This window comes from Paenibacillus sp. J2TS4 (genome assembly GCF_018403245.1).
GTDB lineage: Bacteria > Bacillota > Bacilli > Paenibacillales > NBRC-103111 > Paenibacillus_L.
In genome coordinates, this window is record NZ_BOSH01000003.1 from 171,796 (window position 1) to 287,138 (window position 115,343).

At 48.9% G+C, this 115,343-nt stretch carries 92 protein-coding genes and 1 pseudogene (2 of these 93 only partly in view); 69 read left to right on the forward strand and 24 right to left on the reverse strand.

All coding sequences use genetic code 11. From position 1 onward, the window contains the following. On the forward strand, positions 1-935 hold the 3' portion of the coding sequence (locus KJS69_RS08170) for an AAA family ATPase (protein ID WP_213583246.1). 565 nt of this gene lie to the left of the window's left edge; only the last 935 of its 1,500 coding nucleotides appear in the window; its start codon lies off the left edge, out of view; it ends in the stop codon at positions 933-935. 160 nt (positions 936-1,095) lie between these two features. Then, complete coding sequence (locus KJS69_RS08175; RefSeq protein ID WP_249730426.1) at positions 1,096-1,764, forward strand: DnaD domain protein; 669 nt, start codon at positions 1,096-1,098, stop codon at positions 1,762-1,764. 160 nt (positions 1,765-1,924) lie between these two features. On the opposite strand, the gene mtnB is transcribed toward KJS69_RS08175, so the two are convergent. From mtnB to KJS69_RS08210, 7 genes are all read right to left on the reverse strand, one after another. Further along, complete coding sequence (gene mtnB, locus KJS69_RS08180; protein ID WP_213583610.1) at positions 1,925-2,566, reverse strand: methylthioribulose 1-phosphate dehydratase; 642 nt, start codon at positions 2,564-2,566, stop codon at positions 1,925-1,927. 1 nt (position 2,567) lies between these two features. Beyond that, the gene (locus KJS69_RS08185; protein WP_213583247.1) at positions 2,568-3,257 is read right to left on the reverse strand and encodes a 2-hydroxy-3-keto-5-methylthiopentenyl-1-phosphate phosphatase; all 690 of its coding nucleotides are present in this window, start codon (positions 3,255-3,257) and stop codon (positions 2,568-2,570) included. Then, complete coding sequence (locus KJS69_RS08190) at positions 3,254-4,528, reverse strand: 2,3-diketo-5-methylthiopentyl-1-phosphate enolase (RefSeq protein ID WP_213583248.1); 1,275 nt, start codon at positions 4,526-4,528, stop codon at positions 3,254-3,256. Before KJS69_RS08190 ends, KJS69_RS08185 begins: the two co-directional genes overlap by 4 nt. A 19-nt stretch (positions 4,529-4,547) precedes the next feature. Continuing rightward, on the reverse strand, positions 4,548-5,411 hold the full coding sequence (gene proC, locus KJS69_RS08195; RefSeq protein WP_213583249.1) for a pyrroline-5-carboxylate reductase: 864 nt from the start codon (positions 5,409-5,411) through the stop codon (positions 4,548-4,550). 369 nt (positions 5,412-5,780) lie between these two features. Beyond that, positions 5,781-7,049 carry a glutamate-5-semialdehyde dehydrogenase gene (locus KJS69_RS08200; protein WP_374706622.1) on the reverse strand — a complete coding sequence of 423 codons (1,269 nt, stop codon included), beginning with the start codon at positions 7,047-7,049 and terminating at the stop codon, positions 5,781-5,783. 17 nt (positions 7,050-7,066) lie between these two features. After that, positions 7,067-8,167 (reverse strand): glutamate 5-kinase, encoded by a 1,101-nt coding sequence (gene proB, locus KJS69_RS08205; RefSeq protein ID WP_213583251.1) that lies wholly within the window; start codon positions 8,165-8,167, stop codon positions 7,067-7,069. Positions 8,168-8,913: 746 nt separating this feature from the next. Further along, entirely contained in the window at positions 8,914-10,101 is a 1,188-nt protein-coding gene (locus KJS69_RS08210) for a pyridoxal phosphate-dependent aminotransferase (RefSeq protein ID WP_213583252.1), read from the reverse strand. A gap of 158 nt (positions 10,102-10,259) precedes the next feature. Here KJS69_RS08210 and KJS69_RS08215 point away from each other — a divergent pair, with 158 nt between their 5' ends. Then, positions 10,260-11,051, forward strand: coding sequence for a carbon-nitrogen family hydrolase (locus tag KJS69_RS08215; RefSeq protein WP_249730427.1), 792 nt, complete (start codon positions 10,260-10,262; stop codon positions 11,049-11,051). Between the two features lie 57 nt (positions 11,052-11,108). On the opposite strand, the gene KJS69_RS08220 is transcribed toward KJS69_RS08215, so the two are convergent. Continuing rightward, positions 11,109-12,008, reverse strand: a complete 900-nt coding sequence (locus tag KJS69_RS08220; protein ID WP_213583253.1) for a LysR family transcriptional regulator — start codon at positions 12,006-12,008, stop codon at positions 11,109-11,111. A 354-nt stretch (positions 12,009-12,362) separates the two neighbouring features. On the opposite strand from KJS69_RS08220, the gene KJS69_RS29930 reads away from it, so the two are divergent. The 18 genes from KJS69_RS29930 (at position 12,363) to KJS69_RS08305 (ending at position 39,353) form a co-directional block, all read left to right on the forward strand. Continuing rightward, positions 12,363-12,485 carry a hypothetical protein gene (locus tag KJS69_RS29930; protein WP_283777447.1) on the forward strand — a complete coding sequence of 41 codons (123 nt, stop codon included), beginning with the start codon at positions 12,363-12,365 and terminating at the stop codon, positions 12,483-12,485. 235 nt (positions 12,486-12,720) lie between these two features. Further along, on the forward strand, positions 12,721-14,295 hold the full coding sequence (locus KJS69_RS08225; protein WP_213583254.1) for an FAD-dependent oxidoreductase: 1,575 nt from the start codon (positions 12,721-12,723) through the stop codon (positions 14,293-14,295). 422 nt (positions 14,296-14,717) lie between these two features. Beyond that, positions 14,718-16,565: a sensor histidine kinase gene (locus KJS69_RS08230; protein ID WP_213583255.1), complete on the forward strand. Its 1,848-nt coding sequence runs from the start codon at positions 14,718-14,720 to the stop codon at positions 16,563-16,565. Further along, complete coding sequence (locus tag KJS69_RS08235) at positions 16,562-18,163, forward strand: response regulator transcription factor (protein WP_213583256.1); 1,602 nt, start codon at positions 16,562-16,564, stop codon at positions 18,161-18,163. The genes KJS69_RS08230 and KJS69_RS08235 overlap by 4 nt, the downstream gene beginning before the upstream one ends. Before the next feature lie 418 nt (positions 18,164-18,581). Further along, positions 18,582-19,523, forward strand: a complete 942-nt coding sequence (locus KJS69_RS08240) for an ABC transporter permease (RefSeq protein ID WP_213583612.1) — start codon at positions 18,582-18,584, stop codon at positions 19,521-19,523. 27 nt (positions 19,524-19,550) lie between these two features. Beyond that, a complete protein-coding gene (locus KJS69_RS08245) occupies positions 19,551-20,426 on the forward strand; it encodes a carbohydrate ABC transporter permease (protein ID WP_374706617.1) in 876 nt (291 codons plus the stop codon). A gap of 217 nt (positions 20,427-20,643) precedes the next feature. After that, the gene (locus tag KJS69_RS08250; protein WP_213583258.1) at positions 20,644-22,164 is read left to right on the forward strand and encodes an extracellular solute-binding protein; all 1,521 of its coding nucleotides are present in this window, start codon (positions 20,644-20,646) and stop codon (positions 22,162-22,164) included. Positions 22,165-22,498: 334 nt separating this feature from the next. Further along, positions 22,499-23,905, forward strand: a complete 1,407-nt coding sequence (gene leuC / locus KJS69_RS08255; RefSeq protein ID WP_213583259.1) for a 3-isopropylmalate dehydratase large subunit — start codon at positions 22,499-22,501, stop codon at positions 23,903-23,905. 21 nt (positions 23,906-23,926) lie between these two features. Then, on the forward strand, positions 23,927-24,517 hold the full coding sequence (leuD, locus tag KJS69_RS08260) for a 3-isopropylmalate dehydratase small subunit (RefSeq protein WP_213583260.1): 591 nt from the start codon (positions 23,927-23,929) through the stop codon (positions 24,515-24,517). A gap of 225 nt (positions 24,518-24,742) precedes the next feature. Beyond that, positions 24,743-26,176 carry an N-acetylmuramoyl-L-alanine amidase family protein gene (locus KJS69_RS08265; protein ID WP_213583261.1) on the forward strand — a complete coding sequence of 478 codons (1,434 nt, stop codon included), beginning with the start codon at positions 24,743-24,745 and terminating at the stop codon, positions 26,174-26,176. 13 nt (positions 26,177-26,189) lie between these two features. Continuing rightward, positions 26,190-26,747 (forward strand): GerMN domain-containing protein, encoded by a 558-nt coding sequence (locus KJS69_RS08270; RefSeq protein ID WP_213583262.1) that lies wholly within the window; start codon positions 26,190-26,192, stop codon positions 26,745-26,747. Between the two features lie 25 nt (positions 26,748-26,772). Further along, positions 26,773-29,085 (forward strand): S-layer homology domain-containing protein, encoded by a 2,313-nt coding sequence (locus KJS69_RS08275; RefSeq protein WP_213583263.1) that lies wholly within the window; start codon positions 26,773-26,775, stop codon positions 29,083-29,085. 307 nt (positions 29,086-29,392) lie between these two features. Continuing rightward, on the forward strand, positions 29,393-30,070 hold the full coding sequence (gene nth / locus KJS69_RS08280; RefSeq protein ID WP_213583264.1) for an endonuclease III: 678 nt from the start codon (positions 29,393-29,395) through the stop codon (positions 30,068-30,070). A 28-nt stretch (positions 30,071-30,098) separates the two neighbouring features. Beyond that, positions 30,099-30,371 (forward strand): NAD/NADP transhydrogenase alpha subunit, encoded by a 273-nt coding sequence (locus KJS69_RS08285; RefSeq protein WP_213583265.1) that lies wholly within the window; start codon positions 30,099-30,101, stop codon positions 30,369-30,371. A gap of 279 nt (positions 30,372-30,650) precedes the next feature. Then, on the forward strand, positions 30,651-34,361 hold the full coding sequence (locus KJS69_RS08290; RefSeq protein WP_213583266.1) for a dynamin family protein: 3,711 nt from the start codon (positions 30,651-30,653) through the stop codon (positions 34,359-34,361). Positions 34,362-34,772: 411 nt separating this feature from the next. After that, positions 34,773-36,548 (forward strand): ABC transporter ATP-binding protein, encoded by a 1,776-nt coding sequence (locus tag KJS69_RS08295; RefSeq protein WP_213583267.1) that lies wholly within the window; start codon positions 34,773-34,775, stop codon positions 36,546-36,548. Next, a complete protein-coding gene (locus KJS69_RS08300) occupies positions 36,545-38,395 on the forward strand; it encodes an ABC transporter ATP-binding protein (RefSeq protein ID WP_249730428.1) in 1,851 nt (616 codons plus the stop codon). The genes KJS69_RS08295 and KJS69_RS08300 overlap by 4 nt, the downstream gene beginning before the upstream one ends. A 193-nt stretch (positions 38,396-38,588) precedes the next feature. Continuing rightward, the gene (locus KJS69_RS08305; protein WP_306434398.1) at positions 38,589-39,353 is read left to right on the forward strand and encodes a sugar phosphate isomerase/epimerase family protein; all 765 of its coding nucleotides are present in this window, start codon (positions 38,589-38,591) and stop codon (positions 39,351-39,353) included. A gap of 1,303 nt (positions 39,354-40,656) precedes the next feature. Here the strand turns inward: KJS69_RS08305 and KJS69_RS08310 are convergent. Next, entirely contained in the window at positions 40,657-41,565 is a 909-nt protein-coding gene (locus KJS69_RS08310; protein ID WP_213583268.1) for a transposase, read from the reverse strand. Between the two features lie 675 nt (positions 41,566-42,240). On the opposite strand from KJS69_RS08310, the gene KJS69_RS08315 reads away from it, so the two are divergent. The 5 genes from KJS69_RS08315 to gyrA all read left to right on the forward strand — a co-directional run bounded on the left by KJS69_RS08315 (position 42,241) and on the right by gyrA (position 49,537). Further along, positions 42,241-43,059 (forward strand): GDSL-type esterase/lipase family protein, encoded by an 819-nt coding sequence (locus KJS69_RS08315; RefSeq protein WP_213583269.1) that lies wholly within the window; start codon positions 42,241-42,243, stop codon positions 43,057-43,059. A 20-nt stretch (positions 43,060-43,079) separates the two neighbouring features. Then, a complete protein-coding gene (locus KJS69_RS08320) occupies positions 43,080-44,030 on the forward strand; it encodes an ABC transporter ATP-binding protein (RefSeq protein WP_213583270.1) in 951 nt (316 codons plus the stop codon). Then, positions 44,023-45,015 (forward strand): ABC transporter permease, encoded by a 993-nt coding sequence (locus tag KJS69_RS08325; protein WP_213583615.1) that lies wholly within the window; start codon positions 44,023-44,025, stop codon positions 45,013-45,015. The genes KJS69_RS08320 and KJS69_RS08325 overlap by 8 nt, the downstream gene beginning before the upstream one ends. Positions 45,016-45,080: 65 nt before the next feature. Further along, the gene (gene parE / locus KJS69_RS08330; RefSeq protein WP_213583271.1) at positions 45,081-47,060 is read left to right on the forward strand and encodes a DNA topoisomerase IV subunit B; all 1,980 of its coding nucleotides are present in this window, start codon (positions 45,081-45,083) and stop codon (positions 47,058-47,060) included. A 14-nt stretch (positions 47,061-47,074) separates the two neighbouring features. Further along, entirely contained in the window at positions 47,075-49,537 is a 2,463-nt protein-coding gene (gene gyrA, locus KJS69_RS08335) for a DNA gyrase subunit A (RefSeq protein WP_213583272.1), read from the forward strand. A gap of 132 nt (positions 49,538-49,669) precedes the next feature. Here the strand turns inward: gyrA and KJS69_RS08340 are convergent, their stop codons facing one another. Then, positions 49,670-49,840 carry a hypothetical protein gene (locus KJS69_RS08340; RefSeq protein ID WP_213583273.1) on the reverse strand — a complete coding sequence of 57 codons (171 nt, stop codon included), beginning with the start codon at positions 49,838-49,840 and terminating at the stop codon, positions 49,670-49,672. A gap of 220 nt (positions 49,841-50,060) precedes the next feature. On the opposite strand from KJS69_RS08340, the gene KJS69_RS08345 reads away from it, so the two are divergent. Next, positions 50,061-50,471, forward strand: a complete 411-nt coding sequence (locus KJS69_RS08345) for a MarR family winged helix-turn-helix transcriptional regulator (protein WP_213583274.1) — start codon at positions 50,061-50,063, stop codon at positions 50,469-50,471. An 8-nt stretch (positions 50,472-50,479) separates the two neighbouring features. Here the strand turns inward: KJS69_RS08345 and KJS69_RS08350 are convergent, their stop codons facing one another. The 6 genes from KJS69_RS08350 to pxpB all read right to left on the reverse strand — a co-directional run bounded on the left by KJS69_RS08350 (position 50,480) and on the right by pxpB (position 56,525). Further along, complete coding sequence (locus KJS69_RS08350; RefSeq protein ID WP_213583616.1) at positions 50,480-51,202, reverse strand: RluA family pseudouridine synthase; 723 nt, start codon at positions 51,200-51,202, stop codon at positions 50,480-50,482. After that, positions 51,202-52,074, reverse strand: a complete 873-nt coding sequence (locus tag KJS69_RS08355) for a class I SAM-dependent methyltransferase (RefSeq protein WP_213583275.1) — start codon at positions 52,072-52,074, stop codon at positions 51,202-51,204. The genes KJS69_RS08350 and KJS69_RS08355 overlap by 1 nt, the downstream gene beginning before the upstream one ends. A gap of 301 nt (positions 52,075-52,375) precedes the next feature. After that, on the reverse strand, positions 52,376-53,857 hold the full coding sequence (locus tag KJS69_RS08360; RefSeq protein WP_213583276.1) for a spore germination protein: 1,482 nt from the start codon (positions 53,855-53,857) through the stop codon (positions 52,376-52,378). A gap of 126 nt (positions 53,858-53,983) precedes the next feature. Beyond that, the gene (locus KJS69_RS08365; protein WP_213583277.1) at positions 53,984-54,745 is read right to left on the reverse strand and encodes a LamB/YcsF family protein; all 762 of its coding nucleotides are present in this window, start codon (positions 54,743-54,745) and stop codon (positions 53,984-53,986) included. After that, a complete protein-coding gene (locus KJS69_RS08370; protein ID WP_306434399.1) occupies positions 54,727-55,770 on the reverse strand; it encodes a 5-oxoprolinase subunit C family protein in 1,044 nt (347 codons plus the stop codon). The genes KJS69_RS08365 and KJS69_RS08370 overlap by 19 nt, the downstream gene beginning before the upstream one ends. After that, positions 55,767-56,525, reverse strand: coding sequence for a 5-oxoprolinase subunit PxpB (gene pxpB / locus KJS69_RS08375; protein ID WP_213583278.1), 759 nt, complete (start codon positions 56,523-56,525; stop codon positions 55,767-55,769). The genes KJS69_RS08370 and pxpB overlap by 4 nt, the downstream gene beginning before the upstream one ends. A gap of 230 nt (positions 56,526-56,755) precedes the next feature. Here pxpB and KJS69_RS08380 point away from each other — a divergent pair, with 230 nt between their 5' ends. The 4 genes from KJS69_RS08380 (at position 56,756) to KJS69_RS08390 (ending at position 58,751) form a co-directional block, all read left to right on the forward strand. Then, on the forward strand, positions 56,756-57,073 hold the full coding sequence (locus KJS69_RS08380) for an acetyl-CoA acetyltransferase (protein WP_213583279.1): 318 nt from the start codon (positions 56,756-56,758) through the stop codon (positions 57,071-57,073). Between the two features lie 38 nt (positions 57,074-57,111). After that, positions 57,112-57,237: a hypothetical protein gene (locus KJS69_RS29935; RefSeq protein WP_283777448.1), complete on the forward strand. Its 126-nt coding sequence runs from the start codon at positions 57,112-57,114 to the stop codon at positions 57,235-57,237. Between the two features lie 238 nt (positions 57,238-57,475). Then, a complete protein-coding gene (locus KJS69_RS08385) occupies positions 57,476-57,778 on the forward strand; it encodes a hypothetical protein (protein WP_213583280.1) in 303 nt (100 codons plus the stop codon). Between the two features lie 79 nt (positions 57,779-57,857). Continuing rightward, positions 57,858-58,751 carry a metallophosphoesterase gene (locus tag KJS69_RS08390; RefSeq protein WP_213583281.1) on the forward strand — a complete coding sequence of 298 codons (894 nt, stop codon included), beginning with the start codon at positions 57,858-57,860 and terminating at the stop codon, positions 58,749-58,751. 201 nt (positions 58,752-58,952) lie between these two features. Here KJS69_RS08390 and KJS69_RS08395 read toward each other — a convergent pair whose 3' ends face one another. Together KJS69_RS08395 and KJS69_RS08400 are read right to left on the reverse strand one after the other, a co-directional pair. Continuing rightward, on the reverse strand, positions 58,953-59,537 hold the full coding sequence (locus tag KJS69_RS08395) for a PadR family transcriptional regulator (protein WP_213583282.1): 585 nt from the start codon (positions 59,535-59,537) through the stop codon (positions 58,953-58,955). Positions 59,538-59,584: 47 nt separating this feature from the next. After that, a complete protein-coding gene (locus KJS69_RS08400; RefSeq protein WP_213583283.1) occupies positions 59,585-61,114 on the reverse strand; it encodes an MDR family MFS transporter in 1,530 nt (509 codons plus the stop codon). A gap of 805 nt (positions 61,115-61,919) precedes the next feature. On the opposite strand from KJS69_RS08400, the gene KJS69_RS08405 reads away from it, so the two are divergent. From KJS69_RS08405 to hflX, 9 genes are all read left to right on the forward strand, one after another. Next, on the forward strand, positions 61,920-62,369 hold the full coding sequence (locus KJS69_RS08405) for a PH domain-containing protein (protein WP_213583284.1): 450 nt from the start codon (positions 61,920-61,922) through the stop codon (positions 62,367-62,369). 343 nt (positions 62,370-62,712) lie between these two features. Continuing rightward, positions 62,713-64,296 (forward strand): helix-turn-helix domain-containing protein, encoded by a 1,584-nt coding sequence (locus KJS69_RS08410; protein WP_213583285.1) that lies wholly within the window; start codon positions 62,713-62,715, stop codon positions 64,294-64,296. A gap of 94 nt (positions 64,297-64,390) precedes the next feature. Then, entirely contained in the window at positions 64,391-64,987 is a 597-nt protein-coding gene (locus KJS69_RS08415; RefSeq protein ID WP_213583286.1) for a nitroreductase family protein, read from the forward strand. Then, entirely contained in the window at positions 64,959-66,002 is a 1,044-nt protein-coding gene (locus KJS69_RS08420) for a FecCD family ABC transporter permease (protein WP_213583287.1), read from the forward strand. The genes KJS69_RS08415 and KJS69_RS08420 overlap by 29 nt, the downstream gene beginning before the upstream one ends. Before the next feature lie 3 nt (positions 66,003-66,005). Next, positions 66,006-67,028: a FecCD family ABC transporter permease gene (locus KJS69_RS08425; protein WP_213583288.1), complete on the forward strand. Its 1,023-nt coding sequence runs from the start codon at positions 66,006-66,008 to the stop codon at positions 67,026-67,028. A gap of 78 nt (positions 67,029-67,106) precedes the next feature. Continuing rightward, a complete protein-coding gene (locus KJS69_RS08430) occupies positions 67,107-68,135 on the forward strand; it encodes an ABC transporter substrate-binding protein (RefSeq protein ID WP_249730430.1) in 1,029 nt (342 codons plus the stop codon). Between the two features lie 258 nt (positions 68,136-68,393). Further along, positions 68,394-68,582 (forward strand): GapA-binding peptide SR1P, encoded by a 189-nt coding sequence (locus KJS69_RS08435; protein ID WP_213583289.1) that lies wholly within the window; start codon positions 68,394-68,396, stop codon positions 68,580-68,582. Then, the gene (gene ppdK / locus KJS69_RS08440) at positions 68,569-71,337 is read left to right on the forward strand and encodes a pyruvate, phosphate dikinase (RefSeq protein ID WP_213583290.1); all 2,769 of its coding nucleotides are present in this window, start codon (positions 68,569-68,571) and stop codon (positions 71,335-71,337) included. Before KJS69_RS08435 ends, ppdK begins: the two co-directional genes overlap by 14 nt. A gap of 482 nt (positions 71,338-71,819) precedes the next feature. Next, positions 71,820-73,085, forward strand: coding sequence for a GTPase HflX (gene hflX / locus KJS69_RS08445; protein ID WP_374706618.1), 1,266 nt, complete (start codon positions 71,820-71,822; stop codon positions 73,083-73,085). An 83-nt stretch (positions 73,086-73,168) separates the two neighbouring features. Here the strand turns inward: hflX and KJS69_RS08450 are convergent, their stop codons facing one another. Beyond that, positions 73,169-74,434, reverse strand: coding sequence for a zf-HC2 domain-containing protein (locus KJS69_RS08450; RefSeq protein WP_213583292.1), 1,266 nt, complete (start codon positions 74,432-74,434; stop codon positions 73,169-73,171). Beyond that, positions 74,421-74,906, reverse strand: coding sequence for an RNA polymerase sigma factor (locus KJS69_RS08455; RefSeq protein ID WP_213583293.1), 486 nt, complete (start codon positions 74,904-74,906; stop codon positions 74,421-74,423). Before KJS69_RS08455 ends, KJS69_RS08450 begins: the two co-directional genes overlap by 14 nt. A gap of 245 nt (positions 74,907-75,151) precedes the next feature. Here KJS69_RS08455 and KJS69_RS08460 point away from each other — a divergent pair, with 245 nt between their 5' ends. The 4 genes from KJS69_RS08460 to KJS69_RS08475 all read left to right on the forward strand — a co-directional run bounded on the left by KJS69_RS08460 (position 75,152) and on the right by KJS69_RS08475 (position 83,588). Beyond that, positions 75,152-75,718 (forward strand): superoxide dismutase family protein, encoded by a 567-nt coding sequence (locus KJS69_RS08460; protein ID WP_213583294.1) that lies wholly within the window; start codon positions 75,152-75,154, stop codon positions 75,716-75,718. A 285-nt stretch (positions 75,719-76,003) separates the two neighbouring features. Further along, complete coding sequence (locus tag KJS69_RS08465; protein ID WP_213583295.1) at positions 76,004-76,561, forward strand: NADPH-dependent FMN reductase; 558 nt, start codon at positions 76,004-76,006, stop codon at positions 76,559-76,561. Positions 76,562-76,800: 239 nt separating this feature from the next. Continuing rightward, positions 76,801-81,939, forward strand: a complete 5,139-nt coding sequence (locus KJS69_RS08470; protein WP_213583296.1) for an FIMAH domain-containing protein — start codon at positions 76,801-76,803, stop codon at positions 81,937-81,939. Between the two features lie 176 nt (positions 81,940-82,115). After that, complete coding sequence (locus KJS69_RS08475) at positions 82,116-83,588, forward strand: Ig-like domain-containing protein (protein WP_213583297.1); 1,473 nt, start codon at positions 82,116-82,118, stop codon at positions 83,586-83,588. A gap of 480 nt (positions 83,589-84,068) precedes the next feature. Here the strand turns inward: KJS69_RS08475 and KJS69_RS08480 are convergent, their stop codons facing one another. Continuing rightward, on the reverse strand, positions 84,069-84,944 hold the full coding sequence (locus tag KJS69_RS08480) for a polysaccharide deacetylase family protein (RefSeq protein ID WP_249730431.1): 876 nt from the start codon (positions 84,942-84,944) through the stop codon (positions 84,069-84,071). A gap of 198 nt (positions 84,945-85,142) precedes the next feature. On the opposite strand from KJS69_RS08480, the gene KJS69_RS08485 reads away from it, so the two are divergent. From KJS69_RS08485 to pdaA, 7 genes and pseudogenes are all read left to right on the forward strand, one after another. Continuing rightward, positions 85,143-85,601: a MarR family winged helix-turn-helix transcriptional regulator gene (locus KJS69_RS08485; protein ID WP_213583298.1), complete on the forward strand. Its 459-nt coding sequence runs from the start codon at positions 85,143-85,145 to the stop codon at positions 85,599-85,601. A 294-nt stretch (positions 85,602-85,895) separates the two neighbouring features. Continuing rightward, positions 85,896-86,846 carry a ring-cleaving dioxygenase gene (locus tag KJS69_RS08490; protein ID WP_213583299.1) on the forward strand — a complete coding sequence of 317 codons (951 nt, stop codon included), beginning with the start codon at positions 85,896-85,898 and terminating at the stop codon, positions 86,844-86,846. Next, positions 86,843-87,490, forward strand: a complete 648-nt coding sequence (locus KJS69_RS08495; RefSeq protein WP_213583300.1) for an alpha/beta hydrolase — start codon at positions 86,843-86,845, stop codon at positions 87,488-87,490. Before KJS69_RS08490 ends, KJS69_RS08495 begins: the two co-directional genes overlap by 4 nt. Continuing rightward, positions 87,465-87,638: pseudogene (locus KJS69_RS29625) on the forward strand (flavin reductase family protein); the annotation flags it as partial. The gene KJS69_RS08495 and the pseudogene KJS69_RS29625, both read left to right, overlap by 26 nt. 345 nt (positions 87,639-87,983) lie before the next feature. Next, positions 87,984-88,553 carry a TetR/AcrR family transcriptional regulator gene (locus KJS69_RS08505; protein ID WP_213583302.1) on the forward strand — a complete coding sequence of 190 codons (570 nt, stop codon included), beginning with the start codon at positions 87,984-87,986 and terminating at the stop codon, positions 88,551-88,553. Between the two features lie 122 nt (positions 88,554-88,675). Next, the gene (locus KJS69_RS08510) at positions 88,676-91,846 is read left to right on the forward strand and encodes a bifunctional cytochrome P450/NADPH--P450 reductase (protein ID WP_283777449.1); all 3,171 of its coding nucleotides are present in this window, start codon (positions 88,676-88,678) and stop codon (positions 91,844-91,846) included. Positions 91,847-92,314: 468 nt separating this feature from the next. Further along, positions 92,315-93,079: a delta-lactam-biosynthetic de-N-acetylase gene (pdaA, locus tag KJS69_RS08515; protein ID WP_213583304.1), complete on the forward strand. Its 765-nt coding sequence runs from the start codon at positions 92,315-92,317 to the stop codon at positions 93,077-93,079. Between the two features lie 19 nt (positions 93,080-93,098). Here the strand turns inward: pdaA and KJS69_RS08520 are convergent, their stop codons facing one another. Continuing rightward, complete coding sequence (locus KJS69_RS08520) at positions 93,099-94,052, reverse strand: aldo/keto reductase (protein ID WP_213583305.1); 954 nt, start codon at positions 94,050-94,052, stop codon at positions 93,099-93,101. A 432-nt stretch (positions 94,053-94,484) separates the two neighbouring features. On the opposite strand from KJS69_RS08520, the gene KJS69_RS08525 reads away from it, so the two are divergent. Next, complete coding sequence (locus KJS69_RS08525; RefSeq protein ID WP_213583306.1) at positions 94,485-95,423, forward strand: alpha/beta hydrolase; 939 nt, start codon at positions 94,485-94,487, stop codon at positions 95,421-95,423. Positions 95,424-95,562: 139 nt separating this feature from the next. On the opposite strand, the gene KJS69_RS08530 is transcribed toward KJS69_RS08525, so the two are convergent. Next, the gene (locus tag KJS69_RS08530) at positions 95,563-95,838 is read right to left on the reverse strand and encodes a hypothetical protein (protein ID WP_213583307.1); all 276 of its coding nucleotides are present in this window, start codon (positions 95,836-95,838) and stop codon (positions 95,563-95,565) included. 349 nt (positions 95,839-96,187) lie between these two features. Between KJS69_RS08530 and KJS69_RS08535 the strand changes: the two genes are divergently transcribed. From KJS69_RS08535 to KJS69_RS08585, 11 genes are all read left to right on the forward strand, one after another. Then, positions 96,188-97,468, forward strand: coding sequence for a response regulator (locus tag KJS69_RS08535; RefSeq protein ID WP_213583308.1), 1,281 nt, complete (start codon positions 96,188-96,190; stop codon positions 97,466-97,468). After that, entirely contained in the window at positions 97,461-99,209 is a 1,749-nt protein-coding gene (locus KJS69_RS08540; RefSeq protein WP_213583309.1) for a cache domain-containing sensor histidine kinase, read from the forward strand. Before KJS69_RS08535 ends, KJS69_RS08540 begins: the two co-directional genes overlap by 8 nt. Before the next feature lie 103 nt (positions 99,210-99,312). Continuing rightward, complete coding sequence (locus KJS69_RS08545) at positions 99,313-100,317, forward strand: substrate-binding domain-containing protein (protein ID WP_213583310.1); 1,005 nt, start codon at positions 99,313-99,315, stop codon at positions 100,315-100,317. A gap of 112 nt (positions 100,318-100,429) precedes the next feature. Further along, a complete protein-coding gene (locus KJS69_RS08550; RefSeq protein ID WP_213583311.1) occupies positions 100,430-101,302 on the forward strand; it encodes a carbohydrate ABC transporter permease in 873 nt (290 codons plus the stop codon). After that, entirely contained in the window at positions 101,303-102,136 is an 834-nt protein-coding gene (locus KJS69_RS08555; RefSeq protein ID WP_249730432.1) for a carbohydrate ABC transporter permease, read from the forward strand. Positions 102,137-102,340: 204 nt separating this feature from the next. Next, positions 102,341-103,639, forward strand: coding sequence for an extracellular solute-binding protein (locus KJS69_RS08560; protein WP_213583312.1), 1,299 nt, complete (start codon positions 102,341-102,343; stop codon positions 103,637-103,639). A gap of 226 nt (positions 103,640-103,865) precedes the next feature. Then, positions 103,866-104,834, forward strand: coding sequence for a phosphotransferase (locus tag KJS69_RS08565; protein ID WP_213583313.1), 969 nt, complete (start codon positions 103,866-103,868; stop codon positions 104,832-104,834). Positions 104,835-105,264: 430 nt separating this feature from the next. Beyond that, positions 105,265-106,137, forward strand: coding sequence for an aminoglycoside 6-adenylyltransferase (locus KJS69_RS08570; RefSeq protein ID WP_213583314.1), 873 nt, complete (start codon positions 105,265-105,267; stop codon positions 106,135-106,137). Positions 106,138-106,559: 422 nt separating this feature from the next. Next, positions 106,560-107,603, forward strand: coding sequence for a multicopper oxidase domain-containing protein (locus tag KJS69_RS08575; RefSeq protein WP_213583315.1), 1,044 nt, complete (start codon positions 106,560-106,562; stop codon positions 107,601-107,603). Positions 107,604-107,615: 12 nt separating this feature from the next. Next, complete coding sequence (locus KJS69_RS08580) at positions 107,616-108,827, forward strand: ZIP family metal transporter (RefSeq protein WP_249730433.1); 1,212 nt, start codon at positions 107,616-107,618, stop codon at positions 108,825-108,827. 77 nt (positions 108,828-108,904) lie between these two features. Further along, positions 108,905-109,252 (forward strand): c-type cytochrome, encoded by a 348-nt coding sequence (locus KJS69_RS08585; protein WP_213583316.1) that lies wholly within the window; start codon positions 108,905-108,907, stop codon positions 109,250-109,252. Positions 109,253-109,280: 28 nt separating this feature from the next. On the opposite strand, the gene KJS69_RS08590 is transcribed toward KJS69_RS08585, so the two are convergent. Continuing rightward, complete coding sequence (locus KJS69_RS08590; RefSeq protein ID WP_249730434.1) at positions 109,281-110,279, reverse strand: quinone oxidoreductase family protein; 999 nt, start codon at positions 110,277-110,279, stop codon at positions 109,281-109,283. Positions 110,280-111,066: 787 nt separating this feature from the next. Here KJS69_RS08590 and KJS69_RS08595 point away from each other — a divergent pair. The 6 genes from KJS69_RS08595 to KJS69_RS08620 all read left to right on the forward strand — a co-directional run. Then, positions 111,067-111,600 carry a MarR family winged helix-turn-helix transcriptional regulator gene (locus KJS69_RS08595; protein ID WP_213583317.1) on the forward strand — a complete coding sequence of 178 codons (534 nt, stop codon included), beginning with the start codon at positions 111,067-111,069 and terminating at the stop codon, positions 111,598-111,600. A 189-nt stretch (positions 111,601-111,789) separates the two neighbouring features. Further along, positions 111,790-112,476: a response regulator transcription factor gene (locus KJS69_RS08600; RefSeq protein ID WP_213583318.1), complete on the forward strand. Its 687-nt coding sequence runs from the start codon at positions 111,790-111,792 to the stop codon at positions 112,474-112,476. Further along, positions 112,433-113,551 carry a sensor histidine kinase gene (locus KJS69_RS08605; protein WP_213583319.1) on the forward strand — a complete coding sequence of 373 codons (1,119 nt, stop codon included), beginning with the start codon at positions 112,433-112,435 and terminating at the stop codon, positions 113,549-113,551. The genes KJS69_RS08600 and KJS69_RS08605 overlap by 44 nt, the downstream gene beginning before the upstream one ends. Before the next feature lie 138 nt (positions 113,552-113,689). After that, entirely contained in the window at positions 113,690-114,370 is a 681-nt protein-coding gene (locus KJS69_RS08610; protein WP_213583320.1) for a hypothetical protein, read from the forward strand. Continuing rightward, positions 114,363-115,085, forward strand: a complete 723-nt coding sequence (locus tag KJS69_RS08615; RefSeq protein ID WP_213583321.1) for a cytochrome c biogenesis CcdA family protein — start codon at positions 114,363-114,365, stop codon at positions 115,083-115,085. Before KJS69_RS08610 ends, KJS69_RS08615 begins: the two co-directional genes overlap by 8 nt. Positions 115,086-115,103: 18 nt before the next feature. Further along, positions 115,104-115,343 carry the start of a TlpA family protein disulfide reductase gene (locus KJS69_RS08620; RefSeq protein ID WP_213583322.1) on the forward strand. It continues 318 nt past the right edge of the window, so only the first 240 of its 558 coding nucleotides appear in the window; the start codon lies at positions 115,104-115,106; its stop codon lies off the right edge, out of view.

The following is a 115,343-nucleotide window of genomic DNA, read 5'->3' on the forward strand; positions in this document are numbered from 1 at the left end:
GGGAGTATGACCAGACGCTTAACCAGCTCCTGACCGAGATGGACGGAATTCATACGACGGAAACTCCGCGGATTCTTATTATTGCTGCTACGAATCGTAAGGAAATGCTGGATTCGGCCTTGCTTCGCCCTGGTCGCTTTGACCGTCATATTCAGGTCGATCTTCCGGACAAGAAGGGACGTCTCCATATTCTGAACATTCACGCGAAAAATAAGCCGCTGGCCGAAACCGTAAATTTGGAAAAAATCGCGGAAGAAACCTTTCACTTTTCCGGTGCTCAGCTGGAAAGCGTCATGAATGAAGCGGCGATCTATGCTATGAGGGACAGCGAGGAGACGATCGATCAACGGCATTTGACGATGGCGATCGATAAAGTGATGATGGGGGAGAAGACGGATCGCGAAACAAGCAACGAAGAACGCGAACGCGTCGCTTATCACGAATTGGGACATGCTATTGTCGCAGAAGTGGTCAAGCCGGGTACGGTATCCCAGGTTTCTCTCAGTCCCCGGGGTCCGGCGCTAGGGTATGTCAGACATAATCCTCAGGAGGACCAATACTTGTATACTAAAGAGTATTTGGAAGAACGGATTATGATCGCACTTGGCGGAGCGGTTGCCGAAGAGATGTTCTATGGCAACCGGAGTACCGGTTCCCGCAATGATTTTGAACAAGCCCTTAATCTGGTCAAAATGATGATGGATTCCGGGTTGACGACCTTGGGAATCGTTGACCGGGAAATGGTAACTAAAGAGGAGCTAATGAAAGCTAACTCTTCCATATTAGATTCATTGACGGCAAGAACACGTGAAATTTTGGAAACTTATCGCACGGTATTCATTCAAGCTTTAAGCATCCTTATTAAAGAAGAAGTGTTATCCGGAGATCAATTCCGAAACTTGCTTGCCATGCTGAAGCAGAAAAGCACGGCCTGAATAGACCGCGACAGAGGCTGTTTTCATTAGCGGATAATGCTAATGTTAACAGTCTCTCTATTTATTATCCGATTTATTCTGCTTCTATATGATCTGTGCAAATAGCTGCCCAACATAGTACAATAGAGTTTGTGGTTCGTATTTCTAATGAGGTGATGGTGTGAACAACAAGGAGTGGAAGCGACTGGAGGAAGGGATACTCGTCGGCTTGCAGGAAGGGACTCTTCCGGTCCCCCACTTGTTTCTCAAAATGTATCCCGACTTGAAGCTGAATGATACGGAGGCTATGCTGCTCCTTCACCTGATGTCTTTTATCGAGAAAGAAAAGAAAGATTTTCCGACGATCGAAGAAATTCAAAGCCGGATGGCCGCTTCTCCGGAGCAGGTTATCCAGGCACTGCAAAAGCTTCTTAAAGAAGGCTGGATCAATATTGATGAAGAGGTAGACTCCATATCCGGGATTCAGTATGAGCGCTATAATTTGTCCGGCATGTACCGTAAGCTCGCTTCAGCCTGGGGGGATCGGTGCAAGGAGGAGGATCGCCAGAGGAAGCTGTCTGCGACGAAGGAAAGCAAGGATATCTTTACTATCTTTGAGAACGAATTCGCTCGCCCTCTTACTCCTATGGAGCTGGAGACGATAGCCGGCTGGCTGGATCAGGATAAGTACAATAAAGATCTTATCGTAGCTGCATTGAAGGAAGCGGTGTTTGCCGGGAAAGTGCATTTTCGTTATATTGATCGAATTTTACTCGAATGGAGCCGCAACCGCATCTTCACACCGGAGCAGGCTAAGGAGCACGCCCAGCGTTTTCGTGGGACCCGATAAACGAGCAAATGAAATGAGATCTATGGCAAGAGAAAACAAAAACCTTCGAAGGGGGATCTTTTCCCCTGCATTCGAAGGTTTTTCTATCTGCTAAATGATTAGAATTTATAAGATTTCACCGCGAAACGTTATTTCGCCTTCTAAGGACGGCGACAGCCGTTTACGCTTGTTTATTGAGCAAATGCCATCGGTAAATATACTCGAACAAAAATTCGAACGCCTCCAAATGGCGCTTAGCCTCAAAGGCATTGGCCCCCCAGGCGTAAATTCCGTGCTTGCGCAGAACGATCCCTGGAATGCGCGGGAGGATCGCTCCTTGGACAAGCTCGGCGATTCTCGGGATTTCCGCATAGTTGGGGAGAATCGGAATACGGATCTGGGCGTCCTCTTCCCATATGTTCAGAGCTTTAATCAGCTCGACTCCTTCCACGGGGATCGATTTCTCCGGCCAATACAGCTCGGAAACCAAATTATTAAATAAGGTATGCACATGGAAAATCGCTCCGCATCCGGTCACGCGATAGATTTCGCAGTGGATGAGCGTCTCTGCGGACGGTTTAAGCCCGGTAGACTCAAGCGGCTGCCCGTTCTGATCGACGATCAGGAAATCCTCGGGAGTCGACTTCGATTTATCTTTGCCGCTCGCGGTAACCGCAAAAGCGAAGGAATGGCCATCCTCGCTCCTATCTCCTATCCTTACAGAAAGGTTGCCGCTTGTGGCAGGAAACCAGCCCCGTGCAGCCAGCGTTGCTTTAATTTCACTAAGTTCAGCGAACGCCTTCTGTTTTTGTTCCAAAGTCATTCTATGCACCACTGTCCGTTCCCCCTCTTAAAGCGTTCAGTCCGTAGATGACATCATGAAAAGTTGCAAATTTATGATAGGGCATCCCCAGCTTCTGGCATTCCTCGGCCAGATGGGAACGGGCAAATACAAAATCGGCCTGCTTGGCCCCTTCAAAATCGGAGATGCTGTCTCCGATCAGGATTCGGTTGTAACGGTCGGGCGAGTAAGACCGGATGATGGACGTTTTACACATACCGCAACCTTTGCCGCAATGCTCGTCACATGGATAAGGCCATGTAATCCGAAGTCTCTCCTCCGAAAAATCACTGCCGTTACAATAAATTTGCTCTGGCTTCAGATCGAAGGGAGCCAGTGTAGGAAGCAAGAAAAAATCTATTCCTCCGCTAGTGACGAGAAATTCAAAATCATGCTCTCTTACATAATCCAGCAGCTCGGGAAAGCCCTCGCGGATACGAATCGATTGTCGAGTGTACTGGATAATTTCTTCCTTGAGAGACGAAGGGAGCAGAGCAAACATGCCTCCGACGCCCTCTTGCAATGTAATCTCTTTGTCGAGGACCTGGCGAAGCAGATCTTCCCAACCGTCCGGCTGAAAATGCTTCATAATGTCCAAAATGTTATCGGTGACCGTGATGGTTCCATCAAAGTCACAAAAAATGATGTTTTTCTTGCCCGCATCGAGCTTCATTCTTTGACCCCCCACGCCTCAATAGCGGCCTGCAGCTCTTCGTGACCGGAGATACTGGCGTACTCTCGCAGAGAGGTACCGCTCATGGCAGCTTGAATAGCTTGTCTGAAAGCGCGACCGCCGGCTTCCGTCCCCATCGGATGGCCGTGTATGCCGCCTCCCGCGTTGACAACAACCTCCGTGCCGAAATCGCGTAAAATGAGCGGGACGAGCCCCGGGTGAATACCGGCCGATGGGACCGGAAAGCTTTGCCGCAGAGGCATAGAAGCGGAAGCCTTGCTATCCGGCGTATTTACAGAATATAGATAATCGTTGATGTTATCGGTAATCAATGCATGGCGGATCGCCATATTCTCTTCTTTCGGCATAACAACAGAGCCGTAAGGGGAAGGGAACAGAACGAGATCTGCCCCGGCTAACCGCATCAGCTTCCCAAGCAGCAGGGAGGCGGACATGCCGTGGTGCGGAGACGGATATAGCGCTCCGGCTAAAGCGGGGTGAGCCGCGATAGGCACTGTAATGTCCGGATGGGCGCTTAGTTCTTGCAGGGTATCAAATCCGTAAGCGAGCACATTGAACAGAAGGGCATTGGCACCGAGCGAGATCGCCCTAACCGCTTGCTCCGCCAAGCGGGAAGCAGGGCCGGTCAGATTCACTGCGTAAAGCAGCTTTTGACCGGTGCTCTCCTCGGCCTGCCTAGCTGCTTCCATGCAGGCGGGCACCCGTTTCTCCAGCGGGGTAAGCGGATTTTCGAATAAAATTTCGTCATCCTTGATTAAATCGACGCCACCCAGCGCCTGCTTGTAGAACTGTTCACTCAGGGCAGGCAAATCATGGCCAATGACCGATTTGAATATGCTCATAAGAAGAGGCCGGTCGTGAACTCCAAGCTGTTCACGCACACCTTGGATCCCGAATTTAGGTCCGGTAAAAGATCCAAGGAAATCATCGGAAAAATGGAGGTCTATCAGCTTGATTCGACCGTCCATGGACAGCTTTCCGAATACTGTAACGAGAAGCGCCGGGAGATCCCGGCTGAAATTAACATCTGGATAGGCAATTCGGATATCGGCGTAGCGTTCCTCCTCGTCATCGCGGCTTTCCTTGATATCGATCACTTGGCCCAGATAAGGCCGCATGCTGATTTTGTTTGCTTCGGGCAGGTCCGTCCAGCTTCCGACGGTTAACCCTACGGCAATACCGGTCGCCTTCTTGTGAAAATCCGCTTGTTCGTCATAACAGCGATAGGTCGCTGTACAATAGGAGCTCATGGTTTCACCTGCTTTTCGTTCATGGTTTCATCATTTCGGCGGAAGTGCTCCGTCCGAGCTCCCCTGCTCTTTCAGAAGCCCGGTGCACCGCACTTCGGACCGCCTCATGGAAGCGGTACTCGTCCAATTTCTCCAGGGCCGCCTGTGTCGTTCCATTAGGCGAGGTTACTTTGCGCCGGAGGGCGGCCGGATCTTCTCCTGTAGCTTTGACCATCGAAGCCGCCCCGAGAACCGTCTGCACCGTCAGAAGACGGGCTTGCTCTTCATCGAGTCCGCCGGCGATTCCGGCTTCCATCATCGCTTCCATCATATAATAAATATAAGCCGGTCCACTGCCGGAAACGCCTGTAACGACGTCTATGAGCGGCTCCTCGACGATGACCGTCTCTCCGGTGGCCGCAAACAGATCCAGGGCGAGAGCCTGATGCTCGCTCGTGGCAGAGGAGGAGAAGCAGAGGCCGGTAGCTCCCAGGCCGATCGTGCTCGACGTATTGGGCATACATCGGGCGATCGGGATCCCGCCGCCCGACAAGCCCTCGATTGTAGACAGAGATAAGCCGGCCACGACGGAGATGAGAAGATGCCGGGGATCCAGCGATGGCGCGATTTCGACCAGTGCTTCCCCGACATCCTTCGGCTTCATCGCCAGGACAATCAGATCGGCCTCGGACATATACCGGGCTACCGCTTCCGATCCGCAGCCTATGCGGATGCCGTACTCTCGGTTTAAAGCTGCCAACCGTTCCCGGTTGCTTCGGTTGGTAGCGATAATTCGCTCAGGATCGGTGTCCGGTCGGGACACCAGCCCGCGAATAATGGCTTCCGCCATCGGCCCGGCGCCGATGAATAAAATAGTTTTGGCCGCTAACAGCTGATGACTCATGTTCAATACCTCCGTGCTGTCGGTCAAGGTGCTGGGACACTTGGCCAGAGTTTCTGACAGGCTGGCTTTCTAACTACATAATTTATAAGTTTTGGAGGTGAGAACAGGTCTCTTTCCAAAATTAATGAAGGAATACAAAAGTGCAGTCGATGCGTGCCTATGGACCTCATTTCGAAAGATCAACTGCAAATATACAGTAGATTCGGCCATTTAGTCCCGAAAATGGCTGGGTCGCAAAAATGTACTGCAGAATTGCAGTCGATGTCTCTAAACGAGTGGATTTCGGTCAAAAGTACTGTATGATTGCAGTCGATTACTCTATAATGCACTCCGGAAGAGGCGTGCGTTGCGATGCTAGCATGGGAAGGCTTACTCTCTAATCTGTCCATCTCCATAAATGAAATACTTGGAGGATGTAAGAGCGGGAAGTCCCATCGGTCCCCGTGTATGGAGCTTCTGGGTGCTGATTCCGATCTCGGCTCCGTAGCCAAATTCAAAACCGTCGGTAAACCTCGTCGACGCGTTCACGTATACTGCCGCTGCATCTACTTCCTGAAGGAAGCGGTCGGCATTAGCTTTTGTCCCGGTTACGATACATTCCGAATGCATTGTCCCAAATTTGCGAATATGGTCCAGAGCCTCATCCAGCGATTTCGCTACTTTAACATTCAGAACATAATCGTTATATTCGGTAGACCAATCCGCTTCTTTAGCCGGCTGAATGACCGAGGCAAGCTCTACCGACACAGGGCAGCCGCGCAGCTCCACGCCGGCCGAGGTAAATTTGTCCGCGAGGTCTGCCAAATGCTTGCGGGCATAAGCCTCATGGACAATTAGTGTCTCCATTGCGTTGCAGACCGAGGGGCGTTGGACTTTGGCATTCATAGCTATTTTCAGCGCGTTTACGGGATCGGCCGTTTCATCGAGATAAGTATGGCACACTCCTGCCCCGGTCTCGATGACGGGAACGGTGGCATTCGTAACCACGTTCTGAATAAGGGAATGACCGCCGCGAGGGATAACGACATCGAGCAAACCATTCAATTTAAGCATTTCATTGACAGAAGAACGGTCAGTGCTCGCCACCAGCTGGACAGCGTCTGTCGGAATGGCTGTGCCTGCCAAAGCCTGGTGAAGCACCTCCACAATTTTGCGATTGGAGGACAGGGCGCTGGAGCCGCCCCGCAGTAGTACGGCATTGCCGGACTTCAAGCATAGACCGGCAGCATCTACGGTTACATTAGGCCGGGCTTCGTACACAATCCCAATGAGCCCGAGCGGTACCCGCTTCTTACGGATCAGAAGGCCATTAGGCCGTTGCAGCTCCTCCAATACATCTCCGATAGGATCAGGAAGCTCAACAATCTGCCGGAGTCCTTCGGCCATCGCTTCAATTCTTGAAGGATTCAGCTCCAAGCGATCGAGTAGAGAAGAGCTTAAGCCCCCGGCCGCTCCTCTTGCCAAATCTTCCTTATTGGCACTGATGATAGCTTCGGTCTGGGTAACCAATGCGTCAGCCATCGCTAATAGCGCTTCGTTCTTTTGCTCCGTCGTCAGGCTGCCGAGCACCGGCGCCGTCCGCTTCGCCAATTCCGCCTGCTGTTTTACTTCGCTCATATCCTTAGCCTCCCATGAAATAGTGTAATCGATTAGATTCAGTCGATTGCCATCCACTCATCACGATGAATGACCTCGATCCTCGGCACTTCCACCCGTGTTCTGACTTCATCGGTGGATAGGCCGGCTACGGCTTTAAGCTGCCAGGCTGCGTAGTTGACGACACCCCGGCCGATCGGATGCTGATCCAGGTTAATCACCTCGACGACATCTCCGGGATGGAAATCGCCGGAAATCGAGCGAATTCCGGCGGGCAGGAGACTCTTGCCTCCCGACAGAAGGGCTTCCTCGGCGCCACGATCCACATAGACCTTGCCTTGCGGGAAGGAATGGAATCCGACCCATTGCTTTTTGGCAGATAGAGTATGGAGACGGGTGTCGAAATAAGTTCCTTTGCCCTGATTGTTAGTCGCAGCCAACAAATCCCCGCTTTCACTGACTTTGCCAACGAATACGGGAACGCCTCCCCGCATGGCGATGCGCGCCGCCTCGACCTTGGAGCGCATTCCGCCGGTGCCGACGGAAGAGCCGCTGCCTCCGGCAATTCGATACAGCTCGTCGCTGATTTGTTCGACCCGATCTATTCTGACCGCATCGGCATTCTTGCGGGGGTCCTCTGTATATAGCCCGTCTGTATCCGTAATGATCACCAGATTGTTCGCTTTAACCAAATTGGCGACAAGCGCGGAAAGCGTATCATTGTCTCCAAATTTAAGCTCATCTACCGCGACCGTATCATTTTCATTGATAATCGGGATAATTTTTCTGGCAAGAAGCTCTTCTATCGTCATGAGGGCGTTCAATATCCGCTGCCGGTTCGAGAAATCGGAGCGGGTGAGAAGAATTTGGGCTACGCTGATTTCGTCCTCGGCGAACGCTTCTTGGTAGCATTGCATCAGCAACGCCTGTCCTACCGCAGCAGCGGCCTGCTTCTCTTTGAGCGCTCGCGGCCGTTTTTTGTAGCCGATGGTAGTGAATCCGGCAGCGACTGCCCCCGAGGTGACCAATAGGATTTGATGCCCGCTGCGGTGCAGGGCCGATAATTCCTCTGTGAAGAATCGGACTTTGTCGCGATTCAGCCCGCCTTCGTCGGAGGTGAGAGAGCTGCTTCCGATTTTGACGACTATGCGCGATTGCATTAAGATCACTTCTTTCTCTCTAATCAAAGCTCGTTCAACAAGCTGATATTACGTGATTGGAGCTTGTTGAACAACCATTATGAAAAAAACTCCTATCGGAGTCCTTCGAGGATGGGCGACCGCGTTTAAAGGTTGTTTTTACAACACCAGAAATGAAGATATTCACTAGAGCTTTGAATTAAAGTGAAACTTTCTGGTTGGCATGAAAAGCTTTTTGAAAATCCGGGGTCCTCGAAAAGTACCCGGAATGTGCTTCGAAGGCTTGTGTCACTTTTTGGGGAATTTTGTTGAATTCGACGACACCTCCGAAATGGCTTCATATAGAAGCTTTTCTTATCGCCAAAAAGAATTTGGATAGTTTCAGTAAGCAGAAACTTATAAATTCTATATGTGGTAAGGAAAAAACTTTCGCCCGTGCAGGACGAAAGTGTAGCTTTCCGTAGGAATTAGCCGCAGGCGGAACTATCGGAAACCGGGCCCAATCAACGGACCGGATTATGATCTGCCAGCGACAAGCCATCGACGGATGGATGCTGCTTCCTTATTCAATTAGGATATCATTCGACCCGTCATTTGTAAAGAATCATAGGCAGGGCGGGGGTTTGACTCCAATTTCCTATATATGGAAAATATCTTTCTGCTTCTATATAAATAAGTGGTACTAAAAATGCTACCATTTCGTTCCGAAGGAAATTGGCCTCAGAATTAACTAACGCTAACCGCAATCAGCAGCTTTTCCCCAAAATTTAAAACAGATGCAGCCGGCCTATTCGTTCTGCCGCTTCCTGGAGACGCTCCTCAGAGGTCAGCAGTCCGAGACGGACATAGCCTTCCCCGCTGCGGCCAAAGCCAATACCCGGAGCGACGACTACATTAGCCTCCTGCAGCAGCTTGTCGGCAAATTCACTTGATTGGAACCCTTGCGGCACCGGCAGCCAAGCAAAGAAGGAGCCTTGGGAAGGCTTGGCGTGCCAACCAATCTGTTGAAGCGAGGAGAACAGGGCGTTTCTGCGGCTTTCGTACACTGACGCAAGCTCGGTCACACATTGCTGCGGGCCGGTTAATGCCTCCGCTGCTGCCGCTTGAACCGCGCCGAAAAGGCTGACGTAGTAATGATCCTGGATCAGATTGATAAGGCGGATCACTTCCGCATTGCCAACGGCAAAGGCAACTCTCCAGCCAGCCATATTGTAGGTCTTGGAGAGAGTGTAGAACTCGACACCGACCTCTTTGGCCCCTGGAGTCTGGAGGAAGCTGACCGGCTTCTTACCATCGAAGCCGATGGCCCCGTATGCAAAATCACTCGCTACGACAATTCCATGCTTCTCGGCGAAACGGACCGTATCCTCATAGAATGATGGAGGAGCGCAAACGGCGGTTGGGTTATTCGGATAATTGATAAACATCAGCTTGGCCCGTTGTAAGTCAGATGGAGCTAACGCTGAATAGTCCGGGAGGAAATGATTCTGCTCAAGGAGCGGCATGAAAACCATCTCTGCGTCGGCGAGGGCGACTCCTGACCAATAATCGGGATAGCCCGGGTCGGGTACCAGGCATACATCTCCTGGATTAAGCAGGCATTGGCTGATTTCCACCAAACCGGTCTTGCCGCCGAAAAGAACGGCCACTTCAGTTTGCGGATCCAGTTCGACCCCGTAATCTTCTCGATAGCGGATAGCTGCCGCTTCCTTGAGAAATAAATACCCGTCAAACGGGGGATAACGGTGAAATGACGGATTCGCCGCGGCTTCCTGCATCTTGCGGACGATATGATCCGGGGTAGGACGATCAGGATTGCCTTGTCCTAAGTTAATGACATCATGCCCATCGGCGATCCGCCGATTCGCTTTTTGCACAAGTCCGGCAAAAAATTGTTCGGGAAGGGCTCGCAGCCGGTTTGCGGCAGCGATGGGAAAACGGGATGGGGTTAACATCTATTTCATCACTCTCCAGTATGTATCCGTAAAACACTCCTGTCCTAACTAAGCTTTAATTTATCATGATTATTCCTATCTGTATAGTGAACCGGATTGATGATCCCGCTGCTTTCCCTTATGATAGAGAAAAAAACGATAAGGAAGTGAGTGGAACGATGTCGTTATTGCACCTTGCTCTTCTTCAGATGGATGTCGTCGCAGGAGAGCCTGATCATAACTTTACCAAGCTGGAGCAAATGCTGCAGCAGGCTATCCAGGTCGAGCGCAAGCCAGACGTGATCGTTTTTCCCGAATTGTGGAATACGGGCTTTTCACTGACCGATATTCATGCGTTGGCCGATCCGGAAGGGGAAAGAACCCGTTCGTTTATTGCTGAATTTTGTGCCCGGCATTCCGTTAACGTCGTAGCCGGATCGATTGCTAATCTGGTGAACGGGGAGGTAAGGAATACGCTATACGCTTTTGACCGCAGCGGTCAACTGACGGCGGAGTATGACAAAATCCACTTGTTCCGCCTCATGGATGAAGAAAAATATTTAACCGGCGGCGACCGGCTGGGCCGCTTTGAGATCGATGGCGTCCCGACGGGAGCTGTTATCTGCTATGACATTCGTTTTCCCGAATTGTCACGGCGGCTGGCGCTGGATGGAGCCAAGCTGCTGTTCGTTCCTGCCCAATGGCCGCATCCCCGCTTGAATCATTGGCGGACCCTCTTAACGGCCAGAGCTATTGAAAATCAGATGGTAGTCGTGTCATGCAATCGGGTAGGACAAAGCGGAGACACTTCGTTCTTCGGCCATTCGATGGTCATCGACCCTTGGGGAGAGATACTCGTGGAGGGCGGGGAGGAAGAAGCGATATTAACCGCGGCTGTTGATCTTGCGGAAGTAGATCGGGTTCGTGCTAAAATCCCGGTGTTCAAGGATCGCAGACCGAATTTGTACTGATATTTAATATGTGGGAATAGACCGGATCGATCGACCACTCTCGCGATCCGGTCAGAGCTAGCGCTTTTGGACGACCTCTTGCAATACACTAATGAATGCATCCGCGGCCTTGGATAAGTATCTTCCATGCCGGTAAGCGATCACGAGAGTTCTCGTCGGACGACCGGCCAAGGGCAGGTAGACCGGAGCATTCGCTTCCCCTTTCTCTCTGGCGACCATCTTCGGAACCAAGGCGACTCCCATTCCGGCGGCAACCAGCGATTGAACGGTGTCGATATTGGTGCTCTCGAACACGATCTGCGGTTCAAAGTGGGCAGAATGACAAAGATCGAGCGTGATCTGGCGAAATCCTTGCCCTTTTTTCAATAGGATGAAGGGCTCCTCCTTCAGTGCAGTCATCTGAACATTAGCCGGCGCCGGGTGTATATGAGCGAGCGGATGGTTGGGAGGAACGCATAGACAGATCTCTTCCTCGATCAAAGGCAAGTAAGAAAGAGTTCGTTCGGACAAGGGGAGGGACAGCAGACTGATGTCCGTCTGGCCGTTCGCTGCCAGTCTCTCTAAATTGGAGGAGGTTTCCTCAACCAGCTGAATTTCAATTTCCGGGTATTTCTGCTGAAAGACCGGAAGGACCAGCGGTAAAATATGCGATCCGGTAATAGGCAGGCTGCCGACGATCAGCTTGCCTTTTCGCATTTGCGAAATATCCTCCATTTCTTTTTTTAGCTGGGCCACCTTATCCAGAATGATTTGCGCCTTTTCGACGAATACAGAACCCGCATAGGTCATTTCAACGGAATTCGTGTTGCGCTGAAACAAGAGAACTCCGATTTCCTTTTCCAGCTTGGATAGCTGCTGGCTTAACGAAGGCTGAGCGATATGAAGCTTTTCTGCCGCTCTGGAGAAGTTTTTCTCCGCGGCTATTTGAATCGCGTACTGCAACTGTCTTAATTCCATCGAAATCCCCCTCAGGAAATTCAATTTACCCAATTTCATCAAACGGCCCTATTTAGTATTTAATATTATACACTGGCTCGTGCAGACAAACCAAGACGGATTTGGCTGGATTTCGCTAGAGTTGGCAGAAATCCGCCGATCTTGCTTTAATTCGGCTGCACTAGAATCATCCTCTCTTCCGCTACGGAACCATATATTACTATCCTTTCCAGATGGATAGAAAACGCTGGAAGTTCTTGCTACAATAACGAGGACTATGTAATCCATGGGAGAGGTTTCATTTGAAGGAAGAGATTAGAGCGTATTAGCTTCGACAATAAAAGAATAGGAACAGCCTCTGGAGATGTATACGATTTGCAAGGTGGCGAAACCAAAACCGTCGAATTTATAACATTTGATCCGGTGGAAAATTACGCTTCTTTGAAAATTCAGGTAGACAGCGCCTTTATAAAGGAAGAGGATGATTATGATTTCTAAAATGATGTCCTCCAGCGAAAGAAAAAAGTATTCATTTTACCAAAAGAAGCGTTCGTTTTCCCTGTACTTGCCGCGTCATCATTTCTAAACTAGCGATAGAAGTACGGTGAACCCTTATCCCTGCGAATGAGGATGAACTTCCGATGGTTGCTTTCTCGATGGTCGCCTCGCAACGGGTTCGGGATTCCCCCTTCCATATATCCTGCAGGGAATACCTGCAAAAGGAGCTAGGACGATGATTAGAGAAATGAAATCCGATGTTGTCATCATCGGAGGCAGCCTGGGGGGCTGCGCGGCGGCTTTGGCGATTGCCAGATTGGGCAAGCGGGTTATTCTGACCGAGGAAACGGACTGGATCGGCGGTCAGTTGACCAGCCAGGCGGTTCCGCCGGATGAGCACCGGTGGATCGAGCAATTCGGCTGCACGCGGTCTTACCGGCAATTCCGCAACGGGGTGCGGCAATATTATCGGGACCATTACCCCCTGACCCCCGAGGCTCGGTCGAATCTGCTGCTGAATCCCGGCAATGGAGGAGTCAGCCGTCTGTGTCACGAACCGCGCGTGGCGCTGGCCGTGCTGCAGCAAATGATGGCGCCATATGTCCACAGCGGCCGGATTACGATATGGACCCGTCACCAAATGGAGGCCACGCAAACAGAACAAGATAACATCGTTTCGGTTACTGTAAAAAATATGGTGAGCGGCCATCGGATCGAGCTCGTTGCGCCATATGTGCTGGATGCGACGGAGTGCGGCGACCTGCTGCCGTTAGCCCGCGTCGAGTATGTGACCGGAGCCGAGTCGCAGAGTGAGACCGGGGAGCCGAGCGCGGTGGCAGGCGAGGCTCAACCGATGAATATGCAGGGCTTTACTTATTGCTTTGCAATGGATTACATCGAGGGCGGACACTATACGATAGACAAGCCAGAGCAATACGATTTTTGGCGTGGCTATGCTCCCGCCTTTTGGCCGGGGCCGCTCTTGAATTGGACTGCTCCGGAGCCGCGGAATCTGGAGCCGAGGGAGTATACCTTATTACCCGGAACAGATAAGTATTCGCTGTTCTATTATCGCAGCTTGATTGATCGCAGCCAGTTTGCTCCAGGCACCTATCCGGGAGACATCTCGCTCGTCAACTGGCCGCAGAATGATTATTTTCTAGGCCCGATTATCGATGTGAGCGAGGAGGAGCGCAACCGCCACCTGAAGGCTGCGAAGCAGCTCAGCTTGTCGCTCCTGTATTGGCTGCAGACGGAAGCGCCGCGCCAAGGGGGCGGATACGGCCATCCTGAGCTTCGCTTGCGGCCCGACGTAGTCGGAACCGAGGACGGCCTGGCGATGTATCCGTACATTCGCGAATCCCGCAGAATCTCGGCTGAATTTACGGTGCTTGAGCAGCATATTTCCGCTGCATGCCGCAGCGACGGGCGGGCGGAAGCGTACCGCGATTCCGTCGGCATCGGCTGCTACCGGATTGACCTGCACCCAACGACTGCCGGGAATAACTTTCTGGACATTTCGTCGCTGCCCTATCAGATTCCGCTCGGCAGTTTAATCCCGGTGCGCGTTAATAATCTGCTGCCGGCTTGCAAAAACTTGGGCGTCACTCATCTTTCCAACAGCTGCTACCGTGTTCATCCGACAGAATGGAATATCGGGGAGTCGGCCGGCAGCCTGGCGGCTTTCTGTCTGGAGAAGGGGGTCAAGCCGCGGGACGTGCTGCGCAATGAAGCCTTGCTCGATGATTTTCAAAAGCTGCTTGTTAGTGAAGGAGTGGAGCTGTCCTGGGCTGCCGTTCACGCAGTATAGAGGGAGCAAGTGCAGCCCGTAAGGGTAGCTGTAAATAGATCCAATGGATTCCGGTGAAACTCTCTGCCGAGATGGTCCGGTATAGAGCTTCGCTTGTCTGCAGATCGGCAAGAGCTTCACCGGATTGCTATATAAACTGAACTAATGATTGAATAGCTCATGAAGTGGAGAAAGAAAGATGCTTCCAGGGCGAGTTTTGGCTTTGTATTCCTACCATCCGAAGGCCCATTCAATAAATAAGGAATCTGTTGTTTCGGGGTCCCCGAAAAGTACCTGGAATCGCTTCGAAGCTCATCTTCACTTTTTGGGGAGATAGTTTAGATGTTTGAAGCTTCGGAGGCACTTTCCTTCGGAACGGAATGAGAGCTATTCTTTAGTTCAACATATATATATTACCGGTCGATGAAAGAGGGACACTCATAATGATTCGTATAGTCCGGTCGATTTATTTAAGCTACAAGCGCTATATCCAGGTCAGACTGACCTGCTATTTTTTACTCATTCTGTTGCCGCTGGTAGCTATCAGTCTGTTTGCCAATGTCAAATCTCAACATATTTTGCTGGAGCAAGCCGCGGAACGAACAACCGTTGCCCTCCAATCATCGATGGACAGTCTGGAGTCACACCTGCAAAGCGTGGAGCAAATCTCGACATTGGCGGCTGCCGATTATAATTTGATCCGGCCTTTGGACCGGGCGGGAGCCGAATTGAAGCCGCGGGATATTTTTGACTTGTCCATTTATACCCGGTCGCTGGCCAATTTCATTTCGATCAATCCGATGGTATCGGACATTTCGGTCTATCATTCCTTATCCCGGACCATTGTTTCCACCACCAGAGGCTTCGGTCAAGTGAAAGATGAGCAGCAGGCAGAAGGTCTGGAAGCCATGTCCAGAACGGTGGGAACCGGCGTGTTATACAAGCTGCCGGAAGAGCGTGTAGCGGGTACGACGTTCGGAACTATTTTTGCGGCTGACAGCATTTCCTTGATTCGCGCCGTAGATTTGTACAATCTGGCTCGGCAGCCTAACATGCTGATTATTACGCTGCAGCAGGTTAGACTGCTGCATTTGCTGCAAACTCTGCTTCCGTCTGAACATGCGGACATCTATCTGTATACCGGTGACAGGAGACTGATTGCCGGAACGGGGACGGAGAGGGTTCCCGTATTGTCCGAGACAGGGGCTGTAGTAGACGGAGTAGGTTCAGAGGCCTTTGTAGTGAAAGCGCATTCAGATCGTTATGATTGGTCGCTTGTCATGGTTCAGCCCATCGATGAAGTATATGGGCTGACGAGAGATATCCGCACTTTTACACTGATCATTATTATCATCAGTATTCTGCTCGCCTTAGCGATAGCCTGGTTCGTCTATATTTCTATCACTTCGCCGCTGCAAAGGCTGTCCCGCGGTATGAAGCTGTTCGGAAGCGGCAAATGGAACATTCAGCTGCCGGAGAAGCAAATGGATGAATTTGGGCAGATGACGCGGGAATTCAATCAAATGGCGGTCCGGCATAAAGAGCTGATCCAAGGTTATTATGAGCAGCAGCTTCGTTTGGCACAAACGGATCTGAAATTTTTGCAATCGCAAATTAACCCGCATTTTCTATACAACACTCTGGACTCGATTTATTGGATTGCCAAAAATTACGAAGCGGTGGAAATTAGCGAGATGGTGCATCATTTATCGAAATTTTTCAGGCTGAGTCTTAGTAAGGGACGCGAAACGTTTACTCTGGAGGAGACGATCACTCACCTTCATTACTATATTCGGGTCCAACAGCTCCGCTTTATGGAAAAATTTTCGGTTGAATATGTAATTGCCGAAGAGACTAATCCGCTCCCGATATTGAAGCTTATATTGCAGCCTCTTGTAGAGAATGCGATATTGCACGGAATGGAGAAACGAAAAAAAGGAGGGAGATTAATCATAGAAAGCGCGATCGAGGACGGGCAGCTTGTTCTGGTTGTGGAAGATAACGGTCCGGGTATCGACGAGAAGAGGCTGTGCTACATTCAGGAAGAATTAAACGGTCAGATGGAGAGGGTAGGCAGACAACCGGCATATTTATCGAATGATAAAAGCGATTTATTCGGATTGCGCAACGTCGCTTCCCGAATTCGATTGTATTACGGGGAAAGAGCCAGTCTGACCATCGCAAGCCGACAAGGTATTTGCACAAAAGTTACGCTCAAGCTGCCGTTGGAGCTTTGTGTGCATGATATTGAGCCGTATCCACCACAATCGGAAGAGAGGGAAGAAGCATGAATTTGTTGATCGTCGAGGATGAATTTCGTCTTCTGTATAATATCGCCAATAACATCCCGTGGGAGAATCACGGGATAGAAGTGGTGGGAACGGCCGAGGACGGCCGGGAGGCGCTTCAGATGATGGAGCGGAAACGGCCCGACATCGTGCTGCTCGATATTCAGATTCCGGAAATCGACGGGCTGACTCTCGCGCGGAAAGTAAGGCAGCGTTATCCCTTAACCAAAATGGTCATCCTGAGCGGACACGATAACTTTGCTTTTGCCCAACAGGCCATTGAGTTGAAGGTGGACCGATATTTACTTAAGCCTGCATTGGAGGAGGAAATATTGCAGGCTGTTGTGGAGACGGCAGAGAAATTGAAGCGCGAGCTGGATGAGCGGCACGGGCGGGAAGCACTGCAGAGAAGATGGGCGGATCATTTGCCTCAGCTGCGCAATTTCTTTTATCTCAATTGGTTGAATGGAATCTATGACGATTGGGAAATCGAACTTCGAGCGAAGGATCTGCAGCTTGATTTCGTACAGGAAGCGGAGTATGCCGTCGTTCTGCTGGATGTTGATCCTCCCTCTGTGGAGTCTTCCTTTGGACAGGAAGACATAGCTCTGCTGCAGCTTTCCCTTCATAGCATAGTGGAGGACACTATGCGGATGGAGTATGGACCGTGCTGGATTTGTTCGGACGTGGACGGGAAGACGGCGGTTATTTTTCGCTTTCCATCCGGGGCTTCCTCCAACGAGGCCATGCTGCACATTCATACCTTGATTTCCAAGCTGCTTGGCAACGTCCGGCACTGCTTGAAGACGACGGCGAGCGCTGGCATTTGCGGATCTCTTGGCAAGCAAGGGGAAGTGAACAAGCTTTACTTTCAAGCGCGTAAAGCACTGCAGGAAAGAATTGTCTATGGCTGTGATGTGGCCGTTCCTTATTGCGAAACGAAGCCGGAAGACCGCCCATTCGAGACAGATCTGAATTTGGAAAAGATGCTGGAGATTGCTTTGGAGACAGGGGAAGAGGGCAAGGCTGAGGCCGCATTGGAATCCATGTGGTCTCTTCAGATGGAGAAGGCGGAAACGCCCGAATTAGTCTGGGAGAGAGTGCTGTATTTCAGCGGCTTGTTCGTCCGTACCATTCAAAGGCAAGGGTGGCTTGTCAATGAAGTGGTGCCTGATGAATGGATGACGTTCCAAAACCTGCAAACCTTGTTTACTAAGGACCAAGTGTTGGCTTGGCTGAAGCGAATGATTCGCAGTGTAACCGTCTATGTGCACAAACAGCGCAGCATGTCCAGCAACGGGATGATTCGAAAGGTACTGGAAATAGTAGAGCAGGAGATCGATACCGATCTGACGCTTTATATGATGGCTGATCGAATGTACATCAATTCATCTTATTTGAGCAAATTGTTCAAGCAAGAAACGGGAAAGTCCTTTTCCTCCTACGTATTAGAGCGGAAGATGGAGCTGGCCAAGGCGAAGCTGTTGAGCGGAGCACGCGTCTATGATGCCGCAAATACGGTCGGATATGTGGATGTGAGCTATTTTACAAAAGTGTTTCGCAAGTATTGGGGCGTCACTCCGAGCGGAATGAAGCCTTAATTAGGGCAATCAGGATCTGCTGATACAGAGCTTAAATGACTTTGAACTGCAGCTTCCACTGCTCTGTTGATGTGCAACTATGTCATTTTGCACGTCTTTTATCGATAACTGACTGATTCTAGCCAGTGGACATGCATGCGCGCATGTCTTTTCGTTTTTGTTGCTAAACTGCTGCAATTCCAGGATTAGACGGGATTCGGAGGCACTTTCCTTCGGAACGGAATGATCGCTTTCTTTAGTGCCACTTATATAGCCCGCACCCATCATCATGAAATGAGTAAGGATCAGACGATGAAAGTACCACAAAAAGCGATCATTTTCCCTACATTAGATCAGGGTCAGCCTATACACTTAGAACTGAGGAACAGAAGACAGAAGGAGGCTGCTCATGAAGCTTACTGCACCGCACCCCGAGCCGATGATTCCGCCAAGAGTGAAACGGCGGGCCGGCTATTGGACTACCTTGCGATCGGATATTCGCAAAGATTGGGATTTATACCTGGCGCTTGTCCCAGGCCTTTTCTTCCTGCTTTTGTTCAAGTACACGCCCATGTATGGCATAGTGATCGCATTTAAGGATTTTAATATTTTTGACGGAATGAGCGCGAGCCCGTGGGTTGGACTTAAACATTTTGGGAAGCTCTTTTCTTCGCCTGATTTTATTGTTGTCTTTAAAAATACGCTAGTTATCTCCTTGTTGAAGCTGGTGTTTTTATTTCCGCTGCCGATCGTGCTGGCTCTTCTAATGAATGAGTTGAGAAATATCGTGTTTAAACGAAGCGTTCAAACCATCGTTTATTTGCCCCATTTTTTATCGTGGGTTATTGTAAGCGGATTATTCATCGATTTGCTGTCTGCGAACGGTGGAATTGTCAATCGTTTTATAGAATGGATGGGAGGAAAGCCCGTCGCTTTCTTTCTGGACCACAGCATATTTCGCTCCGTATTAATTACGTCCGCGGGATGGAAAGAAGTAGGCTGGGGCACGATCGTCTATCTGGCGGGCTTGAGCAGCATTGATCCGCAATTGTATGAAGCCGCGAAAATAGATGGAGCCAACAAATGGCGGCAAGTAAGGCACATTACGCTGCCTGGACTGTTGCCCGTCATTGTGCTGATGTTTATACTTCGCCTCGGGAATATTATGGAAGCCGGAACAGAGCAGATTCTAGTTATGTATAACCCGGTCGTTTATAGCGTTTCGGATGTCATTGGAACCTATGTATATCGGATCGGCTTAGGTCAACAGGATTATAGCTTTTCGACCGCCGTCGGCCTGTTCGAATCCGTCATATCATTGGCACTCATTCTGACGGGCAATTATTTGAGCAGAAAATATTTAGAGCGCGGGTTATGGTAAAAGCTGCTAGGGAAAGGTTGGATGCCCATGTCTCGGGGAGAAAAAGTATTCGCCGTTTTCAACTATTTATTCTTTGCTTTCTTAAGCTTCACGACGATTCTTCCGTTTATGAATTTGATTGCTAAATCGTTCAGCAGCGAAGCGGCGGTCAACGCAGGCTTAGTTACCTTCTTTCCTGTCGATTGGCAAATGGGAACTTATCAATATGTGCTCAGCGACCGCACTTTTCTCAATTCGTTCAAAATATCCATTCTCGTTACGATTATCGGGACGGCTGTAAGCTTGTTTATGACCGCATTGGCTGCTTATCCGTTGTCCAAACCCCGCTTACGGGGACGCAGGCTGTTCATATTGATGTACATCTTCGTCATGCTGTTCAGCGGCGGCCTGATCCCGACTTATTTGCTAATGCATAAGCTCAGCCTGATCGACAAGCTGGCGGTACTAATCTTGCCGGGGATGATCAGCGTATTCAACGTGCTCATTATCAAAAATTATTTCGAGGCGCTGCCGGACAGTCTGGAGGAATCGGCCAAGCTTGACGGTGCAAGCAATCTGGCCATTCTGTTTCGCATAACCCTCCCCCTATCCTTGCCAGTATTGGCTACTATAGCGCTGTTCTATGCGGTCGGCTACTGGAATGATTATTTCGCCGCGATGATTTATATCCATTCGACGGAACTAAAGCCGCTGCAATTATATTTGAAAGAATTAATAGCGCATGCGAACAATGCCTATAATTCGGCAGGGATGCCTCTAAGCATTGATTCCGCGATGAATGCGACTCCGCAGGCGATTCAAGCGGCCTCTATTCTGGTGGCAACTGTTCCGATTCTGCTGGTTTATCCGTTCTTGCAAAAATATTTTGTCAAAGGGGTATTGGTAGGTTCCGTTAAAGGCTAGACTGCAACGGATCAACGGAGCTTTTGCTGAAAGGGCTTGCGTAAGCGGGCTCCAATGGAATGAAGCGAAAGAGCAATCTCTGGAAAGGATGTGGTGCCGCGGGAGCATTGGTTCTGGGAGTGGAAGGCCGCTCTAGCCTTTTCTAAAAAAAAGTTGGAGTTTATGGAGTGCCGCTATTCGAATTTTCAATGTATTCACTGTTCAAGGAGGGTTTACTATGGGAAAAAGAAAGGCGCTTTCGTCCTCGATGGCGATACTGTTAGCTGTATTGATTACCGCTTGCGGAGGAGGGGGCAGTGGCCGCGATTCACAAGAGCCGCCGGTTTCCGGTCCCAGCGAGACCGATGCAAAGGATGCTTCGCAGGAGAAGCCGAGACTGCGGGCTCTGCTGCCGTTCGAGCGTTTCGATCCGAATCTCGATCCCGTGGCGCAGTACCTGAAGGATACTACCGGTTATGATGTGAAATATGAGCAGTTACCGGCGGAAGAGCCCGATGAGAAGCTGAATTTGTTAATGGCCAACAAAGAACCGTACGATTATTTGATGCTGTATGACACCCAGTTTTATAAGCTGGTCAGTTCAGGAGCTCTCGAACCGTTAGATGAGCTGATCGAACAGTATGGGGCGAATATGAAGAAAGTCATTTCAGAGAAATCCTGGAATAAAGCGAAGTATAACGGCAAAATTTATGCCATCCCGCAGTCGGGAACGGGTGCCAATGTTTCACACGGGCTGGTTATGAGGCAGGATTGGATGGATGAGCTCGGGCTGCAGCCGCCAAAGGATCTGGATCAGTTTTATGAGCTGTTGAAAACGATCAAGGAGAAGAAACAGGTCATTCCGTTGACTGGCGGCAAAAATGCTGTTTTCCCGGACATCGCCTTGGCATTCGGCATTACGACAGTCTGGAAGGAACAGGATGGAAAGCTGATTTATCACACAGAAGATCCGGCTATAAAGGAATATCTCGTATTTATGAATAAATTATACGAAGAAGGACTGATCGATTCCGAGTGGCCGATTAACACCATGGATAATTCGATTCAAAAAATGGCGAGCGGCAAAGCCGCAATGATGAGCATATCCTGGTGGAGCGCTCCTAATCTGGTAAATGCCTTTCATAAAAATTTTCCTGATACCGAGCTGACTATATTCCCGTATATGCAAACAAAAGACGGGATTTCTGTTGTACAGGCGTCAGGAGACGGAGTGGGCGGCTATGCCGTCATCCCGAAGTTTTCCAAAAACAAGGAAGAAACTATGAAATATTTGGATATGAAATTTGATGCAGATATTTTCAAAGGATTGGTCGTTGGTGAGGAAGGCGTCCATCATACCGTGGAAAATGGCAAATATTATCCGGTCTTTCCTAAGTTTTTTGACGAGCGGAACAACTCAAGTTATTTCTTGACCGGTGTCGACGAAGAGAATTATCCGACTTATTGGCAAGCCCGCTTGCGTAAGGACCCGATCATTCAGCATCATTTTGAGACCTATCTGGAGAACGCGGAAGGAATTATGGTATTCGACCCGATCACATACGCCCCTCCCATTGAAGAAGTGACTAAAAATGTGCAGAAGCTTGCTAAAATGGCCGAGGATATGTATATCAAAATTATTGGCGGGGCCGATTCCATCGATAATTATGATAAATTTTTAATGCAGTGGAGAGCGGATGGCGGCGAAGAAATGATGAAAGCGGCCAATGAATGGTATCAAGAATATAAGAAGCAGTGATAGTATACTGTGGTTGCCAGCTGCAAGGCCAGGCTGACTCCAGGCACGGGCTCCCGTCTTTCGGGAGCTTTTTTGTCCATTGTCAGGTGGGCAGCCTCGTCCTTGTCGAATAAGGTCGCCGGAAACCGAATGGATAAAATAGGTGCTACCGCTTGCCGGCATAACGTGCGATAATAAAGGGTGGGAGGAATTAGGATATGGGCACTGCTTATATCTTTTTCCTATAGAAGTTATAGTTATTATATCTTGGATCAATGAAGCCGTAGATGATACTATAATAACAATCGAAAATCGATGATCTTGTCGATGGAGAACTTTCGTTGAGGTGAAAAAGATGTCGAAGAAAACGATGTATGAAAAAATTTGGGACAATCACGTCATTCATCAAGAAGAAGGAAAGCCTGGCATTATTTATATTGACCTGCATCTGGTGCATGAGGTTACATCGCCGCAAGCTTTTGAAGGGCTCCGTCTGGCCGGCCGCAAAGTCCGCCGCCCGGATCTGACCTTCGCGACGATGGACCATAACGTTCCAACGAAGGATCGTTTTAATATCAAAGACCCGATCTCGAAGCAGCAAATCGATACTCTGTCGAGCAACTGCGCCGATTTCGGTGTCAAGCTGTTCGATCTGGACAGCACAGACCAAGGGGTTGTTCACGTGATGGGGCCCGAGCTCGGCTTGACCCATCCCGGCAAGACTATCGTGTGCGGAGACAGCCATACGTCTACCCACGGGGCTTTTGGAGCTCTTGCCTTCGGGATCGGTACGAGCGAAGTCGAGCATGTGCTGGCTACGCAATGCTTGCAGCAATCGAAGTCGAAGACGATGGAGGTTCGCGTAAATGGCAAGCTGAGCACCGGAGTGACGGCGAAAGACCTGATTCTGGGCATCATCGCCCAATACGGGACCGACTTTGCTACCGGATACGTTATTGAGTACACCGGCGATGCTATCCGTTCCCTGTCGATGGAAGAGCGGATGACCGTATGTAACATGTCTATCGAAGCGGGCGCCCGCGCAGGTCTGATTGCTCCGGACGAAACGACGTTCGAATATTTGCGCGGTCGTGAATACGTTCCGCAAGGAGCTGCCTTTGACCAAGCCATCGAGAAATGGAAAAGCCTCGTAACGGATGAAGGGGCTGTCTATGACCTCGTAGTCGAGTTCGATGCAGACTCTCTTATTCCTCAGGTCACTTGGGGAACGAGTCCGGGAATGGGAACAAATATTAGCGCAGCGGTGCCTAACCCGCAAGATTTTGCTACCGAGAATGAAAGAAAAGCTGCGGAGAAAGCACTAGAATATATGGGGCTTACTCCGGGAACTCCGATGACGGAGTTGAACGTAGACCGAGTCTTCATCGGTTCCTGTACGAACGGAAGGATCGAAGATTTGCGTGCAGCGGCTTCTGTAGCCAAAGGCTACAAAGTGTCTCCGTCTGTGAACGCGATTGTCGTTCCTGGCTCTGGACGTGTCAAAATCCAGGCGGAAAAGGAAGGATTGGATAAAATCTTCTCCGAAGCCGGATTTGAATGGCGCGATGCCGGCTGCAGCATGTGTCTGGCGATGAACCCGGACGTGCTGAGCCCCGGAGAAAGATGCGCATCTACCTCCAACCGTAACTTCGAGGGTCGCCAAGGTCGCGGAGGACGGACTCACCTCGTTTCCCCGGCGATGGCTGCGGCGGCTGCGATTGAAGGACGTTTTGTCGACGTTCGCGACTGGAAATTTAATTAATGTTAGAAGGAGTTGCTCGATATGGAACCTTTTAAAAAACATACCGGACTGGTGGCTCCCGTTGACCGCGTCAACGTCGACACAGATGCCATTATTCCTAAACAATTTCTGAAAAGAATCGAAAGAACCGGCTTTGGACAATTTTTGTTCTACGAATGGCGCTTTGATGAAAGCGGCCAGGTGATTCCTGAATTTTCCTTGAATCTCCCTCGCTACAAGGGAGCATCCATACTGATTTCCCGCGCCAATTTCGGCTGCGGCTCTTCCCGGGAGCATGCTCCCTGGGCGATTCTGGACTATGGCTTTAAAGTAGTTATCGCTCCGTCCTTTGCAGATATTTTCTATAACAACTGCTTCAAGAACGGAATTCTTCCGATTAAGCTGTCCGAGGAACAGGTTCAGGATCTGTTCGAGCGTACGGCAGCTAACGAAGGATATCAGCTGAACGTAGATCTGGAGAATAATAAATTGTCCGACAATCAAGGGCTTGAGCTATCTTTTGAGTTGGATGAGCACCGTCGTCAATTTTTGCTCCTTGGTTTGGACGATATTGGCTTGACCTTGCAGCATAGCGACAAAATTGCCGCCTATGAAGCAAAGCAGCAAGCTTAATCACAGCGACTATGAGGTCTATCAGTTAATCCATCCAAGCGAGGGCATGGAAGGGATCGCAGCGGAGCTTAAGGGAAGCAGCTAAGCTAAACACATCATTATACCCAAAAAGCTTCTTGTCGAAACAGAAAATTCTGTCGACAGGAAGCTTTTTTCGCAACTTTTTGGAAAATATTACGTCTAAATATACGTCGTATGCCATAATCTACTAAACTCAGAGGTGTAATGATGAAAAAGCTAGTAGTCTCCCTGTTGTCCTTGTTTGTTTTTCTCTTTATACTTCCCCAGTTCATCTATGCGGACGAATCGGTAGAAGAAATTCCGCTATATTTGAACGGAAAGAAGCTGAACCCTGAGGTAGCCTCCCGCATCTTGAACGATACGACACTGGTCCCTGTTCGGATTGTTTCCGAAGAACTGGGCGCGAAAGTCAGTTGGAATCAGGAGGAACAAAGGGTTACGATCCAAAAGACAGAAGCGGAAATGCTGCTCTGGATCGACAAATCCTACGCTTCCATCGACGGAAGAGGTTATCCGCTGGAAGTTTCCCCGGTTAACATTGAGGGGAACACACTGGTCCCTGTCCGGTTTGTTGCCGAGAATCTGGGACTGGATGTGTCGTGGGATAATGAAACCCGCTCCGTACATATGGTGGATGCGCCGGTTGAAGAACCGCCTGCGGACGATCCAGAAGAGACAGATCCTTCTGAAGTAACTCCTACTCCGAATCCAGATCCAACTCCTACTCCAGATCCAAGTCCGATCGTGAAGCCGAAACCGGATCCATCTCTTCCAGCAATGGAATCCATACATATGGATGGAGATCAGTTGATTATTCAGGGAACAGAACCTATGAATTCCCAGCATTTTTCGTTGATCAGTCCGAGCCGTTTGGTCATTGACGTGCCTAATTATCGACTTGGACAAGCTTTATCGTCCGATCCCGATATGAATGGAGGGACGATAGAGGTTGAGGATCATCCTATGGTATCCAAGATTCGTTACGCTTTATTTTCGGACAACCCTTACACCGTTCGAGTCGTCGTGGATCTGAAATCCAAAGCCTCTTACAAGCTTGTGGAGGATCCGGGGACGAATCAAGTGACTGTAACTTTTCAACCGCTTGTATATAAAGTAGTGATCGATGCAGGGCATGGTGGTAAAGACCCGGGAGCTTTGTCCCTAACCGGCCGGCGCGAGAAAGAGTTCACCTTGGCTGTAACCTTGAAAGTCAAGGAACTGTTGGATCAAGAACCGCTTATTCAGCCATTGCTGGTCCGAAGCGACGATACGTTCGTCGAATTGGATGATCGTGTAGCCTTTGCCAATAGCCAGGAGGCGGATGTGTTCATCTCCATACACGGGAATAAATTCAGACCGGAAATTAACGGGCAGGAGACTTATTATTGGAGAAGCGCAAGCTTGTCCCTTGCGAATACGATGCATAAGCATGTTTTGGAAGCGACCGGGTTTACGGACCGGAAGGTCCGGAAAAATAACTTCCGCGTCATTACAACTACCTCCATGCCGGCCGTCCTTCTCGAAATCGGATATCTTTCCAATGTGGAGGACGAAGCCCAAATGTACCAGGAAGATTTTCAGCTCCGGGCAGCCGAGGGAATTGTAGCAGGAATTAAGGATTATTTGCAGATTCAATAAGGGGTGAGGGATTATGCGCACAATGACTAAAAGGCTTGTCATCCTTTCTATTTTTACTGCGATCTTAATTGCTGGCTGCGGAAATCATGCGAAACCGACAACGGGATCAGCCCTGCCTCCTGAAGGGGCCGCAAGTCCAACTCCAGGGGCAGAGGAGCAGTATAAAGAACTGTCCATAGAAGCTTATTTTAGCGATACGGATGCCGAAAAACTGATTTCCAAAAAGACGGATATCCGTTATACTGATGAATCAAGTAAATATTTAGCCGCTCTTCATACTTTGAAATCAAGCCCGGGTCCAGAGTATGTCGCTCTGTTCGCCGGTATTGATTTCTCTTCGGCCGACCTGAGCTCCGGAGAGTTGACCGTCGATCTGTCGATTAGTCCGGAAGCTGTGCTCGGTTCTCAGGGAGAGGCTCTGGCTTTGCAAGCATTAAAGAATACCTTGTTCCAGTTCGACGAAGTGCTGGCTATAACAATTCTGATAGACGGCGAAGAGTCGAACAGCTTGATGGGACATGTGGATTTGCCCAAACGGTTGGAGAGAGAGAATGAGGAAGAGAAGAAGTAGCATTCAGGCTGAAAGGGGAAGAGGAATGAAATCGGGAAAGAAGAAAGCTGAGAAAGTTATTGTTTCGTTAGTCGTATCCGCTATGGTGGTTGGCAGCCAGGCGGGCGGCATCATGGCCGCTGAATGGAAGCCGGAGGGCGGTCTTGTTCAAATCGCCGCGGCTTCGAGCTATCAATTTGACGATGTGCCGGTGTCCCATTGGTCTCACCGATATGTTACCCAGTTGGCCGCTCAAGGAATAGTGCAGGGCCGGGATGAGGGCAAATACGTGCCCAACGATAGAGTGTCGCAGGAGGAAGTGATCGTTCTTGCGATCCGGTTGATGGGATTGGAGCAGGAGGCGGAACGAGTAAAAACCGACAACTATGTGCTCCCGTTCTCTGTCAGCGATTATGCGCGTGGGTATGTCGTAACCGCTATTGAAAAGGGACTGTTGAATATTAAGGAAGAGAGCTCGGGTTCTCCATCGGAAGGCAAGAGCTGGGGAACAAGCAGCGCCTCCAGAGAATGGGTGGCCAAAATCGTTATCCGCGCCATCAATAAACAAAGCGAAGCAGAGCAAAAGAAATCCAAGTCGACCGGCTTTAGCGATAACAACAAAATCGCAGACGGCAATATCGGATTTATCAACGAAGCGATTTCGTTAAAAATTGTAGACGGCTTTGAAGACAACACCTTCCGTCCGGACCAAGCGGTTACCAGAGCGGAGATGGCGACCTTTATCAGCCGGGCTCAGCATCATAATTCCTTCCAGCCCGACAAAGTATTGTACGGGACGGTTCAGGCGATTACTGGCAGCTCTGTGCAAGTGACCGATACGAAAGGGCAGTCCCGGACACTGAATATTAATTCCGATTCGGTTATTTACGGAGAAGGCAATGACGGAAAGATATCGTGGAGCGGGATTAAACCGGGATACTCCGTATATGCCGTTGTACAGAACAATTCGGTGAATTATATGGAAATCAAAGAAAAGGTTTCCTACCAGACTGTGGAAGGCAAAGTAGAAAATATTGATTTGTCGGCAATGAGACTTACTTTAAAATCCGGCGATAAATCGGAAGTGTACGAGCTGATGTCCGGTACTTCGGTAACGGATAAAAATGGCTCGGGTCAAAGTCTGTCGGATGTTCTAAAAGATAGCAAAGTTGAAATCCGCTTCACAGACGATCGTAAAATCGCCCATATTACAATCAAGGAAGCTCCAATCAACAAGACTGCAGTCGGAACTTTCGTCTCTGTGGACAAAGAAAGCAAGAAACTGACCGTTAACGAGAACGGCCTAGGGAAGCAGGAATATATTTTTATCGATAACGTTCCGGTCAAATATAAGGAGACAGTGCGGTCGTTGGATCATCTATTCGAAGGGGATACGATCAGCTTCCGGGTGGAGAACAATATCATCGTAGAGGTCGAAGTTACCTCGACGAATGTAGAAGTGATCAAGGAAGGAAAGCTGGATCATATTAAGCTGGACAACCGTGCTTCATATTTGACGATCCAATTCGCTGACGGCCGTTTCGGCACTTATTCTTACGACAATAATTTTGTAGAAGTCATTATGCCGTGGAAGCTAAGCTCGTCGATTGCGGAGCTTCAGGTTGGAGACGAAGTGACGGTTTATCTCGATGCGGATAATAATGTCAAGAAGTTATTTGTCAAGGAACGGATACAAACCGTCAGCTATATGGCGACTATCGAAGGCTATGACAATAAAACTAAATACTTGATCATCAAGAAGAACAACGTTCCGGAAATCTATCAATTGGACGATAAAATTAGTTTGACGTACAACGGAAATTCGGTTGCTCTGGAACAGTTCGAGAGTATGTTTGCTATTGGTAAAAAAGTCGATTTGACTTACAACAACAACGATGAATTGGTTAACATCGCGCTGAACATCGGATACGAAGGAGTCATATCGATGATTAACCCGACAACGAAAGAACTCAAGCTGAAAATGCCGAACAATCAATATCTGGATCTGAAAATGAATACTTTCGTTGGAGTGGAAGCTTTCAACCAGGATAATGCGACATTGGATGATCTGAAGGTTGGCGATTCGGTTAAAGCGATTGTCGGTCCTCAACAAGATTATGTATACTCAATGCAAAAGAAACAGACTTTATCTTACGAACTGATCAGCAAGAACGATACGAATCGTCAAATCACCGTTAAAGATCAGAATGGAGCTACCAAGTCGTACAATGTTCCATTAGATGCCAAGATCTTATCGGCTGGAGACACCAGTCTGACCTTTGCTCAATTATCTCCCGGCAGCAAAATTGAAATTACTTACTTGGGCAAATCGCTTCACCAAGTGAAGGTCGCCCCATAAAATAAGAGTTCAAAAGCTTTAGGATGCTTTTGGAACAGTCTCTTAAAGCAGTACTGCCATAGCTGAAATGGCCAGAGGATACTCGGCATTAGGAATAGGCCGTCCGAATAAAGGAATTCCTTATTCGGACGGTTTTCTTTTAAACGCGGTCGCTCATCCTCGAAGGATTCCGATAAGAGTTTTTCTCAATTTAGAAACGTTTTAAAAATGTTCATTTTTTACTGCATAACCAGCATTGAATATCTTTATCGGATTCGATACACTGTAGGGTGTTCGGGCGAAAGATTGGGAAAGGGGAGCTTTGAATATGAGTACTCTGAAAGTTCGGCGCATTCTGGATACGATCGGGGAGATGTTCCCGGACGCCCACTGTGAATTAACCCATTCCAATCCGTTCGAGCTGACGATCGCAGTGCTGTTGTCTGCTCAATGTACAGATGAAAAGGTGAATAAAGTTACGGATTCTTTATTCAAGAAATATACGAAGCCGGAAGATTACTTGGCTGTTCCTTTGGAGGAGCTGGAGCAGGACATTAGAAGCATCGGACTGTATCGGAACAAAGCGAAAAATATTCAAAAGCTTTGTCAGTTAATAATAGAGAAATACGATGGACAAATTCCGCAAGAGCACTCTCAATTGGTTGAGCTTCCCGGTGTCGGTAGAAAAACGGCCAATGTCGTTGTTTCTAATGCTTTCGGCGTGCCTGCCATTGCTGTGGACACCCATGTGGAACGGGTATCCAAACGTCTAGGCCTGGCGAAAGCAGAAGATTCGGTACTGGAAGTAGAAAAAAAATTAATGAAGAAAGTGCCCAAGGAAGAATGGACCCTGACTCATCATCGTCTCATCTTTTTCGGAAGGTATCATTGCAAAGCACAAAATCCAAACTGTGAAATCTGCCCTTTGCTGGATTTGTGCCGTGAAGGCAAAAAAAGAATGAACACTTTGAAGAATAGGAAAACGAAGGAAGTCAAGACTAGATAGGGAAGCTACAGAAAAAGGATGGGATGACATGAAATGCATATCGGTCTATACTAAAAACTTCGGAGTGTTCTCTGACATTTATGAAGAGATTATGAAAACTCCATTTGCCGAAAACGAGGAAAAAGAGATTGAGGGCATTGTCGTCAGTGAATCGGGAGAGGTTCCGGACAACTACTTGGATCGCATGAGAGCGAAGCCTGAAGTAGTCGTCATGAAAGTGAAGGAACAGAACATTACGATTCTGCAGCACGGGGATGTGTTCGAAATCATTCTCCCCGAGAATGAAAATGTGATACACTAGTACGGAGTACAAACAAACCCAATAGAAGAATGAGACCTTTGAAAAGGCGCTGTCTCATCAGCCGATAGGGATCTTGTTTAGGCAGCGCCCTTTCAACAGTCTCCACCGGGATCATTCATTCGAACACCGAGGTTTAAGGTTCCGGGAGCCGGAGTTCTGTTTTTCAAAACTTCTAACCGAAGCTATTTCGGTTTTTTTGAGTTTATAAGTTCCGGGGCTCCCCGCAAAGGTGGGGTTATTTTATTTGTAACGGACAACTAAGGGTCAGGAGAATGTGTGATGAATGGTTTGGAAACGATAGCCAAGCTGGCATCCGGTATGCAGGCTGCAGGGGACTCGTGGCATGCCGATAAGATGATGCAGCTCAAGAAGAAGCTGGCATCCGGGCAGCTCTATTTTGCTTTTTGCGGACATTTTTCCGCTGGGAAATCAAGTCTGATCAATCGCTTGTGTGGCGCTAAGCTGCTGCCATCCAGTCCGATTCCTACAAGCGCTAACATTGTATCGATCGGCAATGGAAAGGCGGAGGTAACCGTCTACCGAAACGACCGGGCCGAGCCGGACCGGATCAAACCGGAGCAGCTGGCGGAATATTGCAAGAATGGAGAGGATATTCGCTCGATCGATATCCGTTATCCGATTCCTTTTCTGGGGGAGCATGCGGTATTGCTGGATACTCCAGGCATCGATTCAACGGACGATGCTCACCGGATGTCTACCGAATCGGCTCTGCATCTGGCGGATGTCGTCTTCTATGTCATGGACTATAATCATGTCCAGTCGGAGACGAATTTTGCATTTACGAAGCAGCTTCAGGATTGGGGCAAGCCCGTCTACTTAATTGTCAATCAAATAGATAAGCACCGGGAGGAAGAGCTGCCGTTTAAGCAGTACAAGAAAAGTGTGGAGCAAGCTTTTGGCAACTGGAACATCCACCCGGACGGGATTCTGTATCTGTCGGTGAAACACCCGGAGCACCCTCATCACGAATGGAGCGAGTTGGTATGGCTTATTCGCAAGCTGCAAGGTTGCTCCGAGCCGTTGCGCCAACAAAGCGCCGCTGCGTCTTCTGAGCAGCTTATTCGCAAGCATGTGGCGGTCATGTCTGCCTCGCGAGAAGAAGAGAAGGCAGAGCTGCGAGCAGAGATTCGTCAGGGCGACGGCCTGGAAGAAGCCCGCGAACAGTATGAACAGAAACGGGAGCGATTAAATCAATTGAAGCAGCTCCCGCTCGAGCTTCATGCGGAATGGAAGAATGAGATTGGCTCCATCGTCGAGAATGCCAATCTTACCCCCGCCGCGACCAGAGATCTGGCTCATCATTATTTGCAGAGCCGCAAGCCCGGCTTCAAAGTTGGTTTTTTCTCGAGAGCGGCACAAACAGAAAAGGAAATCGCCAGTCGATTGAATGACTTTTACACGGATTTTTCCGAGAAGGTTAGAGCGGGACTGAGCTGGCATCTGCAGGATTTCATTAAGAAACAAGCAGAGGAGTACGGGGTGTCAGCGGAATTGGAGCCGTCGTCGGTGGCCAGGCTGGAGTTTAAGCATCCGGCTTCCTGGGTGGCTGATCAGGTTCATATGGGGGCGGAATTTTCTAGCGAATATACGCTTACTTATTCCCGTCAACTCTCGTCGGAAGTAAAAACTTCGTTTCGGCGAGAAGCTATGGAATTGGCGGATGAGCTGATCGATAAGTTGACGTCTCGATTCGAAGTCGAGCGGCGGCAGCTGGAGTCGGAACTGGCGGAGCTGGAGGAAGCTCTGCAAGCCCAGCGCCAATTGGAGCAGATGGAGCGGGCCGAGCAGGAGGAGCTGAAGCGGATGCTTGGCTTGTCCGAGAGCGCCCTGCCCCGGACAGGGCTCAGGCTGCCATCCCCGGGTGATTACGATGAGCAGGAATTTGCCGCAGCCCGATCAACCGATCCCGAGGCAGCCGATAGCTCCGTGACGGCGAAGAAGGCCTCTGAGCCGGCTCCCGGGAGTGCTCGCCAGGCCGCTTCCCCTTCCGTCGCCAATGGCCTGGCGGCCGAAGCAGGCAGAGCAGCAGCAGACGGCGGAAGTCTGACCCGGGTTAAGGATCATCGCGACCGGCTGCGTCGGATGGCGCAAACCTTACGCGAAGCGGTAGCCTTGACGAAGGAGATGTCCGCTCTGCAGTCCGTCTCCCGCTCTATGATAGATAAAGCCGAACGGATGGAAAATAATCGGTTTACCGTCGCCTTGTTCGGAGCTTTTAGCGCGGGAAAATCGTCGTTTGCCAATGCCTTGATTGGAGAACGAATTTTGCCGGTTTCCCCTAACCCGACCACTGCAGCGATCAATACGATTCTGCCGCCAACAGACGATTGTCCGCATGGGACGGTTAAAGTCGTCATGAAGACGGAGGAGGCGGTGCTGGAAGAAATCCGCTATTCGCTCGATGTGCTGGGAATGTCGGGGGGGACCCGGAAGGAATGTTTGCGGGCAATCGCCGGAATCTCCCCAGAGCAGGTAAGCGAGGGAGGAAAGCCTCATTACGCCTTTTTGAAGGCGGTGGAAAAAGGCTGGAGCTCCGCCGAAGGACGGCTGGGTAATGAATTGACGGCTGATCTCGAGCAGTTTGCAGGATATGTCGCCGAAGAAGATAAATCCTGCTTCGTAGAATCCATCCGGCTCTATTACAGCAACCCGCTGACCGAGCAAGGAATGGTGTTCGTCGATACTCCGGGAGCGGACTCGATCAACGCACGTCATACCGGGGTAGCGTTCAATTATATTAAAAACGCTGACGCTATTCTTTTCGTCACCTATTATAACCATGCATTTTCCCAGGCTGACCGGGAATTTTTGCTGCAGCTTGGACGGGTCAAGGACGCTTTTGAGCTGGATAAAATGTTTTTTATCGTCAATGCTGCCGATCTGGCCGCCGATTCCGAGGAGTTGAGCGCGGTCATCGAGCATGTGGAATCGAACCTGGCGAGTCATGGTGTAAGGAATGCGAGAATTTATCCTGTATCCAGCCAGCAGGCGGTGCAAGGCAAGTTGGGCAACGACAAGACACTGCTCGCGCAATCGGGTATAGTGGAGTTTGAACGACAGTTCATTCGATTCACTTATGAAGAATTAAGCGAGATGGCTGTCCGTTCCGCCCAGTATGATTTGCAGCGGGCGGCTGCTACTATGCAGGAGTGGATTCAAAGCGCCTATCAAAGTGAGGAAGAACGAAAGGATAGCATAGACCGCCTTGAGGAAGCATGTACACAGGTCAAGACGATCATTCGGGAGGCCGACGACTCTGCTGGACAGAACGATTTAGCCAAAGAAGTTCAAGAACTGCTTTATTATGTCCGGCAGCGGTTGACCTACCGTTTTGGCGAACTGTACAACCTGGCGTTTAATCCTGGCTCTTTGCGTGAAGACGGAAGGGACATTCGGAAGTTGCTGCGAGCCGCTCACTTTGAGCTTGTCCGGCTGCTCTCCTATGATTTATCCCAGGAGGTGCTTGCAACGACCCTTCGCCTAGAGCAATTTATGAATACTTATTCTCTTAATCGTTTGGAAAAGCTATGGACGGAAATAGAGCAGAAATTTCCGGGCTATCCCCATGAACGCTTTGAAGCGGAGCCCTTCGATACGCCGGTTGTGGACGAATCGATTTCTGTGGAAGAGCCAGATATTAAAGGGCTGCATCGATTCTTCAAGAACGGAAAGTACTTTTTTGAAGGAGAGGGCAAGGAAAAGCTGAAACAGGAGCTGGAAGCTACTCTTGGATCTGCCATCCAGCAGTACTTGGACCGCCATGCAGAACGATTAATGTCCGCATACAGCATCCAATTTAAAGAGAGAATGAGCCGGCTTGCCGACATGGAGCTGCAATCGGCACTAAATCATTACCAGGGATTAAAGGATGCCCTGGAAATGAAGATCGACGTTGACCAGCTTAAACGGACCCGTAACCAGTTAGTTGCATTGACAGATGAACGCGTCGCTCCCAGCCTCCGTACCTAGTAGGTACGGAGTTTTTTTGTTGGCAAAGTTCCAAAAAAGCGGAGAAATTTTAGTGGAAAATTATTGGACTTGAAAATAGCAAGCAATCGCGGGGATTTCGACTATTTTAAAGGATTCTACCGATTGTATCTGCTTTTTATTAGCAAATGTTGAAATAGGAGGTTTTTAGCGGGTTTCTACTTATTGCCCCCCTGTAAGGATGGTGATAATATTGCTAATGATTCGAGCGGAAATCCGCTTGGATACAAGCGTAGAAAAGGCGAAAAACCGGGACAAACCGGCCCGTTATTTCGCTGCAGGCGATTGCCGTGTGCTTGGCCGAAGGCAACCCTATTCCTTCGTGCTTAAAGCGAGGAGCGCATGCCTACGAGACAAGTTTTGCGATATGCAAAGCTTAGGGGAGGCAAGAGCATGAATGTATTTAGGCAGTTGAAAGAGTACTACTGGAAGGAGAAGAGACTATTCTTCATCTCGATCATTTGCCTGGCGTGCGCAACGGCTTTGGGGCTTGTATATCCCAATCTGCTCCGCTATTTGATCGATGATGTAATCATCTTGGGCAAATACGAGATGGTTCCTTATCTGGCTCTTCTCGTCATAGTCGTCATTACAATTAAGGGGGCGTTTCAATTTCTCCACGGGTTTGCCGGAGGACGACTGGGCAACCGGGTGGCGTACAACTTACGGAATGCGTTGTACAACAAGCTGCAATATTTATCCTTTCAATTCTATGACAAAGCTAGAACCGGTGATTTGATGTCAAGACTGACCGCCGATCTGGAGGCGATTCGTCATTTCATCGGATTTGGCTTGGCGCAGATTTTGAACGTGATGCTCATGCTGGGCTTCGGGCTGGCCATGATGTTCAGCATTAACTGGAAGCTGTCCCTGATTACGATGGTCACTATGCCATTCCTGGCATTTACAGCTATTCGATTCGAAGGGAAGATTCACCCGGCCTTTCGCAGCATCCGTAAATCGATGAGTGATTTGACAACGGCGGTGCAGGAAAATATTACGGGAGTACGGACCGTTAAATCTTTTGCACGCGAGCCGTATGAGATAGAAAAATTCTCGATTAGAAGCGAGGACTATAAAGGAACAAACATTTTCACTTCTAATATTTGGGCGAAGTTCTTTCCGGTTATGGAATTGTTTGCGAATTTAAGCATCGTTATCCTACTTGGAGTAGGGGGATATCTGGTCATAACCGATCAGATGTCGGTTGGGGAATTGGTCGCCTTCAACGGTTTGATCTGGTATATTATCGGACCGATGTGGGGCATCGGGATTCATATCAACAACTATACGCAATCCAAAGCATCCGGGGAACGGATTCTCGAGCTGCTTCATCACTATGTCCATGTCAAAAATGTAGACAATGCCATCAAGGTTAATCCTGAGCAGATTCAGGGTCATGTTAAATACGAGAACGTTACTTTTGCTTATCCGGATCATTCTCCGGCGCTGCATAATATACAACTGGATGCTCCTGCCGGCAGCGTCATCGGCTTGCTCGGGGGCACAGGCTCCGGTAAATCGACCTTTATTCAGCTGTTGATGCGGGCCTATAACGTCAAGGATGGAGCAATCACTTTGGACGGAAGAAATATTAACGAGTTCGAATTGGAGTCGTTCCGTCAGCAGATAGCGGTAGTTTTTCAAGAGACTTTCCTGTTCTCCGCATCGATTCGTAACAATATTGCATACGGGAACAGAGACGTACCGATGGAACAAATAATTAAAGCAGCCCAATTAGCCAAGGCTCATGATTTCATCATGGAAATGCCTGAAGGCTACGATACCGTTGTAGGTGAACGGGGAATGGGGCTCTCCGGAGGACAAAAGCAACGGATAGCGATCGCCCGGGCACTGCTCAAAGATCCGAAGATCTTGATACTTGACGATGCGACGAGCGCCGTCGATATGGAGACGGAGCATGAAATCCAAGCAGGCTTTAGCGAATTGATGAAAGGCAGAACTACTTTTATTATAGCACACCGAATCTCTTCGCTTCGCCATGCTGATGAGATCATTGTACTAGATAAAGGACGGATTGTGCAAAGAGGCACTCACCAGCGGCTCTTGTCGCAGTCCGGACCTTACTTGGAAACGTATAAAATTCAATACTCCGATCGGCCTGATTCGGTCGAGGAGATTTTGCTGAAGCCGAGGTGGGCCAATTGAGTAAGCATCAAACGAGCGAGTCGGGTGAATCGTTGAACAAAGCGAAGGACGGCAAGCAGCGTTTTGTTTATCAAGACGATGAAGTCATGGAGAAACCATTCGACTGGGGCCAATTGAGAAGATTGGCTAAATATTTACTCCCTTACCGCAAGCAGATGCTGCCCATTATCATCATTACCATTCTTCTGGTGACGCTTACTAAGCTGGCCATTCCTTTGTTCATCACTTATGCGATTGACCATGCGCTTATAGAGAAGAATGGCAAGCTGTTGCTCATCATCGTTTCATCGATGGCGGCCGTCTACATTGTGCAGTGTCTGGCAAGTAATTACCGAATTCGTTATACGTCCTTGATCGGACAACGAGTGATACATGATTTGCGTCATGATCTGTTCAGTCATATTCAGTCGTTGTCCTTCCGTTTCTTTGATAAACGTCCAGCGGGATCGGTGCTCGTTCGTGTGACGAACGATATTAACTCCCTGCAGGATTTATTCACTAACGGAGTTGTCAACGTACTGATCGATTGTATACAGCTGCTAGGAATTGTTATTATCCTGCTGATGTTTAATGTGAAGCTAGGACTGGCCATTATGATTACGGTGCCGCTCATGTTCCTGGTCTCAACCTCGCTCCGCAAAAAAATAAGACGAGGCTGGCAGGACGTTCGGATGAAGCAGTCACGCATCAACTCTCATCTGAACGAGAGCATCCAAGGAATGAAAGTGACCCAGGCATTTGTGCAGGAAAAAGAAAACATGCAATATTTTACCGAAATGAACGACGTGAACCGGAAATCGTGGGATCGGGCTTCCCGTTTGAACCAGTCCTTTGGTCCGTTAATCGAGATTACCGGAGCGATCGGCTATTGCGTATTGTTCTGGTACGGAGCTACTCTCGTCGCTGCGGGCGACATTTCGATCGGGGTATTGGTTGGTTTCGCCACTTACATTGGGCATTTCTGGGAGCCTATTAACCGATTGGGACAAATGTATTCCCAATTGCTCATCGCGATGGCTTCATCCGAACGGATTTTTGAATTTATCGATGAACAACCGACAGTGAAGGAGAAGCGCAACGCCAAGGAACTGCCTCCGATTCAGGGCAATATCCGTTTGGAGCATATAGTATTCGAATATGAACCGGATCGTCCTGCACTTAAAGGAATTGATTTAGAAGTCAAGGCTGGTCAATCCATCGCATTGGTTGGACATACGGGATCGGGTAAAAGTACGATTATCAACCTGCTTTGCCGCTTTTATGATCCAGTACAGGGAAGAGTTATAATAGATGGCCATGACATCCAGGATGTTACGGTACAAAGCTTACGCTCGCAAATTGGGATTGTGCTTCAGGATACGTTCATCTTCTCAGGCACGATTCGCGACAATATCCGATTCGGCCGATTGGATGCTACCGATCAAGAAGTGGAAGCGGCGGCACGGGCGGTACATGCTCATGACTTCATTGTATCTTTGCCGAATGGCTATGATACGGAAGTGCAGGAGCGGGGAAATGTGCTTAGTATGGGACAAAGGCAGCTCCTTTCTTTTGCCAGAGCATTGCTTGCGGATCCCCGGGTGCTCATCCTGGATGAGGCGACGGCAAGCATCGATACGGAGACGGAGCTGAAAATTCAAGAAGCGATGAAAACTCTCCTTGCGGGCAGAACGTCTTTTATTATCGCTCACAGACTGTCTACCATTCGTCATGCGGATAGCATTGTAGTGCTCGATCATGGGTCTATAATGGAGGAAGGGAATCATGATGAATTGATGAATAAGCGAGGAATCTATCATGGTCTGATTGAAGCACAGTACAAGTTTTTGAACGAAGCAGCCGGCTAAACAAAATTAATTTGCCGAGGTAAAAGGAGAGCCTAAGGGCTGGCTTAGGGAACAGGTCTTAGGAATACTTTTGGAGATAGCTCTAGGCCCTGCTTTAGGGCTAATCTCTCAACAAACTTCGATAAAAGACTTATTTATGGTAAAGTTAAAAGTGTAATGGCAAGCTAATCCAGGCTGGGGAGGAATTCGTAGTATGATGAAGAGCAAATTTGCAGCACAACTATACACTCTGAGAGAGCAAGTGAAACAAGACTTTCCAGGAGTATTGAGAGAGTTGAAGGCGATGGGCTGGGCTGGCGTTCAAATTTCGGGATTGCATGGCTATTCAGCAGAAGAAATAGCCGCAGTGTTGAAGGAAACCGGGCTGGGAACGGCAGGGATGCATATTTCTCTGGATCGGTTGAGAAATGAATTGGATGAAGTATTGAATGAGGCCCGCATATTGGGAACTAAGGATATCGTCTGTCCCTCGCTGCCAGGCGAATTAAAGAATGAAGAAGGGTACCGGGCGGTTCGCAAGGAACTCAACGAGATTGCTTCCAAGATTCAGGCGGAAGGTTTTCGAATTAGCTATCATAATCATGCTTTTGAATTTGAAACAACTGTGGACGGTAAGTCCGCATTGGAATATTTGCTGGAGCCATCGCAAGATAACCGGATTTTGGCCGAAATTGACGTTTATTGGGTTAAGAAAGGCGGTCGAGATCCACTAGATTTTATACAACCTTATGCCCAACGGATGCCCATCCTTCATTTGAAGGATATGTCCAAGGACGAGGCTCAGACGTTTGCTGAAGTCGGTACGGGATTGATCGATTTTGCTCCCATTTTGCAATGGGGGGAAGGTAACGGTGTGGAATGGTATGCCGTCGAGCAGGATGTATGCCCAGGTGATCCGATGGACAGCTTGCGCATTAGCTTGAACCATTTGAACGAGTTAGCTCAACAAGCCAAATAAAGCTATAGAATTTAAATATAGTCGGCCTTCCGAAATTTTTCGGAGGGTCGTTTTTTTGTCTTGTCTTGGATGCTTGTATTTTTTGCGCCTGCTTGCTTCACTGAGATGCTGTTTTATTGCCTTTTGACTAGTATCCCCTTGGATCAGGAGATTTTTAAAATTGAAGTTGGTAAAAGAGGGGAGAACATGGGTAAAGACAGGTAGAAGAGTGGTAGAAGTGGTAACTATAAGAGGCATAAGTAGTTGCTATAAGCGTGGGTAGAACAGTTTATAGAACAGTTTGTGAAGAAGTATGTGTACCAATTTGTATAATTATGCAGAAAAGCAGGCAGAAGAAGTAGCTATAAGAGTGTTAAAACAGTTTATAAATTATGTAGCAAAGCAGGAAAGTAACTATAAAAGTGATAAGAACAGTTTATAGAACAGTTAGTGAAAAAGTATGTGTAACCGCCTGTATAATTATGTAGAAAAGTAAGCAGAAGAAATAACTAAAAGAATAGGGAAAAATTAGCTAATAGAGTAGCTAAAATCAGGTAAGAGCAGTAAGAGCAGTAAGAGCAGTAAGAGCAGTAAGAGCAGGTAAGAGCAGGTAAGAGCAGGTAAGAGCAGGTAAGAGCAGGTAAGAGCAGGTAAGAGCAGGTAAGAGCAGGTAAGACCCAGGTAGGAGCAGGTAAGACCCAGGTAGGAGCAGGTAAGAGCAGGTTGGAGTTGAAAATGTGGATTAGAGGAGAAGCAAGTCTAGTAAAATCAGGTAAAAGTATGTGAAATGTTATAAAGAAAAAAGAAGGTAAGGCATAAGGGTGGAATAAACTAACTGAAAACAAGCTAAATAAATCCAGATGGAAATAGTTGGGGACCAGAATAAAAAAATAAATAAAGGGAAAACGAGGGAACAAAAGTAAAACAAAATTAATTGAAAGAAAACAAAAGAGAAAAAGAAAAAAAGGAAAACGGAGGAATTCGAAAGAAGACGAAAGAAATCGAAAGAAGATAAATAAAACTGAAAGAAACTGAAAGTAACTGAAAAAAGTTTAGCAAGGGAGTTGCATCAAAAGGATAACGCTATGATTCGGCGGGAAGACAGGGCGATGGAAAAGAACGTAAGCATACAAATATGAAAGGCCAGCGTCAAGCCTCAAGACCTAACAATGTTCTGCAACAAATGCCTATTTACTCCCGCATGATGTTGTTATTAACAAGACGGTATATTGGAACAGCCGTTGACTTAGCAGATGGTTGGAAAAGCTCGCCTGATCATTGCGAATCGTTTATTAGAGAACCTCAGGAATTTAAAGATCTGGGGCTAGGCTAACAGCTTAGTTATGGATGTTCGTGTACAAACGTGGATAAGATGCTGGAAGATAGGAACGTTACGGAGTTGTAGATTAAGACGAAAGCAAAACTCATCCAAATAAAGCTGTAAATACTTGGAGCCGATTCCGTTAAACGTCTGATTAATCCACGTCCTGGCATCCCTGATGTATTTTCGCAGTGATGCGATACGAGGAAAACGAAACCGTTTTGTCTCAATATTGATATCTTCATTATCAGAGCTGACGTGTTCCTCGATAAAATGCAGGCGAACGGATGGAAGGAATGAGTTATTGCTGATGTATGCTGGTGTAATGGTTTTAATTTTCACTTGAAGGGGAACATCATTCCTATTCAATGAAACCGCTGCGAATACTGGCTTTTGCTCCAGGTATAGGTCCAGTGTAGATGAAGAGTTTGAGAAAGGGCTATAGAAGGTGGTTCCACCTTTAACGATGCCGGTAAGCGGCTGATTATTATCTATATGGGATATTGCATGACGAATTTTCCGGAGCATGGACCAGGCTGTTTTATAGGTGATCTGGAGGAAGGAGCTTAACTTAACCGCGTTCGTTCCCTGATTGATGCGAGATACCAGATAGAAGGCGAGAAACCATTTGCGCAGCGAAGTTCGACTCCCTTCCATCACTGTGTCGGTGATAAGGGAGGCTTGATGTCGGCAATTACGGCATTCATAGAGTGGAATTCGGCGAGAACGGATGACATAGGCTTGTTTATTTGCACAGCGTGGACATGTGAAGCCACCGGGCCACTTAGATTGATAGATAAACTGAAGGCAGTCCTCCTCCGTCTTAAAGCGATTCTGGAAGGCCTTTATATCTAGGTGGTTATTGGAAAGCAAATTCAAGTCTATATCTTTACCCATATTCAAATAGAGCATTGTACTCATCCTCCCAATAAGAACATTTGTTCCGTTTTTAATTTTACCAAACTAATGATTGTATTTCAAGTAACATAATTTTGATTTCGCGTGATTATTTTAGATGGATTAAGAGAATAAAACCCATAAAATGATATATTACAAAAATTGATAAATTTAGTTGAAATATTAATATCATTTCCTGACGGAAGGGGATAACAGTCCAAAGCAACAGGAAAGAGGAGGGAGATGGACACGTTTAGGTCCGAGAAGCTGTCCAACAAAACTTAATCAAAATAGACTGAATTAAGGGAATTGAATTAAGGAGACAAGTCAAAGTCGACGATACTAATCTAAAAGCGATTGTCCGAGTGTATTGCATCAAATTATCGATACTAATCTAATAGCGGTTGTCCGAGTGTATTGCATCAAAATATCGATACTAATCTAAGAGCGGTTGTCCGAGTATATTGCGTCAAATAGTCGTTACTAATCTAAAAGCGGTTGTCCAAGTTCATTGCATCAAACTGACGATATGAATTAATAGGGTTTGTCAAAGTGATGAAAATAGTAGGTTGAGATATAGTAAGTCGCAAGAATGGCGGGACAAGTTGCAAATTGTGAACGGAACCTTTACTCTTATAAGGGAAATATATCTTTTTGTTCGGATCAAGGAAAGAGAACGGGGGATAAGGAATGAATTCATCACGGCTGCTTTGGAGGACGTCAGGGTTGATTGCTGTTCTGTCTACCGTGTTGTTCTTGTTCGGCTTTGTGTATGCGGTCAAAGATATTTTGTTTCCGATCGCGGGGGAGCCTGTGGTGAACCGGGAAGATTTATCCGCTACGAATCCGTTGTTGTCTATGAATAAAATTCAAATCGTCGCGTTGGGCGATTCATTGACCAAGGGACAAGGGGACAGCACAGGAGAAGGATATGTAGGGAAAGTGAAATCCTGGCTGGAAAAAGAGACGAGCAAAGACGTTTTTGTGTGGAATTATGCCGTCGGGGGATTGCGGACCGACCAACTGCTGGACTACATAAACGGCTCCAACAGCGAGATTTCGCAATCGATCAAAAAGGCAAATCTGGTACTCATTACGATTGGCGGTAACGACTTGTTCCAATTCGGACTGAGCCAGTCCGTCGATTCCGACCCCGATTCATTGGAGATCGACTTCGATAATGTGACGGGACAGATGCCAATGGCGATGGAAGGGCTGGAACGGATCTTGTCCCAAACAGCGGAATTAAATCCCGAAGCCAGAATTATTTATGTCGGTTTATACCATCCTTTTCTTGATTACGATAGGGATGGCCAAGGCTCTCTCCTCCTGCAGGAATGGAATAATCACGCTATTTCCCTCTCTTTGCGATACCCGAATTTGACAGTTGTTCCAACTTATGATTTATTTGAAACCTATTTAACTAAATATTTGGCGAGTGATCATTTTCACCCTAATGATGATGGATACCAGCGTATCGCTGAGCGTGTAATCCAGGTGCTTAATTAAGCGGTTGAGGGGGAGAACGAATGCCGGCGACGGAGCAAGTTCTGACGGTTCGGAATTTAAAGAAAAAGATCCGGGGAAAATGGATCATTAAAGGAGTTTCTTTTGATATAAGGGCAGGGGAAGTATTTGGCTTTCTAGGACCCAACGGTTCCGGTAAAACAACAACAATCCGTATGCTCGTCCGGCTGATCAAGCCGACGGAGGGAACCATTTCGGTCTGTGGAGTATCGATGAGCGAGAAACCGACGGAAGCGTTGAAAAATATCGGCTGTATTGTAGAGAACCCCGAGCTTTACAGTTATTTGACCGGGTGGGAAAACCTCGAACATTTTGCCCGGATGCTGCCGGATATCTCCAGGGATCGGATTCAGCAGGTTGTGGAGATCGTCGGGATGGACAAGCGAATCCACGATAAAGTCAAAACATACTCGCTTGGAATGAGACAACGGCTGGGCATCGCTCAAGCGTTGCTGGGACGCCCTAAGCTGCTAATTCTCGATGAACCGACAAACGGGCTGGACCCGCAGGGCATTAAAGAAATGAGAGAATTTATTCGCGAGCTGGCGTCTACCGGCTTAAGCGTCTTCGTCTCCAGTCATTTGCTAAGCGAAATTCAATTAATGTGTGACCGGGTAGCCATTATTACTCAAGGCTCCGTCATTGCGGTGGGGGAAGTAGACGAGCTGATCGCCCAAACAGAAAACATTATCGTTTGGAAAGTAGACCGTTTCGCTGAGGCGAACGGACTTTTCCAACAACAGGGGATCGCTACCGTCACAGAATGGTCGCGAGCTTATGAGACGGAAGGAAAGGGACCGGGGGAAATTGCTACTCACCTTACGGAGGAAGCGATACCCGGCGTTAATCAAATGCTCGTCGCTTCGGGAATCGGTGTGTCGGCCATTACTCATAAAATTCCAACGTTGGAAGATTTGTTCCTGCGGCTGACGGAGGGTGAACAGATTGGTTAGCCTGTATCCACTCGTACAGAATGAAACGATCAAGATGTTGAAAAAGCGCAGATTTCTCGTCGTCATCCTTATATTAGCGGTTCTCATTCCGATGTTTACCTATGCCCAGATGAAAGTGGCCGAAAATTATCGCAAGCAGTTCGGCACGGAAGATTGGCGGGTGACGACGCAGCAGCAGATTATCGATTATACGAATCGATTGAGCAGCAACCGGGTAGCCGAAGAATGGAAGAAGGTGCTGCGCATCGAAGTGCAGAGGCTGCAGTACGCGTTGGAGCAAAATGTAAACCCGCAATGGCCGAACGGGGTTACTTTTATGAGGGACTTTATGAAGAATTCGGTCGGCTTGTTCATTCCGCTGCTAATCGCTGTCATTGCCTCCGATATTATTTCCTCGGAGCATTCGACCGGAACGATCAAGCTGTTGTTGACAAGACCGGTGCAAAGATGGAAAATTTTGATGAGCAAGTGGATAACGCTGGTTTTGTTTGTCGGGCTTATTATTCTGTCCACCGGAATTTTATCGTATCTTATTTCGGGCTTTGTTTTTGGCTATACAGGATGGAATATGCCGGTGCTGGTCGGTTATCAGCTTGTTGGCGATGAATTAAACACCGATTTTGTTCACGCTATCCCCCAATGGCAATTTATACTAATGGAATTCGGGCTTGCCTGGTTCTCCTGTGTAATCGTTGCCTGCTTGTCGCTGATGGTTTCCGTTCTGGTTCGCAGCACGGCCGCCAGCATGGGGATCATGCTCGCGATGCTCATTGCCGGTACGATACTTACGAACATGGTATCCTCCTGGGAAAGCGCCAAATACTTGTTTATGGTAAACTTGGAGACGATCCATTATTTAACCGGCTCCTTGCCGCCCGTACCAGGCATGACGCTTACCTTTTCATTAATAACCTTGGCGGTATGGGGAGCGGCGGGACTGGCAATCGCTTTTATTGTTTTTACACGTAAGGATATAATGAATTAGAGCAAGAAGATTATAGCTGTCATTCTCAAAACGTCTTAGTTCACATTTCGTTAGGAGGCACATGAATGGCCGAGCAGTTAAACTCGCTTACGGAAGAAACTACAACACCGCGTACGGTTGATTACGGGGCGGATGATATACAAGTATTGGAAGGATTAACGGCTGTTCGCAAACGGCCGGGAATGTACATAGGAAGCACCGGAACGTCCGGCTTGCATCACCTGGTGTGGGAAATTGTCGACAATGCCGTCGACGAGCATCTGGCTAAACATGGCACGCAGATTGAAATTATTATCCATAAAAATCAATCGATTACGGTTCGTGACAACGGCCGGGGAATTCCGACGGCCATGCACAAGACGGGGGTCCCCACACCGCAAGTCGTCTTTACGATGCTTCACGCGGGAGGCAAGTTTGGCGGAGCGGGCTACAAGAAATCCGGAGGCCTGCACGGTGTCGGAGCCTCGGTTACGAACGCTCTGTCTGAGTGGCTGGAGGTGGAAATTTATCGGGACGGTAAAATCCATAAACAACGCTTTGAATATTGGGTGGACGAGGATGGAAAAGAGCATGTCGGAGAACCGGTTACCGGACTGGAAGTGATTGGCACGACCAATCGGACGGGGACTAAGGTTTCGTTCATGCCGGATAAGCGTGTGTTCGCCAACGGAATTGGCGTTAGCTACGACACATTGGCCGAGCGGCTTCAGGAAATTGCCTTCCTGAATTCCGGCTTGAAGGTAACGATTAAGGATGAGCGCAACGATAAAGCCGATCAGTTTGAATATGATGGGGGGGCCAGTCAATTTGTTCAATTTTTGAACGAAGGGAAGACGGCCTTGCACGACGTCGTTCATTTTACCGGAGAGAAGGATGATATTGAGGTCGAGGTTGCGCTTCAGTATAATGACGGGTACACCGAGACGATCGTTTCATTCGTAAACTCCATCCCGACTAGAGGCGGAGGAACACACGAAACCGGGTTCAAGACGGCCTACACCCGGGTTATGAACGAGTATGCCCGAAAGACGGCTATTCTGAAGGAGAAAGATAAAAATTTGGACGGGGCTGATCTGCGGGAAGGACTAATGGCCGTCATTAACATTAAAATGAGCGACGTAGAATTTGTCGGTCAGACGAAGGACCAGTTAGGCAGTTCAGCGGCCAGAAGTACGGTAGACGCGATTGTCGCCGATAATATGGCGGTTTTTCTGGAGGAAAATCCGCAAGTCGCCCAGATGATGCTTAAAAAAGCGGTTCAATCCGCCAAAGCTCGAGAAGCGGCCCGCAAAGCCCGGGAAGAAGTGCGCTCGGGTAAAAAAGGCAGGAGTGAAAGCTCGAATTTGAACGGGAAGCTGACTCCGGCGCAATCCAAAGACTACGCCAATAACGAGCTGTTTATCGTGGAGGGGGATTCCGCCGGCGGTTCGGCCAAGCAGGGCAGAGATTCGAAGTATCAAGCAATTCTTCCGCTTAAGGGTAAGCCGATGAATCCGGAAAAGGCCAAGCTGCCCGATATATTAAAGAACGATGAATACAGAGCGATCATATCCGCAATTGGGGCGGGAGTCGGCAGCGAATTCGAGCAGGACGAGAGCAATTACGGCAAAATTATCATTATGACGGATGCCGATACAGACGGAGCTCATATCCAGGTGCTGCTTCTGACCTTCTTCTATCGCTATATGAAGCCGTTGATTGATTCGGGTAAAGTCTATATAGCCCAGCCGCCTTTATACAAGCTTACGAAGAAATCCGGGAAACAGACGGTGGAGAAATATGTCTTCAGCGATGAAGAGCTGCAGGAGCATATGAAGGTCATGGGCAAAAATGTTGAAATTCAACGCTATAAAGGTCTCGGGGAAATGAACCCTGAGCAGCTGTGGGATACGACGATGAATCCGCAAAGCCGAACTCTGTTTCAAGTCATGATCGAGGACGCGGCCAAGGCTGAACGCCGGGTATCCACTTTGATGGGAGATAAGGTCGATCCCCGTAAACGGTGGATTATCGAAAATGTGGATTTTACGGAATTTGAAGAATAGAGGGGACAGACGCCATGAGTACGCTGGAGCAATTTTTACCTGCCTTTTTAGAAGATGTGATGGGGGACCGGTTCGGCCGCTATTCCAAATACATCATTCAAGACCGGGCGATTCCGGACGTTCGTGACGGACTGAAGCCGGTTCAGCGACGTATTCTGTATTCGATGTATGAGGCTGGCAACACACCGGATAAGCCTTACCGCAAATCGGCCAAAACGGTCGGAGACGTCATGGGAAACTACCATCCACACGGGGATTCTTCGATTTACGAAGGGATGGCCCGAATGGCCCAGTCTTGGAAGATGGGGCATGTGCTTATCGACGGACATGGAAACTGGGGCTCCCAGGACGATGACCCTCCGGCGGCCATGCGTTATACGGAGGCACGGTTGTCGCCGATCGCTATGGAGATTCTGAGGGACATAGAGAAACGAACCGTCCAGTTTAAGGATAACTTTGACAATACAGCCAAAGAACCGGTCGTATTGCCTTCGCGTTTTCCTAATTTACTGGTTAACGGAGTGAGTGGGATCTCCTCCGGATTTGCTACGGAAATTCCAACTCACAATTTGCGCGAGGTGATCGATGCCTGTATAGCTATTATGGACGACCCGGAGATGAGCCTGGAGCAATTAATGCAGGTTGTCAAAGGTCCGGACTTTCCAACCGGCGGCATTATTATGGGGGAGGAAGGAATCCGTGAGGCTTACCGGACGGGCAAGGGACGGATTTATTTGCGCGCCAAGACGACTATTGAAGATTTGCGGGGTGGAAAGCAGCAAATCGTTATCTCGGAAATTCCTTATCAAGTCGTAAAGTCCCGCCTGGTAACCGCTATGGAAAATATTCGGCTGGAGAAAAAAGTCGAGGGGATTGCGGAGGTTCGGGACGAAAGCGGCCGCAACGGGCTGCGAATTGTCGTCGAGCTGCGGAAAGAGGCTGATGCTCAAGGCATCCTCGCCTACTTGTTAAAACGAACCGATCTTCAGGTGACCTATAACTTCAACATGGTGGCCATCGTTAACAAAACCCCTCAGCAGCTTGGCTTGAAGCAGATGTTCGAGGCTTATATCGCTCACCAGAAAGAAGTGGTAACCTATCGCACCCAGTACGATCTGGAGAAGGCGGAAGATCGGGCTCATGTCGTCGAGGGACTCGCCAAAGCGCTGAATATTTTGGACGAAGTCATCGCTACAATTAAAGCTTCCAAAAACCGCCAGGACGCCCAGAAAAACTTAGTCGAACAGTATAGTTTCACGGAAAGACAAGCCGATGCCATCTTAACGCTTCAGTTGTACAGGCTGACTAACTTGGAAATCACCTCGCTGGAGAAGGAATTGAAGGATGTTCGCAAAACGATCGATTATTTGCGGTCCATTCTGTCCAGCGAGCGAAAGCTGCTGAAGGTGATTAAAGATGAACTGATTGAAATTCGCGATCGATATGGAATAGATAGACGATCGGAAATCCAGGGGGAAATCGAAGAGATCAAGGTCAATCTCGAGGTCATGGTAGCGGCCGAGGATGTGTTTGTCGCTTTGTCCAACGAAGGATATGTGAAGCGAACGAGCAAGCTTTCCTTTACGAGATCGGGCGGCGAAATCGACAATACCGGTCTCAAGGAAGGGGATTTCCTGCGCTTCGTGCTCGATGTCAATACGATTGAGAGTCTGTTGATATTTACATCAAAGGGTCAATATTATTTACTGCCGGTGCATCAGATTCCGGAGTACAGATGGAAAGAGAACGGAACGGCGATCGTCAACATTATACCGATTGCGAAGGAAGACCGGATTGTTTCCGTCATTCCGGTAAAAGATTTTGAAGAGCCCGGAAAGTCGGTCGTCTTTGTCACTCGCAAGGCGCAGGTGAAGAGAACGGAGCTGAAAGAGTATTTCACCAACCGTTCCAACGGGATCATTGCCTGCAAAGTAGCGGAGCAGGATGAGATCATTGAGGTTCAACTGTCGGATAACCAGAAAGACATGTTGCTGGTTACGAAAAATGGCATGTGCATCCGATTCATGGAAGATGAAATCAATAGCATGGGCCGGGCCGCCGGAGGAGTCCGGGGAATTCAGTTAAAGGATGACGATGAAATCGTCGCCGCTGAATGGGTAAAAGGAGAGGAAGGAGAAGTGTTGGTTATCTCCGATCTGGGATACGCTAAACGTTCTCTTTTGCTCGATTATCCGGTGCAGGGCCGCGGAGGCCGCGGTGTGTTCACTTTTGAGTTCAAGGACGGCAAGCGGGTTCGATCGAACGGCTCGGTCATTATGGGGGCTTTTGCGGTTAAAGAAGAATATGAAATACTGACAGTCCTGTCCGAAGGCGACAAGCATCTAGTCTCGACGGAGATGGCGCCCATCGAGGAGCGCAAATCCACTGGAAAATCGCTTGTACCGGCGACGAAGGCGAATCGGATCGAATATGTCGGCAGAAGAGCGGTCATTGAAGAAGCTCCCAAAAAGCTGTAACTAATGCTTCATTCGTCAAAAAAATCAAGTCTATCCTAATGGATCCCGCGTCTGGATGGAAGAACAAGCCAGTAACATGTGGATCAGCCTGTCCTGATGGACCGAGCCTGAAATGATGCAGGCCCAACTATACTAGTCGTAGCCGATAGACGGCGGATCGATTTTTTCTAGCAAATGGAGTGCAATTTCCAAAACGGCCCAAGCTGGCATTGGTTCTTCTAACCTGTCCTGCCAGCGAGGGTCGTTTATTAATCCTTCCTTCAAAGCGCGAATAACGATTTCCTGCTTCATTTGGCTATCCATGTCGCTTCCCCCTTCCTAATCAATCAAAACAGGGTGAAATTCTACAGGATTTGATCGTCTGGTCACCCGCCTATTTTATGTGTATGTTGAAAGTCGTCAAAAGTTACATATTTGCATCGATTAATGTCATAAAGTATTAATCGGCTTAACCTTTAAATCGACATTCGCTCAGTGCTATAATGGGGACAAATCAACAGGAAATCGGAGGGATTTTAACGTTATGTATACAAATGACTTTGCCAGGCTGTGGTTCAAGCTGTCCCGGGATCTGAAGAATCATATGGAGATTGGACTGGCTCCAACATTGACCGAAGGACAATTGAATGTTCTTGAGCTGCTCCATGACCAAGACCGGATGAAGCCTTCGGATTTCATTGCTCATTTGGAGACGACCCCAGCGGCTATTACGACTCTGCTGGACCGGATGGAGAAAGGCGGCCTGATCGTCCGCGAACGGGACAGTCATGACCGCCGGATTGTATGGGTTAAGCCGACCGATAAAGGCAGAGAGGAATGCGCAAGGGGGATAGAGCTTCGGGAGCAATTTCTGCAAATGCATTTGGACCGGATTTCTTCACATAATCAACAACTGCTGGTCTATTTGCTCGGCAAAGTGGCCAATGCTTCCTAAATTTCAGTTTAGGGACCTTTGAAATGGAGAGCCAGCTCATTCTCCCAATTCGTCCACGGAAAGGTTTGCGGAGGCGCGCAGGTGAATGTGACTATTTCTCGCTTTACCGGATGCTCAAAGGACAACCGTGAAGACCAGAGGGCTATTTGCTGCCCCGGACGGTTCCGTCCCTGTCCGTAACGTTGGTCCCCGTATAAGGGGCAGCCTTCAGTCGCCATCTGCACCCGAATTTGGTGAGGGCGGCCGGTAAGCAGATGAATCTCTACCAGACTCAACCCTTCCGCGGAACGAATGACCGAATAATCGAGAATGGCTTCCTTGGCGCCATCCTTTCCTTTAGGCACGGAATAAACCGTATTGGTTTTGCTGTCCTTGCGCAAATAATGAATCAGACGGCCGCGGGAAGCCTTGGGAGTCCCGTGTACGACGGCCAAGTAGCTTTTGTCCAGCTTCCGCGTCCGGATAATATCGGACAAGCGTGAGGCGGCTTTGGATGTTTTGGCGAACACCATGACCCCGCCGACAGGCCGATCCAATCGATGTACGAGTCCGAGAAAGACGTTGCCCGGCTTTTGATAACGGACCTTGATATCCTGTTTGAGCACCGACAGCAGGTCCGGATCTTTGGAATCGTCCTCCTGGGTTGGCATATTGACGGGCTTGACTACGACCAGAACATGGTTATCCTCATAGAGGATAGGAATGTTAGAACGGTTAGAGCTGTTCATCATCATGCATTGGCTTCCCAACGTCCTAATATTCCGCAGGGCAGCCGCAGCCCGGATGCGGTAATGGGCAGTCCGATTTCGCCGGAGGCGATCCTTCCGCCGTATTTTCTCTCAAGAGAGAGCGTTAAAATATTCGTCAGAACGGTGGCCGATATTCCTGTCGTATAAGAGTTGATCAGGAAAAAAAGAGGATGCTCGGACAAGATTTCGGTACACGATTGTACGAACGGATACAGATTGGTTTCCAGCTTCCACATTTCGCCGTTCGGCCCTCGCCCGTAGGAAGGAGGGTCCATGATGATGGCATCGTAGCGGTGACCGCGTCGCTGCTCACGCTGGACGAACTTGAAGACATCATCCGTTATGTATCGAATCGGACGGTCAGCCAAGCCGGATAGAGCGGCATTTTCCTTGGCCCATTGAACCATCCCTTTGGCAGCATCGACATGGACGACATCGGCGCCTGCTGAAGAACAGGCCACGGTGGCCCCGCCGGTATAGGCAAACAGATTTAGCACCTTGATCGGCCGACCGGCCTGGCGAATCTTATCCATCATCCAATCCCAGTTCACCGCTTGTTCTGGAAATAAGCCGGTATGTTTAAATCCTGTTGGCTTAATATGAAATTTCAAATGCTCGTACGAAAGGGTCCAACGCTCGGGCAGCTTGACTCGTTCCTTCCATTGGCCGCCTCCGCTGGAGCTGCGGAAATAGTGGGCGCTCGCCTCGTTCCACAGCCCGCTGTTTCGTTCTTCCGCCGGCCATATAATTTGCGGATCCGGACGTCTGAGCACATACCCTCCCCAGCGCTCCAGCTTTTCCCCGTCTCCGGTGTCCATTAGTTCGAATTCTTTCCAACGATCTGCAATGTACATGCAACTAATCCTCACTTTAACTGTATTGAATCGATAACTTCAATCCCTAATCAATTTCCTAAATCCAATTACTGAATCCGATCCTTAAATTCCAAACACTAAAATTTGAAATTCGGTTAAAATCCAGCAAATTCTTTTCTATTCTACAACACAAAGGATTGGTTTAGCCAGCAGAACCCGCTTGTGCATCATGTATACGGATTAGGGTCACACCGCGCGAGACTCTCAGCGCGCGGTGTTTGGCGCCGCATGACGGTGGTCAACCCCATGCGCTAAATCGATGGGAAATGTGAGCAAATCTTTACTTAAGGGTGGGATCCTCGGGATGCAGAATTTTGGGCCGCTTCTTTTTGGCCGGGACGGGCGAACGAACGATGACGTCCAATAAGGCTCGTCCGTTGAATGGAAGCAAGGGCCATAGATATGGGGTCTGGAGTGACTTTGTAAAAAGCAAGAGAAGGAACCAGACAAAGCAGCCGATCAGGAAGCCAGGCCAGTGAAGGCATCCGGCCAGGATCAGCAGAGAGATTCGGACTATTCGCAAGGCAAGACCAAATTCGTAGCTGGGCGTGGCAAAGGTACCGATAGCGGAGAGGGCCAGAAACAGGATGACATGGTTCGTCAACAATCCTACGTTAACAGCCACCTCGCCGATCATGAGCGCGGCAACTAACCCTAGTGCTGTGGCCAGAGCTGAGGGAGTGTGGATGGCGGCCATCCGAAGAGCGTCGATCCCGACTTCCGCCAAAATTGCCTGTATCAATAGAGGGATGGAGCCCTTTTCTTCCGGGGCAATAAAAGCGAGCCAGCGGGGAACGGAGGACGGATTCTGAGCGATTAACAGCCACAGCGGGAGCAAAACAGTGGAAGCGAGCATAGATAAGAAGCGGACCCAGCGGAGGTAGGCACCGATTGCCGGCTTCTGGCGGTATTCTTCAGCATGCTGAACATGGTGAAACAAGGTGGTCGGCGCAATCATGACGCTAGGAGAAGTATCGGTATAAATAAGGACGTGGCCCTCCAGCAGATGAATGGCGGCAACATCCGGTCTTTCTGTATATCGGACCAGAGGGAACGGATTCCAGTTTTTGCGGAACAAAAACTCTTCAATCGTTTTGTCGGCCATCGGCAGACCGTCAATCTGGATACGCTGCAGTCGATTCCTTATTTCGTTGACCAGGTCCTCGTCCGCAACGTCCTCCAAGTAGCTGATCGCAATATCGGTCTTGGAACGAGCGCCAACTTGCATATATTCCATTCGAAGAGAAGGGTCGCGCAATCTTCTTCGGGTCAGGGCAGTGTTGAAAACGAGCGTCTCCGTAAAACCGTCTCTGGCTCCCCGCACAACCCGTTCGATATCCGGCTCTTCCGGGGATCGAACCGGGTAAGTTCTCGCATCGATGACGAGCGCCTCATCACAATTCTCGACAACCAATGCGAGAGGTCCGGATAGAACAGAGGTGATCAGTGTATCCATATCGCGCACCTTGTCCACTTCGAGATACCCGATATGGGTGTGCAGCAATTGGGAGACGGTGTCTGTAGTCAATTCCCCTGGCTGCAGCTTGGCTAAATGAGTGGTGATAATATTCATGACATCGTCCTTGGCGAGGCCATCTACAAAGAATAACCCGAATCGGACACCGCCATAAACCAGCTCCCGATGAATCACGTCGAAGCTTTGATCCACTCCTAAAGCGTCCTTGAGAAAAGCTACATTATTGTCGAGATTCCTGGTCAGCCGCTGCTGCTGCTGGCTGATTCTGCTATCCGGATTGCGCATCTCTAATCCTCCCACGGATCTATAGTAGTCAGTTGCTGCTGAGTACTATTCATTTATTCCCGTAGGGGAAAGACTTCAAACCAATCCGGCCAAGAACCCCGAGAACCTCGTAAACCGAAGCCTCTATTATTGACTCACCGCGCATACGGCAATTCCCGCTGATACCAGGGCATCCCGGATGAGGCGCGAGGCGGCCAGTGCCTGCTCTCCATCACCGTGAATACATACGGTGTGCACCTCCAGCTTCACTTCCGGGCCCTCCAGCGAGCGGACGGTTCCTTCCATCACCATCCGAACGGCTTGGTCCGCCGCTTGCTGCGGATCGCGGATGAGGGCACCGGGGTGCGCGCGCGAAGTGAGCGATCCGTCCCGTTGGTACGTTCGGTCGGCAAAAGCTTCGCTGACGGTGGTCAGCCCGAGCTTTTGCCCGGCCCGGATCAGCTCCGATCCGGACAGCCCGAACAAAAGCAGGGACGGATCGATCCGCCGCACGGCCTCGGCGATCGCTTCGGCGAGCGGGGCGTTGGACGCCGCCATGTTGTAGAGGGCGCCGTGCGGCTTCACATGCCGCAACGTCCCGCCTTCGGACCGCACGAATGCATCCAGGGCGCCGATCTGGTAGACCACCAGATCATAAGCCTCCTGCGGCGTAATAGCCATAGGGCGGCGGCCAAACCCGACCAGATCGGGCAGCCCGGGATGGGCCCCGATCGCAGTCCCGGCTTCCAGCGCCAAGCGAACGGTCCGGCGCATAGTCGACGGATCGCCTGCGTGAAAGCCGCAGGCGATATTCGCCGATGTTACAAGCTCGAGCAGTGCTTCGTCGTTGCCCATCCGGTAAGCGCCGAAGCTCTCGCCCAAGTCGCAATTCAAGTCAACACGGTGCAAGAAATCCTCTCTCCTTCCTGTTGTTTGAGACGGATGGCCAGCTTAAGCATCCGCCATTCGGCTTCCCGCAGCAGCAGCATACTCTCGGCTTGCTCGCGGGAAATTTGCTCGAACGCCAGCATGTCTCCCGGCTTCGCCTGCGCCAGAACCGGCAGATCGACCGCAGCGATCTGGGCCAGCATCGGGTAGCCGCCCGTCGTCTGGCGGTCGGCCATCAGCACAATCGGGCGGCCATCGGGAGGAACCTGAACGGTTCCCGCCGTAACCGGGCCCGATAGCAGGTCCGCTGGCCGGGAGAGCGACAAGGCCGGCCCTTCCAGCCGGCAGCCCATCCGGTCGGAGCGGGAACTGACGAGGAAGCGGAACGAGCCGAAATCCAGCCGGCTTTGGTGCGTGAACTCGTCATATTCCCGACCGGGTACGAACCGGAGGACGGGGGCCTCCCCGTAAGGCGGCAGCGAGTCTGGGCCGACGTACCAGTCGGCGGCCGCCCACGACCGCGATCCGCAGCCGGCGGCCAGCCGGCCGGCCAGCTCCCGCGAGAGCGTGCTGGCGGCGCCGATGGGCAGCGCATCGCCCTGCTGCAGCGGGCGTCCGTGCAGTCCGCCGAGGCCGGCGCGCAAGTACGTGCCGCGGCCTCCGAGCACGCGGGGCACGCTAATGCCGCCGGCTACGGCGACGTACGCGCGGCAGCCCGACCGGCAGCGGCCGAAGCGAAGCGTGCTGCCGCCCTTGACGTAGACAGGGCGCCAGGCCGGCACCGCTTCGCCGTCGAGGGCGGGCGCGAAGTCTCCTCCGCCGATGGCGATTAGCGCTTCGCTCTCGAAGCGGAGGGCGGGCCCGGTCAACGTCATTTCCAGCGCGGCCTCCTCTTCATCATTGCCGACAAGGATGTTGGCCAGCCGGAAAGCGTAGGAGTCCATAGCTCCGCCAACGGGGACACCGTATTTTTGCAGGCCTGTCCTGCCGCCGTCCTGAACGGTGGTGAAGAGACCGGGTTGTTGAACAAGCAGCTTCATGTTCATGACGATCGTCCCTCCCAATGTTTATATTCATAGGACGAAATCGGTTGAAACCGGACCGTATCTCCTGCCCGAATTAAGGAGGGCGGGTGCTCATGCGGACGAAACAGGGCAAGCGGCGATCGACCGATCAGCCGCCAGCCCCCGGGAGTGGGCAATGAATAAATTCCTGTCTGCTCGCCGGCGATGCCGACCGAACCAGCCGGGATCTCCAGACGGGGAGTGGATAGACGAGGGGCTGCTATCCGCTTCGACATCCCTCCCAGATACGGAAAGGCAGGAGTAAAGCCAATCATGTAAACCAAATAATCTCTGCCGGCGTGAATGGCAATGACCTCTTCGGGAGTCAGGCCGTTGAGAATCGCAACGTATTCCAGGTCTGGACCGTACTCTTCGCCGTAGCATACGGGGATCGTCACAAGCTTGCCATCTCCTTCGGCAAGGGAGGCGGAGCGATCGGCTGCTTCCCGTACCCATTGACATACTCTTATATATGGAGAGTCTATGGAAGCCTCGAGTAATAGCGATGATTGTTTCTGAAAAACAAGAGCTGCTGGATCGTAATAGACCGCCAACGAGGTGAAGGCGGGAACGACCTCGATCAGGCCGGGGAAGGGGCGTGTCTCCAGCTCAGCCGCTAAAGACATAACCGCAAGATGAACATCCCGGTCGATGGAGTCCCCTAATTCAACGACAATGGCCGATTCGCCTAACGGATAAATCCGGGGGAGGGGAGGATGGAGCGGATCGGAAGACATACACATTTCCTCCTTGGGGCTATTATCAGCCCTTTGGTTAATTATCTTAACGATACAACCTAATGGATAGTCCCTGCAACCATAAAAGGCTCAGAACCCCATTATGGCCACATATAACGCGGCCGTCATCTTTTATCGCCAATAAATGAAAAGAAAAGCCTCTTCGCTATGAACCTCCCATTGGGCGAACGCATAGAATGAACAAATTCAACCCGAACGGAGGTCATGTTATGAACGGGCAGCCAGTTAGTCAACATATGATTTATCAAGTCGACGCAGAGCGGGTCGAAGCTTTAAAGTCTATCCGTCATAAGGTGCAGCAAGTATGTGGACAATGCATTCATCGGAAAGTGCGCGTGGAAACGATAGACGGACATATTTACGAGGGGATGATTGTCAATATTAGCAATGGACACCTTTATTTAAGTATTCCTCAGCCTCCCATGCAACGGGCGTTTTTTAATCCGTTTCAGAGCGTGTATTATAATAATGTCATTCTCCCCCTTGTGCTTTATGAACTGTTGGTTATTTCTTTGTTATCTACCTAATTAGCTTAAGCCAGCTTAAGCCTTAAAGAGCCTTCACTATGAAGGCTTTGATTGGACAAGCAACACCGGGCAACCGGATAACCCATTCTCCTATTACAGCTTCTCCTCCGCTGAATATCGAGGCTCATTTTGAATTTTTGGAACGGAATGTATATACTGATTAGCAGCTATTTGATTTGCTAGGAGTGATGAGGAGATCTACGATCGATAGCGCTATTCTGACGCGCGCAGCAACTACAAAATAATTGGACAACCCATAGGAATAGAGAATTTGAATGCCAGTCCGGACAGCAAATCTATATGCCATTGGCCAGCTTGATGGAACTAGATGGTTACTTAACCGTAGAAATTAGTATATGTCGTTACCAACCTAACAAAAAAAGACAACGAGGAGGAGTTCAAATGAGTAAGGGCGGTAAAATAGGATGGACGATTGCAGTTATTATTCTATCTCTGATCATCGGTTCCATTGTTTGGTATTTCAATACGGCCAGCGGCCAGCGAGCCATTAAGTCGATGAAGTCCAACAACTCAGGGGGACTGGAGAGAACGGTCAAGGTGTACAGCAATAACGGAGAACTGATCGAGGAGTACGAAGGCAAGATCGACATACAAGACACCGAGTATGGAAATAAGATATTGTTCGATTTGGATGGAAAACGGGTGGTCATCTACAATGCAACCGTAATAACGGAAGAAAAATGATAGTACGCAGGCAATCTTAGCCCCTGCTCATGACTGAAGGCAGGGCTCCATAATCTAAGCAAAGACAATAGGTGAGTGAATGAGTAGATGGAAAAAATGGACATGCGTATTGCTCCTGTTGATCGTAATAGGGGCGGCATTTGTATACGCTCAAAATAACTGGTTGCAAGTAACGAAATATACGGTGGCTTCCGCAAAGATTCCGGAAAGCTTTGATCGCTATACGATTGTTCAGCTTTCTGATTTGCATAGTCATTCTTTTGGTCAACAGAATCAGAGGTTAATCCGGAAAATTAATAAGATCAAGCCCGATCTGATCGTGACGACCGGAGATATGTTGAATTCCGTTAACGATACGGGAGATGTGTCTCTGCAATTACTGGAGCAGCTTACCCCGCATTATCCTGTCTATTATGTTTCGGGGAATCATGAGCAAATCGCCAAGATTAAAGCGGCGGAATTGGGTTCCGAGAGTTATAATCGGTTCATGGAACGGATGGAAGAGCTTGGAGTAGTCATTATGGACGACGAGAAAGCCGACATAACCATTAATAACGAGAGCATTCATATCTATGGATACATTCTTCCGTTGAGATTTTACAAGGCGAAGGATACGGCTACTTATATCGGGGAAAAGCCCTTTAGTCCATCTTACCTCGATGAATCGGCAGGCGAAGCCGACGCTGGAGGCTTTAATATTTTGCTTACTCATAACCCTATGTATTTTAATGAATATGCTGACTGGGGCGCGGATTTAACGATGGCGGGGCATATGCATGGCGGAATTATCAGAATTCCTTTTGTCGGGGGAGTTTTATCTCCCGAACGAGCGTTTTTTCCGGAATACGACGCCGGTCTGTTCACAAGTTCGGATTCGGTCATGATCGTTAACCGGGGATTGGGCAATGAAACCATCAAGTTAAGAATATTTAACCGACCGGAATTGAGCATTATTGAACTTAGAAGCGAATAAAGGGGCAGCGAGTGGAAAAAGGACGAAGCCAGTGGGAAGGTTGCGTAACGAGTGGTAAGACGCAGTCTGGCGGAAAGATACGCGAACGAGGGAAAAGGACGCCGGCAGTGGAAATATATTCGGACAACGGAGCATAGTTGCATGGACCGTGGTACAGTAAAGGGAGTAAGTAAAAAAGCTAATGGATTTAGAACCCATTAGCTAGGCTTTTTCCAACTCGTCGACACCCTCCTCCAAGGGTCCCCCGATTTCGGTCAATCTTCCGGCTTTGGCGTCCTCGTACAGCGCTTTAAGCCAATTTAATTCGGTTACCGCATGGAGATAACCTCCCCACAACATGTGCAGATTAGAGCGCGAAACAAACGAGGTATGCTCTTCGTACAAATTCCGCATTTTATGGACCATTTGCTCCATATCTTGAATCTGCATAAGGATAATCTCCGTTATTTGGGCCTGATCGCCATATTGGGCAAAGGAAAGAGCGGCAAATAAAGGGTGCGTTATACGCGGGGACTTCCTCATTTGCTCCAAAAGCATGGTTTGAAACTGCTTTGTGCCTTCCTCCGTAATTCGGTAAATCGTTTTCTCCGGTCGATTTCCTTCGCTGGTTACCTCCACTTTTTCAATTAGACCGTCCTTCTTTAATTGATCGATCGCATAGTAAAGGGAGCCGTACTGAATTTTCATATAGTTATGCATTTCTCTTTCTTTCATTTCCTGCAGCATTTCGTAGGGATGATTGTTCTTCTCCATAAGTAGTCCGAGGATAGCTAATTTCATAGACATACGGTTTCACACCTCTTGCCATACTTTTACCCCCAGCTAGTTAGAGTTTACCGTCCGTGTATTGCATTCGGAACCGGCTGGATAGGTTCTTTCTTTTCTATTTTAGCATTTCCTATCCACAAAATGAAAATGAAAGTGACAATGACAATCGGTACGGCCCACATAAACGCATAAGCTATAGAATCGGAGAGAATCCCCGTGAGCTGATCCAACTGCCCGGCGGGAATAGTGGATCGCATCTCTTGATTCAGAAGCGCTTCCGGATCGCGGAATAGGTCCCCCGGCTCGTTCTTGACAAACCATTCGCCATACCTAGTGGTCAAGGCATTGGTTTGCAGGCTGCCAAGCAAAGAAATGCCCAGTGTATTGCCTAAAGCTTGGGAGAACCGGACCAGAGAATTGACGGTTCCTCTCTGGTGCTTGCCAATTCCATCCTGCGCCATTAAAGACGAGACCGGGAAAGAAATTCCGATGCCCAAGCCCATAAGAATCATATCCAAAGTAATGAGCCAGCGAGCGGTATCCGGGGTAATCAAGCTGAGCAGGATGACGGAGGCCAGCAAACAAGTAACACCCGGAAGCATAAGGTTACGATAAGCGGTTCTACTGAGAAAGATTCCCCCAATCGTGCTGCCTGCAACCAAGCTTAACATCATCGGCATGAGCACGATCCCGGCATTCGTTGCCGACCCTCCGTTAACCCCCTGGATGAACAAGGGAATTAGCGAGGCGCCTCCCATAAGAATCATTCCGAATCCGACACCGATGGCCATGCTGGATACGAAAAGCTTTTTCTTGAATAAGGATAGTGGAATCAGCGGGTCGGCGGCCCGGGTCTCCACCCATAGGAAGACAAGAAGTAAAACGCCAGAAGCCGTGAACAAGCTAATGACTAAAGGAGAAGACCAGGAATATTGCTTGCCTCCCCATTCCAGTGCGAACATCAGGCAGAGAATCGAGCCGATCAACAGCAGAGTGCCCGCCCAATCAATAGAGGGGCGGATGCGGGCGAATGATTCCCGGTAAAAGTAGGCAACGAGCAGCAGGGAGGCAATGCCCAAAGGCAGATTGATGTAGAAAATCCACCGCCAATGAAGATGGTCTGAAAAGAATGCCCCGGCAAGCGGACCCAACACGCTGGATAGACCGAATACGGAGCTGAATAACCCGACGATCTTCCCCCGTTTGTCGGGAGGAAACAGATCGAAAATAATGGTGAAAATCACAGGCATCAAGGCCCCTCCCCCGATTCCTTGCAAAACCCGGTAAAGGATGAGCTGTGTCATGGATTGGGAGCTTCCGCAGAGCAATGAGCCAATCATGAATAAGATCAATCCAAGGACAAAAAACAGCTTGCGGCCGTATTGATCTGAAAGTTTTCCGAAAATAGGCATTCCGGCTGCACTTGCCACCATGTAGGCAGAAAACACCCAGAAAAACTGAGCCATTCCTCCCAGATCTACTACGATGGTTGGGATGGCTGTCGATAAGATGGTTGAGTCCAGTGACACGAGCAAAAGAGCCAGCATAAGCCCAACGATTGTGATGCGAGTGCCTGAAGTTTGTTTTGTGTTCATGAGAAACCTCCATATATTATAATTTGAATAATATAAATTATAATATATAAATTAAAATAAAAATCAAGAGAAAAAACTGATTTTTTAGATTGAAAAAAGGGAGGGTAAGCACAAATGGAGGGTCATGCTCTGCTCTGAGGCAGGTGAATACTTGCGGGAGCGGTGGCGACTTATTTCTTGTCTTATTGACAGGAGAGGGCTGTTCACTGGTCGGGCCCCTCGAAGATATAGTCCATTTCGTATTCCTTTGGACTGTTATCCCCTTCAATCAGGAGAACCTGCCCTAGCTATCCTTAAATACCATTGATCATAAGAGCATATTCTAGCTATCCTTAAATACCATTGATCATAAGAGCATATTCTAGCTATCCTTAATTACCAGTGGTCATAAGAGCATATTCTAACTTTCCTTAATTGCCGGTTGTCATTAGAGCGTGTCCTAGCTAGCCCTTGATTGGCAGAGATCAGGAGCGTATGTCTTCTATCCCTCTGTTCCTCCTGCAGTCCAGGAATATGCTTGAAGTTGCACAGCATCTGTTCTGAGTCAAGGGGATATTAGTCAGAAGGACGTCACTCGTCTCCTTCAACACTGTTAGTTGCAGGTGAAATTGCCTTCGCCTATTTTCAGTGCATAACCGGTTACGGCAGATTAACCTCCAACCTTAAATGAATTGTTATTATTATCGGTCACAACGGTGCTTACAGGGTTCACTTTGCTATGTGAATTTTGGTAGAATAATAATTATCTGCCGATGGTTTGGGGAAATCAGCTAAGTGTAAATTGAAGAGCCCCGGCAGGAGCCCGATGCACATTGGGAAATCAGACAGATTAACGATACGGGGGATGGTCCGGGTGGTTTTCGAAATTAAAAAAAATCCTTTGTTGGTTTTTTTAGCTTGGTGTATTACGGTTCTGCCATTTTTTATTATTTACAACACATACGAGACGGTCATGTCCAGTTTGATTCCTCTTGTTCTTTCATTTTTGATATCCCATGCTTTATTTAACTCTTATTATTTGATTAAAGACGAGACGCTAATTGTAGTGTTTGGAATATTCAAGAAGAAGATTCCGATTAAAGAAATCCATGGCATTACCTACAGCAGCCGTTCGCTGTCGTCTCCCTCCTGGACTTTAACAAGGCTGGCCATTCAATACGATCCCGATAGATGGGGATTATTCTCCCTGCCCAAGGATGAAAAAGGATTATTTGCCAAGCTGCAGTCGGTTAATCCTTATATCGAATTCCCCTGACGAAGAAAGGCCGCTTCATAGCTCCGGACCTTCATGAATAATTATGGCTGCACCCTGTAGCTGTTTCATTAGACTAGGTGCTGCTAAAATCGAATAGATTTTTTATAACAAGTCGCTTCCTGTACGGGGGCGATCTTTATTTTAGGCCTCCATTTTCTGAAACTAGATTCCCTTATACTATCTTTTTCGTGTAAAAATCGGGATAGTGGTTTGTGCTAAAGAGGGGCAGCAGGGGTTGAGGATGAGCTGCAAATTTAATACAATAAGTGATATTGATAATCATTATCATTTAATATATTATCAGTACAAATATACCGAATCTGATCCACTGGAGGATGCTTTCATGGAAGAGTTGATGCACAGGGATGTGCCCGTATTTGATATTGTCGAGGTGGAGCGGCTTTCGCATTCAGGAACTTGGTACTATAACGAAGGCAGGTCCGATAATGAGTACATAATGCTTCTGATCGATGAAGGAAAAGGGACCATCGATTGGTCGCAAGGCCAAGAAGAGGTAGAAGAGATAGAAGAGATAGAAGAGATAGAGTCAGGGGACCTGTTAATTGCTCCTCTCGGATTCCAGTCGTTCTCTGTCATGCCGAGAACCCGGTTTATGTCGGTGTACCGGATCATATTTAATGCCGCAAGAGCATTCAGAGTAGGGAAAGAGTGGAGGATAGAGGATTCACCTCCTTCAGTGCAAGGTAAAATCAATCTGCGCCTGGCGCCTATGGCGCGCCATTATGTGGAAGAGCTGTATCGATGCTGGAGGGGCCGCGGCGGAAGTGTTCATCTGCATATAGCATTTATGAAGCTGTGGGAGATTCTGAAGTCGGCCATCCACAAGCACGGCGGGGCATATCCCAGATTGATGTTTAGAAGAATGGCCGAGCGGATGGAGCAATATTGTGAAGAACCATTTCAGATTGAAGAGATGGCGCGTTATTCCGGGATGACACCGTCCGTATTCTATCAGCAGTTCAAAGAATATACGTCATTAACTCCACTGCAATTTATTACGAAGAAAAGAATGGAGAAAGCAAGGAGGCTGCTGACGGAAGGGGAAGCAAGAATAAGCGAAGTAGCTCAAGCTGTCGGGTACAATGATGTCTACTATTTTAGCCGGGTGTTCAAGAAGACGGTTGGCGTCCCTCCATTCCGCTATATGAAATCACTACATGCCAAAATCGCTGTACTCCATCCCGTCTTTATTGGAAGCTTGCTTGCTTTGGGAGTCCCCGAGGACAATCTGATCCCCTATTTCAGACAGAGTCCTCCCCTGGGGATCAAAGATCGGTGGTCCGAAGCCGGGCTGGATTTGCACATGCTGCGTCAGGCCAAGCCCGATTGGATCATCGGCAGCGACGCAGTTCGGGAATGGAGGGAAGAGCTTGCGGAGATCGCTCCGGTGCAGCTCATTTCTTATAAGAAACTATCCTGGCGCGAGCATTTGAAACAGCTCGCAGAGATGATCGGGGTGAAGGAGGTCGCAGCTAGTTGGCTATATTATTACGAATTAAAAGCCAAAGCCGCGAGGGAACGGATTCATAGAAAAATGCGCAACGAGACTGTTTTGGCGGCGAGGGTGGGGGTCAACGGAGTCCGGGTGTTCGGTGCAAAAAGACGGAAATTGGGAGAGGTATTGTACGGCGATTTACAGCTGCATTCTCCGCTCGGCGTTCGTGATATGGAATTCGAGGATGTGGAGTGCATTGAGCAATTGAACGATTTTCAAGCGGATCACGTTCTGCTGTTTGATCTTCATGTTCGTGCTGGATGCAAGCCCAAAATGATTAAAGGAAATGTATATTATGCCAATGCGTATCCTTGGCTCCATTATTCGGCCCTGGGCCACGAACAGGCGATTGCTAAAGCATTGGGTTATTTCACGAATGATTATGAGGAAGAGGAATGTCTATTCAAATAATCAGGATTCTCTATTTTAATATTCTGCTGCTGCACTACAATGATAATGAGAATCAATTTCAAAACAAGTTCATTCCGAGGAGGTCCTACATCTCATGAAGTCCAACCCTTATCCCGCCAGCCGCATAATTACAGAGAGGCGGACAATCAAACGGTTTAAAACGGATTCCGTGTCTGTGGAGGTAATTACCGAGCTGTTGAATATAGCCGTTTGGGCACCCAATCACGGTTTGAGAGAGCCGTGGAGGTTTATTTTATATATCGATGAAGGAAAGAGGATTATTTCTGAAGCGATATCCAGTCACGGCATCAAGAAACGAGATCCCGTAAAGCTTATGGAAATTCCGGCATATTTGCTGGTTATCATTCAGGAGGATTCCCGGCAACGGGAATGGGAGGAGGATTTTGCAGCTGCTAGCACATTGATTCAGAATTTTCAGCTCGCCGCTTGGGAGCGTGGGCTCGGAGTCATCTGGAAAACGGAGCCATTCACGTACCAGCCCGGATTCCTAAAGGCCGTAGGCGTCAATCCTGGAGAAAAGCTGGTCGGTATGCTTCAGGTCGGCTATCCCGAAACGATTCCCGAGGCAAGACCGCGGACCCCTGCCAAGGATAAGCTGACGGTTATTCATACATCGACCCTAACGGAGGAAATGTATTCTAATGGCCCGGTCTCAGCCGATATCCGGTAATCCTAACCCTCCGCTTCGAACACGTCCGTGGATGGCTGCTTTCATCATTTTTGCCGGGGCGTGTGCAATCGTATTCGGCATTGGTTCCTCCATCATAACGGGAGTGGCCAACATTTCGTTTGGGACGGTATGGAGTGCCATAGTCGCTTATGATCCCAATAATGATCACCATGTGATCGTGCAGACGCTGCGGATGCCGCGGGCACTTGCCGGGGCATTGGTCGGTGCCGCCTTTGCGGTAGCGGGGGCGCTCATGCAAGGAATGACTCGCAATCCTATTGCTGATACCGGCTTGCTGGGCATTAACGCAGGAGCCGGCCTCGTCCTCGTGCTGGTCTTTGCGTTCATTCCATGGCTGCCCTTTGAATATATCATATTATTTTCATTCATTGGCTCGGGAATGGGGGCCTTGCTGGTCTATGCGATCGCTTATTTTGCCAAAGGCGGCATGACGCCGCTCCGGCTCGTATTGGCCGGCGCTGTTGTCGGTTCCTTAATATCGGGATTAACTCAAGCCTTGTCTCTACTGTTCCAGATTAATTACGATCTGGCCTTCTGGTCCGCTGGCGGGATATCGACCGCCGAATGGTTTCAGGTCTCGGTGATGCTGCCATGGATTGTTGGCGGATTAATAGCAGCCATGCTGATTTCCCGCTCTATAACGATACTAAGCCTGGGCGAGGAGGTAGCTTCTGGCTTAGGCCAGCGGACAAAGCTGATTAAAGGAATCGGAACGGTTATCGTTATGGTTCTGGCCGGCGCTTCCGTTTCTACCGTTGGCGGCGTCGGGTTTATCGGTCTGATCATTCCGCATATCGTCAGATTTCTGGTGGGTGTCGATTACCGATGGATTATTCCGTGTTCCGCTGTGCTGGGAGGAGTTTTAGTGGTTTTTGCTGATATCGGAGCGAAGCTTATCGCCTTGCCTTACGAAACTCCGCTTGGTTCCATCATTGCTGTGCTGGGCGTTCCTTTTTTCCTCTTTCTTGCTCGCAAGGAACGGAGGGAATTGTAGCCTATGCCGGAGCTGATGAATTCTAAACAAAAACAACGAAGTATGAAAGGGATCACGCTGCTGGGGATCCTGCTGCTGCTCGGCTTGCTTGTCAGTCTGAACACAGGGCGTTACAGCATAGGGCCGCTTGAGGTACTGCATACGCTGCTGGGAGAAGGCTCCAAGAAACAAAATACCGTATTGTTCGATCTGCGTCTTCCCCGTATTATCATTGGAGTAATGATTGGCGCTGGTTTGGCGGTATCGGGAGCTGTGCTGCAAGGAATCTCGCGTAACGGATTGTCTGATCCCGGCATTCTCGGGATTAATTCCGGCGCAGGGCTGGCCGTCCTGCTGTTCGTTTCCTTTTATCCGACGACAAATGTTGCTCCTCCGTTTTTGATGCCCTTTTTGGCTCTAGTCGGTGCAGGGCTCACGGCAGTGTTAATATACACCCTCTCTTATAAAAAAGGGCAGGGCATTTCGCCAACCCGTCTCCTTCTGACCGGTATTGCGGTAGGGGCTGGATTAAGCGCCGCAAGTGTCATCCTGACTCTGCAGCTTAACCCGCGAAACTTTGAGTTCGTAGTCACCTGGCAGATGGGATCGTTGTGGGGTTCCAACTGGAAATTCGTTCTCGCCCTGCTCCCTTGGATAGTTATCCTGCTGCCCTATGTCTATTGGAAATCAAGAGTGATGAATATGCTCAGCATGAATGAACAAATCGCTGTGGGGCTAGGGGTGCCCATCCATCGGGAAAGATTGGGATTAATGGCCGCGGCCGTTGGTTTGGCAGCTTCCAGTGTAGCTACCGGCGGGGGAATCGGGTTCGTCGGGCTGCTTGGCCCGCACATTGCGCGAAGGCTGGTTGGTCCTCAACATCAATATATGCTGCCGATTACGGCTGCAGTCGGCTCGCTGCTTGTGCTGGCCGGAGATACGATCGGCCGGAGTTTTATGGAATATACGGAGATCCCGGCCGGAGTTGTCATCTCGTTACTGGGCGGTCCTTACTTTATTTACTTATTATTGAGAACCAAGGCGTAAATATAGAAGATTTGGATCGGTTAAGAAGAAGCAAACGCAAACCTAAATATTAAGAAGTGGAATAGAGGGGAAGTCCAAATGCGAATTGGGAAAATGAAGATCGGTATAGCGGTTCTTATGCTCACCGTGGTATTGTTGGCGGCCTGTGGAGAAAAACAGCAAGGGGTAGGGCCAGGCTCTGCAGCTGATCCAGATCCGTCAGGGGCAGCAATGGCCTCTGCTGAAAACGGGTCGTCTCCAGACAAGGAGAAGGATGAGCTGTCTAAAGAGGCTTTCCCGCGTACGATCAAGCATGTAATGGGAGAATTGGAGCTGAAGAAGAAGCCGGAAAGAGTGGCCAGTGTCGATATAATGGGGACAGACTATTTGCTCATTCTTGATTTTGCCCCGATCGTCTCTGAAGGCTTCAGCACGAAAGAGCGGTCACCGATCTTTGCCAAATATGCGGAAGGAAAAGAAGTGGTCGATCTTGGCGGGAAAACGAACCTGGAAACGCTGATGGAAATGGATCCGGATATCATTGTAATGACCAGTACGGGCAAGGGCTCCAGGTTTGAAGAATTCGATAAGCTGGCTCCATCTATCGTCATTGATTTTTCTTTGGATGCTCCGTCCCGCCTCATGAAATTTGCTGAGATCATCGGCAAGGAGGACAAGGCCGAGGAAGTGATTGCCGACTTTAATAAGCTGAAGGAAGAGGCCAAGGCAGCGGCCGCCGTGCATTCGGGTGAAACCGTGCTGTTTCTAATCTCGAACGGCAAGGACTTCACAGTCATTCATCCTGTCAATTTTCCTATTTACTATGAGGAGGTTGGACTGACACCTGTGGAAGGGCTGCCGGAAGACGGCAAGATTGGAGGCAGAATAGGAATAGAAGCGTTAAGCGAATTTGCCCCGGATCATATATTTATTGCTGAAAATCGCCGGCAAATGAATCCGGAAGATCCGCAAGGGCTTATTAATATTTGGACCGATCACCCGGTATGGAAAAACTTGAAGGCTGTTAAAAAGAATCAGGTTTATTCCGTTGATACTTTAGTTGGGGATACGTTTTTTCTTGGACAGATGGCGGGGCTTGAGGCCATTAAAGAACATCTTGGAAACTAACCATAGCATATTTGCTTAGAACCGCTGTAGGAAGGCGGTTCTTTTTTTTGGGTTGCAATGGGAATAGCTAGGCCTATTCATAGACTTGTTCAAAATAGGATGTAATAATAAAATGATTAATTTATATATTGTGTCATAAATCAGTTTGTTGTATTATATTTTTAGAAATAGTACGTCATATTTAATGAATTAAAACTCATTAATGAAGGATTCAACGTTTTCCCGCCGTAAGGCGAACCTAATTGGGGGTGACGGGTAATGAACACTAATGAAGGATGGACGGCAAGAACGGCGATTCTCCCGCTTGAGCTCGGCACGATATTATGTCGGAGCTGCGGCAAGATTATCGGGACTATACCCACGGAAGGCGTCAAGAAGTTCTACACAATATGCGAAGAAGCCAATTGCAGCCTGGCTAAAGGAGTCGAGTCGAATGAACGCGGTTAAATGGGTGTTTCTTTTTCAAGAGGGCAGTGTGTCTATGAAGGAATTGCTCGGCGGCAAAGGTGCCAATTTGGCGGAAATGACAGGCATCGGTCTTCCGGTGCCTCCCGGTTTTACCGTGACGACGGAGGCTTGCCGTGCTTTTTATGCGAGCGGGCGTGCTTTGCCGGAGGGGGTCATGGAGCAAGTTTCTACGGCAATGCACGGCATCGAAGACGCAAAAGGCCAGAGGTTCGGGGATCCACACAATCCCCTTCTGGTCTCGGTTCGCTCGGGGTCAGTCTCCTCGATGCCGGGCATGATGGACACGATATTAAATTTGGGGCTTAATGACGAAACTGTGCAAGGCTTGGCGAAGGAAACGAATAATCCTCGGTTCGCCTACGATTGCTATCGCCGTCTTATTCAAATGTACGGGAATGTCGTTCTCCATATTCCATTGATTTCCTTTGAAGACCTTTTGATTCGCATGAAGGAGGAGCGGGGCTATTCGGAAGAAAGTGAAGTAACGGCGGAAGACTGGCAAAGCTTGGTGGATCAATACAAACAGCTAATCGAGCAGGAAGCGGCGGTTCCGTTCCCACAGAATGTAAACGAACAACTGGAGAAAGCGATAGAAGCGGTATTTTTATCCTGGAACAATGCAAGGGCCATTATTTACCGCAAGGCTCATCGGATCCCGGACGAACAGGGCACGGCGGTCAATATTCAGGCGATGGTTTTTGGCAACAGGGGGGACGACTGCGGGACCGGAGTAGTATTCACCAGGAACCCGTCTACTGGGGACAAGATTCTATTCGGCGAATTTCTAACTAATGCTCAAGGGGAAGACGTAGTGGCCGGAATCAGGACGCCGCTGCCGATAGCCCGGATGGAGCAGGAAATGCCGCCACTTTACGTGCAGCTTGCGGAGCTGGCGGATAAGTTGGAGCGACACTACAAAGATATGCAGGATATCGAGTTTACGGTGGACAAACATAAGCTGTATATATTGCAGACGAGAGGCGGGAAAAGAACGCCGCAAGCAGCCATGAGGATTGCCGTGCAGCTGGTGGAAGAAGGCATCATCACGAAAGCAGAGGCGCTGCTGCGGATAGAAGAGACTCATCTCGATCAATTGCTGCATCGGGCGATCGATTGTTCTGGTGAGCCGGAGGTTCTTGCGGTCGGACTTCCGGCATCTCCCGGAGCCGCGTCGGGACAGGCCGTGTTCGACACCGATACCGCCGAGCATTGGACGAAGGAGGGCAAACCGGTTATTCTTGTCCGCTCGGAGACGACTCCGGAAGATATTCACGGTGTGCTGGCGGCCGAAGGAGTATTGACCAGTCGCGGAGGGATGACTTCCCATGCGGCCGTTGTCGCCCGCGGAATGGGGAAGCCGTGCGTGTGCGGCTGTGAGTCGCTAGACATCGACGGAAACCTGTTCAGGGCCGGAGACCGAACGATCCGCGAGGGCGACTGGATTTCGATCGACGGCGCGAATGGCCGCGTCATTGCAGGCAAGGTTGGGCTGAAGGAAGCGGAGCTGTCTGCGGAGCTGGAGCAGATGCTGCAATGGGCGGACGAAGTGCGCACGCTGCGAGTCATGACGAATGCGGACAATCCGGAGGATGCCCGCAAGGCGAGCCTGTTTGGTGCGGAGGGGATTGGACTGTGCCGCACGGAGCATATGTTCTTCGGGGCGGACCGGCTTCCGCTCGTACGCCATATGATCCTCGCGGAGTCCAAGGAGGAGCGGCTGAAATGGCTCGCAGAGCTGCTGCCTATCCAGCACAAAGATTTTGCGGGCTTGTTCCGCGCGATGGACGGGAAGCCGGTGACGATCCGTTTGCTCGATCCGCCTATGCATGAGTTTTTACCGAATGTGGACGAACTGTCCCAGCGTTATTATCGTTTAGCTGCACAAGAAAGGCGGGAAGCGGCCGTACCGGAAGGTCACGAGTTCACATCTGATCGGTCTGCTTCAACGAAGGCGGCAGGACTGGCAACCGCGGGACTGGATTCGCAGGATTTCCCCTCCGCTGCAGTGGAGAAAGCCGAGGTGGAGCAGCTTCTGCGCAAAGTCCGTCTTCTTCACGAAGCGAATCCGATGCTTGGCCAGCGCGGCTGCCGCCTCGGCATCGTATTCCCGGAAATCTATGAAATGCAGGCGGAAGCGATTTTCCGGGCAGCAGCCGAATGTGCGGCCGAGGGGATTCGTGCCTTGCCGGAAATCATGATTCCGCTCGTCGGTCATGTGAATGAACTAGAGCTGATGCGTTCTTTGGTGGATCGGATTGCGAAACGGGTTCTGGGGCGGGAGGCCGCTCGCTGTCCTTATAAGGTCGGCACGATGATTGAAGTGCCGAGGGCTGCATTGACTGCCCATCAAATTGCGGAGAAGGCGGATTTCTTTTCATTCGGCACGAATGATATGACTCAGATGACGTTTGGTTACAGCCGCGACGATGCCGAAGGGAAGTTTTTGACTCATTATGTAGAGCAGAAGGTCATTCCCCACAACCCGTTTCAAGTGCTTGACCGGGAAGGAGTCGGGCAATTGATTGAATGGGCGGTGCAGAAGGGCAGAACGGTAAAGCCCCATTTGAAAACCGGAGTTTGCGGGGAGCATGGGGGAGATAGACAATCGATATTTTTCTGTCATGCGGCGGGATTGGATTACATTAGCTGTTCACCGTATCGCGTGCCATTGGCCCGGATTGCTGCCGCCCAGGCGCAGCTTTTGTCAGGTGCCGGGAGCCAGGATCAAAAGTAGACCAGCCATTATAAGAGCATAGGAGTAATTTTCGCAGATTGTCGGCAATAAAGTACGGAGGACTTTCCATCGGGACGGAATTGATTAGTTTAATTTGATTGGGTGTTATTCAGGAGCATCCCGTTCATACGTTGCAAGGAATGCTAAGGCATGGAATCTGCAGACCGCTGCCTTTTTATTCCCCAAGAACGAAGGACGGGATGTTTTTGCGCGATGTTGGCTTGGTTGCCTTTCTTATTCGTTTGCTTATTCGCATGGCTTGTTTTGCTTTGAGTGCTTTTTGTCGTACGCAAAAACGAATATAACTATAAAATCCGGTATGGACGGTCAGATCTCTGTTAAAATATAAGAATAGAGAGCCACCCAATCCAAGGCTTCTTAGATCAGAAGGGTGCGCCCATGCACTTTTATTAGAAATGCGATGAATTCTCTAAGGGTAGTGCGCCACAGGTTAATATAAAATGCTCGGAGGATATTTACTTATGGAACTAACACAAAAAGCGATTCTGGTCGGTGTCAATTTTAATCAACAGCAGGATTTTGCCTACTCCATGGAAGAGCTGGCCAATTTGGCAGCCGCTTGCGAAGTGGAGGTCGTCGCTCGGCTGACCCAAAATTTGAATCGCGTCAACCCTTCCCATTATATCGGAACGGGGAAAATTCAGGACGTTCTGGCTTTGATCGAGCAATATGAGGCGAATGTCGTTATTTTTAACGATGAATTATCTCCTTCTCAGATTCGTAATCTGGAAGCGGATCTGGAGTGCAAGGTCATCGACCGGACGATTCTAATATTGGACATCTTTGCCGAACGGGCCAAAACTAAGGAGGCGCAGCTTCAGGTGGAAGTCGCGCAGCTGCAATATATGCTGCCTCGGCTGATCGGGCTGCGGGAATCGTTAGGCCGTCAAAGCGGCGGCGTCGGGACGACAAACAGAGGCCTCGGCGAGACGAAGCTGGAGCTGGACCGGCGGAAGATCGAAGAAAGAATCTCCGCCTTAAATAAAGAATTGGAAACGCTGGTAGCCCAACGGCAAACACAGAGGTGGCAGCGGAAAAAGAAAGGGATTCCCGTTGTCTCTCTAGTTGGGTATACGAACGCCGGTAAATCAACGATCATGAACGCTATGGTGAGCCTGTCCAACCCATCGGCCGATCACAAACGAGTGTTTGAGAAGGATATGTTATTCGCCACATTGGACACTTCAATACGCAATATTTCTTTGCCGGATAACAAATCTTTTTTGTTGACGGACACGGTGGGCTTCGTGAGCAAGCTTCCCCATCATCTCGTTAAAGCCTTTCGCTCTACGCTGGAAGAGGCGGCTGAGGCTAATCTGCTGATTCATGTCGTGGATTATTCTAATCCTCACTACGAGCAGCTTATTCAGATTACGAAAGATACTTTAAAAGAGATAGGCATTGAAGACGTTCCTACTATTTACGCATATAATAAGGCCGATTTAATGGAGATTGAAATTCCTCGGGCGGAAGCCGATAGAGTGTATCTTTCCGCCAGGAATAGCGTCGGTATTCAAGAGCTGATCGGGCTAATCCGTGACCATATTTTCGACAATTATATTCAATGTCAGATGTTGATTCCCTATGACCAGGGAAGTTTGATTTCTTATTTCAATGAAAATGCCCATGTTCTGGCGACCGATTACGAACCGAACGGCACGAAGCTGACGTTGGAATGTAAGACGGTTGACTTGGATAAATATCAAAAGTACGTGATTCAACAATGATCCATCGGGAGATCCGTAAATAAAGCAAAATCCCCCAAGAACAGTAACACTCTGGGGGATTTTTTTGACCACATTTTGCGAAGTTATTTTTTCGGTTGGGGAGGAAAGTCTTCCGTCACATAACTTTCGATTAATTGCTGGACCGTGGAAGGATGGGTAAAGCTTACGGTTTGCAGCTGACCGCCGTTCATATCCAGCGCAGATATTTGAATGCTGTGATACGGTACCTGACGCGCTTGCAGAGCTCTCAGAATGGCGGTCGATTTAGCTATAAATTGCTCCTTCGACAGCTTATCGTACTCATGGCTGAAGGGACCGAAAGAGATTTCATAGCGCAGCTTTCCGCTTTCGCTTTTTCTAAGCCCAGTTGCTTTATTGCGCTTATCCAGATCATAGGATAGATGGTAATATCGGTTGTTGATTTCATCTTGAGTTATGTGAAGCACCTCTTCCGGCTTGGCCGCAATGGTCAATGGCGAATAATCAACCGCGGCGGCAATTTCGGTCTTCAGCTCTGCGCTCCGCTCCTCAACAAACTGCATCTCCAGAGCGTACTTATACGAATCGTTCACCTCTCCGTAGTAATTAATACCGATGAGGGCCGTCTGCCGGGTTTGGTTTAATACATATTCGAACTTTCCATAATGCTGCTTATCCTTGAAGTTAAAAACAACTCCCTTGAACGTCAGCGTTCCTTTCTCATAGGTTTGATTAACGTATTCCTTGGTTTTGCTCATCGTCTGGACATAACCGACCGGATTGCCGCTAAGCGAGAAGAAAACGAGGCAGCTTACAATTAACAGGGCGCCGGCAGCTATGGAGCAAGCTACTCTCCAGTTTCTTTGAAGCCCAAGCTTCATTAGAATTCCGGCTCCGACACCGACACAGGATGAAAGAAAAGCCAAGAAAGTAAAGACAGGAACAAAACTGACATGATTCTCGCTTAATAATCCTCCGATAACCCCAAAGACGATGGAAGACAACAGGATGGGCAATGATTTGTTATAGTACAATCTGCACACAAACGGGACCAGAATCAGAAAAGGAAGCGTCGACATAAACTGAACCCCGGCGCCGTGGATGATACTGGTCATCAACATGGCTAGCAGCACCCCGGCCAGCTTGATATTCTGCTGATACTTTGCCAGCTGCGCCATTAATTTATCCAACTGTTTGTTATCCGGTTGAACCGGCGTTTGTTTATCATAATCTTGTTTGATCATTTCATAGTAGCTTTTGCAATCCGCACATTCCGCAAGATGCTGCTCCACCAGCGCTGTGCTGTCCTCATTCGTAAGCCCCTCTACATATAAAGGGATGAGGTCTTTGGCCACATTACATGTGTTCATAAGCAAACTCCTTTCTAAGCTTATCCTTGGTGCGGAAAAAATTCACCCGACAATAGTTTTCCGTCTTTCCTACGCGCATTCCAATTTCTTTAAAGGACAGTCCATCGATTAGCCGCAGTCGCATAATCTCGTTATGAGGCGGGTCCAATCCGTTGATGGCATCAAGGATTTGCTCTGCCAGCAGTTTATCGCTAAAGTCGCTTTGCGTAGCCAGCTCCGCCTCGGCCAGTGCATCGAGGTCGAGCTGGATTTTGTTTTTTCTAAATTGTCGATACAACTGATGCTTGGCTATGCCGAACAGCCAGGTTTTGAGGGAGGAATGGCTCTTAAAAGTTTCCATGCTTTTAATCGCCTCCAAAAACGTATTCTGGATAATATCATCCACCTGATCAGGGTCTCGGCAAAGCTTGGCCACAAACCTGTACAGCTCATGGTAGTAAACCAGATACATCTGTTTTATGTGATCATACATGAACACACCTCTTCGTTACTCATATTTCCACAGGCCTGTTTGACGGTCTCTTACTTATTAGTGCCAGTTTACTATCGTTTTGTTACAGCTGCAGTAAAAAAAGTATTTGAAATAAGAAAACTTCCATCGGATTCCTTCGAAATGGGTGGCCGCGTTTAAAACTAAGCAAATTATGGAAATAAAAGAATGTGAGAGCGAAATCGGACCGGATTCAAGTAAAAGCTAAATAATTAGGAGGTAACAATATGAAGCAAGGAGCATTAGGACGCAAATTGGCCGCTTTAATCTGCGGCATAATCTTAATCGGGGGCTTGACGCTGGCTGCGGTTCAGCAAATAGACTGGCGAGGGAAGGCCCAACCCGTATCGATCGGCAAGCCGTATGTCAAGCTGTACGATACTAGCGGCAAGGAAGTAGGCTCAGCGACCCTGACGCGGGAAGCCGGGGGCGTCCGCCTGCAGTTGCAGGTATCCGGACTGACTCCAGGCAAGCACGGCTTTCACATTCACGAGAAAGCTTTTGTTCCGTTCGATTTCAAGACGGCCGGGGGTCATTTCAATCCGGAAGGAAAGAAGCACGGCCGCTCCAACCCTGAGGGGCAACATCTAGGCGATATGCCGAATCTGGAAGTAAAGCAGGACGGTACCGCTGAAGCCGATCTGCTGCTCGAACGAGCGACGTTGGAGAAGGGGAGTCCGAATTCGCTGCTTGGCAAATCCATTATTATTCATGCTCAAGAAGACGATTATTTAACAGATCCGGCTGGAAATGCCGGAGATCGAATCGTCGGAGGCAATATTAATATGGAGTAAAGGCAGCTAGAGAGCGTTGCACGGCAATGCTCTCTCTATGCGTTATTTGTCCACATGCTTCTATTCGAATCGATCTATTATTTTATTCTGCTAAGCCGTTCATGCGGGTTTGAACAGCAGCTTTATTTTTAATATAATCGATATATCAACTGTTGATGTGCAAACTAAATGAGCCGTGCGTGAAAGATCGGCAAGAAATTTCGGACTCAAAAGACTATTGCTGAAAAATCGGGAAAATCTAAAAGAGAACAATATAAGTGAGGATGACAACAGGAGGCATTGCAGATGAAAATTGTTGCAATCGTAGGAAGTATTCGCAAGGAGTCGTATAATAAAAAACTGGCGGAATACATGCAGAAAAAATATCAGTCCAGATTGGATATAGAAGTCCTGAGCATTAAAGAGCTCCCCATGTACAATGAAGATATAGAAAATAACCCGCCCTCGGAGGTTGTCCAATTTCGCAGCAAGGTGGCGGCAGCGGATGCTGTTCTATGGGTCACTCCAGAGTATAACTACTCTATTTCCGGCGTTTTAAAGAATGCGATTGATTGGTTATCCCGAGGCGATAAGGTGTTGGTCGGTAAACCATCGTGGATTATGGGCGCATCTATGGGTGCGCTGGGCACGGCTCGGGCGCAAGGACATTTGCGCGACATTTTATTTTCACCTGGAGTTTCCTCTCCGCTCCTTCCGGGCAATGAAGTCTACGTCGGTGTTGTTCACGAGAAAATAGATGCGGCGGGCAATCTTATTCATGAACCTACCGTAAAGTTTTTGGATATGGTTGTGGACAATTTCATGAATTGGTTTAACCGGCAAGCTCAACTGCTGGAGCAGTAGAGTTTAGTATCAGAAACATTCCATATCTTACTGAACATAAGCTAGAAGAACCCTTGTACATCAAGGGTTTTTCTGTTTTCTATCTATAGAAAGTTAAAATATTACTATGGAATGTCATCATATTACCATTTATTTTGACAGCAAAAACAACTAGGATGATATTGGTAACGCTTTCAAATATATGAAAGGAGGTCAATTATTTTTTTCAATCCAAAAACTTTATGTAGGAGGCGACAAGTGTGGGTTCGTATGCTTATAAACGGTTAAGTGCCAAGCTATCAGTTATCCTTACATTTTTACTTGTTGTTTCAATGCTCCCCGTTTCATTTGCTGCTTCATTCCTATCTAAAGCACAGGCAGCAGAACAACCGATGGAAAGCACCTATAGGTTTATTGATGCATATTCCGGAAACGCGAATATCCGGGTGCTGGGAGACATTAACGAAAAGCCGATTACTCGTAAAGTGGATTTATATGGAACCTCGATTGCGGCAGATGCGGTCGGGCAATCCCGATCGTTCGAACTTGATGTTCCGAAGACAGGCTATTACCTGGTTAATTTTCAAGGTTATATTTACAAGGCTGCAGGAATCGGAGATTTGTTTATCGATGATGAGCGGATCGGGCAGTACGATTTCTATGACCCGGGAAGTATGTTCGGACCTAGCGTTCCGTTGAAAACGGTCTATTTAACCGAAGGGACGCACACCCTTACCTTTACAGTAACGGGACGGAACGAGCATGCGGACAAGGGATCGAACTATTCCTTGTATCCGTATCAATTTACTCTAATTGAACAGCAGGGGCTTCCTGCTTTGCATCTGGAGGCATCGACGGACAAGGAAGTACTGCTAAGTAATGAAACGACCAGTGTGCTTGCAGCCGTCTATAAATCAGACGGAACACCGGTCCATCAGGTCAATCTCTCCTACTCTAGCGATGACAGCCAAATTGCGAGTGTGGATGAAAGCGGTTTAATAACCGGTTTGGCCGAAGGCTCGACCTACATTCGTGTTCAGGCTGAGGCGGATGGGCTGGCAGCTGATCAAGCCATAAGGATTCAGGTGATGAATGCTAAATTGGAGAGCGTTGTATTGGAATTGGACGGGGCCCCATTACCGTTGATGGGGACAAGACAGCTCAGGGTCAGCGGGAAATTAAGCAGTGGAGCCGACGCCAATTTATCGGGGGCCGTTATTCAGTTCCAAAGTGATGACCCGGAGACGGTTAGTGTGGACGACACTGGCCAAGTAACCGGATTAAAGCTGGGAACGGCCAATATTCATGCTCAGGTGACATTGGCTAGCATTACCCAAAGCGCGGAATTGCCCATCGAGGTTACGAATAGTCATCTTCAGAGTGTGCAGCTTAGTCTCGATGATGGGGCTCCGGTGGAATCTCAATATGTGAAGGCTTCGGTAGAGGGGCTGCTGGATAATGGCGAGGAAGCCGACTTATCCCATGCCGAGATCGAATTTACAAGCAGTGATGGGCAAGTATTACAGAAGAAAACAGACAATGGGTTTTTTAAGGCGGTCGGCGCCGGAACTGCGGTAATTACTGTGAACGTCACTTTTGCCGGTATCACCCAATCCGATCAGGTCACTGTGGAAGTAGGGGAGTTAATGAGTTCTAAAATCCGCAGCACCTTTTATACCGAAGAAAAGGTGGCCAACGCTCGAACTAATGTAGAGCAATACGATTGGGCCAAGAGCTACCGGACAGGAGCAGTTACAGCGGCTGCTAAATATGTGGATGCTGGATGGGATTTTCTGTGGGATGCGGTTCCGCCCCAAACCTTGCCGCGAAGCTATGCGGTGAATCAGCCGTTAGGCAGTCCGGTGTCCGGCAAGGAAATTGATAAATGGGGGAATTACCCCTACAAGGCCGATCCGTTCAATGAGCCGTGGAAGCTGATCGATCCGAGCGCGGTAGACGAGAATGGAAATAATTATCGCTACCCGACGAATGATTTCAAGTCTTATTATGAGAGCGGCTTGGATGAACAGGGCATCTTCCGTAGAGAATTGGCGGACCCTCGATTTTTAGTCAATGAGCTGTACCCGGAGAAGGGAGAAACCTGGGGAGTAGACGACGGCTATGGCTGGATAGATGATAACGGGAATTACTATACGTTTATTTCGTATTATACACACTGGCATCTCTGGTATGGAAACGGTGTCGTGGTGGATGCTCTGAAGTCGCTGCGGGATGCCTATATTTTCTCTGGCGATAAACAGTATGCCCAGGCGGGGATTGTTCTGCTCGACCGGATCGCTGACGTTTACCCGAGTCTGGATTTACGGGTATTTGACCGGTCGATCTATTGGCATTCCGATGGGGGAAGAGCCGGGGGCAAGGCGGTCGGATCGATATGGGAAACCGGGCTGGTGAAGGAGTTTGTTAAAGCTTATGACGCCTTCTTCCCGGCGATGGAGGATCCGGAAGTGATGGCCGAGGTTCTTGTATTTTTACAGCAAAAGGGTGAGCAGTACAGGCTTTCCTTCAAGGATTCCGCAGCAGGCATTCACAAAAATATTGAGGACGGAATATTGAAGGAAGTGTATCCGAATATTCAGAACGCGAATATTTTTGGCAATAACGGCTTCCATCAGAGTGCATTGGCCTTGGCCGCGGTCGTGTATGATACACTGCCAGAAACAAAGGAATGGCTGGATTTTAACTTCCAGAGCGGAGGGCTGTTATCGAACCCGTACCGGGTGACAGGCGGTAATATACTAGCTGGCCTTGTCAATACAGTCGATCGGGATGGCCATGGCAATGAAGGCTCCCCCGGTTATAACCGCTTATGGATCTCGTCCTATCTGGAGGTCGCCAATATATTGGAGGGATACGATAAGTATCCGGAGGCAGATTTATACCAGAATGTGAAGTTCCGCAAAATGTTCTCGGCCATGTATCCTTTAACGATGCTGGAGCGGTATACTCCTTCCATCGGAGATACGGCAGCGGCAGGGAATCCGGTACATGTCCTGGATTTGGCGCAAATGATCAGGGCCTACGAAGTATACCGGGATCCGATTTATGCCCAATTAGCCTATTTTCTGAATAATTACCGCGCTTCCGGTATTCATAGTGATGTGTTTACAGAAAATCCGGAGCAAATCGGCCAGGATCTCGAAGCCATTATTGAGGAGTATGGACCGCTTGATTTGGGAAGCACGAACCTGTCCGGTTTCGGCTTTGCGGGCTTGCGCGACGGCATTAAAACGGCTCCGCAATACGGAGAAAGCCTATTCTTTATGGATATGGATGTTACCGAAAGCTCAACGGGCTATAAAATCTTCGATTCCAACTCTACGGTCCAGTTGGAAGCTACCGAGCCCGGGCATTCGATCACTTTCGCTTTTCCTGTAGAAACGGCAGGGGAATTTGAAGTGCTTCTGCGTCCGTGGCGCGCGCCTACCTATGCCAGATATAACGTATATATTGATGATCAATTTGTAAAAGAAGTAGATTTCTTCGGTTCCTCCAAAGAATTGGAGTTGCTGGCCACCATGACACTGGAAGCGGGTGAGCATCAAATCTCATTCCGGTACAGTGGAATTACGGACGGAGCCAGCAACTATAAGATGGGAGTGACCGAGCTCCGGCTGCAGGATCCTCAGGATGATACTCTTCCGGAACCGATAGATACTCAGCGTGGAATGTGGATGTATTATGGAATTTCGTCCGGGCACGGGCACCGGGATACGCTCAATCTGGGTATTCACGCTTTTGGCCTTGATCTGCTGCCTGATCTTGGCTATCCGAAATTTGCGGATTCGGTAGATATGCATCGGGCGCAGTGGATGAACAACACCATTAGTCATAATACGGTTGTGGTCAATAAAAGAAAGATGAACACGCAGGTTGTCTCCCTGCCCAAGCACGCAGATCTGAACGGCGGCAGAGTGCAGCTGATTGATGTAGAAGCGCCCAAGGTCTACCCGCAGGCTTCGCAATATCGCCGGACGTCTGCAATGATCAAGGTGGACGAGGAGAACTCCTATATCGTCGACTTCTTTAAAGTCCAAGGCGGCAATGACCATCACTTCAGCTTCCACAGTATGGAAGGACCAGTGACTACCGAAGGACTGGAGCTTGTTCCTCAAGTCGATGCCAACGGCCAGTATGTCGGTACTTATGCCGGAGCGGATGTGCCGCTTGGTCAACGGGTGGATGATGTGGAAGGAGCCGGTTATATGGGCAGCGGCTTCCACTGGCTGAAGGATGTGGACCGGGCTCAGAATCCGCAGCAGCCGTTTAGCATAGACTGGAATGTGAAGGATACGTGGAACATCTACGGAGGCGGAGCTGGGGCGGATACCGATGTCCACCTGCGGCTTACGATGATGACTTCGCTGGATGAAGCGGCGCTGGCCAATGGGCTGCCTCCGGACAATAAGCCGGGGAATCCGAAGGAGATCCGCTATTTCATTGGACACCGCACGGGTGCTGATCTGGACAGCTTATTTACTTCGGTCATCGAGCCTTACAAAGGCAGCCGGTTTGTTCAAGCTATAGAAAAGGCGGTTGTGCGCCAAGGAGAGAATGAAGCCGATGAGAATACGGTGCAAGCCGTCAAAGTTACACTGGATAACGGACGGACAGACTACATCATCTACTCTCTGAATAGCGAGCTGGAGTACGTCGTCGATGGCAAGTTCCGATTCCAAGGATTCTTTGGAATCTATTCCGAAGTAGATGGTGAGCAGGAGTATGGATATGTGCATGATGGAGCGGCCATCACTCCGCTTGATTCCGAGGCGGAGCCTGGTCAGGCAAGACTGACCGGAACCGTCACCGACTTTACCCGCGATCTATCGGTTAGCAATGAGCTTGTGGTGACGATGGACTTGTCCGGGAAGCAGCCGGAGGACTTGATTGGCCAATGGCTGTTTGCTGAGAATGACCAAATTCGCAATGCAGCCTATCAAGTGAGGGGAATAGAAGCGCTTGGTGAAAATCAATACAGCATCCAGCTGGGCGACATAACCCTTATACGTTCCTTTGTCGATGTGAATGACTTTAGCAAAGGCTACGTTTACGATGTGGCTCCAGGCGCATCGTTCGTCATTCCGTTGACGCATGAAATGGTTTCCCTTCCTGCACCGGTTACATTAGAATCGATAGCCTGGCAGCTGGAGGAGTATATTTCTTCCGGTGATGTAACAAAGCCGCTTACGAACCAACTGCGCAACAGCCTGAAGCAAGCAAGGCATCATTGGGACAAAGGGCATATCACGCATGCGGTGAAGAGCCTCGGCGATTTTCTGAAGCATATGAACAATCAAGCTCATCAGGACAAAATATCCGAAGCAGCAAAGAATAAGCTGGCTGCGGATGCGCAAGCCTTGATCGCAAGTATGGAATAAAACAGAAATAGACATTAGCCGAATTTAAAGTTCGTATACATGGCTTGAAGCTGATACACATAAGGTGCTAGAATCCGATACTCACGGGGATATCCTGACAAAGTACAGTTGTACTTACAGGGTATCCCTTTTTACGTGCAGTCGGATTTTTCCACATATTAGATGGGCTGGAAGGCATGAGAATTTCGCGGAATAATGGAGCAACTTTCACAGAGTACTATGAATCAACAGAATTTCCTCAAAACGGAAATATGGCGCAACTGATCGACGGTAGACTGTACTATACAATCGTAGGTTCAAGAATTGACGAAAACTCCGTCGAAGCATTTTCTTGGGTTTCCGCGGATTCGGGTGTAACCTGGACTAAGCAGACGGGGACAATTTATACGCCGGAAGATACCTTTACTCGCGGAAATGCAGGTTTAAGTACTCTTGTTTTTTGTGGGAAACCCATCGTGGAAAGTGACGGTACCATGTATAATTCACTACAAGCCCAGTATCGGTTTGTTAATGTTTCGACATCAATATCAAGTACAAGAAATTTCAGCAAAGCAATGATCGGATCCAACATTGACCAAATTGCATCAAGCAACAGCACGGAATCGGTTCATGTCATTGTTTTAGATCAAGATGGAAGAATGATCCCGAAGGCAGATTATACCGTAACTTATTCTTCGGATAATACAAGCGTTGTAACAGTTAATGCTGATGGATTGCTTACACCCGTTGGGACAGGGAGCGCAATTATTACAGCGGCGATTACCTATCAAGGAGTTACTCATCCTGTATCAAGACAAGTCAAGGTTATTGATGATAGCATCATTACAGAGTTGGCGTATAAATTGGTGAAATCGAATTTAGTGCCTAATGAGCAGACTCGTCTCATTGCGTGGGCAAATAATGGTTTGGGAGAAGAGGTAACAGACGGTGTTTCGTTTACGTATGGAAGTAGTGCGCCCAGTATTGCAACAGTTTCCACAAACGGAACCATAACGGGCGGAAATACTTTTGGAAAGGCGACGATCAGCGTAACCGCTTCAAATAATGGAATCACCTTTAACTCTCAGGTTGATGTCACGATTGTAATGGATGTGATAGACCCTATCACCTTTGAAGGGACGGGTCTTCCTACCAGCTTTACCGTGATATCGGGAGCGGCAAGTATTGCAACAATGAATCAAAATAATGTGCTCAGCATTTCTGATAATCTTTCTACAAGTGCGGGAAATGTTGAGCTTGTCGGTACACAAACAGCTACTAAAGTATTTGAAATGAAGGTTTATCCAAAAGTATTAGACAGAGGTTTTGGATTGTTACTATGGTCTCTTAATAGTATGAAGGAAGTGGTCTATCAGATATCCGTCAGTGCAAACGGGGTCGTCAACTATTTTACAGATACTACTCACCCTCTCGCTCCCGCAGGCACGATAGCGACCAATAATTGGTACAAATTCCGGGTAGAGGCGAATGGTTTGGGTGACACGAAATTATTCATTAACAATCTATTTATAGGAAATATTCCGAAACGCAGTGAATGGCTGGAAACAGTGGATCGAGTGTCATTTATTGTCGGCAGTACAGCTGGAACGAAAGACGTCATTTATGTCGATGATGTTTCCTTTTTTGAACCAAAGCCAGACGATTTTTGACCGATATCCAGTTGGCCACGCGGGAATCTCCCAAGTTCAGTTTGGTGCACAGCGCAACGCTACCGGCTCGCATTTTCTCAAGCACTCGGCTTGGCTTCATAGCGCTATGAGAGTAGCGGCTGACCACGATTGCGCCAGTCGCTCTGTTGGCTCCTTCGGTTGTGGTGGGAGGCACTTGTCCTTTGCGCAGTATCCCGTTCGTTCAGAAAGTCGAGCCCCGTCTATGGGCAGTATCCCGTTGGGTCAGAAAGTCGGGTTCCCGTCTATGGAAAGTATTCGTATTGGTAAAGTGGATTATCCTGAGCCAAGGGGATAATAGTCGAAAGCGATGACGGCTTGCAACTGAATAGCCCCCAGCAAGGTATCCTGCAGCAATGTAACCTAGCAATGTCCCCTATGTATCCCACAGCAAAGTAACCTAGAAATGTCCTCCAACAATGTAGCTCGCAACAAATACCCCGGCAGCCCTCAAGCGACAACTTATTCCTTATAAGCGGGAATGCCGAGCAGCTCCGGCAGGGTGGCGAAGGAATAGCCTTGTTTTCTCAGTGTTTCAATTGTATAAGGAAGGGCGTTAACGGTATTCTGCAGGCTCCCTCCTATGCCAATGGCGCTGTGCTGTAGAATAATTGCGCCTGGATGAGCATGAGAAAGAATGTTGGTGGCAACTTGTTCTGCTGTTAATCCGGACCAATCAAGACTGTCGACGTCCCACAGGATGATTTTGTAATTCATGGCCAGGATAGTTTTGACCACCTGGTCGCTTAGCGCGCCATACGGGGGACGGAAGAGCGCTGTTCTTCGTCCTACCAAACGATTAATTTCATCCTCGGTCCGCACAATTTCATTCTTCACCTCATTCACGGGAAGCTTGGTCAAATTAGGATGATTCCATGTATGATTGGCTACGATATGCCCTTCCTGTACGATGCGTTTGAGAACATCGGGATATCGCTGAATTCGCCACCCGACGCAGAAAAAGGCCGCTTTCACCTGATGAGCTTTTAACACGTCGAGAATTTGTGGGGTCCACCTATCATCCGGTCCATCGTCATAGGTTAGGGAAACTTTCTTCACCGCCGGGCCGTGCAGGATGATTTCATTCGGATACAGAGCAGACCAGTCAATCAGTTGAGGCTGAGGCGGCCTACCCTGTGAACTTTCCGGTCCTCCGGCATGCTCCTCCGGAACCCGGAAGCCTTCATGCATTGGAATCGCGGGATTTATCGCATACTTCGGGTAAGGTTGGAATGCATGGGCTGAATATCCATGCCATGACCAATAAGGCCAAGGTAACCGTGTGCTAGGCGTCCCGCAGCGGGGACACGGAGGAACATTATAAACAGGATATCGCATAAGTCACCTCCTGGGTCTCATTCTTATCAATTTATGCCCGAGAGCTTTTACAAATCCCTAAAATGACCTATGATGCTGCTATTTAAGCGTAATTTGTATGAACCACCAGATAATTAGACTATTGACAAAGGAAGGTTTTTATTATATCTTAAATTCAAGATAATTAAATTCAAGATGTTTGAAAGGGGGGATTGTCCAATGTCAGGCATTATCGATCAAGCAGGTAACTACTCCACCGACTCTCTTAAGTTATTTATCGTTCTGTCCAAAATTTATAAAACCGTTATGGATCGGGCGGTTCAAGACATGAAGCAATATGGCTTATCCCCTTCCGAATTTATGATTCTCGAGGTGCTGTATACGAAAGGCAGAATTCCTCTTCAGCAAATCGGCGAGAAGATACTGGTCACTAGCGGAAGTGTAACCTATAATATCGATAAGCTGGCGAAGAAGGGCCTTCTGCGACGGATTCCCTGCGACGAAGACCGGAGAGTCATTTACGCGGAATTGACTAAAGAGGGTAGGGAGTGGTTTTCCGGTATTTTCCAAAAACATGTGGGGGTCGTTGTCTCTATCACAAATGGTCTTTCCTTCGAAGAAAAGCGGGAAGCGACCCGGCTGCTTAAGAAACTGGGAAAAGGGGCCGAGGGAGGCTAGCTCCGGCGTCAAAGAAGGCTGGTCAGGCTTAAATAAGAAAATTTACCGAACTAAGTTCTTTATTTTTTTGTCATATATCTTTAAATCAAGATTCTTGAAATTAAATTAATAGGTGTCGTCGTCATCGGCATCGCCTTGATCGGAGCAGGCTCATATTCTTTAGACTCTTTGCTTCAATAAGCTGGCTAGCTTCCGCTCTCGGTTGATGATTTAAGTAACGAATGAGAGGAAAAGCTAACCTTAGCAAGAAGGCCTCTGGATCATTTAAGAATAAACAAAAAGGAGAGAGGATTTATGTCCTTACAAACGGCAGGGATTCACCACATTACTGCTTTTGCCAGAGATCCGCGGGCGAATGTCGATTTTTATGCTGGAGTATTAGGTTTGCGGCTTGTTAAAAAGACGATCAATTTCGATGCTCCCGAAGTGTATCATCTCTACTTCGGGGACCAAGCGGGAAATCCCGGAACGATCATCACCTTCTTTCCATGGCCGTCCTCGCGCAAAGGGCGAGTGGGGGGAGGCCAGGTTGGAGTGACCACGTATGTCGTTCCTCCGGGAACGCTCGGCTTCTGGGAAAATCGCCTGCATGGCTTTAGAATTTCCACGATGAAGCAAACCCGGTTTGCAGAAGAATACTTGCAATTCTCGGACAATGAAGGCTTGCGATTGGAGCTTGTCGAACGGGAGGAAGGGCCGAACAGCGAATGGTCGTTCGACGGTATTCCACGAGAGAAGGCGATCAAAGGTTTTGGCGGCGCGATTCTGTTCAGTACAAATGCGGCTGAGACGAGAAAAGCGCTTGAGCATACGCTTGGTTTGAAAAAAGTAGGCGAGGATACCGGGTATACCCGGTACCAAGCGACGGGTCAGCTCGGCAACATTATTGATGTTCCGCTGTCCGACGTAGCGATGGGGGCGGGAGGAGCCGGTACCGTGCACCATATCGCATGGCGCGCACACGATTTTGCAGAGCATGCCGATTGGCGCGCGCTGGCCGATCAGCAAGGCTATCAGCCGACTTCTGTTATTGATCGGCAGTACTTTAATGCGATCTATTTCCGTGAAGGCGGCGGCATCTTGTTTGAGATCGCGACAGATCCTCCAGGCTTTACGCGAGATGAAGCTCCGGAAGCATTGGGCGAACAATTAATGCTGCCGGAATGGTTTGAACCGTACCGGTCTCAGATTGAAGCGAATTTAGTCCCTATTCAAGTCAGAGCATTGGAGGAGAGGCAAGGATGAGACATCTTTTTGAGCAAGGCTCCAACCCTGAGGCGCCAACTCTCGTATTGTTTCACGGAACCGGAGGAACTGAGCGCGATTTGCTGCCGCTGGCCAAGCGAATATCCCCCGAATCGTCCGTCTTAAGCTTGCGGGGGAATGTGCTCGAGAACGGAATGCCGCGCTTTTTTAGAAGATTGGCGGAAGGGGTGTTCGATGAGGAGGACCTGATCTTCCGAACAACAGAAGTTTACCAATTTCTGCAGCAGGCTTCTGTTAAGTATTCGTTTGACCGGAGCCGGTTGATAGCCGTCGGTTATTCCAATGGGGCTAATCTGGCGGGAAGTCTCCTCTTTCATTATGAAGATGCGCTGCAAGGAGCCATTCTTCATCATCCGATGGTTCCACGGAGGGGAATAAAGCTGCCTGCTTTAACAGGAATCCCCATTTTTATCGGCGCAGGCGTTAATGATCCGATTTGCTCGGCTGAAGAAACAGAAGAGCTGCAGCAGCTGCTCACTGAAGCGGGCGCTAACGTAACGGTTCATTGGGAGCGCCACGGTCATCAGCTTACAGCGACTGAGGTGGAAGCGGCAGCTGTCTGGTTAGGGGAGCAATCGTATGAGGACGATGGATCCGGCCAGCCTGCCTCCACACGAAAGTGAAGTTGCTTTAACCGGCTTAACTCCGGTAGCCAGCGATATCCTTTCTGTACCGGGTGTGAGGGAAGCGAAGATCCGAATGGAATGCGCGTTGGAGCAAGCGATCCCGCTTGGCGGCTCGGATGAAACTCCTGCTTGTGATTTTCTCGTCGAGCTATGCCGATACGGGAACGAATTGGGTCTGGAATGGTGGACGAGTGAGGAAATCGCGGAATGGTTCCGGACACGCAGGCAAATCCAGGTGGATTTATTGGAGGATGGTCCATTAACGGTTCGCATCGAATCGAATGAAGAAGTTCGCGGGGTGACGATTCTTCTGCCGAGACGGCCCGATGAACAATGGCAATGCGTCGGATGTGAAGGGAGGGAAGGAAATATTGATCAGAGTGGAGGACTTTCAACGAGGCCTTCCAACATTCTTGACAATTTTGCATCAATAATATAAATTAATTTTAGAGGAATGAATATTCATTCCGAGTGTTGGGAGGACTGTAAAATGTCTAAAAACAAAAGAACGGATATTTTGGAGGCTGCTTTAAAACTGTTTGCCGAACGGGGTTACGACGGGACTACGGTGCCTACGATTGCAGATCAGGCACAGGTGGGAGCCGGCACCATCTATCGCTATTTTGCGAACAAGGAAGTCCTTGTCAACTCGCTGTTTCAAGAATGCATCCAGCAGCTTACCAATACTCTGCTGACAGATGTGCCCCCCGATGCGGCGCCGATTCGCGAACGTTTTAAACATATTTTCTTCTGTATCAGTGAATATGCAGGCGCTCATGATCAGGCTTTAACTTTCATTGCATCTCATTCGGACGCTCCTTTCCTGGATGAGAGTAGCGGAGAGATGTTTGAACAATTTCTCGATTTAATTCGCGGTGTCATTGATGAAGGCAAAAAACAGGGGATTATTTGCCCGTTGCCGTCGAATGCTCTGATCGCCATGGTTTATGGAGCGATGGTCAAGCTCTTTAAAATGATGAAGGCCGGCGCACTGGAAGAAACGCCCGGTTTGTTGGCTCAAATTGAAGAATGCTGCTGGAATGCGATTCGTGTTCATTGAATAAGCGAAGTTTTTTGTCCGAAACGGAATGAATATTCATTCCGTTTCGGACGTAAATGGGTGGAGCTGAATACCCCCAGGATACCAGTTCCATACTAACCTGTATCAGGAGGAGAGTGCACATGACAACAACGATTCCACAACCCAAAACATTCGGACCGCTTGGCAATCTTCCCTTATTGGATCTGGATAGCCCGGTCCAATCCTTGGTCAAGCTGGCGGATCAATATGGGCCTGTTTTCAGAATGGATTTGCCCGGACGGTCGGATTTGTTTATATCCAGCCACGAATTGGTAGCCGATGCTTGTGACGAGTCCCGATTCGATAAGAAAGTGTGGGCACCTCTGCAGAAAGTCCGCGCTTTCGCCGGAGACGGCTTGTTCACAAGCGAGACGGATGAGCCTAATTGGCAGAAAGCGCACAATATTCTGCTGCCAAGCTTCAGCCAAACGGCCATGCGCGGTTATCACGGCATGATGGTCGATATTGCGCTCCAACTCATTCAGAAATGGGCGCGCCTGAACCCGGATGAGAGTGTAGACGTACCCGAAGATATGACTCGATTGACGCTGGATACGATCGGTTTATGCGGATTCAATTACCGATTCAACAGCTTCTATCGGGAACAGCCGCATCCTTTCATTACAAGCATGGTCCGGGCACTGGGCGAAGCCATGAATCAGCTGCAGCGCCTCGGCATTCAGGATAAGCTGATGGTGATTACCAAGCGGCAATACAAGCACGATATTCAAGCGATGTTCTCCCTGGTCGACAAAATCATTTCCGAACGCAAAGCCCAAGGCTATCAAGGAGGGGAGGATCTGCTCGCGCATATGCTGAGCGGCAAGGATCCGGAAACGGGAGCCTCTTTGGACGATGAGAACATCCGGTACCAGATCATTACATTCCTCATAGCCGGGCACGAGACGACAAGCGGGCTGTTATCCTTTGCGCTGTATTTCCTCCTGAAAAATCCGGATAAGCTGCAGAAGGCTTATGAAGAAGTGGATCGTGTTCTAACCGATCCGGTTCCGAGCTATGTTCAGGTTCGTGAACTCAAATATATTCGGATGATTCTGAATGAATCGCTTCGGCTGTGGCCAACCGCTCCGGCTTTCTCCTTGTACGCCAAGGAGGATACGGTGCTGGCCGGAAAATATCCATTGAAAAAAGGCGACAGCGTGAACGTGCTAATCCCTAAACTTCATCGGGATACCTCTGTATGGGGCGAGGATGTCGAGGAGTTTCGCCCGGAGCGATTCGCGGATCCGAGCCAAATTCCTTACCATGCCTACAAGCCGTTCGGGAACGGTCAGCGGGCATGCATCGGTCAGCAGTTTGCTCTTCAAGAAGCAACGCTTGTATTGGGAATGGTGCTCAAGCATTTTGAGATTATAGACCATACAAATTATCAGTTAAAAGCGAAGGAAACTTTGACGTTAAAGCCGGAAGGTTTCACGTTGCGGGTTCGCCCCCGGGGCGGACAGGTTTCCTATACCTTCTCCACGGCGGAGACAGCGGCCCCGGTGGAGAAGCAGGGCGAGCAGGCAGTGAAGCCTGCGGTGGAAGCCCATAATACGCCGCTGCTTGTGCTCTACGGATCGAATATGGGCACGGCGGAAGGCATTGCACGAGAGCTTGCGGATACTGCGCGTTATTGGGGCTTCCGCAGCGAGGTGGCTCCATTGAATGATCGCGTAGGCAAGCTGCCCAAAGAGGGGGCGGTCTTCATCATCTCGGCCTCTTATAATGGGAAGCCGCCGAGCAATGCCCGCGAATTTGTGCAATGGCTCGAGGGAGTGGAGCCCGGCGAACTGGAGGGTGTGCGCTATGGGGTGTTCGGATGCGGAGATCATAACTGGGCCAGCACTTACCAGCAGGTTCCCCGGCTTATTGACGAGCTGCTCGCGGCCCGGGGGGCGACACGGCTAGCTATCCGCGGGGAAGCGGATGCCAGCGGCGACTTCGAGAAGCAGGTCGAAGAATGGGGCGGGAAGATATGGCCGGAAGTGCTCAGTGCTCTCGGTCTGGAGAGCATCAGCATTCCGCAGGAGGAGCGAAGTACGCTCACCATGCGGTTCGTCAGCGGTCTTGTCGGAACTCCGATCGCCGACAGCTACGATGCGCTCCTTGCTTCCATAACGGTAAATCGTGAGCTGCAAGCAGAAGGCAGCGAGCGGAGCACGCGCCATATCGAAATTTCACTGCCGGAAGGCGCAGCTTACCAAGAGGGGGATCACCTTGGAGTTATCCCCGAGAACGAGCCCGAGTTGGTAGAGCGTGTGCTTCGGCGATTCGGTCTGAATGCCGGCGACCATCTTATCATAAGCGCAAGCGGACGCAGTGCCGTTCATCTACCACTCGACCGTCCGATAAGAGTATATGATTTGCTCAGCCACAGTGTGGAGCTGCAGGAAGCGGCTACGCGCGCCCAGCTTCGTGAGCTGGCCGCATTTACCGTTTGCCCGCCGCATAAGAAGGAGCTGGAGGCCCTCCTGGAGGAGGAAGCCTACAAGGAAGAAGTATGGGACAAACGTCTGACGATGCTCGAATTGTTAGAGCAGTATCCGGCTTGCGAATTGCCGTTTGAGCGGTTTGTGGAGCTGCTGCCGCCGCTTAAACCGCGGTATTATTCTATCTCCAGCTCTCCCAAGACGCAGCCGGGCCAGACAAGCATTACCGTCGGCGTCGTATGCGGACCGGCCAAGAGCGGACGCGGCGAATATCGCGGCGTGGCCTCGAATTATTTGGCCAAGCGTCAGCCCGGAGATCCCATCGTCCTGTTCGTCAGCTCGCCCGACTCCGGTTTTCAACTGCCGGAAAACCCGGAAACGCCTGTCATTATGGTGGGGCCGGGAACGGGGATTGCACCGTTCAGAGGTTTCCTGCAAGCCCGCAGCGTTTTAAAGAAAGAAGGCAAAAAGCTGGGTGAGGCTCATTTATATTTCGGCTGTCGCAATGAAAAAGACCAGCTCTACCGTGAGGAAATGGAGCAGTTCGAGCAGGAAGGAATCGTGAGCATCCACACGGCATTTTCCCGAATGGAAGGGACCGCAAAAACCTATGTCCAGCATCTGATGTTGAAAAATTCGCGGGAGATCATCGATTTGCTCGACCATGGAGGAAGGCTCTATATATGCGGAGACGGAAGCAGAATGGCTCCGGAGGTCGAGCTCGCTTTACAGGAAGCTTACCGGGAAGTTCATCAAGCAAGTGCGGAGGAAGCCCGTAAGTGGCTGGAAAGTCTGGAAGATGAGGGCCGTCTTGCCAAGGACGTCTGGGCAGGAATATAAATTGCGGCCGCGAGTAGAGGAAGGTTTACCGATTCCGAACACTCCAGAGAAAAGCCTGCGATAATGCAGTAATTTCCGTATTAAACGGCCCAATCTCCCTTGAAACGAGAATAAAGATGTATTTTTGCAGGCTTTGCTGCGGACATGGGACCCTACGGTTAAAAGCATGCAGAATTGCAGGCTTTCTCATCACCACAGCGTAAAAAGGAGTAAACAAAAATTGTTATACATGAAAAGCTGCCTTATAGAAGGGTTGCCGCTAGAAGATTAATAAACGAAGTTGGCTCAACGTCAAAATTTTCATCCCCGATGGTGGCCGCCAGGTCATGCTTTGTGGGAGATTTACAGGGCTCCGGTAGAAGTTTTTTTATGTTACACGCTTATCCAGTACATGAATCTTGGTCAACCGGACAAAAATAAAGGCTGGAACCAACGTTCAAATACACATTTACTGGAGTGATTTAACGAATGAAACGGTTTGCGGCCCTATTCTTCCTGATAACGCTTATGATTTTTCCTTTCCAGGCAGAGGCGTCACCCGGAGGAGTGCATCACTTTGGATTTAAGAAAAGCAAGAACGGGCAACTGCCTTCTATCGATCAGGAAGGATTCAAGGACATTGTGCAAAAGCATGGCGCTATCTTTCTGGGGGATACGACGAAGAAAGAGCTTTATCTGACTTTCGACAATGGTTACGAAAATGGCTTTACCCCCAAGCTTCTGGATATATTAAAGGAGAGGCAGGTTCCCGCTGCTTTTTTTGTCACCGGGCATTTTGTCCAGGATCAGCCCGAGTTGGTTAAGAGAATGGTCAGCGAAGGCCATGTGATAGGCAACCATTCCTGGAGCCATCCCGATATGACGCAAATTTCCAGAGAACAGATCAAGAGCGAATTGGACAAGGTCAGGGAGAAAGTTGCCGAACTGACGGAACAAAAAGAGATGAAATTTTTGCGCCCGCCGCGGGGAATCTTTAACGACCGGATGCTGGGGATCAGCAAAGAATTGGGGTATACCAATGTGTTCTGGTCAGTCGCCTATAAAGATTGGGATGTTAACGCCCAGAGGGGCGGAGGCTATGCTTACGAGAAAGTGATATCCCAGCTTCACCCCGGGGCGGTCATCCTGCTCCATTCCATCTCCAGCGACAATGCGGCCGCATTAAGCCGGATCATCGATGATGCCCGGCAACAGGGCTATGAGTTCAAGAGCCTGGAACAATTAATAAAATAATGATCGATCCGCCTGTTTTTTATAGATTGTAGAGCTCTGTCTTGTGGTAGCCAAATTGCTTTAACCGGGCTAACAGCGGTTTAGGGAGGGGAGGCAGAGAAGCGGCACGCAGATTGTCAAACAACTGCCCGGGATTTCTGGCCCCGACGATAACAGTGGATAAATGCGGGTTGGCCAAGACAAACTGTATGCTGAATGCGGACAGATCGGGCGTCCCCTCCGGAATCCATTCCCGCAAGTCGGAGACGGACTGCAGGATGGTGTCCAGCGCCTTCTCGCTCCAGCGGTTGCGGTGATCCGTTGAGGCGAACCGGTGACCTACCGCATATTTCCCGGTAAGGAAGCCGCTTTCGAGCACCGTGCGGATGACCAGCCCGACTCCCGCTTGATGGCAGGTCTCGAAGATGCCGTCGTAGTCGAGCTTCTGTCGGAGAACGCTGTACACCGTTTCGAATACATCTACTTCTCCTTGCGCTATATACTGGCGGCACATGGCGACCGTCTCGTCCGTGACCGCAGGACCTTTAATGGAGGCGCCGATGTGACGGATCAATCCTTGCTTCTTCATTTTCTTCATTTCCCCGATGGCCAACTCCATGACAGCCGGGTCTTCAGACGGAAGATGCATCATCAGGACATCGACGTAACCGGTTTTCAGTTCGGTCAGTGAGGTCTCCAGATCCTGCCACATCCTCGGAATGCGTTCGGCTGTTTCTGAATTGCCCGACTTCGTGATAAGGACTACTTCTTCGCGGTTCCGTCCCTCCAATGCTTTCCCGATCCATTTCTCACTTAGTCCATAACCGCGCGCGGTATCAATCAGATTGCCGCCGCTTTCCAAATAAGCCTCAACGGTAGAGACGGCGTCCTGTTCTTTCACTTCGCCGTACGAAGTCCCGCCGATTGCCCAAGCGCCGAAGCCGAGCTCGGCTACTTGCAGTCCCGTTCGTCCCAATCGTCTTTTGTTGATCATTGTTATGACCTCCCTTGTTTGAATAAGCTTCGATTTTTTGCTGACGATGGCAAAACTCGTTCTTGTCTATCATACTGCAGATTGGAGAAAAATGGAGGAAAAGTTTTGGGAATTGTCATTGAAATTATAGTTTACAAGGGCAGATGAAAAGTTAAAAAAGGATTATTCTCGTCTCGTTTTGTACCTGGTAGCCATTTTTCTGTTCTTTTGACTGTTATCCCTTTGGGTCAGAAAAATCTCCTCTCATTCAAATGGGTTACCCTGGGATCATCATTTGGTTCTGGGCAGGGCTCGGGATTCGTGTTAATATGTTGCCAGAGACACGTTTCTGACAATTTTAGGGTTTTTGCTAGAATTGCAACTCCTGCTCGTTTTACAATTCTATTCAGTGTTTCAAGTTCTTAAAAAATCCATAATTATGAGGGGATTAGGATGAGAAGTACGCAGCTTCAATGGACGGACAACAACCTCCACGTATATAAATGGGAGCCGGATGAAGGGGAACAGGCATACGGCGTCATGCAAATCGTCCATGGTTCTTGCGAGCATGCTAACCGCTATGAACGCTTTGCCCATTTTCTTACGGAACGGGGATGGATCGTCTATGCCAGTGATCTGAGAGGGCACGGCCGGTCGGTCTCCCGAAAGGAAGATCTCGGATATTTTGGAGAGCGGGACGGCTGGAACGGAATGGTCGAAGATTTGCATCAGGTCACGGAGCTTATTCGCGAGGAGCATCCTGCTATGAGCATCTTTCTGTTTGGCCATAGTATGGGCTCATTTCTGGCTCGCCATTATGCGATCCGATTCGGATCGGAATTGGCGGGACTGATCCTCAGCGGAACCGCTCACCATGACAGAATTTCTCTGCAGGCGGGCAGACTTCTGGCGAACCGGGAAATCCGCAGGAAAGGGATCAAGCACCGCAGCATGTTACTATATAAGCTGACGTACGCCCCTTTCAATAAACGGTTTGAGCCGGCAAGGTCAGTGCAGGATTGGCTATCCCGGGATCAGGCAGAGGTGGATCTGTTTCTGCAGGATGAACTGTGCGGGTTCATATTTACGGCCGGAGGCTTTCGTGACATGTTCGATGGCTTGTTATTTATTACAGACCCGGCGAAGATTCGGTTGACCCCCAGCCATTTGCCGGTTTATTTCATCTCCGGTCAAGACGATCCTGTCGGCCGATACGGCAAGATGGTACAGCGGGCGTATGATGCCTACCGGAAGGCAGGCTTGAGTAATATCGAGATGAAATTGTATGACGGAATGCGGCATGAAATCTTGAATGAAATCGGCCGGGAAGAAGTATATGAGGACATCCTGAGATGGATGGCGAAAATCCGACTAGTTAAGCCAGGAGCTTGAGTTTTTTGGTAGACGCTGGTTTTTTATTAGAATTTGAGCCGTTTTGAGGGCGAAGCGGGTTAGGAGGAAGAGGCAGCGCTGGCCAGAAAAGAGACCTTCCGCATGGCATGGAGGTCTCTTTTCCATTATTTATGTAATCCTACTCTTTGTTCAAAGACATAAAGGATTGTGAAATATTAAAGCCTTCCTGGTCACGGGTAATGACCTTGATGTAGGTGTAATCGTTTGCATCAATAATCCAGACGGTATTTTTATCTATCGGAATCGCAAATAATTGCTGCGGCTTGTCCAGCATGCCGCTGACAGTTACCGCATGGTTATTATTAATTGAAGTGGATACTTTGTTAATGGACCAGACGGTTAAGATGGTGAGCCACATCATTATTATAAGTACGAAGAATTTGGTCTTCCGCATAATAAGTCCCCCTTTCATCTGCTAATATCGTTGCCGCCGGTCTTATATAATCAATCATCTCCCCCTTTCAGTTTTCATTTATTATACAACATATTTTCCAATCGGGATGAAGGAAAGCATGAAATTACTGATCATCTCGCGCAGCTTGCAGGGAACGCGCTTCAGCCATGGGCTTACTTTGGCTAGAAATAGCGGATCATCTGGGCTGGCAATACCCAGCCCCAACTTCGAAAACGAAAGAGCAATGAAATGTCCTTATCGATGTCATGTTTTTTCCAAATATGGTATTCTGGTGTACACGCGTCTGCTATGCTGTTACAACAATAACAATGGTTGGAAGGGGATGTGAATGTACAACATCATGATTGTGGATGACGAGAAACTGGTCCGCGAGAGCATCAAGCAATGTATTGATTGGAAGGCGCATGGATATACCTTCCTTGGTGATTATGCCAACGGTCGGGAAGCCATTGAGGCCATTGAACAGCAAAGACCGGATGTCGTTCTATCCGACATCTGCATGCCTTATACGGATGGTCTGGAATTATGTGCCTATATTCAACGCAATTATCCTTCTATTAAAGTGGTGCTTCTGACCGGGTACGATGATTTTGATTATGCGCAGCAGGCTCTTCGATCGAAAGTTTACGATTACATTTTGAAACCGATTACAGCCAGCGAGCTGCGCCAATTGCTGCACAGCATCAAGGAGGTGATGGACGAAGAGAAGAAGCGGCATGAAGATTTAACGTTGCTGCAGGTGCAGCTTAATCAAAGCTTGCCGCTGCTGAGGGAAAAATTTTTGGAGCATGCGGTAACCTCGGCATTACCGGCCCATGAGCTGGATGAACGCCTTCGTTATTTTCAGCTCCCGCCGCTGCACCCGGATTATCTGGTGCTGGTGATCGATATTGATGATTTTGGCGAGAGAGCGGTCGGCCTGTCGAGCTTCGAGCAGGAATTGCTTCGTTTTGCCTGCTTTAACATTGTGGAGGAAATGGCGAGGCCCTTTCACGGGATTGCCTTTCGCACCCGGGAGGAGAAAATAGTCATTCTCTTGTCGGGAAATGAAGGCAAGATGCTGTACGAGGCCGCCCAGTCGCTGGCAGAAGGAATCCGCGAATCGGTGGAAAGCTATTTAAGCTTTACCGTAACTGTCGGTGTCGGCAGGTGTGCCCGTTCGACCACTGAGCTGCCAAGCAGCTACAAGAGTGCTTGTACCGCTCTGGTCTACCGGTTATTGCTCGGCACGAACCAATCGATCTGCATCATCGATATGGAAGGCGTTCAGGGCAAGATGCTGAGCGCCGTTCAATATATCGAGGAGAATTATGATGACGAGCAGCTGTCCATACAAAAAATTTGCAGGCATGTCATGATGAGCGCAAGCTATTTCAGCTCCGCCTTCAAGCAGTATACAGGGGAAACATTCGTGGAGTATTTAACGCGAATTCGTGTGGGAAAAGCAAAGGAGCTGCTGGCGCAGACTTCATTAAGAAAATATGAAATCGCTTACATGGTTGGCTATAAGGATCCTCATTACTTCAGTGCCCTATTTAAAAAGCATACGGGAGAATCGCCTACCGATTACCGCGACAAAAGACGGAGGAGCCCTAAACGATATGAATAAATTCAGGAGCATTCGGGCGACGATTGCTTTCGCTTTCTCTTGTCTCATTATTGTGTCAACGCTTGTGACAAGTGTGATTTCCTACCGTCTTTCTCAGCAGGCGGTAGAGAGCAATGTGCGGGTCAGTGTTTCTGAATTGATTAAGCAGGTGAACAGCAATATTCAATCCTATATTACCAATATGGAGAACATTTCGCTGCTCGTATTGAACAACCCGGAAGTCCGGCATTATATCTCCAGCGCCAGCTTTATCGGCGAGGACGACCGCAGACCGTATGAGAAGAAAATTTATGATTTATTCCAATCAATTATGATTACGAGAAAAGATATAGCTTCGATCATGGTGTTCGGATATAACGGAAGATTTGTGACGGATCGCAGAGTAACGAATCTGAATCCTTACGCTGACATTACGAAGCAAGCCTGGTATGCCGACGCGAAGCAATCCGGCGGTCCTCCAGTTATATCAACGACACATGTTCAAAATATTTTACAAAACCAATACCGCTGGGTCGTATCGTTAAGCCGGGAAATCAAAGGGGCCGACGGGATGACCGGTGAAGGTATTTTTCTCGTTGATCTGAACTTTAGTGTCATCCAGGAAATTTGCGAGCAAGTGAACCTGGGCCAACGAGGGTATGTGTTTATTGTCGATAAGGAAGGCGGCATTGTGTATCATCCGCACCAGCAGTTGATCTACAGCCATCTGAAGAAGGAAGCCATCGAGCCGGTTCTTGAAATGAGTGACGGAAGCTTCGAGATCAGGGAGAAGGGGCGCAAGCGCATCTATTCGGTCCAGGATACAAGCTATGGGTGGAAAATCGTCGGCGTATCCTATACGGATGAATTGATTACTAACGAAGAGGAGATGCGGCTCTCTTTTTTCCTGTGGGGACTCATTGCCTTGTCTGTCGTGTTGATCTGCTCCATGGCGATCTCCCATCGTCTTGCCAAACCGATCATCGGTCTGACCCGTGATATGAAGCAAGTGGAGCAGGGTAATTTTAACGTCGTTACGGAAATGGCCAGCACCAATGAAATCGCCCAGCTTGCCAGAGCCTTCAATATGATGGTTGGGGAAATCAAAAAATTGATGAAGCAAATTGTAGCTGAACAGGAATTCAAAAGAAAAAGCGAGTTGAAGGCGCTCCAAGCGCAGATTAATCCTCATTTTATTTATAATACGCTGGATTCCATCGTCTGGATGGCGGAGGCGAAGAAGAATGAGGAGGTCGTGTGGATGACGTCTTCCTTGGCGAAGATGCTGCGGATCGGCATCCACCGGGACGACGAGGTTATCCCTATTTGGATGGAAGTCGAGCATATCCGCAGCTATTTGCGCATTCAGCAAATGAGATACGAGGATCAGCTGAACTTCCGCATCGAAATGAACCCTGAAATTACGATGTTCAAGACGTTGAAAGTCATCCTGCAGCCCTTTGTCGAGAATGCGATTTATCATGGGATCAAGAACAGGTACGGTATGGGGACGGTCAGGATTACCGGGGAACCCCAAGGCAATCATATCGTCTTCGAGGTGATGGACGACGGAATCGGGATGACCCCCGAGCAATTGTCGGCTGCCCTGCGCGGTTCGGGAACGAAGGAGCGCAAGCGTATCGGAATTGCCAATGTCCATGAAAGAATACAGCTTTATTTCGGACAGGATTACGGTGTTACATTCGAAAGCAGGCCGGGAGAAGGGACGAAGGTAACGATCCTTATTCCGAAATTGGAATAAGCGAACGGATGAGGCGGGCGGGCCATGCTATCGCCACAGCGCACGCAGGGAGAGGCGCAAGTTTAATGAAATGTACGAAAAATGAGGAATGGAGGGGATTGCCATGAATATCAAAAAAATGCTCGGGTTAGCCATGATTCTTGGTATCGTATCCGTTGGCCTCCTTATATCGATCAGGGACCCTATGTTTTTATTTCGGACGGGGAAAGGGAAGGACATAAACGTTACGGTTGTGTTGGAGACGACCAATCCGCGTTCAGACTTCTGGCAAACGGTCGGTGCCGGTGTCCGAATGGCGGCGAAGGAATACGGTGTGCCCGCGGTCATTCGAGGAATGTCCGGCGGTTCGCAGGGTAACGATCAGATTCAATTAATCGAGGATATCGCGTCAAGCCGCCCGGATGCCTTGGTTATAGCCCCCCTGGATTGCCTGCAGCTTGAACCTGTCATCGGTCAACTCCGGAAGTCGGGCATTCCTATAGTGACGATCGACTCCTTCGAAAATCGCTGCCAATCCGACTATTTAATTGCTATGAATCATATCGAGTCAGGAGAGAAAGGCGGCCGGGTCCTGACGGAATTATTGCCGCCGGATTCCAGGGTTGCGGTTATCCACTGTACGAAAGGGCAGGCCGGCCCTGCGGAGCTCGAACGCAAGCAGGGAGTGATGCAGCAGCTTTATTCATCAGCGGGCATTAAGGATGTACAGTTCCATGCTTGCGAGGGGGACGAGGATCAGGCATATGAATTGGTTAAGCAACTGCTGGCCAAGGATACGGAAATCGGCGGTATTGTGGGCATCAATGATACGGCCGCTCTGGGGGCCGGCAGAGCGATTAAGGAGGACTCGGCATTTCACCATGTGAAATTGGTTGCTCTGGATACGACGATTTATGTCACAAAGCTACTGGAAGAAGGAGTTGTGCAAGCTGCGATTGTCCCGAAACCGTTCAATATCGGGTATTTAAGTATGCAGACCGCGGTTCAGCTTGCGCGAAAAGAAAAAACCGTTCCGATGATCGAAGTCGATACCTTGGTGGCCACTAAGGAAAATATGTATTCCCAGGAAAACCAGGCTAGCCTGTTTCCTTTTTTGGGAAACCGTTGAAAGCGCTTAGGTTCGTAGTTTTTTCTATTATAAAAGGAGAATTTTCTATTCATCCGTTCAGGAAATTCCATTAAGATAGCCATGTATCTGAAAATAAAAGGAGCTAACTGTTATGAAGCCATATCTAAAGAGGCTTGCGCCTAATTTATGGATTCTGCCGAGCGCACTCCTGATTATTATGGTTACGGTTTTTCCTATTTTTGAGCTGGTGCTGACCTCCGTCTCGAAGGTGTCGATGTCGGGCATTCGCCGGGGATTTATCGGTCTGGATAATTATGTCGATGTATTTCGGGACCCCGTCTTTCCTTCGATTCTGCGGCAGACCGCCGTATGGACCGTTGGGATTGTCGTCGTCACCACGATTATTGCTTTTTTCCTCGCTATATTGTTAAATCAATCCTTCGTTGGCCGAAAATTCGTCCGGGCTTCGCTTATCGTGCCGTGGGCCGTCTCGCTGATCGTGACGGCGATGGTATGGAGCTGGATATTGAATCATGAATTCGGGGTTCTCAATTTCCTTCTGACCCGGCTTGGGCTTATCCAGAACAATATCTTCTGGCTGGGAGCCAGCTATGCGTTTCCTTGGGTGATGTGGGTAGGGGTATTTGTTTCCCTCCCGTTTACTGCGTTCGTTATTCTTGCGGGGCTTCAGTCGATCTCGTCCGATCTGTATGAGGCAGGGGCTGTCGACGGCGCCTCGAAGGGGCAGATGATCCGCGGAATTACGCTCCCGCTTCTGAGGCCTGCCCTAACAGTCAGCGTAGTCATTAATACGATTAATGTGTTCAACTCCTTCCCGATTATCTGGTCCATGACGCGCGGGGGACCGATGAATCTGACGGATACGACGATCACGTATTTGTATAAGCTGGCTTTTACAACGAAGCAGATGGGTCAAGCCGCCGCAGTATCGGTCATCAGCTTTGTCATTCTGCTGATGTTCACGATAGTCTACGTCACGCTGTCGTTAAGGAGGGAGAAGTAAGTGAAGCACTCCATCAGAGCCGGCCGCCCTCTTGTTAGCGTACTGGGCATGTTGGTTTTTGCTGTCATGCTATTTCCTTATCTGGTTATGCTTATTACGGCGTTTCGCACGAAGTCGGATATTTACAAACTGCCGCCTGCTTTTTTTCCACGCGAGTTCACCTGGAACAATTTTACCGATATTTGGTCGGCAATTCCGTTAGGAAATCACATGACAAGCACCCTTATTGTCGCTTCTGGAGCGACGGTCCTTTCGCTAATTTGCGCGATCCCTGCGGCCTATACGATGGCCAGGACGAAATTTGCCGCCCAGAAATACTATTTGTACCTGATCTTAACGACTCAGATGTTCTCTCCCATCGTGCTGTTAGTCGGTCTCTATCGGGAAATCAGTTTTGTCGGACTGATCGATTCTTGGTGGGCGCTTATTCTCGTCAATGCCGCATTCAGTCAAGCATTCTCTGTATGGATTCTGATCAGCGTGTTCACTAATATTTCTCTTGAATTGGAGCAGGCGGCATGGATCGACGGGGCGACCAAGTGGCAGTCCATTCGGAAAGTGCTGCTGCCGCTTGCTGCGCCGGGTATTGTGACGACGATGATCTATACCTTTATTCAAGCCTGGAATGAATTTCCCGTCGCGCTGACCATCATGACGACTACGGAGAAACGACCGATAACGGTCGGAATCTACTCCTTCTTCAGCTTCTCCGGCACGGAATGGCAATATTTATGCGCCGCCTCGTTAATAGCTACGATTCCGGTAGTCGTTCTGTTCTTTATTGTAGAGAAGCACTTGGTCAGCGGATTGACCGCAGGCGGGACGAAAGAATAGCAGGCCTCATCTGAACATAGCAGCACAAAAGAAAAACAGAGCGGGCAGCGGAACGAAGTAGCTGTAAAGAATAGCTGGGCCGGTTAGCGGAACAGGGTATCGGAAGGAAGAATTCCAGAGAGAGGAGGGATAGGAGAAAGAATTAGGCTCGCGTTACCGTAGTTGATTCCATAAAGCTAAGAAAGGGCGGGAGCAAAAATGAGGGTGAAGTCAAGCTTGGGCTGCAAAGCTATCCTGTTGATTCTAGCCTGGAGTATGGTGATGCTGCTGTCGGCTTGCAGCGGATCAGGGGCAGACACTGCATCGAACAACGATGCCGGGTCGGCAAAAGGCCCGAAAACAGGGGACGGAAGCGCGCTGATCAAATTTGTCGCGGCTGAATACAGTACGGCGACCAAGCCTTTCCTGGAGCAGTTGGTTAAAGATTTCGAGGCCGAAAATCCCGATATTAAAGTAGAACTGCAAGTGATTAATTGGGATACGCTGGAGAGCGCCTATAATACGATGATTAGTACCAACAATCCTCCGGATCTGTTGAATACTTACAGCTATGCTCATTTTGCTCGCGATGAGCTGCTGAATGATTTAGGGGAGATTATGTCTCCGGAGTTAAAAGAGAAGTTTTACCCGTCGTTCATGGAGGTCGGTCGTCTGGACGGGACTCAATACGCTCTGCCCTTCCTGGCCTCTGTGCGCGGACTATACTATAACAAGGACATTCTGGATGAGGCCGGTGTAACGGAGGTGCCGAAGACATGGTCCGAGTTGAAAGCGGCTGCTCAAAAAATTAAAGATCACGGCAAGGCGAGCGGTTTTGGAATTGATATGACCAACAACGAAGGCCAAGCCTATCTATCCTATTTTTTCTGGGGAGCCGGAGGAGGTTGGCAGAAGGATGGGGAGTGGACACTTAATTCACCGGAGAATGTGGAGGCTCTGACCTTCTTGAAGGAAATGGTTGATGAAGGACTGTCCGCTCCGGAGCCAACGGTCACGAGCCGTGACGAGCAGCAGCGGATCCTGGGGAACGGGAAATTGGGCATGATGATTACCGCTAATTTTTTCTCAACGGTCGTCCCTAATGAATTCCCGGGTTTGAAATGGGGAGTGGGACCGACTCCGGTAAAGGACGGGCAGCCGCCCAGCACGTTAGGGGTTCAGGATCTGCTCATGTCCTTCCAAACGAAGCATACGAACAAGGAAGCGATATCCAAATTTCTCGACTTCTTCTATGAGGATACCCGCTACGAAGAGTTTATGGTGAAGGAAGGCTTCTTGCCGGCCACGCAGACAGTAGGAGATAAGATGTCGGCGGAGGATGAGGTGATGAAGGCACATTTTGAAGCTATCAAGGTGGCGAAATTCTATCCGGTCAATGATCCTGCATGGCCGGCAGTGCTGGATGCCTCCAAGAAAATGGGGCAGGCCGTCATATTGGGTCAGATGTCGCCGAAGGAAGCGTTGGACCAATTGCAGGAAATTGCACTGAAAAATTCCAAGTAGATTTGGGGCCAAGACAACGATCGCTCCTCCGTTAAGGGGGAGCGATCGTTGTCTTGCGAACGTTGTCTTCCGGTCAACCCTTGCGGTAGAAACGAAGTGGGAAAGTTTAATTATAATGAAGCCTCTGCATGCAATGTTCTGATATGCTACATTTAAGAAAGGCAGAGAAGGTGTTGAACGTTAATCTGGAATAATTTAGTAAACATGCTTGTGGCAGGAGGCGTATATGAACAAGTTAGAAACCATTTTGCAAGATCATTATAGTGTAAAGATAACAAACATATCACCACAGCAGGGCGGCTGGGCGGCACTCGCCTATAAAGTGTCTAATGACAAGCATACTTACTTTTTGAAGGTTTATGAAAAAAGCAGAGCGTCCACTCCCAAATGGACGGCCCTTATAGATGAATATATGCCAATAATGGTTTGGCTCCAGCATAATAGCGGCTTGAGAGGGAAAATTCCTGTGCCATTATTAACAAAACATGGGGATTACAAGTGTGAAGATGAGGATGGAGTGTATCTGCTCTATGAATATATTGATGGAGAAACGATAGGGGATAAAGATTTAACCCGGGAGCAAGCTCGCCAACTCTCAGAAATCATAACTGAGCTTCACAGGTATGGAGAAGAAATACCAGGGGAAACGGCTGCCATTAAGGAGGATTTTGGTGTTCCGTTTGTGCAGCAGCTGAGGACTACATTGGATAAGGAATATAACACTATTCCTGGTGATGTCAGAGAAAAGATCCGTCCCTATATTGAACAAATTAAAGATCTGATGGATACCGTTGACAAGCTGTCAGTAGGCTTGCGGCACAGTCATTTAAGAATGGCTATGTGCCATACAGACATTCACTATTGGAATTTGATGCAATCCGGGCAGCAGTTGATTTTAATTGATTGGGAAGGGTTGAGATTGGCACCCGTTGAGGCGGATATGATGTTCTTAGTTGACAAGCCATACTTTGATGAATTTATAAGGATCTATCAAAAGATTCATAGCGATTTTACGATCCATCCCGACGCCCTGAGATTCTACCAGGGGAGACGTAAGCTGGAAGATATATGGGAGTGGATGGAACAGCTTCTATATGACAATCAAACAGCAGAAGCTAGAGCCAATACCCTAAAGAGCTTAATCAAAGAGCTTAAAGACTTAAGAAGCCAAACCAGTTATCGACTTCATGATTAGGGCATCTTTCTCAGGGCACATAGGCTCCTGACGCTTCAACCAAGTACTGGTCTCCGTTGGCAATGTATTTTACGTCAATGATGCTTGCCTATTCATCATCTTACCACGATATTACTATGAATGGGAATAATTCCCCAGACCCCATTCGCATTCAAAAAGGACTGCCGGATTGGCGCACAGACTTATCTATTGCGTCTGCTTTCAGGAATAGGGTACTCTTATATATAGATAGTTTTACATAGATTAGATTATGATTTTATGCTCATTTATTTATGTGATTTGTTAAGGAAAGGAGAACAACGATGAAAAAAAAGCTGAATAAATTATAACTCCGTAAACTGGTTGGAGCAGGGAGCATTCGAATTCGTGGCCCGCCCTCTCATTTTTGAAAATAAGTTCAATGATAAATAGGGAGGTCGGGTAAACGACGATGAGAAATGAAAAAGAAATGATGGATTGCGTCCTTCAATTTGCAGAGCAGGATGAACGGATTCGCGCCGTAACTTTAGAAGGCTCCAGGACCAATCCGAATGTGCCTAAGGATATGTTTCAGGATTACGATATCAGTTTTCTGGTCACGGAAATGGACTCTTTTGTGCAAAACCCTGACTGGATCGACAGGTTTGGCGATCGAATCATTCTTCAGACTCCTGAGGATATGTCCATGTTTCCACCGGAGTTGGGCAGGAGGTTCTCTTACCTGATGCTGTTTACCGACGGCAACCGGATCGACTTGACCTTAATTCCACTAGATGAAAAGGACGATTACTGCAAAGAAGATAAACTGCTGCTCGTGTTATTGGACAAAGACAACTGCTTGCCCGAAGTTCCGGCTCCTACAGATGAAGATTATTGGGTAAAAAGGCCGTCGGCCGCATTCTTCGCGGATTGCTGCAATGAGTTTTGGTGGGTTTCTACGTATGTGGCGAAAGGCTTGTGGAGGAAAGAGATTCTATATGCCCAGGATCATCTTAATCTATATGTCAGGCCGATGCTTATCAAGATGCTGGAGTGGCAGGTCGGCGTTCAAACTGATTTTTCACTAAGTGTGGGCAAGAACGGCAAGTACTTGAAGAACTATCTTTCGGAACATAGCTGGCAGCAGCTTATGCAGACGTACCCCAGTGGAAGCTATGAAGATGTCTGGAATGCACTGTTCACAATGGGAGATTTGTTCCGAAGAACAGCGCAGGAGGTGGCGGATCATCTGCAGTATGAGTGCCCGCTTGAAGAGGATCGGCGCGTCACGAATTATTTAAAGCGTGTCCAGGCTCTGCCATCTGATGCTGCTGAAATATTTTAAAGAAATTAAGACCTGGATTAGATGTCCTCCTAGATGGCTGGGTGAGCTAGATATTGTCCGCATTAGAGGAGAATGTCCGGCTATTTTACAAAATTCGTCCGGCAGGGATGGAGTACCTGGGTAGCATCAAGCACGGTTTGTAAGATTGAGCCGTAATCTGGTGATAAAAATATAGTGCAGGAATGGCTGTCCCCATCTTGCCTTGGTTGTTCAGGTATGGTTAGGGATGGCCTCCTATGTTGTATAACTGTGAGTGAATGTGCATATATTCAATTATTCATAAGAAAATATTTACAGCGGATGAAAGCGGATATATAATGGTTCTCAACGAGGTAAGGGCAGAGCTTATTTTTTTGAAATAAAAGTTGCCCTAATCAAAAACATTTCATCTTGTACAATTTATGTGGGAGGGGTAAAGTGTTGTGGAGGATTTGAACAAGCAAGTTTCACGTCGAAAATTTTTGAAGATTGGAGCTGCGGGAACGGCCGCTCTTGTAGGCGGCGCGCTTCTCAATCCAGCAAGCTTGTTACAAAGCCGGGTGAGGGCAGAGACTGCAAATGACGCACATAATGCTCATAATACTCATAACGCACATGCCGGCATGCAGCATGGCTATGACCCGGGAACGGAAGTGACGGAAGGACTGAAAATGGCGCAGCAAGCCTTGACTAATTTCGATTATGGCAAGGTGAGCACGCTGCCTGATGGGCGAACGTTGAGGGAGTACGAGATGACAGCGCTGGAGAAGGACATCGAAATTATGAGAGGGATCCTGTTTCCGGCATGGACCTACAACGGAACGGTTCCCGGCCCTGCGATCCGCTGCACGGAGGGCGATGTCGTTCGGGTAAAATTCATCAATGCCACGACCCACTCTCACTCCATTCATTTTCATGGAATTCATCCGACAGAAATGGACGGGGTGGAACCGATTCCGCCGGGAGGAACTTTTACTTACGAATTCGAAGCCAAGCCTGCCGGTATGCAGGTTTATCACTGTCATGTACAGCCTTTTCAGCATCACATTCACAAAGGGATGTATGGGAATTTCATTATTGACCCGAAAATTCCGAGGAAGCCTGCGCAGGAATTATCGATGGTCATGAACGGGTTTGACTTGGATTTCGACGGGGATAACGAAGTATACGCAGTAAACAGCTACGGCTTTGCATTCATGCAGGAACCGATTAAGGTCAAGGCTGGAGAGTTAGTCCGAATTTATTTAAGCAACTTCCTTGAATTTGACTTGATCAACTCATTCCATCTGCATGCCGCCTATTTTCATTATTATGCAACAGGCTCAGACCCTGAAGCGCGTCCGTACTACACCGATACAATCTCTCAGATGCAGGGGGAGCGCGGTATTGTCGAAATCGTATTTCCGGCACCGGGGAAATATATGTTTCACGCGCATGTAAGCGAATTTACGGAGCTCGGCTGGATGGGCAACTTTGAGGCGGAGTAAGGGGGGAAAGCAATGAGCCAATTACAAACGAATATGGCGCCGCAGCCTAAATCGAATGCGGGCAAAATGTGGCTATGGGCCATCTTGCCGGTAGTTCTGTTGATTGCGATGATTGCCGCTATTGCGACGATGGGGACGGGGCTGGATGAAGAATCACCGGTTCCGATTGAAAACCTGGATGTGGAGAAAGTTATGATGACGGATGGTGGATTTGTTCTTAAAGTGTTGAATTCCAGCCCGCAGAAGATGACTATCGCACAAGTCATTGTTGGCGATGCATACTGGAACTTCAGCGCGGAACCGGAGGCAACCATTCCTCGCCTTGGGCGGGCGACGATCATCATTCCCTATCCATGGGTGGAAGGCGATGGGTATGAAATCCGGCTCGTCTCGGAGGAAAGCTCGATTTTTAGTGCCGAGATTGAAGCGGCGGTGCAGACGCCGGAGCCGAGTGGACAACGGATATGGCAGTATGCGCTGCTCGGTTTTTATGTCGGCGTTATTCCCGTTGCCCTTGGGCTGATGTGGTTCCCGTTTATGCGCCGGTTTTCGGTCAAGGGGATGCATGCTGTACTTGCGTTTACTGTCGGGCTTCTTGTTTTTCTGGTCGTGGATACGATCGAGGAAGGGCTGGAAATGGCAGCGGCGGCGCCCGAAGTATTTCAGGGGACGGGATTGGTTTGGTTCGGCGCTTTGTTAAGCTTTCTGTTTCTGGTGGCAATCGATCAGGCGAATGGACGTAAATCCCAAAGGGCCTCATCGGAGGGTAAATCGATCGCATATAAATTGGCCGCTGGAATCGGGCTGCATAATTTCGGAGAAGGCCTTGCGATTGGTACCGCTTTTGCTGTAGGCGAAGCAGCTTTAGGGACCTTCCTTGTCATTGGATTTACATTGCATAATATTACCGAAGGAATTGGGATTGCCGCACCTCTGACCAAGGATCGTCCCAACTGGAAAACATTCATTTGGCTGGCTGTCATTGGGGGTGGTCCGGCTATTGCAGGTGTCTGGGCAGGAGGATTTGTCTTCAATAATACACTCGCCGCCTTATTCTTCGGGATTGGCGCCGGTGCAATCGCTCAAGTGATCTATGTGATCGCCAAAATGATTATGAAAGAATCTGCCAAACACCAGTATACATTATTATCCTGGAGAAACTTTGGCAGCATTTCACTGGGTATTGTTGTGATGTATGCTACTGCGCTGCTTGTAACTTCCTGATCCGGATTTAATCCCGTTTCTGCAGCCTATGGCGAACAGTATCTCCCAATGAAATCATGGGAATGGAGAGAAAAGCTATGAACAAAATTCGTTTAATAGTTAATCTATTTCTGCTGCTGATGCTAGTTGCCGCAGGCTGCGGCAAAGAATCTGAAAAGGCAGGACAACCGGCAGGCTTGACGGTCGACGACACTATAATCGCTCAGGCGGAAATGCTGTACGAGGGCAACTGCATGGCTTGTCATGGCGTGGAGCTGGAAGGAACGGCAGGTCCTTCTCTGCTCGCCATTGGCGAGCACCGAAGCACCAAGCAAATTGCCAAGCAGATATTGCAAGGCAGCTCGAGAATGCCCGGATTTCAATCCAGATTGACGGAAGAGGAGATTCAAATGCTGGCTCTATGGCTTGCCTCCCGAAAAGAATAAGTCTCCCTTACCATCTATAATAAATTGTTTACGGAAGGAGAAGGATTCTGCCGGATGATTGTCTCTGCTCGAATCGGGCATGGGCTTGAGCGGCTTCCGCCAACGAATATTTGCGGTCAACAGGAATAACGAATTTTCCTGCCCTCGTCCATTCAAGCAATAAGGGGATGAATTCGGGCCAATCGTTTCGGTAAGGAAGCCCATTCGTCCGGGTAATGAACAAAGAGCCTTTCTCCTGCAATGTCATCAGATCGAATGGAGGAATATATCCGCTGGCCTGCCCAAAGATGATCAGATAGCCGCCCAGTCCGAGGCTGTCGAGATTGGCTGCAAACGTATCCTTGCCAACTCCGTCATATACGACATGGACCCCGCGTCCTTCAGTAATGCGCCTAGCTTCTTTGGCGATATCCGATTTGGAGGACACGATAATTTCTTCCGCCCCATATTGACGGACAAGCTCCCCTTTGGCTTCCGTAGAGGTCACTCCGATCACACGGCCTCCCCGAAGCTTCGCCATCTGCACAAGCAGCAGTCCCAAGCCGCCGGCCGCTGCCTGAACCAGACACCAATCCCCAGGCTTTACAGGGTATGCCTTGTGAGTGAAGGCATAGGCCAAAAATCCTTGAGTGAGCCCTGCAGCCGCCTGATCTAAGTCAAGTTCATCCGGAATGGGCATAATCCGGTCCGCGCGGGTGACCGCATGCGTGGCATAAGTGCCCGTTCCTCCGAAGATCAGTACCCGGTCTCCGACTTTCAGCCGGGTGGGGCAATCAGGACCCAGCGTCTCTACTACACCGACGCCCTGACTGCCGGGAGTTAGCGGTAGGGTAGAGGCCAGGCCGCCTTGCTCCTTATAAAACTCCTGCTTAACCAAATCGCCCCGCCGATGCTGCACATCGAGAAAATTGACCGAAGCGGCATGAAGACGAACAAGCACTTCTCCCGGACCCGGAATTAGCGGAGGGATATCTTCCAGCACCATGACTTCAGGACCGCCGTATGTGTGAATTCGAATAGCTTTCATAAAAATCGCTCCCTTATCGATTTATTGTTTCTTGGAAACAATAATAACAAACAGCAGAACCTTCGTCAATATTGTTTCCGAGAAACGTTTAATGGTGAATGATTGAAATATAGTTCCTTGCTATAAAGAAAGCTTGTCCAAAAAAGCAACTTAAGGCTTACAAAAATAACGGCGGACGATCTGGCAGTTGTCCATTTAACAACGGATTCGGTAAGAAGCCGTTTTTAAGGAAGAGCTTTTTTGGAACAGCCAATGGACGGACCAATACTATTTTTCTATTCTGGACAAGGAATTTTTTTCAAAATAGCAAGTTTAGCCAGGGGGAAGAGCTTGACTTAATTGCAATTATAATTCCTTGGTCCTTTGGACCAGTATCCCCTTAGATCAGGAAAGAGGACGGCCCAGGCTAAAGTTAACCGGAAATACAAGAAAGAGGGACGGACGGGACCTAGTAACGGGAAATACAAGAAAGAGGGACAGTCGGGCCTAGTAACGGGAAATACAAGAAAGAGGGACAGACGGGGCCTAGTAATGGGTTCAAGAAAGCCGTACAAGTAGGGCTGAGTAACGGGAAATACAAGAAGGGTGAACAAGTGGGGGCGGTATTGGAAACTTTCATAAATGTTGATTTTGCAGTACGAGTTTACCGAGGGGCAGGTTTTGGGGGACTAGGGTGTTCCTAGTTCCTTAGGGTATTTTTCGTCAAAATAGTTTCCGAGGAACATTTTGTTAATGAACTCGAAATTGTTATACTGGAAAATAAATGATAGTTAAAAAGGTGGCGTTGATGGAGAAAAACAAAATTCAAGCGGCACGGGCAACAGACAAGCTCCCATTGATCACGGAAGTCATGGGATTATTTGAGCAGATCGGGAAGCGGATGCAGACGGAGGATGACGAGGAGCGCCGTTGGCTTATTCAGCATTGTACCGATCCGGCATTGGACAAGCTGTTGAAGGATATGACGGTCATGGAACTGCATGTCGTTGACGCGATCGGCCGCCTGGAACCGGTGAACGGCATCACCATTTCCAAAACTTTTGGAATTCCCAAAGGCAGCGTGTCCAAAATTACGCGAAGACTGGCTGCCCGGGGCCTGATCCAAACCGAGAATCTGCCCAATAACAAGAAAGAAATTTTGTTCCGCACAACTCCACTCGGCCAAGAGCTATTCGAGCTCCACCAAGCACTTCACCGGCAGATGGAACGAGGGGTGGTTCGATTTCTTCAGAAGTACGGGAGCGATGAATTGGACTTGGTCGCTCGTATTCTCAAGGATGCTCTGGAGACGTCGTTTCTCCAGCCCAATGAGGAAGAATAAGCTAAATGACGGGTCTTTCAAGAAAGCCGGATTCGTACAGCTTCCAGTATGCTAGGATGTTCTACAAAGAAAACAATTTGCCGCTAAAAACCGATGGGCTCATTCTCATCGGTTTTGTCTTTAACGTTTCTTAACAAACGGGTGTTATTCTCGGAAGAATGGCAATGCTTCTTAAGGGGAGGTTGAGGTATGAAAGGGAAAACGATCCTGATTGTTGAAGATGATGCTAAAATCCGTCAGCTGCTCAAAATCTATTTGGAAAAAGAAGGATATGAAGTGTTGGAGGCCGCGGATGGCTCCGAGGGAATGCAGTTATTTGAACAACTCGATCCCTGCTTTGTCATTATGGATCTGATGATTCCTCATAAGAGCGGGGAGGAGCTTTGTCAGTGGATCCGGTCTGAGATGAAGAGTGATATCCCGGTGATTATGCTGACGGCCAAGGTGGATGAAGCCGATCGAATTCAGGGGCTGCAAATGGGAGCGGATGACTACATTACAAAGCCCTTCAGTCCGCAGGAAGTCGTTGTCAGGGTGGAAACGGTTCTGCGAAGAACGGCCAACCGCTGCAGTAAAATCAGCTACAGAGGCTTAACGCTGAAGCCCCTTCGGGGAGAAGTGAAGCTGAATGGGGAGCTTATTGCGCTGACGATCCATGAGTTTAAGCTTCTATATTTTTTGATGCGGCATCCGAATCAAATCTTGACAAGAGATCAAATTTTACAAGAGCTGTACCCGAATGTGGAACGTTCGGTCATCGACCGGACCGTGGATGTTCATATCAGCAAGCTCCGGGAAAAGATCGAAGCGATAGAAGGGGCCCCGCGCTTTATTGAAACGATACGAGGGATGGGATATCGATTTGATGCCTTTTAAACAGTGGATGTTTTGGCGGAAAAAGTTGCAATGGAAGCTAATTATGGTCAACGGTTTGGTCATCCTGGTCGTGATCTGGCTGGCAGGTGTATCGGTCAAAGATTTTGCTTGTATTATAGTAGGGCAATATGAACTGGTCGGCGAAGGGAGAAGCCGATTTTTTAATGAGACGATGCAGTTTTATTTGCTGAGGGCGAGCTTTCTGGCCATTCTGGTAGCCGCTATCATTCATTACGTGTTTATCCAAAAAATGCTGTCTCCCTTAGCGCGGCTTACGAAGTCTACGCAACTGATGATCGAGGGACATTACCCGCAGCCCATCGAACCCCAATCTCATGATGAAATCGGTCAGCTTACGAAGCATTTTAACGAATTGTCCGAGACTTTGAAACGCACCGAAGAAAATCGCAAACGTCTTCTGGGCAACATATCGCATGAACTGCGCACGCCGTTAAGCAACTTGAATGGCTATTTGGAGGCGTTGTCGAACGGTGTCATTGAAGGGGATCGGGCGCTGTATCAATCGCTGCTTGAAGAATCTCAATACTTGACCCGGCTCGTGGACCAGCTCCATCATTTGACGAGTTGGGAGTCGCGGAGGAGCAGCAGTCTGAACGGGACCTCTATTAACATACATGAAGTTATGGAGCAAGCCATTTATGCTTTTCAATTGGAAAGTGGCAAAGCAGGTGTTTCACTCGAGGCCTCCATTCAAGAGGGAGTCGTGATTGGCGAGGAAGACGGCGTCAAGCAGATCCTAAACAATTTGCTCAAGAATGCACTCATGTATAACACGGGAGACCAAATTCAAGTTGCGGGCGCAAAGGAGAACCAACACTACCGGATCACGGTTACCAATGTCGGAGAAGCGATACCGGAAGAAGCGCGCGACCTGGTTTTTGAGCGATTTTATCGCGTCGATCCGTCAAGACAACGGGAAAAGCACAGGAATGGGACAGGGCTGGGGCTGCCGATTGTAAAAGAAATTGCGGAGCGGTTCGGCGGACAAGTCGGGCTGAGCTCGCAGGAGAATAGGCATACGTTTTGGGTTACGCTCCCTATGACGAGACCATGAAAGAATATTTGATGCCATCCTTTGAAAGCCGCATGATTGCGGTTTTTTTATTTCCTCACGATTTTCACGAATTGTTCGCAATTGGCTTAATCAAATCTTTACAAAGGAACGTTATCCTCATCCACAGGAGGTGGGGGATTGTACAGCATACAGATAGGTTCTTTAGTCCTGAACGGACCCTTGCTATTGTATCTCAGCTTTGGGGCGGCCGGCTGGTTAATGCTGCGGTTCGGGCTTCGCCATATGCCGGAGCGGGGTTTAATCTTGTCTTGCGCAGCCAATGCTTTCTGGCTGTGGCTGATGATTTGGAAAGGGAGCTTCCTGATCTTGCATCCGGTGGAGGCGATCCAGCGGCCGGCTTCCTTGCTCTATTTTGATGGAGGAGAACGCGGAAGATGGTTGGCGAGCCTGGCTGCCGCTGTTTATGTTTGGCGTCGGGCATCGAAGCAGAGCCTGCATCCGAGCAGGTGGATCAATAGTCTGGTGCTGTATTTTTTGGCGGGCTGGTTGGTGTATCACCTTCTGTTATTTGCGTTCGGGGAGGAGACCCATTGGATTCATGCAGCCAGCGCCGGATTGACAGCATCTCTGCTAATGTCCTTATTGCTTTCACCCAAAGGAGTGGAAGCGCGCCAGGGAAGGGGACACGCCCTTTGGTTTTTGATCGGGCACGCGGTGCTCTGGTTTCTAATCCCTGAACGTCCGATATGGTTCTTGTCCTTCAGTAAGCAACAGATCATTTTTCTATTGGCCGCCGCCGGCTTGATCGGATGGATCTGGTTTGACGAGAGAATGCACAAAGGAGGTACTCATGGATAATTTAACGGTTTTTATAGCCTTTGCCGCGGGGATGCTCTCTTTTTTATCTCCTTGCGTTTTTCCGCTTATCCCCGCTTACGTATCCCATTTGACAGGCTCGTCCTTTCAGGACGGCAAGCTCGTGGTCCATCGGGGGAAGCTGCTTTATCAGTCGCTTTTTTTTATTGCCGGCTTTAGTCTTATTTTCATCGCGTTGGGTGCTTCAGCCAGCTTTATCGGCCGCTTATTTGCCCAAGAGCTCGTTTTGATCCAAAAAATAAGCGGTCTATTGATTATTTTCTTTGGTCTGCAAATGGCCGGATTGTTAAACATTCGTATGCTGATGTCCGGTAAAACCTGGGAAACGAAATCCACCAGGAGCCGCGGCGCGATCCGTTCCTTTATTACCGGCTTGGCTTTTGGCGCTGGATGGAGTCCCTGCGTAGGGTTGGCGCTATCGTCCATTCTGCTTCTGGCCGGATCTTCCGAAACGCTGTGGAGCGGAATTGGCCTATTAGCCGTGTATTCGCTCGGGCTGGGTGTTCCGTTCTTATTGATTTCCTGGTTGCTGACGTATTCGATGAAGATGATGAAAAAAATGAACCGATGGATGCCTCTGCTATCCAAAATTAACGGCGGGCTTCTTATCGGAATGGGACTTCTTTTGTTCACCGGGCAATTGCAAAAGATCAGCGCCTGGCTGGCCCAATTTACTTTCTTTGATATTACCTTTTAACGATGGGAGATGAAATGGATGAAAAAAAACATCGTCGCTATCCTTGTTTTGCTTGGACTCGTTGCCTACGGGGCGTATGATTATTTAAAGGAATCTCCTGCGGAGACGGGACAAGCAGCGGGAACATGGGATGAGACCTTGCCGGTCGGGCTAGAAAAAGGCCAGCGAGCGCCAAACTTTACACTGACGGATCTGGAAGGGAATGCGGTTCAACTTTCAGATTTTGCAGGCAAGACGGTCATGGTTAATTTTTGGGCG

Coding starts and splice junctions, on each gene's coding strand:
- KJS69_RS08410 (WP_213583285.1), top strand. CDS start 62,713: ATGGAAGAGTTGATGCACAGGGATGTGCCCGTATTTGATATTGTCGAG.
- KJS69_RS08520 (WP_213583305.1), bottom strand. CDS start 94,052: ATGATCAACAAAAGACGATTGGGACGAACGGGACTGCAAGTAGCCGAG.
- KJS69_RS08355 (WP_213583275.1), bottom strand. CDS start 52,074: ATGTACATTGCAGATCGTTGGAAAGAATTCGAACTAATGGACACCGGA.
- KJS69_RS08390 (WP_213583281.1), top strand. CDS start 57,858: ATGAGTAGATGGAAAAAATGGACATGCGTATTGCTCCTGTTGATCGTA.
- KJS69_RS08475 (WP_213583297.1), top strand. CDS start 82,116: ATGAGAATTTCGCGGAATAATGGAGCAACTTTCACAGAGTACTATGAA.
- KJS69_RS08265 (WP_213583261.1), top strand. CDS start 24,743: ATGATGAAAAAGCTAGTAGTCTCCCTGTTGTCCTTGTTTGTTTTTCTC.
- KJS69_RS08485 (WP_213583298.1), top strand. CDS start 85,143: ATGTCAGGCATTATCGATCAAGCAGGTAACTACTCCACCGACTCTCTT.
- KJS69_RS08340 (WP_213583273.1), bottom strand. CDS start 49,840: ATGGATAGCCAAATGAAGCAGGAAATCGTTATTCGCGCTTTGAAGGAA.
- KJS69_RS08225 (WP_213583254.1), top strand. CDS start 12,721: ATGATTAGAGAAATGAAATCCGATGTTGTCATCATCGGAGGCAGCCTG.
- KJS69_RS08425 (WP_213583288.1), top strand. CDS start 66,006: ATGCCGGAGCTGATGAATTCTAAACAAAAACAACGAAGTATGAAAGGG.
- proC (WP_213583249.1), bottom strand. CDS start 5,411: ATGAGTCATCAGCTGTTAGCGGCCAAAACTATTTTATTCATCGGCGCC.
- KJS69_RS08385 (WP_213583280.1), top strand. CDS start 57,476: ATGAGTAAGGGCGGTAAAATAGGATGGACGATTGCAGTTATTATTCTA.
- KJS69_RS08490 (WP_213583299.1), top strand. CDS start 85,896: ATGTCCTTACAAACGGCAGGGATTCACCACATTACTGCTTTTGCCAGA.
- KJS69_RS08455 (WP_213583293.1), bottom strand. CDS start 74,906: ATGTATGATCACATAAAACAGATGTATCTGGTTTACTACCATGAGCTG.
- KJS69_RS08310 (WP_213583268.1), bottom strand. CDS start 41,565: ATGCTCTATTTGAATATGGGTAAAGATATAGACTTGAATTTGCTTTCC.
- KJS69_RS08240 (WP_213583612.1), top strand. CDS start 18,582: ATGATTCCGCCAAGAGTGAAACGGCGGGCCGGCTATTGGACTACCTTG.
- mtnB (WP_213583610.1), bottom strand. CDS start 2,566: ATGACTTTGGAACAAAAACAGAAGGCGTTCGCTGAACTTAGTGAAATT.
- KJS69_RS08525 (WP_213583306.1), top strand. CDS start 94,485: ATGAGAAGTACGCAGCTTCAATGGACGGACAACAACCTCCACGTATAT.
- KJS69_RS08460 (WP_213583294.1), top strand. CDS start 75,152: ATGAAGCAAGGAGCATTAGGACGCAAATTGGCCGCTTTAATCTGCGGC.
- KJS69_RS08435 (WP_213583289.1), top strand. CDS start 68,394: ATGAACACTAATGAAGGATGGACGGCAAGAACGGCGATTCTCCCGCTT.
- KJS69_RS08505 (WP_213583302.1), top strand. CDS start 87,984: ATGTCTAAAAACAAAAGAACGGATATTTTGGAGGCTGCTTTAAAACTG.
- KJS69_RS29935 (WP_283777448.1), top strand. CDS start 57,112: ATGAAGGCTTTGATTGGACAAGCAACACCGGGCAACCGGATAACCCAT.
- KJS69_RS08595 (WP_213583317.1), top strand. CDS start 111,067: ATGGAGAAAAACAAAATTCAAGCGGCACGGGCAACAGACAAGCTCCCA.
- KJS69_RS08345 (WP_213583274.1), top strand. CDS start 50,061: ATGTATACAAATGACTTTGCCAGGCTGTGGTTCAAGCTGTCCCGGGAT.
- KJS69_RS08570 (WP_213583314.1), top strand. CDS start 105,265: ATGAGAAATGAAAAAGAAATGATGGATTGCGTCCTTCAATTTGCAGAG.
- KJS69_RS08290 (WP_213583266.1), top strand. CDS start 30,651: ATGAATGGTTTGGAAACGATAGCCAAGCTGGCATCCGGTATGCAGGCT.
- KJS69_RS08360 (WP_213583276.1), bottom strand. CDS start 53,857: ATGCGCAATCCGGATAGCAGAATCAGCCAGCAGCAGCAGCGGCTGACC.
- KJS69_RS08220 (WP_213583253.1), bottom strand. CDS start 12,008: ATGGAATTAAGACAGTTGCAGTACGCGATTCAAATAGCCGCGGAGAAA.
- KJS69_RS08615 (WP_213583321.1), top strand. CDS start 114,363: ATGGATAATTTAACGGTTTTTATAGCCTTTGCCGCGGGGATGCTCTCT.
- KJS69_RS08545 (WP_213583310.1), top strand. CDS start 99,313: ATGAATATCAAAAAAATGCTCGGGTTAGCCATGATTCTTGGTATCGTA.
- KJS69_RS08540 (WP_213583309.1), top strand. CDS start 97,461: ATGAATAAATTCAGGAGCATTCGGGCGACGATTGCTTTCGCTTTCTCT.
- gyrA (WP_213583272.1), top strand. CDS start 47,075: ATGAGTACGCTGGAGCAATTTTTACCTGCCTTTTTAGAAGATGTGATG.
- pdaA (WP_213583304.1), top strand. CDS start 92,315: ATGAAACGGTTTGCGGCCCTATTCTTCCTGATAACGCTTATGATTTTT.
- KJS69_RS08235 (WP_213583256.1), top strand. CDS start 16,562: ATGAATTTGTTGATCGTCGAGGATGAATTTCGTCTTCTGTATAATATC.
- KJS69_RS08305 (WP_306434398.1), top strand. CDS start 38,589: ATGATGAAGAGCAAATTTGCAGCACAACTATACACTCTGAGAGAGCAA.
- KJS69_RS08250 (WP_213583258.1), top strand. CDS start 20,644: ATGGGAAAAAGAAAGGCGCTTTCGTCCTCGATGGCGATACTGTTAGCT.
- KJS69_RS08320 (WP_213583270.1), top strand. CDS start 43,080: ATGCCGGCGACGGAGCAAGTTCTGACGGTTCGGAATTTAAAGAAAAAG.
- KJS69_RS08510 (WP_283777449.1), top strand. CDS start 88,676: ATGACAACAACGATTCCACAACCCAAAACATTCGGACCGCTTGGCAAT.
- KJS69_RS08405 (WP_213583284.1), top strand. CDS start 61,920: ATGCACATTGGGAAATCAGACAGATTAACGATACGGGGGATGGTCCGG.
- KJS69_RS08450 (WP_213583292.1), bottom strand. CDS start 74,434: ATGAACACATGTAATGTGGCCAAAGACCTCATCCCTTTATATGTAGAG.
- KJS69_RS08230 (WP_213583255.1), top strand. CDS start 14,718: ATGATTCGTATAGTCCGGTCGATTTATTTAAGCTACAAGCGCTATATC.
- KJS69_RS08590 (WP_249730434.1), bottom strand. CDS start 110,279: ATGAAAGCTATTCGAATTCACACATACGGCGGTCCTGAAGTCATGGTG.
- parE (WP_213583271.1), top strand. CDS start 45,081: ATGGCCGAGCAGTTAAACTCGCTTACGGAAGAAACTACAACACCGCGT.
- KJS69_RS08530 (WP_213583307.1), bottom strand. CDS start 95,838: ATGCGGAAGACCAAATTCTTCGTACTTATAATAATGATGTGGCTCACC.
- KJS69_RS08565 (WP_213583313.1), top strand. CDS start 103,866: ATGAACAAGTTAGAAACCATTTTGCAAGATCATTATAGTGTAAAGATA.
- KJS69_RS08270 (WP_213583262.1), top strand. CDS start 26,190: ATGCGCACAATGACTAAAAGGCTTGTCATCCTTTCTATTTTTACTGCG.
- ppdK (WP_213583290.1), top strand. CDS start 68,569: ATGAACGCGGTTAAATGGGTGTTTCTTTTTCAAGAGGGCAGTGTGTCT.
- KJS69_RS08315 (WP_213583269.1), top strand. CDS start 42,241: ATGAATTCATCACGGCTGCTTTGGAGGACGTCAGGGTTGATTGCTGTT.
- KJS69_RS08580 (WP_249730433.1), top strand. CDS start 107,616: ATGAGCCAATTACAAACGAATATGGCGCCGCAGCCTAAATCGAATGCG.
- leuC (WP_213583259.1), top strand. CDS start 22,499: ATGTCGAAGAAAACGATGTATGAAAAAATTTGGGACAATCACGTCATT.
- KJS69_RS08215 (WP_249730427.1), top strand. CDS start 10,260: ATGTCGTTATTGCACCTTGCTCTTCTTCAGATGGATGTCGTCGCAGGA.
- KJS69_RS08285 (WP_213583265.1), top strand. CDS start 30,099: ATGAAATGCATATCGGTCTATACTAAAAACTTCGGAGTGTTCTCTGAC.
- KJS69_RS08415 (WP_213583286.1), top strand. CDS start 64,391: ATGAAGTCCAACCCTTATCCCGCCAGCCGCATAATTACAGAGAGGCGG.
- hflX (WP_374706618.1), top strand. CDS start 71,820: ATGGAACTAACACAAAAAGCGATTCTGGTCGGTGTCAATTTTAATCAA.
- KJS69_RS08430 (WP_249730430.1), top strand. CDS start 67,107: ATGCGAATTGGGAAAATGAAGATCGGTATAGCGGTTCTTATGCTCACC.
- KJS69_RS08295 (WP_213583267.1), top strand. CDS start 34,773: ATGAATGTATTTAGGCAGTTGAAAGAGTACTACTGGAAGGAGAAGAGA.
- KJS69_RS08600 (WP_213583318.1), top strand. CDS start 111,790: ATGAAAGGGAAAACGATCCTGATTGTTGAAGATGATGCTAAAATCCGT.
- proB (WP_213583251.1), bottom strand. CDS start 8,167: ATGCAATCGCGCATAGTCGTCAAAATCGGAAGCAGCTCTCTCACCTCC.
- KJS69_RS08495 (WP_213583300.1), top strand. CDS start 86,843: ATGAGACATCTTTTTGAGCAAGGCTCCAACCCTGAGGCGCCAACTCTC.
- KJS69_RS08585 (WP_213583316.1), top strand. CDS start 108,905: ATGAACAAAATTCGTTTAATAGTTAATCTATTTCTGCTGCTGATGCTA.
- KJS69_RS08275 (WP_213583263.1), top strand. CDS start 26,773: ATGAAATCGGGAAAGAAGAAAGCTGAGAAAGTTATTGTTTCGTTAGTC.
- KJS69_RS08535 (WP_213583308.1), top strand. CDS start 96,188: ATGTACAACATCATGATTGTGGATGACGAGAAACTGGTCCGCGAGAGC.
- nth (WP_213583264.1), top strand. CDS start 29,393: ATGAGTACTCTGAAAGTTCGGCGCATTCTGGATACGATCGGGGAGATG.
- KJS69_RS08420 (WP_213583287.1), top strand. CDS start 64,959: ATGGCCCGGTCTCAGCCGATATCCGGTAATCCTAACCCTCCGCTTCGA.
- KJS69_RS08190 (WP_213583248.1), bottom strand. CDS start 4,528: ATGAGCTCCTATTGTACAGCGACCTATCGCTGTTATGACGAACAAGCG.
- KJS69_RS08185 (WP_213583247.1), bottom strand. CDS start 3,257: ATGAAGCTCGATGCGGGCAAGAAAAACATCATTTTTTGTGACTTTGAT.
- KJS69_RS08370 (WP_306434399.1), bottom strand. CDS start 55,770: ATGAACATGAAGCTGCTTGTTCAACAACCCGGTCTCTTCACCACCGTT.
- pxpB (WP_213583278.1), bottom strand. CDS start 56,525: ATGTCTTCCGATCCGCTCCATCCTCCCCTCCCCCGGATTTATCCGTTA.
- KJS69_RS08395 (WP_213583282.1), bottom strand. CDS start 59,537: ATGTCTATGAAATTAGCTATCCTCGGACTACTTATGGAGAAGAACAAT.
- KJS69_RS08350 (WP_213583616.1), bottom strand. CDS start 51,202: ATGATGAACAGCTCTAACCGTTCTAACATTCCTATCCTCTATGAGGAT.
- KJS69_RS08380 (WP_213583279.1), top strand. CDS start 56,756: ATGAACGGGCAGCCAGTTAGTCAACATATGATTTATCAAGTCGACGCA.
- KJS69_RS08245 (WP_374706617.1), top strand. CDS start 19,551: ATGTCTCGGGGAGAAAAAGTATTCGCCGTTTTCAACTATTTATTCTTT.
- KJS69_RS08465 (WP_213583295.1), top strand. CDS start 76,004: ATGAAAATTGTTGCAATCGTAGGAAGTATTCGCAAGGAGTCGTATAAT.
- KJS69_RS08400 (WP_213583283.1), bottom strand. CDS start 61,114: ATGAACACAAAACAAACTTCAGGCACTCGCATCACAATCGTTGGGCTT.
- KJS69_RS08550 (WP_213583311.1), top strand. CDS start 100,430: ATGAAGCCATATCTAAAGAGGCTTGCGCCTAATTTATGGATTCTGCCG.
- leuD (WP_213583260.1), top strand. CDS start 23,927: ATGGAACCTTTTAAAAAACATACCGGACTGGTGGCTCCCGTTGACCGC.
- KJS69_RS08210 (WP_213583252.1), bottom strand. CDS start 10,101: ATGTTAACCCCATCCCGTTTTCCCATCGCTGCCGCAAACCGGCTGCGA.
- KJS69_RS08480 (WP_249730431.1), bottom strand. CDS start 84,944: ATGCGATATCCTGTTTATAATGTTCCTCCGTGTCCCCGCTGCGGGACG.